This is a genomic window from Pseudomonas sp. SORT22 (assembly GCF_018417635.1).
Taxonomy (GTDB): Bacteria; Pseudomonadota; Gammaproteobacteria; order Pseudomonadales; family Pseudomonadaceae; genus Aquipseudomonas.
The window spans coordinates 4,627,469-4,740,653 of record NZ_CP071007.1 but is presented as its reverse complement, the minus strand read 5'-3'; the positions used below and the strand labels follow the sequence as shown (position 1 = coordinate 4,740,653).

The following is a 113,185-nucleotide window of genomic DNA, read 5'->3' as shown; positions in this document are numbered from 1 at the left end:
AGCTTTTTGCGCGACGCTGGCATGCAGCGTCGGCTCAAGGCGCAAGCTCAATTTCCCCGAGTAAGCTTTCTGTGGTTCACGTCCCAGGCGCGCGCAGGTATCAAGGTAATCATCCACGGCTTCTTCGAAGGCGCTGCGCAACTGCGGGACCGATTGCGCGTGAAAGCCGATCACATCGCGTATACCGGCGACATGGCCGATCAGCAATTGGTCTTCATCGCTGTATTCAATACGGGCGGCGTAGCCCTTGTAGTTCATGACATTCATGGGGTCACTCCTGCCTGTTCCAGAAAGTACCGCGCATCGCGGATCTGATAAGGCTTGGCATCTTTATCCGGATGAGGGCGATGGAACGTCGCGATCACACCATTGAGTTCAAAGCGCACGCGTGAACCTCTGCCTTCGATTACCCGGGCTCCCGCACCGACCAACAAAGATTCGATGCGAGCCCATTCCAGATTGCCGGGTATCGGTTTGCTGAAGATTGACTTCAGCGTACTGCGCTGATGATTATTCATGGTATCAGATTATGATACCGTCTGCGATGCAGCAATGGGATGTCCATAGGGCGAAGCCTTTATGGATGAAGGAGGTTTCCTGGATTTAGCCCAGTTCCCCCACCGCACGCCACGCCTCATCAATCGCCGCATGGGCATAGGCGCTCCAGGCCGCGTCCGAGTTGGCGATGCTGACCTTGCCCACGGGCTGGCGCGCCAGCTCCATCCACTGCTCGATCTGCGCCGGGTCGTCGTAGAGGGTATTGGTGGAGCAGGCATAACCATGGGGCCAGCGGTTGACCGTGATCGCCAGGATGTCCTTGTTGTGGTCAAAGCCACCAGGACCCAGCATGCGTTGCAACTGCTCGCGCAGCTGGCTTTCCAGTACCTCGAATGAGGTGCCGTACAGGCGCCCGCGTCCGGCACGGGCCTGGTCGCGGCTGCTCATGCCGCTGTCGGGGCTGGTCGGGACAAACACCATGTGCAGGCCGATGGGCTGCGCCGGGTCGCGTGGATGTTCGTAGCCGCCGAGGCTCACCGGGTAGTCGAGCTTGATCCGGCTGTAGGGCTGGGTGGCGGCGTAGATCTCGTGCACGCCAAGCTTCTGGAACGCTTGCCAGTTGCGCACGATGACCTTGGTGTACACCAGCGGGAACTTGACGTTCTGGCTCAGGGCGTGGGCCTGTTCGGCCGACAGGTCGCGCAGCAGGTAGGGGATCATCATGTTGTAGCAGGCCAGGACGCAGTGCTTGGCGCGCACCTTGGCCAGTTGCCCGGCGCGGCTGTAGCCGACATCGACTCCACCCGCGACGTTGCGCACGCTCACCGCCGTGCTGTTCAGGCGCAGGCGCAGCGGTTGCCCGGCGCGGTCGAGCTGGCTGTAGTCGAAATTGGCGAGGACGATGTCTTCCATGCTCTGGCCCGGCGCCACCGATGGCACCAGGCTGCGCACCAGCAGGCGTGCCAGCGAGGCGTTGCCGTCGGGGAAGTGGTAGATGTAGGGCTCTTCCATCTCCGCCTTGGCTTCCTCGCTGAGCGGCGCCAGGTTCATCGCGGCAAAGCCCGGGAAGCCGACAGAGTAGGCGTCGGCAGCGGCGACGGCATCGATGCCCACGGCCATGAAGTCGTTGGTGCGGCCCTGGAAGTACTTGACCGCCCTGGCCGACAGGCCGACGTCCTTGAGCAGGAAGTCGCGGTAGCTGGTGCGCTCCAGATAGGCCGTCTTGTCCTCCAGCGACTTGCCGGCCAGGTAGTCGCGCGGCGCCTGGTGCAGGTCGATCAGCGCCTTGCGGTCGCTTGCGGGCAGGGGGAAGTCATTGATGAAATCGGCAATCGGGCGGGCGTTGAGCTGGCTCGGGGCGATGTCGTCGGCGACCATCGGCGTCGGGTCGCCAGTGACCAGCTTGTCTTCGCCGAAGGTTTCCTGGTCGAAGAACACCGCGCGCGACAGGCCCAGGTCGGGGTAGAAGCTGCGGTCAAAGGCGGTCTCGAAACGCTTGATATCGACGCCAAGCTTTTGCAGCAGGCCGTTGACCTCCTTGCTGTACAGATGGTTGGGCGACTGCAAGGCTTCACTGCCGCCATAACCGAGGATCATCCGCCCACCGGCGCTGAACTCGTTGCGCTTGGCGTGGCCGCCGAAATCGTCGTGGTTCTCGAGGATCAGGATCTTCGCGGCGGGATGCTTCTCGCGATAGAAGAACGCCGCCGCCAGGCCGCTGATGCCGCCGCCGACCACCACCAGGTCGTATTCCTCGCTGATCGGCAGGGCGTCGGTGGCGAAGGTCTTTTTCTCCCAGCCCATCTGGTGCGCAACTTCGAAGGCGCCGACATGGCTGCCACGCAAACCGGTCAAGGCCGGTGGGTAATAGCGCCCGCTGGGGGCCGCCTGAAGCAGTTGCAGCGGGGTCAGGCCCGCTGCGACGCCGATGGCGACTCCGTTGATGAAGTCGCGTCGGGTGATTTCCATGGGTGTCCTTACCTTAATGTTTGAACATCACATGCCGGACGCAGGTGTAGTCCTCCAGCCCGTACATGGACATATCCTTGCCATAGCCAGACAGTTTCTGACCGCCATGGGGCATTTCGCTGACCAGCATAAAGTGCGTGTTGACCCAGGTACAGCCGTACTGCAGGCGCGCCGAAACGCGATGGGCACGGCCGACGTCGGCGGTCCACAGCGACGACGCCAGGCCGTAGTCGGAATCGTTGGCCCAGGCCAGGGCCTGCGCTTCATCGTCGAAACGGGTCACCGAGACCACCGGCCCGAACACTTCGCGGCGGACGATCTCGTCATCCTGCTGGGCATCGGCCAGCACCGTAGGTTCGAAAAAGAAACCGTCACCGGCCACCGCCTTGCCACCGGTGACCAGGCGAATATGCGGCTGGGCAATCGCCCGTTCGACCATGGCCGCCACCCGGTCGCGGTGCTGGGCGGTGATCAGCGGGCCGAGCTCGGTGTCCGGGTCGTGCTGCAGGCCATGCTTGATGCTGGCCACGGCCTTGCCGAGCTTTTCGACGAATTGCTCGTAGATGCCGCTTTGGGCATAGATGCGGCAGGCGGCGGTGCAGTCCTGGCCGGCATTGTAGAAGCCGAAGGTGCGGATGCCGTCGACCGCGGCGTCGATATCGGCATCATCAAAAATGATCACCGGGGCCTTGCCGCCCAGTTCCATGTGCATGCGCTTCACGCTGTCGGCGGTGCTGGCGATGATGTTGGCGCCGGTTGGGATCGAGCCGGTCAGCGACACCATGCGCACTTTCGGGTGGGTCACCAGCGGCGTGCCGACGCTCGGCCCGCGACCGAAAAGAATGTTCAGCACGCCGGCCGGCAACAGCTCGCTGGCAAGTTCTGCCAGGCGCAGCGCAGTCAGCGGCGTTTGCTCCGACGGCTTGAGCACCACGGTGTTGCCGGCGGCCAGCGCCGGGGCGATCTTCCAGGCAACCATCATCAGTGGGTAGTTCCACGGCGCGATCGAGGCGACCACGCCCAGCGGGTCGCGACGGGTCATCGAGGTATGCCCCGGCAGGTATTCACCGGCAGCCGAGCCGCCCAGACAGCGGCTGGCACCGGCAAAAAAGCGGAACACATCGGCGATCGCCGGGATCTCGTCATTGAGCGCGGCGGCGTAGGGCTTGCCGCAGTTGTCCGACTCCAGGCGGGCCAGCTCTTCGCCGTGGGCCTCGATGGCGTCGGCAAGTTTGAGCAGCAACAGCGAACGCTCTTTGGGCGTGGTCTGCGACCAGCTGTCGAAGGCACGGTCGGCGGCGCGCACGGCAGCATCGACCTGGGCCTCGCTGGCCTCGTTGACTTCCACCAGCACGCTGCCCAGCGCCGGGTTGAGCACCGCGTAGCCTGCGCCTTCGCCGTCCACCAGTTGGCCGTTGATCAACAGTCGGGTTTGCATGGTCCAGTCCTCCAGGAGTTATTTGCCGCTGCCGGCTACGCTTTCGCCGCCGCGGGTCAGGTAATAGGCGCCGAGGATCGGCAGCATGGTCACCAGCATCACCAGCATGGCCACTACGTTGGTGACCGGCACATCGCGCGGCCGGCTTAACTGGTTGAGCAGCCAGATTGGCAGGGTGCGCTCGTGGCCTGCGGTGAAGGTGGTGACGATGATTTCATCGAACGACAAGGCAAAGGCCAGCATGCCGCCGGCCAGCAGTGCCGAGCCGAGGTTGGGCAAAACGATGTAGCGAAAGGTCTGCCAGCCGTCGGCGCCCAGGTCCATCGACGCCTCGATCAGGCTCTGCGAGGTGCGCCGCAGGCGGGCGATGACGTTGTTGTAGACGATCACCACGCAAAAGGTGGCGTGGCCGACGACGATGGTGAAAATGCCCGGCTCGATCCCCAGGGTCTTGAATGCCGAGAGCAGGGCGATGCCGGTGATGATCCCGGGCAGGGCGATGGGCAAAATCAGCATCAGCGAGATGCTCTCCTTGCCGAAAAAGCTGCGCCGGTACAGCGCCGCCGAGGCCAGGGTGCCGAGCACCAGGGCGATCAGCGTCGCCAGGCAGGCGACCTGCAGCGACAGTTTGATCGACTCCAGCACGTCCGGGCGCGCAAACGCCACGCTGAACCACTTCAGGGTCAAGCCCTGGGGCGGAAAGCTGAAGGCGGCGTCCTCGGTGTTGAAGGCATAGAGGACGATGATCAGGATCGGGAAGTGCAGGAACACCAGCCCGCCCCAGGCCGCCAGGCGCAGGCCGATCGAGGCGCGTTCAGAGTGCATCGAAGGCCCCCAGGCGTTTGACCATAGACAGGTACACGGCAATCAGTACGATCGGCACCAGGGTAAAGGCGGCGGCCATGGGCATGTTGCCGATGGCGCCCTGCTGGGCATAGACCATGCTGCCAATGAAGTAGCCGGGCGGGCCGACCAGTTGCGGGACGATAAAGTCGCCCAGGGTCAGCGAGAAGGTGAAGATCGAGCCTGCGGCTATGCCAGGTACCGACAGCGGCAGGATTACCTGCATGAAGGTCTGTCGCGGTCGCGCGCCAAGGTCTGCCGAGGCTTGCAGCAGAGATGGCGGCAGGCGTTCCAGCGAAGCCTGGATCGGCAGGATCATGAACGGCAGCCAGATGTACACGAACACCAGGAAGCGCCCCAGGTGCGAGGTCGACAGGGTGCTGCCGCCGACCCCGGGAATAGCGAGGATGAACTGCAGCACCGGCCCCAGGTTGAGTTGCTGGACGAACCACTGGGCCACGCCGCCCTTGGCCAGCAGCAGGGTCCAGGCGTAGGCCTTGACGATGTAGCTGGCCCACATCGGCATCATCACCGCGATATAAAAGAACGCTTTGGTCTTGCCGCTGGTGTAGCGGGCCATGTAGTAGGCGATGGGGAAGGCCAGCACGGCGCTGGCCAGCGACACGGCGATGGCCATGCCCAGGGTGCGCAGGATGATGTCGAAGTTCGATGGGTTGAACAGCGCAGCGAAGTTGCCCAGGGTCAGGTCAGGGGTGACCGCCATGGTGAAGTCGTCGAAGGTGTAGAAACCCTGCCACAGCAGGCTCAGCAGCGACCCCAGGTAGATCGCGCCAAACCACAGCAGCGGCGGCACCAGCAGCAGCGCCAGGTACAGGTTGGGGCGCCGATAGAGCAGGGTAGAGAAGCGCCGCATGACGCCCGGCGCGCTGTTTGCCAGAGCCTGGGTCATTTCAGTGGCCCTCGCCGGGCACGGTTTCCTGCAACGCCGTCATCGCCTCGCGGGCCCAGCGTGCCTGCAGGCGCTGGCCGGGCTGCCAGGGCGCGGCGTGTTCCTGCCACTGGTTGTTGGCCTGGCTGATGCTCAGCAACTGGCCGTTGTCCAGCTGCAGCTCGTAGCGGGTGGCGCTGCCCTGGTACTGGATATCGTGGAGCAGGCCGCTGACCTGGATTTCGTTGCTGGCCGCTGGCTGGTCGCCAAGGCGGATGTGTTCCGGGCGGATCGAGAACGGCAGCTGGCTGCCATTGAGCTGCTGCGCCAATGCGCCGCGCAGCACATTCGAGGTGCCGACGAACTCGGCGACGAAAGTGGTCGCCGGCTTCATGTACAGGTTGCGTGGAGTGTCGACCTGCTCGATGCGGCCGCGGTTGAACACCGCGACGCGGTCCGACATCGACAGCGCCTCGGTCTGGTCATGGGTGACAAAGATGAAGGTGATGCCCAATTGGCGCTGCAGCTTTTTCAGCTCGCCCTGCATTTGCTCGCGCAGTTTCAGGTCCAGCGCTCCCAGCGGTTCATCGAGCAGCAGCACCCGCGGGCGATTGACCAGCGCCCGCGCCAGGGCCACGCGCTGGCGCTGGCCGCCAGACAGTTGCACCGGCTTGCGCTGGCCATAGCCGCCCAGGGCAACCATGACCAGGGCCTCTTCGGCGCGGGCATGGCGTTCGGCCTTGGCCACGCCCTTGACCTTGAGGCCATAGGCGACGTTGTCGCGCACGTTCATGTGCGGGAACAGCGCGTAGTCCTGGAACACCGTGTTGACGTCGCGCTGGTAGGGCGGCAACCCCGCCGCCTCTTCACCGTGGATGCGGATCGACCCGGCACTGGGTTGCTCGAAGCCTGCAATCAGGCGCAGGCAGGTGGTCTTGCCCGACCCCGAGGGGCCGAGCATCGAGAAGAACTCACCGTCGTGGATGTCGATCGACACCTGGTCAACCGCCCTGACCTCGCCAAAGGTGCGCGAGACATTGGTGAACTGCACTGCAAGGGTCATGGTGCGAAGCTCCAGCAAGAGGGAGCAAGCCCGCGTGTTCAGGTGGGAACGGGCTTGCCCCGCGACAGGGCCCTAACGGCCGCCCATGATCGCAATATAGTCCTGGGTCCAGCGGCTATAGGGCACGAACTTGCCCCCTTCGGCCTGCGGGGTCTTCCAGAAGGCGATCTTGTCGAACTGGTCGAAACCATTGGTCTTGCAGCCCTCGGCGCCGAGCAGTTCGCTGCCGCTGCAGGCCGCCGGCACCGCGGGCAGCGAGCCGAACCAGGCCGCTACGTCGCCCTGGACCTTGGGCTGCAGCGACCAGTCCATCCACTTGTAGGCGCAGTTGGGGTGCTTGGCCTCGCTGTGCAGCATGGTGGTGTCGGCCCAGCCGGTGGCGCCTTCCTTGGGAATGGTCGAGGCCACCGGCTGTTTGTCGGCTTGCAGGCCGTTGACCATGTAGCCCCAGGAACTGGAGGCGACCACGCCCTCGTTCTTGACGTCACTCATCTGCACCGTGGCATCGTGCCAGTAACGGTGGATCAGCGGATGTTGCTGGCGCAGCAGGTCGAGCACCGCTTGGTACTGGGTTTCGTTCAGTTCATAGGGGTTGTGGATGCCCAGTTCAGGTTTGGCCGACTTCAGGTACAGCGCCGCATCGGCGATGTAGATCGGCCCGTCGTAGGCCTGCACCCGGCCCTTGTTGGGCTTGCCGTCGGGCAGCTCCTGCGGCTCGAAAACCACGCTCCAGCTGGTCGGCGCCTGCTTGAACACCTCGGTGTTGTACAGCAGCACGTTCGGACCCCATTGGTAGGGCGTGCCGTACACCTGTTGGTTGACCACGTACCAGGCGCCGTCCTTGAGCCGCGGGTCGAGGTTCTTCCAGTTGGGGATCAGCGCGGTATTGATCGGCTGCACGCGCTTGCCGGCGATCAGCCGCAGCGAGGCGTCACCGGAGGCGGTGACCAGGTCGTAACCGCCCTTGGTCATCAGGCTGACCATCTCGTCGGAGGTGGCGGCGGTCTTGACGCTGACCTTGCAGCCGGTTTCCTTCTCGAAGCCGGTCACCCAGTCGTAGGCCTTGTCGCTTTCACCGCGCTCGATGTAACCCGGCCAGGCGACGATATCCAGCTGGCCTTCGCCGGCGCCCACGGCTTTCAGCGGTTCGGCGGCCTGCAGGCTGGCGCTGGCCAGCAGGGCGGTGCTCAGGGCGCAGAGCGTGGCGGTCTTGTGCACGAACATGGTGTTCCCTCTTGTTGGAATTATCTCGGGGCGGTGAAAGTGCAGGTATAGCTGGTTTAAGCGTAGGCAACATCTGGAAGCAAATGCATTCAGCTTCGCTTCAGCCTGCGGCAGTACTCTTTGGGCTTCTTTCCTCCCCATGGAGATGCCCCATGAACACCCGCGGCTTGCTTGATCAACTGCTCAAATCCGGCCAGGACCTGCTGCAGAACCAGGGCGGCAAAAGCCCTGCCGGCAAATCCGGCGGCCTTGGCGACCTGCTCGGCGGCAAGGGCGGTGGTGGCCTGGGCAGCCTGCTCTCCGGTGCCGGCGGCGGTGCCCTGGCGGCAGGGGCGATGGGCTTGCTGCTGGGCAACAAAAAGGCTCGCAAGTACGGCGGCAAGGCCCTGACCTACGGCGGCCTGGCGGCCCTCGGGGTGATCGCCTACAAGGCCTACGGCAACTGGCAGGCCAAGCAGGGCACTGCGGTGCAGGGTGAGCCGCAAACCCTCGACCGCCTGCCGCCGGCCCAGGTCGAGCAGCACAGCCAGGCGATCCTCAAGGCGCTGGTGGCAGCGGCCAAGTCCGATGGCCATGTCGATGACCGCGAGCGGGCGCTGATCGAGGGCGAATTCGTCAAGCTGTCCAGCGACCAGGAACTGCAACACTGGCTGCACGCCGAGCTGAACAAACCGCTGGACCCGGCCGACGTCGCCCGCGCCGCCAGCACCCCGGAAATGGCCGCCGAAATGTACATCGCCAGTGTCATGCTGGTGGACGAGGAGCATTTCATGGAGCGTGCCTACCTGGACGAACTGGCGCGCCAGCTCAAGCTTGACCCGGCGCTCAAGAGCGAGCTGGAAAACCAGGTAAAACTTGCTGCCAGTCAATGAAACCGGGCTAATGGCCAGTATCTAGCCCGTTTGGCCCGATCCAGCCGTTAAGTCAGCCGCAAAAGCGCGCAGCCGCTGGGCTATACTCTGCCCATTTTTCCTGCTCGCGTAGAACACTTGAGGGCTGACTGTGAAAAACTGGACCTTGCGCCAACGGATCCTGGCGAGCTTCGCCGTGATTATCGCCATCATGTCGCTGATGGTGGTCGCTGCCTATTCGCGACTGGTGGCCATAGAGTCCGGCGAGGAAGCGGTGCGAACCGACAGCATCCCCGGGGTCTACTACAGCTCCATGATCCGCAGCGCCTGGGTCGACAGCTATGTACTGACCCAGCAGCTGGTGGGCCTGAGCGACCATCGCGAGCTCACCTCGGCCGACATGGAGCTGTACAAGGGTTTTGAAGAGCGCCTCAAACAGCACATGGCCAGCTACCAGGCGACCATTCGCGAGAAGGACGACCAGGCCAGCTTCGACCAGTTCGGCCAGCTCGAAGCGGGCTACCTGAAAGCGGTGGATAGCGTCCTGGAGGCCTACCGCAAGAAGGATTACCCCGAAGCCCAGCGCCTGCTCGCCGAGGTGCTGACCCCGGCCTGGGTCGATGGCCGCAAGCACCTGAACGGGGTGATCGAGCGCAACCGTCATTCGGCCGAATCCGCCACCGACTCCATCGTCAGCGCCGTGGCCACGGCCAAGTTCAGCATGATCGTCTCGCTGTTGCTGGCGATTGTCGCCGCAACCATCTGCGGCCTGGTGCTGATGCGCGCCATCACCGCACCGATGCAGCGTATCGTCCATGCCCTGGACAAGCTCAGCGGCGGCGACCTCAGCGTGCGCCTGAACCTGGATCGCAAGGATGAGTTCGGCGCGGTGGAAACCGGCTTCAACGAAATGATGGGCGAACTGACCAACCTGGTGTCCCAGGCCCAGCGCTCCTCGGTGCAGGTCACCACTTCGGTGACCGAGATTGCCGCCACCTCCAAGCAGCAACAGGCCACCGCCACCGAGACCGCCGCCACCACCACCGAAATCGGCGCCACTTCGCGGGAAATCGCCGCGACTTCCCGCGACCTGGTGCGGACCATGACCGAAGTGACCTCGGCCGCCGACCAGGCCTCGATCCTGGCCGGCTCCGGCCAGCAGGGCCTGGCGCGCATGGAAGAGACCATGCACCAGGTGATGGGCGCGGCCGATCTGGTCAACAACAAGCTGGCGATCCTCAACGAGAAGGCCGGCAACATCAACCAGGTGGTGGTGACCATCGTCAAGGTCGCCGACCAGACCAACCTGCTGTCGCTCAACGCCGCCATCGAGGCGGAAAAAGCCGGTGAGTACGGCCGTGGTTTCGCCGTGGTCGCCACTGAAGTGCGGCGCCTGGCCGACCAGACTGCCGTGGCTACCTACGACATCGAGCAGATGGTTCGCGAGATCCAGTCGGCGGTGTCGGCCGGGGTCATGGGCATGGACAAGTTCTCCGAAGAAGTACGCCGCGGCATGTTCGAGGTGCAGCAGGTCGGCGAGCAACTGACCCAGATCATCCACCAGGTCCAGGCCCTGGCGCCGCGGGTGTTGATGGTCAACGAAGGCATGCAGGCCCAGGCCACCGGCGCCGAACAGATCAACCACGCCCTGGCGCAGTTGGGCGATGCCAGCAGCCAGACGGTCGAATCGTTGCGCCAGGCCAGCTTTGCCATTGACGAACTGAGCCAGGTGGCCACCGGCCTGCGTGGCGGCGTGTCGCGGTTCAAAGTCTGACCTGCCGATGAACGACCTTCAGCCTCGCCGCAACCAGGATGCGGCCTCCCACGGCACCCTGTACCTGGTGTTTCGCATCGGCGACCAGCGCTTTGCCCTGGACGCCCATGAGGTCGCCGAAGTGCTGCCGCGCTTGCCGCTCAAGCCCATTGCCCAGACCCCGGCCTGGGTGGCCGGGGTGCTGGCGCATCGTGGCGCGCTGGTACCGGTGATCGACGTCGGCGCCTTGAGCTTCGGTTTGCCGGCGCCGGTGCGCACCAGCACGCGCCTGGTCCTGGTGCACTACCGTGCCGACCCGTTGCGCCCGCACTTGCGGCTGGGGCTGATCCTCGAACAGGCCACCGATACCCTGCGTTGCGACCCCGCCGAGTTCCAGCCCTATGGCCTGGACAACCAGCAGGCGCCTTACCTGGGGCCGGTGCGCGAGGATGCCCACGGTTTGCTGCAGTGCATCGGTGTACAGGACCTGCTCAGCGCCGAGGTGCGCCAGCTGTTGTTCCCGCCTGAGCTGGCGGCGAGCGACGAGGGCCTGGCATGAGTGGCGAACAGCGCTTCTTTCGCTTTTTGCAGGATCGGATCGGTCTGGATGTCGCCTCGGTCGGCGCAGCGATGGTCGAGCGCGCCTTGCGTCAGCGCTGCGCCACCCTCGAAGCCCGCGACCTGGATGACTATTGGCTGCGCCTGCAGCAGTCGAGCCAGGAGCAGCAGGCGCTGATCGAGGCGGTGATCGTCCCGGAAACCTGGTTCTTCCGTTATCCGGAGTCGTTCAACGCCCTGGTGACCCTGGCGCGCAAACGCCTGGCCGAGCTCGGTGGCATGCGCCCGCTGCGCATCCTCAGCCTGCCGTGCTCGACCGGCGAAGAGCCGTATTCGATTGCCATGGCCCTGCTCGACGGCGGCTTTGCCGGGCACAGCTTTCGCGTCGACGCTATGGACATCAGCCCCAATTCGATTGATCGCGCCGAACAGGCGCTGTACGGGCGCAACTCGTTCCGTGGCTCGCACCTGGACTTTCGCGAGCGGCACTTCAGCGACAGCGACGAAGGCCAGCGCCTCGACGAGCGGGTTCGCCAGCAGGTCAAGCTGCAGGTCGGCAATGTACTGGATCCGGCGCTCAAGGCCCGGGAGGGCAGTTACGATTTCGTGTTCTGCCGCAACCTGCTGATCTATTTCGACGTCCCCACCCAGCAGCGGGTGTTCGAGGTGCTCAAAAGCCTGATCCATGAGCAAGGTGTGCTGTTCATCGGCCCGGCCGAAGGCAGCCTGCTGGCACGCATGGGCATGCGCCCGGTGGGCATTGCCCAATCCTTTGCCTACGTACGCCAGGCTGAAATGCAGCCGGCGCCGCCGAGCAAGCCGTTGGCGATCCCTTTGCCGTTGACAGTGCCGGTGACGGCGGCCAGCGTGCCGCGCCCGGCGTCGGCGCCGCTGACAGTCCGCAAGCTCAAGCCGATTGCGCCGCCGCCGGCGAAGCCCGCCGCGCAGGATGCGGCCAGCCAATTGCTGGCGCAGATCGCTCAACTGGCCAATGCCGGTAGCAGCACCGAGGCCCAGGCCGCGTGTACCCGTTACCTGCAGCAGTATCCGCCCACTGCCCAGGTGTTCTACTGGCTGGGCTTGCTCAGTGATACCGCCGGCGACAGCGGTGAAGCCCTGAGCCATTACCGCAAGGCGCTGTACCTTGACCCCCAGCATCCGGAGGCACTGGTGCACCTGGCCGCGCTGCTGGCTTCGCAAGGTGATGTCGCAGGCGCCCGGCGCCTGCAGGAACGGGCCGCACGGCGCGCTGACCGGGAGTCTGAGCAATGATGGGTGACAACGACGTGCAACTGGTCGCCAGTGACGCCGCCAGCATCGACGATTGCTGGAACCGTATCGGCGTACACGGCGACAAGAGCTGCCCGCTGCTTGATGAACATATTCACTGCCGCAACTGCGACGTCTATGCCGCTGCAGCGACGCGCCTGCTGGACCGCTATTCGTTGTCTCAGGAAGCCCACGAGCAGAGCGAGGCGCCTGAGCAAGCCAGCAGTGGCCGCTCATTGCTGCTGTTTCGCCTGGGCGAGGAGTGGCTGGCGCTGGCCACCCGCTGCCTGGTCGAGGTTGCGCCGCTGCAGCAGGTGCATTCCCTGCCACACCAGCGCTCGCGGGTGCTGCATGGCGTGGCCAATGTACGTGGCGCGCTGGTGCCCTGCCTGTCGCTGGGCGACCTGCTCGGCCTTGAAACCCAGGGTTCGGCGCCAACCTCGGCGCGGATCATGCCGCGCATGCTGATCATCGCCGCTGCCGGCGGCTCGGTGGTGGTCCAGGTCGATGAAGTGGACGGCATCCATGCTCTGGACCCCGTCCGTCTGGGGGCCGAGCAGGGCGAAACGCGTTTTACCGCAGCGGTGCTGCAATGGCGCGGACGCAGTGTTCGCGTGCTGGATGAAGACCAAGTGCTGTCTGCCGTGAACCGGAGCCTGTCATGACCCCAGAGCAAATGCGCGACGCCTCGTTGCTCGAGCTGTTCAGCCTGGAGGCCGAAGCCCAGACCCAGGTGCTCAGTGCCGGGCTGCTGGCGCTGGAGCGCAACCCGACCCAGGCCGACCAGCTTGAAGCGTGCATGCGCGCAGCCCATTCGCTCAAGGGCGCGGCGCGGATTGTCGGCGTCGATGCCGGGGTCAGCGTCGCCCATGTCATGGAAGACTGCCTGGTCGGCGCCCAGGAAGGCCGCTTGCTGCTGCGCCCGGAGCACATCGATGCGCTGTTGCAGGGCACCGACCTGCTGATGCGCATCGCCACGCCGGGCGATGCCAGTATCGACGCCGCGGTGCAGACCTTTCTGGTGCAGATGGCCGCGTTGCTCGACCCTGGTGCACCAGCAGCGCCTGCGATCGCAGCGCCGCCATTGCCGGAACCCGAGCCCGAACCCGAACCACTGGCGGCCGAGCTGCCAAGCGTTGACCCCGAGCCCGAGGTCGAAGCCGCGCCGGTGCGCAGCGGCAAACGCACGACCGAGGGCGGTGAGCGGGTCTTGCGGGTCACGGCTGAGCGCCTGAACAGCCTGCTCGACCTGTCGAGCAAATCGCTGGTCGAAACCCAGCGGCTCAAGCCTTACCTGGCCACCCTGCAGCGCCTCAAGCGCATGCACGGGCAAAGCATCCGCGCCCTCGACGGCCTCAAGCAGCAACTGGAAAGCAGCGGCCAGAGCGCCGAAGTCCAGGACGCTTTGGCCCAGGCCCAGCGTCTGCTCGGTGAGACCCAGCAAATTCTGTTGCAGCAAGCCTCCGATCTCGATGAGTTCGGCTGGCAGGCCAGCCAGCGCGCGCAGCTGCTTTACGACACCGCACTGGCCTGTCGCATGCGTCCGTTTGCCGATGTGCTGACCGGGCAAAGCCGCATGGTCCGTGACCTTGGTCGTTCGCTGGGCAAGCAGGTGCGCCTGGACATCGACGGCGAGAAAACTCAGGTCGACCGCGACGTACTGGAAAAGCTCGAAGCGCCCTTGACCCACCTGCTGCGCAATGCCGTCGATCACGGTATCGAATCGCCCGAGCGGCGCCTGGTGGCCGGCAAGCCCCTGGAAGGGCAGATCCGCCTGCGTGCCTCGCACCAGGCCGGCCTGCTGGTGCTTGAGATCAGCGACGATGGCGGCGGCGTCGACTTGGCACACTTGCGCCAGAGCATCGTCGAGCGCCAGTTGTCACCGGCCGAAACCGTGGCGCAGATGAGCGAGGCCGAGCTGCTGACCTTCCTGTTTTTGCCCGGTTTCAGCCTGCGTGACCGGGTTACCGAGGTGTCCGGGCGCGGTGTCGGCCTGGACGCCGTGCAGCACATGGTTCGCCAGTTGCGCGGCTCGATCGAGCTGACCCAGACCAGCGGCCAGGGCAGTTGCTTTCACCTCGAAGTGCCGCTGACCCTGTCGGTGGTGCGCAGCCTGGTGGTCGAGGTTGGCGCCGAAGCCTATGCCTTCCCGCTGGCACATATCGAACGCACCCTGGAGCTGCCGGCCGAGGCCATCGTGCAGATCGAGGGCCGCCAGCATTTCTGGCATGAGGGCCGGCATATCGGCCTGGTCGCGGCCAGCCAGTTGCTCAACCGTCCGCCAAGCCAGGGCGAAGGGCAGAGCATCAAGGTGGTGGTGATTCGCGAGCGCGACATGCTCTACGGCGTGGCAGTCGAGCGCCTGATCGGCGAACGGGTGCTGGTGGTGATGCCGCTGGACGCGCGCCTGGGCAAGGTCCAGGATATTTCCGCCGGGGCTTTGCTCGACGACGGCGCGGTGGTGCTGATCATCGATGTCGAAGACCTGCTGCGTTCGGTGGAAAAACTCCTCAGCACCGGCCGCCTGGAGCGTATCGAGCGCGGCCAGCGCAGCGTGCGCGAGGCGGCGCGCAAGCGCGTGCTGGTGGTCGACGACTCGCTGACCGTGCGCGAACTGCAGCGCAAGCTGCTGAGCAACAAGGGCTATGAAGTGGCCGTTGCGGTCGACGGCATGGACGGCTGGAACGCCTTGCGCAGCGAAGACTTCGACCTGCTGATCACCGACATCGACATGCCGCGCATGGACGGTATCGAACTGGTCACGCTGCTGCGGCGCGACAGCCGCCTGCAATCGCTGCCGGTGATGGTGGTGTCGTACAAAGACCGCGAAGAAGATCGTCGCCGTGGACTGGACGCCGGGGCCGACTACTATTTGGCAAAGGCCAGTTTTCACGATGATGCCTTGCTCGACGCCGTCGTCGAGCTGATCGGGGGAGCGCAGGGATGAAAATCGCCATCGTCAACGATATGCCCATGGCCGTGGAGGCCTTGCGCCGGGCGTTGGCATTCGAACCGGCCCATCAGGTGATCTGGGTCGCCAGCAATGGCGCCGATGCGGTCAAGCTGTGTGCCGAGCAGTTACCGGACCTGATCCTCATGGATTTGATCATGCCGGTCATGGATGGCGTCGAGGCCACCCGGCGGATCATGGCCGAAACGCCGTGCGCCATCGTGATCGTCACCGTCGACCGCCAGCAGAACGTCCACCGGGTGTTCGAGGCCATGGGCCATGGCGCCCTCGACGTGGTCGATACTCCGGCCCTTGGCGCCGGCGATCCGCGTGAAGCGGCAGCGCCGCTGCTGCGCAAGATCCTCAATATCGGCTGGCTGATCGGCCAGCAGCGCAGCACCCCGACCCGGGCCATGGCCGCGCCGGTGCGCGAAGCCGCGCAGCGCCAGGGCCTGGTTGCCATTGGCTCTTCGGCGGGCGGCCCGGCGGCCCTGGAAGTGCTGCTCAAGGGCTTGCCGCGCAGTTTTCCGGCGGCCATCGTGCTGGTCCAGCACGTTGACCAGGTGTTCGCCGCCGGCATGGCCGAATGGCTCAGCAGCGCCTCGGGCCTGGCGGTGCGCCTGGCCAGCGAAGGCGAGCCGCCGCAACCGGGGCAGGTGCTGCTGGCCGGCACCAACCACCACATTCGCCTGCTCAAGAACGGCAACCTGGCCTATACCGCTGAGCCGGTAAACGAAATCTACCGGCCCTCGATCGACGTATTTTTTGAAAGCGTGGCCCGCTACTGGCGCGGCGACGCGGTCGGCGTACTGCTCACCGGCATGGGGCGCGATGGCGCCCAGGGCCTGAAGCTGATGCGCCAACAGGGCTTTCTGACCATCGCCCAGGATCAGCAGAGCAGCGCGGTGTACGGCATGCCCAAGGCAGCCGCCGCGATAGACGCCGCCGTCGAAATTCGCCCTCTGGAGCGAATCGCCGCGCGATTGATGGAAATTTTTCCAAAATGACGATATGTATTGAGCCACGCCGGCTGGCCGGCAGTGACCAGGTGACAGCGCATGAATGATTTACCGCTCGACGGTTTTCCGACCATGAATGAAAATTCGGCAATGGTCCTCTTGGTCGACGATCAGGCAATGATCGGCGAAGCGGTGCGGCGTGGCCTGGCTCACGAAGAGAACATCGATTTCCACTTCTGCGCCGACCCGCACCAGGCGGTGGCCCAGGCTGTGCGCATCAAGCCCACGGTGATTCTCCAGGACCTGATCATGCCCGGCCTTGACGGCCTGACCCTGGTGCGCGAATACCGCAACAACCCGGCCACCCAGGACATCCCGATCATCGTCCTGTCGACCAAGGAAGACCCGCTGGTCAAGAGCGCCGCCTTTGCCGCCGGGGCCAACGACTACCTGGTGAAGCTGCCGGACAACATCGAGCTGGTGGCGCGTATCCGCTACCACTCGCGCTCCTACCTGACCCTGCTGCAGCGCGACGAGGCCTACCGCGCCCTGCGCGTCAGCCAGCAGCAGTTGCTCGACACCAACCTGGTGCTGCAGCGGCTGATGAACTCCGACGGCCTCACGGGGCTTTCCAACCGTCGCCACTTCGACGAATACCTGGAGCTGGAATGGCGCCGGGCCATGCGCGAACAGGCGCAGTTGTCGTTGCTGATGATCGATGTCGACTATTTCAAGTCGTTCAACGACACCTTCGGCCACCTGGCCGGTGACGAAGCGCTGCGCAAGGTCGCCGAAGCCATTCGCGCCTCCTGCGCCCGCCCCAGCGACCTGCCGGCCCGTTACGGTGGCGAGGAATTCGCCCTGGTGCTGCCCAACACCTCGCCGGGTGGCGCCCGCCTGGTGGCGGAAAAACTGCGCCAGACCGTGGCGGCGATGAACATCGCCCACACCATGCCCAACGCCGACTCGGTGCTCACCGTGAGTATCGGCCTGGCGACCCTCACCCCGGGTATCGGCAGCCATTGCCGGCAACTGATTTCGGCAGCGGACAAAGGCCTGTACCTGGCCAAGAACAACGGCCGTAACCAGGTCGGGGTGGATTGACGGCAGCTACAAGCGGCAAGCTTCAAGCGGCAAGAAAAAACCTGGCGCCGGGTTTTTCTCCGGCCTCTTGTCGCTTGTAGCTTGCCGCTTGAAGCTGTAACTCCGCTATACTCTCCGGCTTTTCTACAGAATACGCACGAGAGCTGCCCGCCCATGGAAATTCAACCGATCCTGAACACCATCAAGGACCTCACCGAGCGCTCCGAGTCCATTCGGGGGTATCTTTGACTACGATCAAAAGCATGACCGCCTGATCGAAGTCAACCGCGAGCTCGAAGACCCGAACGTCTGGAACAAGCCCGAGTACGCTCAGGCCTTGGGCCGCGAACGTGCCATGCTGGCGCAGGTCGTCGAGACCCTGGACAAGATGTCCGGTGGCCTGGCCGACTGCCAGGACCTGCTCGACATGGCCGTCGAGGAAAATGACGAAGGCGCCGCGAGCGACGTCGTGACCGAGCTGCAAGGTCTGGAAGAAAGCCTGGCACAGCTTGAGTTCCGTCGCATGTTCAGCGGCGAGATGGACATGAACAACGCCTACCTGGACATCCAGGCCGGCTCCGGTGGTACCGAAGCGCAGGACTGGGCCAACATCCTCCTGCGCATGTACCTGCGCTGGGCCGACAAGCGCGGTTTCGACGCCACCATCATCGAGCTTTCCGAGGGTGAAGTCGCCGGCATCAAGGGTGCCACCGTGCACATCAAGGGCGAGTACGCCTTCGGCTGGCTGCGTACCGAGATCGGCGTGCACCGCCTGGTGCGCAAGAGCCCGTTCGACTCCGGCGCCCGTCGCCACACCTCGTTCTCGGCGGTGTTCGTGTCGCCCGAGATCGACGACAAGGTCGAAATCGACATCAACCCGTCCGACCTGCGCGTCGACACCTACCGCTCCTCGGGCGCCGGTGGCCAGCACGTAAACACCACCGACTCGGCAGTACGTATCACCCACGTGCCGACCAACACCGTGGTGGCCTGCCAGAACGAACGCTCCCAGCACGCCAACAAGGACACCGCCATGAAAATGCTGCGGGCCAAGTTGTACGAGCTGGAAATGCAGAAGCGCAACGCCGCCTCGCAGGCATTGGAAGACAGCAAGTCGGACATCGGCTGGGGCCACCAGATCCGTTCGTACGTGCTGGATGACTCGCGTATCAAGGACCTGCGTACCGGCGTCGAGCGCAGCGACTGCCAGAAGGTGCTGGACGGCGACCTCGACCAGTACCTGGAAGCGAGCCTCAAGCAGGGGCTGTAAGCCGCACACCACCGCCGCGATGCCCGGCCGCCCGCCGGCATCGCGTGCCCTGCCCGAAAAGGGCAACGAATACCTGATGGAAAGAATGACGACATGAGCGACCTGAAGACCGAATCGCAAGACCTGCAACAGGAAGAAAACAACCTGATCGCGCTGCGCAAGGAAAAACTTGCTGCCGAGCGCGCCAAGGGTAACGCCTTCCCCAACGACTTCCGCCGTGACAGCTACTGCAACGACCTGCAGAAACAGTATGTCGACAAGACCAAGGAAGAGCTGGAAGCTGCAGCGATTCCGGTCAAGGTTGCCGGGCGCATCATGCTCAACCGTGGCTCGTTCATGGTGATCCAGGACATGACCGGGCGCATCCAGGTCTACGTCAACCGCAAGACCCTGCCGGAAGAAACCCTGGCCGCGGTCAAGACCTGGGACCTGGGCGACATCATCGCCGCCGAAGGTACCCTGGCGCGCTCCGGCAAGGGCGACCTGTACGTCGAAATGACCAGCGTGCGCCTGCTGACCAAGTCGCTGCGCCCGCTGCCGGACAAGCACCACGGCCTGACCGACACCGAGCAGCGCTACCGCCAGCGCTACGTCGACCTGATGGTCAACGATGAAACCCGCCACACCTTCCGCGTTCGCTCGCAGGTCATCGCCCACATCCGCAACTTCCTGATGGCCCGCGACTTCCTCGAAGTCGAGACGCCAATGCTGCAGACCATTCCTGGTGGCGCCGCAGCCAAGCCGTTCGAAACCCACCACAATGCCCTGGACATGCAGATGTTCCTGCGCATCGCCCCGGAGCTGTACCTCAAGCGCCTGGTGGTCGGTGGTTTCGAGAAGGTCTTCGAGATCAACCGCAACTTCCGTAACGAAGGCGTTTCGACCCGGCACAACCCCGAGTTCACCATGCTCGAGTTCTACCAGGCCCACGCCGACTACGAAGACAACATGGACCTCACCGAGGAGCTGTTCCGCGAACTGGCCCAGCTGGTTCTGGGCAGCACCGACGTGCCGTATGGCGACAAGGTGTTCCACTTCGGCGAGCCGTTCGTGCGCCTGTCGGTGTTCGACTCGATCCTCAAGTACAACCCCGAGATCAGCGCCGCCGACCTGCAGGACATCGACAAGGCCCGTGAGATCGCCAAGAATGCCGGCGCCAAGGTGCTCGGCTTCGAAGGCCTGGGCAAGCTGCAGGTGATGATTTTCGAGGAGCTGGTCGAGCACAAGCTCGAGCAGCCGCACTTCATCACCCAGTACCCGTTCGAAGTCTCGCCGCTGGCCCGTCGCAACGACGACAACCCGAACGTCACCGACCGCTTCGAGCTGTTCATCGGTGGCCGTGAAATCGCCAACGCCTACTCCGAGCTCAACGATGCCGAAGACCAGGCCGAGCGTTTCATGGCCCAGGTGGCCGAGAAAGACGCCGGTGACGACGAAGCCATGCACTACGATGCCGACTTCGTCCGTGCCTTGGAATACGGCATGCCGCCAACCGCCGGTGAAGGCATCGGCATCGACCGTCTGGTGATGCTGCTGACCAACTCGCCATCGATTCGCGACGTCATCCTGTTCCCGCACATGCGCCCACAGGCCTGAGCGAACTGAACAAGCCGCCTTCCGGGGCGGCTTTTTCATGCCTGGAAGAAATTCATCGATCGGATCCAACGTTTGGGGTAGACCAGCAGTGACTCCTGCAATGACTCAACAAGGCGCCGCCTGCGTGGCTACAGCGGTGGCCGAAAGCGTGCAGTACCAAGGCCGCAAGGCCAGCCGCGAAGGCAGCGAGCAGCGCCGCCAGCAGATCCTCGACGCGGCCATGCGCATCGTCGTGCGTGACGGCGTGCGCGGCGTGCGCCACCGCGCGGTGGCAGCCGAGGCCGGCGTGCCGCTGTCGGCGACCACCTATTACTTCAAGGACATCGAAGACCTGCTCACCGACACCTTCGCCCAGTATGTCGAACGCAGCGCGGCCTACATGGCCAAGCTCTGGGAGAACACCGAGGTGGTGCTGCGCCAGTTGCTCTCCCAGGGCGATGGCAGCCCGCAGTGGCGGGCGCGCCTGGCCGATGAAGTAGCGAAGATGACCACCGACTATGTGCAGCGCCAATTGCATAACCGCCGCGACTTTCTGATGGCCGAGCAGGCCTTTCGCCAGGAGGCGCTGCTGTGCCCGCGCCTGGCCGAGCTGGTCAAGCTGCACGAGCAGATTCTGCTGCGCGGCGCCGTGCAGATGCTGCAGGTGGTAGGCTCACGTCAGCCACAACAGGATGCCCTGGTGTTGACGGCGATTATCGAGCAGATGGAATATCAGGGCCTGCTCGACGCTGAACAAGCCCAGGCTGAAGCGCCGATGCTCGCTATTCTTACCCGGTACCTGCATCTGGTCTTGGCGTCGGTGTAAGGCGCGAACCTATTTCAAGGAGAGGTTGATGAAAGCCAGAACCCTGCTGTTGGCATTGTCGTTCTTGCTGCTTGGCGGTTGTCTGGTCACCTTCAACGAGCCGATTCCGGGCAACAAACCTGCACCCAAGGCCCTGCTCGGCACCTGGACCAGCAAGGACGCCTGGGGCGAGCCGCTGACCCTGCAGATCAGCCGCAGCGGTGGCAACGCCTACAAGGCAGTGGCCATCGGCAAGAACAAGAAGCGCGACGAGTACGCCTTCACCGTGTCCCAGCACGGCAACCGCTGGTACCTCTCGGCCGGCGTGCCCAAGCGTCTGGGCGGCAACTTCCTGATTGGCGGTTTTGAAGTGCTCGATAACAAGGAACTGGTGGTCTACAACCTTGATGTCGAGCAGGTCAACCAGGCTGTGCAGAAGAAAGAACTCAGCGGCCGCAGCATCGAGGTGCCCGAAGAAAACGGCGAAGGGGTTCTAATCGACAGCCCGGCCGAGCGCGTCCTGGCTTACCTGGACGACCCGGCCAACTCCGACCTGTTCATCGAAGTGGCGCGCTTCAAGCGGGCCGGCAAGTAATCAGCGCAATTCAAGGAGTGTAGGGTGGACGAGTACCAGCAGACGATACGTGCCCTGTCTGATCGCATTGTCCTGGCGCAAACGCCCATTCGCGTGCTTGATGCGGTGAAGTGGGACGACAATATCCGCCAGGGTTTCCTCAAGGCCAAGGGCAAGGAGCTGCCAGCGGTAGACCGCGCCTACTACCAGGGCCGGCCGCTGTCGTTCGACTCGGCGGCAGTCAAGCTCGAGTTCCAGAACATCGAGCGCGACATCACCCGCCAGCTTGGCCAGTTCAACCCGGTCGGGCAGATCATGCGGCGCATGTGCAAGGAATACCGCATGGTGGTGCGCATGCTCGAAGCGCGCGGCACCGAGGATTTCGGCCTGATCTCCCAGGAACTGTACGGCGCCGCCTCCGATGCCTTCCATGCCGGTGACCCGACCCTGGCCGACCTCGGCCTGATGCTCTCGGACTACCTGAACAACATCGACGGCCGTGGCGACCTCAAGGACGAGCCGAAGAACCTCACCGCCAAGCAGGCTGTGGAGATGCTCCAGGGCCGCCTGAACAAGGTGTTCAACGAGGCCGAAGACACCATCCGCGTGTTCGAGTCCGACGGTATCGTCGCCGACGCCGCCGCTGGCGCCGACTACATCAAGATCCGCGCCGACGCCATGTTCAACAGCCGCGATGTGCGCGCGCTGGAGGTTCACGAAGGCCTGGTGCACGTCGGCACCACCCTCAACGGTCTCAACCAGCCGATCTGCACCTTCCTGGCCAAGGGCCCACCCTCGTCGACCGTGACCCAGGAAGGCCTGGCGATCCTCATGGAAGTGATCGCCTTCGCTTCCTACCCCAGCCGCCTGCGCAAGCTGACCAACCGCACCCGCGCCATCCATATGGTCGAGGAGGGCGCCGACTTCATGCAGGTGTATGAGTTTTTCCGCGCCCAGGGTTTCGAGATGGCCGAAAGCTACGGCAACGCCAGCCGGGTGTTCCGCGGCTCGGTGCCCAATGGTTTGCCGTTTACCAAGGACTTGTCCTATCTCAAGGGCTTTATCATGGTTTACAACTATATTCAGTTGGCCGTGCGCAAGGGCAAGCTCGAACAGATCCCCTTGTTGTTCTGCGGCAAGACCACCCTTGAAGACATGCGCACCTTGCGCCAACTGGTCGATGAAGGCCTGGTGGAACCGCCCAAGTACCTGCCTGAGCAGTTTCGCGACCTCAACGCGCTGTCGGCCTGGATGTGTTTCTCCAACTTCCTCAACCACCTGAGCCTGGACCGGATTGAAGCCGATTACTCGAACATTCTCTGAAGCATGGCGCAGGCATCTGGGCCTGCTGCTGGTGCTGCTGAGTCTGGGCGGTTGCAGTTCGCTGTTGTTCTATCCCGAGCCCGGTCAGCCGTTCACCCCCGAGAAAGCCAAACTCGCGTACCGCGACGTGACCCTGACCGCCGCCGACGGCACCCGCCTGCATGGCTGGTGGCTGCCGGCCAAGGCCGGTGTCGAGGTCAAGGGCACGGTGCTGCACCTGCATGGCAATGGCGGCAACCTGGCCTGGCATCTGGGCGGCAGCTGGTGGTTGCCGGAGCAGGGTTATCAGGTGCTGTTGCTCGACTACCGCGGCTACGGCCTGTCGCAGGGCAAGCCCGGGCTGCCGGAGGTCTACCAGGACATCGCTGCGGCGCTGGCCTGGCTGGACCAGGCCCCCGAGGTGCAGGGCAAGCCGCAGATCCTGCTGGGCCAGAGCCTGGGCGGCTCAATGGCTATCCATTACCTGGCCGAGCATCCGCGCCAGGCCGAGCGCTTCAAGGCCATGGTCTTCGATGGCGTACCGGCCAGCTACCGTCAGGTCGGGCGCTTTGCCCTGAGCAATTCGTGGTTGACCTGGCCGCTGCAGGTGCCTTTGTCGTGGCTGGTGCCCGATGGCGACAGTGCGATCCATTCGATCGCGCAGATCAAGGCCCCGCCCAAGCTGTTCTTCCACAGCATCGACGACCCCATCGTGCCGCTGGTCAACGGCCTGCAGTTGTATCAGGCTGCGCCCCCCCCGAGGGTGTTGCAGCTGACCCGTGGCGGGCATGTGCAGACCTTTGCCGACAAGACCTGGCGCCAGGTCATGTTGCGCTTTCTGGACGACCCGATGCATTTCAACGGGCTGCGGCGCCTGGCCGAAGTCCCCAACTACCCTGACGAGAAGTCGCAATGAGTGAAGAACGCAACGCCATCCCGCTGATCATTACCGGAGTCTGCAGCATCATCGGTACCGTCGCGGCCCTGTGGTACTACGGTTACCTGCATTTCGCCAAGCCCGAGGATGCCTTGCTGCTGTCCGACTTCACCATGCTCAAGACCATCCCTGGCGAGGACTACAAGATCTCCCTGCAGCCGGCCAGCCAGGTGGCGCAGTGCGTCGATGGCGTGCTGGTGTTGTTCGATACCGCGCAAAAAGGCCTGACGGGTGTGCTGGTCAACAACAAGAAGCAGGCGGTGCGTTGCCTGGGTCAGGAAACCCCACAAGAAGTGAAAGAGTAATTGCGGGAGCGGCGGTGCGGCGATCCGACTTGACCCGCGATGAAGGCCCGCAAGCCAAACAAAAATCCCGCCAGACGCGGCGGGATTTTTTTTACTGCACAGCTAGCTTCAGTTCAGCTGGCTGACCGAACGCGGCGCCACCGGCTGGTTGTCGTTGGAAATGGTCACTTCCACCCGACGGTTCTGCGCGCGACCCGAGTTGCTGGTGTTGTCGGCCACCGGATACTCCTTGCCGTAGCCCTGGGCGACGATGCGCGCCGGATCTACACCGGCACGTACCAGCGCCATGCGCACGGCCGCGGCGCGGCGCTCGGACAGCGACTGGTTGTAGTTGGCGCTGCCCTTGCTGTCGGTGTAGCCCTCGACGATCACCTTGCGGTCAGGGTTCTCCTGGAGGAACTGCGCCAGCTTGGTGATGTTCGGGTAGGCGCTGCTCTTGAGCGTGGCCTTGTCGAAGTCGAACAGCACGTCGCCGAAGGTCACCAGGGTGCCGCGGTCGGTCTGCTTGGCGTTGAGGCTGTCCTGCAGCTTCTTGATCTGCGCATCGCGGGCATCCAGGCGCGCCTGGGCACGCTGGGCGGCAGCGTTTTTCAGGTTGCCTTCGGCAGTGCGCAGGGCAATGGTCTGCTTGGCCACTTCAACCCGCTGGTTGGTCAGGTAGGCAAGCTGGTCGACTTTTTTCGAGTCTTCCTTGTCCATGTAGGCTTTGTCGGCCTTGTTCAGCCAGTCCTGGGCGTCCTTGGTTTCAAGGGCCGCGACCTTGGCGGCCTGCGGGTTGCTCTGCAGGGCCGAGAAGTTGGTCCGGGCCGATTCCAGGTTGGCGTTCGGCTGCGTCGAGCAGGCGGCCAGGCCAACGCTCAGGGCCAGAAGGGCGGGGATCATCACGTGTTTACGCATAATGGTTCATCCTTTGATCGATTACGAATGCACGGGTCGGTGAGCGGGCGTCATTCGACGCTGCGCATGCCTTCCTCACGCAGGTCCTGAACGCCCTGGCGGGCATCCTGTACGGCTTTCTCGGCCTTGGCGGCCTGGGCCTTGCGCTCGGCGACGCGGGCGTCCCACTCGGCCTGCTCGGCCAGGCGCTTGGCGTCGTCGTACTTCTTGTCGTGCATGGCGATTTCCGCCTGTTTGAGCTTGTCCTGCGCAGCCTTCATTTCGACGGCGGCAAACTCGGTACCGCCGGCGCTGACAGCGGAATTGACCGCCGATTGCGTGACAGCGTACTGCTCGGTAGGTGGGTTGCCGGCACAGCCGGCCAGGACCAGGCTGCTGCCCAGTGCCAGCGCGGCCAGCTTGAGCCCGCGCAGGTGAGTGGACGGGGTGTTTGCGGTGCGGGTCTTCATGGTGGTCAACTCCATTGGATCACTCCTGATGAACAACGAATTCCGTAACAGTCCATCGGCGCGACCCGTCAGCTACGGGACTGCTCTGACCCGGTTCTGAAAGGGTTTTGCCGTGATGGCTATTGGCTGTGACCGAAGCGTTTTTTGAATAGTTCAGAAAAAAGTGCCGCTTGTTCGCGGTTTTTTCTGACTGATCGGTCAGTGGGTTTTCCGTTGAACTTTCAGGCGTGCCGGCGGTACGCGAGCGCCTGCGCGGGCGCTCGCAGCGCGGATCAGGAGGCGGGGTGGATCAAGGCTTGCCGGCCTCTTTGGGGTTGCTCATCTCGTGCAGGTAGCGGCGTGAAAGGGCAAGAAACCGCGGGGTCGGACCGATGTCCTGGTACAGCGGGTCACCCTCTTCGTCGGTGGCAATCACCTGCGCGCCCTGAACATACGGAAAGCTCGCTTCCAGCTCTTCAAGCGCAGCCCCGAGCAGTTCGCCGAGCAGTTCTTCGGGTTGGCGCTTGGGGTACATCTCGGCCAGGGCCGCCAGGCGCGCCGCCGCTTCCATGTCCAGGTGCAGGACATGGCCGGTGGGGCTCAGCGAGCCTTTGGCGTGCTGTTCCCAATGCTGGGCAAGATCACGGATTTTCATGATGGTCTCCTGTATGCCTGTGTTGAGCGTAGTTCACCCAGTAGCTCAACCCTGTAGCTCAGCCATGTAGCCCAGCCATGTAGCCCAGCCGTGGCCCTGCCTTGAAGCCCGGGCGCTACTGGGGCACTCTGGACCCAGAGCGGTTTTCCCGAATGCCGGAGACATGGCTGATGACTGATATCGATGTGCGCTTGCGTGAAGATGTTCATTTGTTGGGCGAGTTGTTGGGCGATACCGTGCGCGAGCAGCACGGCGAAGCGTTTTTGCAGACCATCGAGGACATACGCCGCAGTGCCAAGGCCGACCGCAGCGGTAGCGCCGAGCAACTGAGCTCGACCCTCAATGACCTCGCCGAAGACCAGCTGTTGCCGGTGGCGCGGGCCTTCAACCAGTTTCTCAACCTGGCCAACATCGCCGAGCAGTATCAGCTGATCCGCCGCCGCGACGCCGGCCAGGCCGAACCTTTCGAAGCACGGGTGCTGCCCGAACTGCTGGCGCGGCTCAAGGCCGCCGGCCACAGCGACGATGCCCTGGCCCGGCAACTGGGCAAGCTCAGCATCGAGCTGGTGCTTACCGCCCACCCGACCGAGGTGGCGCGGCGCACCTTGATCCAGAAGTACGACGCGATTGCCGCGCAACTGGCTGCCCAGGATCACCGCGACCTGACCCCCGCCGAACGCGAGCAGATCCGCGAACGCCTGCAACGGCTGATCGCCGAAGCCTGGCACACCGAAGAAATCCGCCGCACCCGGCCAACCCCGGTAGACGAAGCCAAATGGGGCTTTGCGGTGATCGAGCATTCGCTATGGCAAGCGGTGCCACACCACTTGCGCAAGGTCGACAAGGCCCTGCACCAGGCCACCGGCCTGCGCCTGCCGCTGGAGGCGGCGCCGATCCGCTTTGCCTCGTGGATGGGCGGCGACCGTGACGGCAACCCCAATGTCACTGCGCCGGTGACCCGTGAAGTGCTGTTGCTGGCGCGCTGGATGGCCGCTGACCTGTTTTTACGCGATATCGATGCCCTGGCCGCAGAGCTGTCGATGCAGCAGGCCAGCGAAGCGCTGAGGGCCAAGGTGGGCGAGTCGGCCGAGCCTTATCGCGCCGTGCTCAAGCAATTGCGCGAGCGCCTGCGCATCACCCGCGCCTGGGCCCATGCCGCGCTGACCACGGCGCAAGCGCCGGCCGCTGAAGTGCTGCAGGACAACCGTGAACTGTTCGAGCCGCTGCAGCTGTGCTTCGAATCACTGCATGCTTGCGGCATGGGCGTGATTGCCGATGGCCCACTGCTCGACTGCCTGCGTCGGGCGGTGACCTTCGGCCTGTTTCTGGTGCGTCTGGACGTGCGCCAGGACGCCGCCCGGCACACCTCGGCGCTGAGTGAAATCACCGAATACCTGGGCCTTGGCCGCTACGCCGAGTGGGATGAAGACGCGCGTGTGGCCTTCCTGCAGCAGGAACTCAACAGCCGGCGGCCGCTGCTGCCCAGCTACTTCAAGCCCCAGGCCGACACCGCCGAAGTGCTCGCCACCTGCCGCGAGATTGCCGCTGCACCGGCAGCTTCGCTGGGCTCCTATGTGATCTCCATGGCCGGCGCCGCTTCCGATGTGCTGGCGGTGCAGTTGCTGCTTAAAGAGGCCGGCGTGCTGCGGCCGATGCGCGTGGTGCCGTTGTTTGAAACCCTCGCTGACCTGGACAACGCCGGGCCGGTGATGGAGCGCCTGCTGGGCTTGCCGGGGTATCGCGCCGGCCTGCACGGCCCGCAGGAGGTGATGATCGGCTATTCCGATTCGGCCAAGGATGCCGGCACCACGGCCGCGGCCTGGGCCCAGTACCGCGCCCAGGAAACCCTGGTGCGCATCTGCCGCGAGCAGCAGGTCGAACTGCTGTTGTTCCACGGCCGTGGCGGTACCGTCGGGCGTGGCGGCGGCCCGGCCCACGCGGCGATCCTGTCGCAGCCGCCGGGTTCGGTGGCCGGGCGCTTCCGTACTACCGAGCAGGGCGAGATGATCCGCTTCAAATTCGGCTTGCCGGACATCGCCGAGCAGAACCTGAACCTCTACCTGGCGGCGGTGCTCGAAGCGACCCTGCTGCCACCGCCGCCGCCACAACCGGCCTGGCGCGCGCTGATGGACCAGTTGGCTGCTGATGGTGTCAAGGCCTATCGCGGCGTGGTGCGCGACAACCCCGAGTTCGTCGAGTACTTCCGCCAGTCCACCCCCGAACAGGAACTCGGCCGCCTGCCGCTGGGCAGCCGCCCGGCCAAGCGCCGCGCCGGTGGCATCGAAAGCCTGCGGGCGATCCCGTGGATTTTCGGCTGGACTCAGACCCGCCTGATGCTGCCGGCCTGGCTCGGCTGGGAAGCGGCATTGAACAACGCCCTGGCTCGCGGCCAGGGGCCGTTGCTGGCTGAGATGCGCGAGCAGTGGCCGTTTTTCCGCACACGTATCGACATGCTGGAGATGGTTCTGGCCAAGGCCGATGCCGATATCGCCCGCTCCTACGACGAACGTCTGGTGCAACCAGAACTGCGACCTTTGGGTGCACATTTGCGCGACCTATTGTCGCAGGCGTGTCAGGTAGTACTGGGGCTGACCGGGCAGCCGGTGCTACTGGCGCACAGCCCCGAAACCCTGGAATTCATCCGCTTGCGCAACACCTATCTGGACCCGCTGCATCTATTGCAGGCTGAGCTGCTGGCGCGCTCGCGTGGGCGTGAAGCCGCTCTGGACAGCCCGTTGGAGCAGGCCTTGCTGGTCACCGTGGCCGGCATCGCGGCAGGTTTGCGCAATACCGGCTGAGTTGGCAAAACGCTTTGCCGAGGGTTTGCCCAGGAAGGGCAGAATGCTTGTAAAGCAACAGGTTGCGCTCGGCGCAACCTGTGCTGCAAGTGGCCACAGTGCGTGGGTTTTTCCGACTTTCGAGCGCTTGTGTGGCTTGCGGGCGCTGTGTATCTTGAGCAGCCTTTTGATCGAAATTACGATCATCACCCAAATTCCGGGATTGGCCCTGCGTGGCAAACCCACTGATTTGCTTACAAAAAAATGAGGAGCACAAGATGCGCGTAATTCTGCTGGGAGCTCCCGGGGCCGGTAAAGGTACTCAGGCAAAGTTCATCACCGAAAAGTTCGGTATTCCACAGATTTCCACTGGCGACATGCTGCGCGCCGCGGTCAAGGCCGGCACCCCGCTGGGCCTGGAAGCCAAGGCGATCATGGACGCTGGCAAGCTGGTCTCCGACGAGCTGATCATCAACCTGGTCAAGGACCGTATTGCCCAGCCTGACTGCGCCAACGGCTTCCTGTTCGATGGCTTCCCGCGCACCATTCCTCAGGCTGAAGCCCTGGTGACTGCTGGCGTCGAGCTGGATGCCGTGGTCGAAATCGCTGTCGAAGACGAAGAAATCGTTCAGCGTATCGCTGGCCGCCGTGTGCACGAAGGTTCGGGCCGCGTTTACCACGTTGTCTACAACCCGCCAAAGGTTGAAGGCAAGGACGACGAAACCGGCGAAGCGCTGGTGCAGCGCAAAGACGACACCGAAGAAACCGTGCGTCATCGCCTGTCGGTCTACCACGACCAGACCAAGCCGCTGGTAGACTTCTACCAGAAGCTCTCGGCTGCCAACGCTGGCAAGCCGAAGTACGCGCATATCGAAGGCGTGGGCTCGGTTGACGCGATCACCGCCAAGGTCCTGGCCGCACTGAGCTGATCGACGCTCGGTAGTGCAGACAACGGCCCGCTTGCGGGCCGTTGTTGTTTATAATGCTGCTCTTTTTTCTTGCCCCTGGAACCCCCGATGACCACCTTGCTGGCCCTCGACACCGCCACCGAAGCCTGCTCCGTTGCCTTGCTGCATGATGGCAAGGTTTCCAGCCACTATGAGGTGATCCCGCGCCTGCACGCGCAGAAGCTGCTGCCGATGATCCAGCAACTGCTGGCCGATGCCGGCGTCACCCTGCAACAGCTCGATGCCATCGCCTTCGGTCGTGGCCCGGGCGCCTTCACTGGCGTGCGCATTGCCATTGGCGTGGTCCAGGGCCTGGCCTTCGCCCTGGAGCGGCCGGTACTGCCGGTGTCCAACCTGGCCGTGCTGGCCCAGCGCGCGATGCGTGAGCAGGGCGTGCAGCAAGTGGCGGCGGCAATCGATGCGCGCATGGACGAGGTCTACTGGGGCTGCTATCGCAACGTTGACGGCGAAATGCGCCTGCAGGGCAAGGAGGCGGTGCTGCCACCGGAGCAGGTGGCCTTGCCCGAGGGTGCCAGCGGCGACTGGTTTGGCGCGGGCACTGGCTGGGGCTATGCCGAGCGCCTGGCGGTCAAGGCCTGCGGCCAGGACGCCAGCCTGCTGCCCCATGCCCAGGACCTGCTGAGCCTGGCGACCTTCGCCTGGCAGCGCGGCGAGGCGATTGCCGCCGACCTCGCGCAACCTGTGTACCTGCGCGACAAGGTGGCCACGCCGAAAGCGCGCTGAGTGCAGTTCGTCGGTTATTCCCAGGCAAAATAAAACCTTTTGCCCGATCTGTGGTCCAGTTATCAATCGGGCATTAGCGAAGGATCAGCGATGCTGCTAAATTGCCATCACTGCTCCTGAGTAATCGCCATGCGCATAGACGGTTTTTCTTCTCAGTCCTACCCCATCAAGCGAGCCCCGCGCAAAGCGCCGGTACGCACCGATGACGTGGACGACGAAGATCTGCCGGGCGAGTTCGAAGTACAGGCGCAAGCCAGCGCCAGCCACGGCCAGGCGCGCACTGGCGGCCTGCCGGCGCGGCCTCAGGACATGATCTTCCCGCGGGCGCGCAACAAGCGCACCGCCCATGCCCTGGCCAGCTACCTGACCACTGCCGGTTTCGTTGACTGGGAGATGGAAGTACTCGGGCTGGACCTGTACATTTGATGGATGAGTCTGTCCACGCTGCCCTATTTTGTCGGTTGTCCGTCCTGGAGTGAAAACGCCTGGCGCGAGTACCTGTACCCGGCCGAGGCTAAAACCAGCGACTTCCTCGGCCTGTATAGCCAGGTCTTCAATGCCGTAGAAGGCAACACCACCTTTTATGCCCGCCCGGCACCGGCGACCATCGAACGCTGGGCGCAGCTGATGCCGGCGCACTTTCGCTTCACCGCCAAGTTCCCCGGCGACATCAGCCACAGCGGTGACCTGCACGCTCAACTGGCCGCCGCCCAGTCCTTCATCGAATTGCTCAAGCCCCTTGGCGCACGGGTTGCGCCGTACTGGCTGCAATTGCCGGCAACCTTCGGCCCGGCGCGCCTGAGCGAGCTAGTGAGCTTTATCGACGAGGCTGGCGTGCCCATCGCCGTGGAGGTGCGCAACGCGGCGTTCTTCAGCAAGGGCGAGGAAGAGCGCCTGCTCAACCGCCTGCTGCTTGAGCGTGGTGTGGAGCGCATCTGTCTCGACCCTCGCGCGTTGTTCAGTTGTACTTCACAGACGCCCGAGGTGCTCCACGCCCAGTCGAAAAAACCGCGCGTGCCGCCTCGCCCGACCGCCTTTACCCAGCACCCGCAGATCCGCTTCATCGGCCACCCGGAACTGGCCGCCAACGAGCCGTTCCTGCTGCCGTGGCTGGACAAGGTCGCGGCCTGGATCGAGGAGGGGCGCAGCCCCTATGTTTTCCTGCATACTGCCGACAATCGCCTGGCCGCCGCCTTGGCCCGGCGTTTTCATCAAGGCCTGATGGAGCGCCTGCCGGGGCTTGCGGCCTTGCCTGAACTGGACCGCACGCCAGAAGCCGAACAACTCGGCCTGCTCTGAGCGCGTCCTGCCGCCTGCCTGGGAGCCGAGATCATGGATGTGCAAACCCTGCGTGCCGAAGCCTTCAAAGCCCTGCATGAGCGCGATGGCGCCTTTGTCATTCCCAACCCTTGGGATGCCGGCTCGGCCAAGCTGCTGGCCAGCCTCGGCTTCGAGGCGTTGGCCACCACCAGCGCCGGCCTGGCGTTCTCCCTGGGGCGGCCAGATGCCGAAGGGGCGATGAGCCTGGATGAAACCCTGGTCAATGCCCGCGCCATTGTCGATGCCACGGCATTGCCGGTGGCTGCCGACCTTGAGAACGGTTTCAGCGACGACCCCAAGGGCTGTGCCGAGGCGATCCTGCAGGGCGCCGCCATTGGCCTGGTGGGCGGCTCGATCGAGGATGCCAGCGGCAATGCCGACGAGCCAATCTACAGCTTCTATCACGCCGTGGAGCGGGTCGAGGCGGCCGTCACCGCCGCGCGCAGCCTGGACTTTCCGTTCATGCTCTGTGCCCGCGCGGAAAACCTGCTGCACGGGCGCATGGACCTGGACGACACCATCGCCCGCCTGCAGGCCTTCGCCGAAGCCGGTGCCGATGTGCTGTATGCGCCGGGCTTGCGTACGGCCGAGGAGATCCGTCGGGTGGTCCAGGCGGTGGCGCCGAAGCCGGTCAATGTGCTGATGGGCCTGAGCGGTGTGCGCTTGAGTTTTGCCGACGTTCAAGCGCTGGGGGTCAAGCGTATCAGCGTCGGCTCATCGCTGGCGCGGGCCGCCTATGGGGCGTTTTTCAACGCTGCGCAGCAGATTCATGATCAAGGCTGTTTTGACTACGCCGACCAGGCGCTGTCGTTCGACCAGCTCAACCAGTTGTTCAGGCGCTGATCGACCATGCGCAAAGGATTGCTCGCGGTACTGTGTCTGATTCTGCTCGTTGCACTGGGTGCTGCCTGGCGCCTGGGCTGGCATCTGCCGGATGCCTGGAACCCCTGGGCGGTGCTGGATGTGCGCCAGCCGCCGAACCTGCTTACGCCGTATAAATTGGGCCGCCTTGAGGATGATCCGCAGCTGTGCGAGCAGGCCCTGGCCACCTCCAGCCTGCGCTACCGCAAGCAGGCCGACAGCCCCGCCAATGCGCCGTGCCCCCTGGAAAACGTGGTGCGCGTCGAAGGCTCGTCGGTGCGCCTGAGCAGCAGCTTTCTCGCCAGTTGCCCCTTGGCGGTGGCTTATGCGCTGTTCGAGCGCCACGCTCTGCAACCGGCGGCACAGCGCGCCTTTGCCCAGCCGGTGGTGCAGGTCGATCACCTGGGCAGCTTTGCCTGTCGCAACATGTACAACCGCAAGAATGGCCGCCTGAGCCAGCACGCCACGGCCAATGCCCTGGATATCGCCGGCTTTCGCCTGGCGGACGGGCAGCGTATCCAGTTGCTCAAGGACTGGCCGGGGGAGGGCGTCAAAGCGAAGTTTTTAAGGGATGTGCACGCCAGTGCCTGCGACAGTTTCAACACGGTGCTGGGGCCTGAGTACAACGCCGCACACCGCAATCACTTTCACCTGGACATGGGCTTCTGGCAGATCTGCCGCTAAGGCTCAGGCGGCGATGCGCACGTTGTTCAGCACCACCGGGCGAGCCCAGCGGTTGTCGAAGTCCAGCTGCGATTGCTGCACGGCCATGGTGGCGTCGTCGAAGGGCTCCGGCGCCTTGTCCAGCAGGTCCATCTCGAACTCGGCGATCGGCAGGTACAACGGTTTGGCCTGTGGTGCCGGGCCGGGTGCGGGCAGCGGGTGGCCCTGGCTCATGACTACCGGGCGTACCCAGGTGTTGCTGATATCCAGCTGGCGCTGTTGCTCGATCAGTTCGGCGGCGCTGAACGGCGGCGCGAGTTTTTCCAGCAGCTCCGGCTCAAGCTCGGCGATCGGCAGGAACAGCGGCTCTGGCGGGGCCAGTTCGGTGTCGTGCACATCGCACAGGCGCTGGTTGTGGATCTGCGCCAGCACCTGGCTGCCGCCCAGCGGCTCGCCGGTGACCTTGTCGAACTGCTCGGTGGCCACGGCCTTGGCCGCGTCCTCCGGACCTTGCTGCTCAGCCAGGGCGCGGGCAAAAAAATCCTGCCACAGGTGGCTGATGCCGCCCAGTGCCTGGGTATTGTGCCGGCCATAGTCGCCGACGGGCGAGATATAACCTGAGTTGAGCTGAAGAATGTCGGTCATGGCAGTCGCAGAGGGTGCTGGTCTGGCAAAATAGCGAATACTTCGTATATCGGCCGCGGCCGACGATCATTTAATTTTTTTGAGTACAGGATTTGATGGTGGAGCAACTGGCTGACGGCGGCATCCGGGTCGAGGCATTGACGGCCGATTATCAGGCCCAGGCTGGCGAGTGGGCGCGGCGTCTGGGATTGCCGCTGAGCGATGACAATGCAGGCTTTGCCGTGCAGATCGGCGCCGATGGCCTGCAGATCCAGCAGCTCGGTGCGCAGGCGCCGGGGCCGGTGCGGGTGGATTTTGTCGAAGGCGCGGCGGCGCACCGGCGGGTGTTCGGCGGCGGCAGCGGGCAGATGATCGCCAAGGCCGTGGGCGTCGCCCAGGGCGTGCGCCCGCAGGTGCTCGATGCCACGGCGGGGCTGGGCAAGGACGCTTTCGTGCTGGCGAGCCTCGGTTGCCAGATGACCCTGATCGAGCGCCAGCCGCTGGTCGCGGCCTTGCTCGAAGACGGCCTGGCCCGCGCCCGCAGCGATGCCGAGGTGGGCCCGATCGTTGCGCGCATGCAACTGCTCACCGGCAATGCCATCGAGCGTATGCGCACCTGGCAGGGTGAGCCGCCGCAGGTGATCTACCTCGACCCGATGTTCCCTCATCGCGACAAGAGCGCCCTGGTAAAAAAGGAAATGCGCGTGTTCCGCCCGCTGGTTGGTGACGACCTCGACGCCCCGGCGCTGCTCGAAGCCGCCCTGGCCCTGGCCAGCCACCGGGTGGTGGTCAAGCGCCCGCGCAAGGCGCCGATCATCGACGGGCCCAAGCCCAGCCACTGCCTGGAAGGCAAATCCAGCCGCTACGACATCTATCCGAAAAAAGCCCTCAAGGCTTAAGGTCGGTAAGCGCGCATGAACAGCGCCACCACTTCTTGCACATGGGCCTCGGAGGCCTCGGCATCCAGCGCCGGGGCATAGCCGAGCAACAGGCGGAAGTTGGCCGCGCCCTTGAGCAGGCAGAAGAAGTGCTCGGCGGCGTTGGCCGGCAATTCAATGCGCAGCAGCCCGCGGGCATCCACCTGGCGCAGCAGCGCCTCCATCTCGTGCAGCACCCGCAACGGGCCGGCCTCGAAGAAGATCTGGCTGAGTTTCGGGTCCTGATTGCCCAGGGCCATGATCAGCCGGTGCAGCTTGACCGACAGGTCGCTGCTGATCAGCGCCTGAAAGCCGCGGCCGATCTTCAGCAGCACCTGTTCCAGCGGAACCCCTTCAGGCAGCTCGAAAATCAGCTCGGGCAACTGCGCCGTGCAGGTGGCGACCACTGCCGAAGAGAACAGCGTCTCCTTGTCGGTAAAGTGGCTGTAGACCGTGAGTTTTGACACACCTGCCGCTGTCGCGACCGCATCCATGCTGGTGTTGGCATAGCCAAGGGTTAGAAACAGCGCCTTGGCTGCCTCGAGAATGGCCTGGCGTTTTGCCAGGTCCTTGGGCCGGCCGGGGCCGGTAGCAGCGGTGACTTTGGGCATGAGTGAAAAGTTACATATTCCAGTAAGTGCACATGGTACATCGCGACCGGCATTTCGGCGGGCAAAAATCGACGCGCTGCTCCCGGCGTAAATATGGGATTTCTCGCGCAGGCCTGCTTCCCCGCTCCGGTTCCCTGATTTAATATACCCGCCAGTATAAATATTCAAAGCGCCATTCGCGAAAGGTCATCCATCATGTTGCGCCATGCCTTGCCCCTCGCTTTGCCCGTTGGTCTCGTGCTGTTGCTTGCTGCCTGCGGGCAGGAAAGCGCACCGCAGACTTCCCTTCGTCCGGCCATGGTGGTGCAGCCGCAGCCGGCCAGCGCCGCCGCCGACAGCTACCCCGGCGAGGTGCGTGCGCGCTTCGAGCCGGAGCTGGCGTTCCGCATCGGTGGCAAGGTCAGCAAGCGCCTGGTCGAGGAGGGGCAGCGGGTCAAGGCCGAACAGCCACTGGCCGAACTCGACCCCCAGGATGTGCGCCTGCAACTGGAAGCCAGCCGTGCCCAATTGGCCGCTGCCGAAGCCAACCTGAACCTGGTCAAGGCCGAGCGCGACCGCTACAAGACCCTGCTCGACCGGCAGATGGTCAGCCATTCGCAATACGACAACGCCGAAAACCTCTACCGTGCTGGCCTGGCCCGGCTCAAGCAAGTGCGCGCCGAGTTCGACGTCGCCGGCAACCAGGCAGAATATGCCGTACTGCGCGCGTCCCAGGACGGCGTGATCGCCAAGCGCCAGGTTGAGGTGGGCCAGGTGGTGGCTGCGGGGCAGACGGTGTTCACCCTGGCCGCCGATGGCGAGCGCGAAGTGCTGATCGGCCTGCCTGAGCAGAATTTTGGCCGCTTCAAGGTCGGCCAGACGGTGGCGGTGGAGCTCTGGTCGCAACCGGATCAACGCTTCAATGGCCGGATTCGCGAACTGTCGCCTTCGGCCGACCCGCGCTCGCGAACCTTCGCTGCGCGCATCGCCTTTACCGCCGGCAAGGTGCCGGCCGAGCTTGGGCAAAGCGCCCGGGTGTACATCCAGCACGCCGAGAACATTCCCCTGGCGGTGCCGCTCTCGGCGCTGACCGCAGAAAACGGCCAGACCTACGTCTGGCGTGTCGATGCCAACAACACCCTCAAGCGCGTACCGGTGCGGGTGGGTGCCTACGGTGAAAACAGCGTGCCAGTGCTCGAAGGCCTGAATGCCTCGGACTGGGTGGTGGCGGCCGGCGTGCATGTGCTCCAGGAAGGGCAGCAGGTTCGTCCGGTGGACCGGTCCAATCGTGTGGTGAATCTGGCGGCCAAGGAGTAAGTCCCGATGGGTTTCAACCTTTCCGCCTGGGCCCTGCGCAATCGGCAGATCGTGCTGTTCCTGATGATTTTGCTGGCTGTGGTCGGCGCGCTGTCCTACACCAAGCTGGGGCAGAGCGAAGACCCTCCGTTTACCTTCAAGGCCATGGTCATTCGCACCAACTGGCCAGGGGCCAGCGCCGAGGAAGTCTCACGCCAGGTCACCGAGCGTATCGAAAAGAAGCTGATGGAAACCGGCGAGTACGAGAAGATCGTCTCGTTCTCGCGGCCCGGTGAATCGCAGGTCACCTTTATGGCCCGCGACTCGATGCATTCGGCCGATATCCCCGAGCTCTGGTACCAGATCCGCAAGAAGGTTGCCGATATCCGCCACACCTTGCCGCAGGGTATCCAGGGGCCGTTCTTCAACGATGAGTTCGGCACCACCTTCGGCAATATCTACGCGCTGACCGGTGACGGCTTCGATTACGCCGTGCTCAAGGACTACGCCGACCGCGTGCAGATCCAGTTGCAGCGGGTCAAGGATGTCGGCAAGGTCGAGCTGCTTGGCCTGCAGGACGAGAAGATCTGGATCGAGCTGTCCAACCTCAAGCTGGCCACCCTCGGCCTGCCCCTGGCAGCGGTGCAACAGGCGCTGGAAGAACAGAACGCGGTGAGCACCGCAGGCTTCTTCGAGACGCCGAGCGAGCGCCTGCAACTGCGGGTCAGCGGGCGCTTTACCACGGTCGAGCAGATCCAGCAGTTCCCGATCCGGGTCGGTGACCGCACTTTCCGTATCGGCGATGTTGCCGAGGTGCGCCGGGGCTTCAACGATCCGCCCGCGCCGCGCATGCGCTTCATGGGCGAGGACGCCATCGGCCTGGCGGTGTCGATGAAGGCTGGCGGTGACATTCTGGTGCTGGGCAAGGCGCTGGAAACCGAGTTCGCCCGCATTGCCCACAACCTGCCGGCCGGCATGGAGCTGCGCAAGGTCTCCGACCAGCCAGCGGCGGTGAAGACCGGCGTCGGCGAGTTCGTTCAGGTGCTGGTTGAAGCGCTGGCCATTGTCTTGCTGGTGAGCTTCTTCTCGCTGGGCATGCGCACCGGCCTGGTGGTGGCCCTGGCCATTCCGCTGGTGCTGGCGATGACCTTTGCCGCCATGTACTACTTCGGCATCGGTTTGCACAAGATCTCCCTCGGCGCGTTGGTGCTGGCCCTGGGCTTGCTGGTGGATGATGCGATCATTGCCGTGGAGATGATGGCGATCAAGATGGAGCAGGGTTTCGACCGGTTCAAGGCCGCCAGCTACGCCTGGACCAGCACCGCCTTCCCGATGCTCACCGGCACCCTGATCACCGCCGCAGGCTTCTTGCCGATTGCCACCGCGCAATCCGGCACGGGTGAATACACCCGTTCGATCTTCCAGGTGGTGACCATCGCCTTGCTCGCCTCCTGGGTTGCCGCGGTGGTGTTCGTGCCGTACCTGGGTGAGCGGTTGTTGCCTGACCTGGCCAAGCTGCATGCGGCCAAGCACGGCACCGCCGAAGGCGGCCCTGACCCTTACGGCACGCCGTTCTACCAGCGCGTGCGGCGCCTGGTGGGCTGGTGCGTGGAGCGGCGCAAGACGGTGATCGTGGCGACCATCGCGCTGTTTGTCGGCAGCATCTTGCTGTTCCGTTTCGTGCCCCAGCAGTTCTTCCCGGCTTCCGGGCGCCTGGAACTGATGGTCGATCTGAAGCTGGCCGAAGGCGCCTCGCTGAGCAACACCGCCGATCAGGTCAAGCGCCTGGAAGCGCTGCTCAAGGAACGCGCCGGCATCGACAACTATGTGGCCTATGTCGGCACCGGCTCGCCGCGGTTCTACTTGCCACTCGACCAGCAACTGCCGGCGCCGAGTTTCGCCCAGTTCGTGGTGCTGGCGAAAACCATCGAGGAGCGCGAACAGCTGCGTAGCTGGCTGATCGCAACCCTCGACGAGCAGTTCCCCGACCTGCGTTCGCGGGTCACGCGCCTGGAAAACGGCCCGCCGGTGGGTTACCCGGTACAGTTCCGGGTCACTGGTGAGCACATCGAGCAGGTGCGTGCCCTGGCCCGCAAAGTGGCCGCCAAGGTGCGCGAGAACCCCCACGTGGTCAACGTTCACCTGGACTGGGAAGAGCCGAGCAAGGTGGTCTACCTGAACATCGACCAGGACCGCGCCCGCGCCCTGGGGGTGAGCACGGCGAACCTGGCGAAGTTCCTGCAAAGCTCGCTGACCGGCTCGGCTGTCAGCCAGTTCCGCGAGGACAACGAGCTGATCGAGATCCTCCTGCGCGGTACCCAGCAGGAGCGCAGCGAACTTGCCAACCTGCCGAGCCTGGCGGTGCCTACCGACAATGGCCGCAGTGTGGCGCTGTCGCAGGTGGCAACCCTGGAATACGGCTTTGAAGAAGGTGTGATCTGGCACCGCAACCGCCTGCCCAACGTCACCGTGCGCGCCGACATCTATGGCAAGGAACAGCCGGTCACCCTGGTCAAGCAGATCCTGCCGACCCTGGACCCGATACGTGCCGAGCTGCCCGATGGCTACCTGCTGGACGTGGGTGGCACAGTGGAGGACTCCACTCGTGGGCAGAAATCGGTGAACGCCGGGGTGCCGTTGTTCATCGTCGTGGTCCTGACCCTGCTGATGCTGCAACTGCGCAGTTTCTCGCGCACGGTGATGGTGTTCCTCACCGCGCCCCTGGGGTTGATCGGCGTGACCCTGTTCCTGCTGGTGTTCCGCCAGCCGTTCGGTTTTGTCGCGATGCTCGGGACCATCGCCCTGTCGGGGATGATCATGCGCAACTCGGTGATCCTGGTCGATCAGATCGAGCAGGACATCGCTGCCGGGCTGGACCGCTGGCAGGCGATTATCGAGGCGACAGTAAGGCGCTTCCGGCCAATCGTGCTGACCGCCCTGGCGGCGGTGCTGGCGATGATCCCGCTGTCACGCAGCGTGTTCTTCGGGCCGATGGCGGTGGCGATCATGGGTGGCTTGATCGTGGCGACGGCGTTGACGCTGTTGTTCCTGCCGGCGCTGTATGCGGCGTGGTTCAGGGTCAGAAAGAGCAGTTGAGAGCTACAAGCGGCAAGCTGCAAGAGGTGCTGTTCACACTGCTTGTGGCTTGCCGCTTGAAGCTTGTAGCTGGCGCTTACAGCGCGCCAAACACCTTCTTGGCAATGCTGGTAGCTGCCGCCGCCGGGTTCTGGCGGATGGTTTCTTCCTGCTTGGCAATCATCTCGAACAGGCCGTTGAGCGCTTGTTCGGTCACGTAGCCTTCGACGTTGGCGTTCTTGGCATCGAGCACGCCCAGGGTCGCTGCTTGCCCGGCAAAGTTGTTGTACTGCTGGGCCAGGCCGACCTGGTCGGTGGCTTTCTTGACGATCGGCAGGAACTTGGCGCGGATCTGCTCGCGGCTGGTTTTGCTCAGGTATTGGGTAGCCGAGTCGTTGCCGCCGCTGAGGATGCCCTTGGCATCGTCCACGGTCATCTTCTTCACGGCATCCACCAGCAGCGCCTGGGCTTGCGGCACGGCGGCCTCGGCGGCCTTGTTCATGCTGGTTTCCAGCTGATCGACCTGGGCGCCCATGCCGAAGGCTTTCATCTTCTTGGCGACTTTGCCCAGGTTGCCGGGCAGTTCGATGCGCACATCCGGGTTATTGCTGAAGCCACCCGGGGTACCCAGTTGTTTCACCGCTACCTGGGCACCCTGGGTCAGGGCGTCTTTGAGGCCGGTGGAGGCATCTTTTTGCGAGAGGTCGCCGAGCGACAGCGCCAGGGCGCTGGCCGACAGCAACAGGCCGGCGCACAGGCCGGTGAAGGTTAGAGCGGGGCGGAACATGGCAGCATCCTTATACGAAGGAAAAACAATCAATCAACGAACGGCATCGACCTTGATGCGTACCGGCTGCGGGTCGTTGCCATCAAGTTGCACGCCATGGTGCTCGGTGTTGATGAACAGCAGCTTGCCGTCCAGTTCGATCCGCGCGCTCACTGCATAGCGGTGGCCGGGCTTGACCTGGGCCGGGTCGTAGCTCAGGTGGAAGGGCAGCGGCACATTGCCTTTGACCGGGCCGCTCTGGCTGGCCAGGGTAACGGCGGGGGCGTCCATCAGCGACACGTCCTGCAGGGCCACGCTCAGGGTGGCGGCGGGCGGCAGGGCGATGCGTTGCAGGTAGAAGACCTCGCCGTCGAGGCTGGCCTTGGGGGCTTCAGGGGTGCTGCTGCACGCGGCCAGCAGGCTGCCAAGAAGGATCAGGGACAGTTTTTTCATCAGTAGCTCCTTAGCGCCGGCGCCGCGGTTGCGGTCGCCAGGCGGTTCGATTCGTGTTGCTCCAAAGGCACTGGCCAGTATGGCCTATACCGCAGTTTCGGTGGCTTCTTCGCTGCGCTGCAGGGCGACCTGGCGAATCGACAGGCGCACCTCTGCCGACAGCACGCGCTTGGCCGCGCCCTCGGCCAGTTCGCTGAGTTTTTCGTGGTAGCCAAGTTTGCCGTTGCTGTCCGGGCGCAATACGCCTTGCTCGATCTGGGTCTGGATGAAGTGGCGGAACAGGGTTTTGTCGAAGAACTCCGGGGCGTTCAGGCCATGCAGAATCGACAGGCGCTGGGCCATGATCACGCACAGGTCTTCCAGCTCTTCGGCGCTCAGGGTGTGCTGGCCGCTGTTGAGCAGCAACGCGGTAGCCATGTAGAAGCGCTGCAGGGTCTGGGTGATGGCCCGGGCCAGCAAGGTCAGCAGCACGAACTGCCGCGAACTCGGTGCCGGGCGCAGGTACACGCCGTTCTCGAAGCGCAGCAGGCCCTGTTCGACGAAGGCCTCCAGCCACTGGTCGACCACCGCGTCCAGCTCATCGAGCTCCCAGCGAATGAACAGCTCCGATTGCAGGTACGGGTACAAGGCCCGGGTGTACTGCAGGATCAGTTCGCGGCTCATCCGCGAGCTGCTCTGGAAGAAGCTCGCCAGCAAGGCTGGCAGGGCGAAGATGTGCAGCACGTTGTTGCGGTAGTAAGTCATCAGGACGGCGTTCTGCTCGTCCAGGTAGAGGATTTTGCCCAGCGCATCGCTTTGCTCGGCCAGCAGGTCCATGCCCTTGACGTGGCTGATCAGCGCCAGGCCATCGCCTTCGGGCAGGGTGGTGTGCGGCGAGTAGGGCACCTTGCGCAGCAGCGCCAGGTACAGGTCCAGCACCCGCGCCAGGGCGCGCTCGTCCAGGGCCAGGCGGCTGGTGGAGAGCAGCGCCAGGGCCACCAGGTTGACCGGGTTGATCGCCGCCGCCTCGTTCAGGTGCTGGGCGACTTTCTCGCCCAGGCGCGAGGTGGTTTCGTTGAGCCAGGCCGGGCGGAACTGCGGGCCGTGCTCCTGTTCGCGCCAGCCGGGTTGCTGCTGGTCGAGGAAGGCGCCGAGGCGGATCGGCTCGCCGAAGTTGACTGCCACCTGGCCGAAGCGCTGCTTGAGCGCGCCGATGACCTTGAAGATGTCGAAGATAGATTCTTTTTTCTTGCTCGCCCCGCGCAGCTCGCCCAGGTAGGTGCGGCCTTCGAGCACCCGTTCATAACCGATGTACACCGGCACGAAGACGATTGGCGTGCGCGAGGAGCGCAGGTAGCTGCGCAGGGTAATGGCGAGCATGCCGGTTTTCGGCTGGAGCATGCGCCCGGTGCGCGAGCGGCCGCCTTCGACGAAGTACTCGACCGGGAAGCCCTTGGTGAACAGGGTGTGCAGGTATTCGTTGAACACCGCGGTGTACAGCGGGTTGCCCTTGAACGTGCGGCGCATGAAGAACGCCCCGCCACGGCGCAGCAGGCCGCCGATCACCGGCATGTTGAGGTTGATGCCGGCGGCGATGTGCGGCGGGGTCAGGCCGTTGCGAAACAGCAGGTAGGACAGCAGCAGGTAGTCGATATGGCTGCGGTGGCACGGCACATAGATGACTTCGTGGCCCGGGGCGATGCCCTGCACCTGCTCGATGTGGTTGACCTTGATGCCGTCGTAGATCTTGTTCCAGAACCAGCTCAGCACCACTTCAAGGAAGCGGATGGCGGTGTAGGTGTAGTCCGAGGCGATCTCGTTGCCGTAGCGCAGGGCCTGGGCTTCGGCTTTGGCCAGCGGGATCTTCTCGCGTTCGGCTTCATCGGCGATAGCCTGGCGCACCAGCGGGTCGTGGACCAGGCCCTTGACCAGGTTGCGGCGGTGGGAGATGTCCGGGCCGATGACGGCGGTCTTGAGGTTGCGAAAGTGCACCCGCAGCAGGCGCTGGGCCATGCGCACGGTGCGCTCGTGGCCCTTGTTGTGCTGCACCAGCTCGCGCAGGTGGATCGGCGCCGAGAACTGCACGCGGGTCTTGCGCCCCAGGATCAGCACGGTGAGCAAGCGCCGCAGGCGCCCGGTAACCGCCCAGCTGTCGGCAAACAGCAGCTTCCACGGGCTGGATTCGCTGGCCGGCGACTGGCCCCAGAACACGCTGACCGGGATGATCTGCGCGTCTTCTTCGGCATGCTGGCTGATGGCGTTGACCAGCCGTGCCAGGGTCGGCGGGGCGCCGCGCTTGTCCTGGCGGCCGAGCCAGTCGGGCTCCGGGGTCAGGTAGAAGAACGCTGCCGGCTCGTGCAGGGTGCCGACGGCGACCGGCAGCACCGGGCGTGGCAGCCCGGCTTTGGTGCATTCGCGGTCGAGCACCGCAAGGTCGGTGAGCGACGGCGACTGCAGGGCGTAGAACACCGGCCGGCTGCGATCCAGGTTCAGGGTAAAGGATGACTGGTTGATGGTCTCGGAGCGAACCCACAGGTACAACAGGCGACGCAGGGCGCCGAAGATCAGGCGGCGCAAGGGGGAACGGGTCATACGGTGTGTGCTCTGGATGAGATTTTTGAGTATTTGCTCAGTCGACTAGTGTGCCGTATCTGCGCAAGTTCAGCAAAAAGCGCCCCGGTCATGAAAATTAATTTAAGTGTGTCATATACTCGGTCCGCCGCTTGCAAGAGATTTGTGCAAGCTGCGTCGGCAGGGGGCCGTGACCCCTCTGCATGCAAGGCGATTCCAAAATAAAAATCCGGAGTAGTGCAGATGTCGTCTCGTGAGACTGGAAGTGTAAAGTGGTTCAATGACGCAAAAGGTTACGGTTTCATTCAGCGTGAAGGTGGCGCGGACGTGTTCGTTCACTACCGTGCCATCCGCGGGGAGGGGCATCGCACCCTGCTCGAGGGGCAGCAGGTCGAATACAATCTGACTCAGGGCCAGAAAGGCTTGCAGGCAGAAGACGTAGTCGGTCTGTAAGCGCCGGGCCACAAGCCTCGAGCCTGGGCCCACCAGCGAAAAGGCCCGCCGCCGGACGACCGGGGCGGGCCTTTTCGAAGACAGTTTTCAGCTGGTCCGCCAGGTGATTTCCTCTTCACCGTCGGCACTGATGCGGATCCAGCGATCGGCATCTTCTTCACCTTCTTCCTCGACCCAACTGCCCGGTGCACAGCGCACTTCGACGTTCAGCGCGGCAAAGGCTGCGCGTGCGCAGGCAATGTCATCATCCCACGGGGTCTGGTCGCTCTCCAGGTAAAGACTGTTCCATTTGCCCACAGCCTTCGGTAACCAGGTAACTGGAATGTTACCGGCCCTGCACTTGTAGGTCTGGCCTTTCTGCTGCCAGTCGCTGCACGGGCCAAGCGCTTCGCCGAGCCAGGCAGCGATCTGCTTGTGGTCGACCTCGGCGTCTTTCAGGTAAATCTCGATATCGGGTTGGCGCATAGGGGCTCCGGGTGTGCTCAGTCTTGGCGCACAAAATAATCGTAACGCATCGATACCGTGACCTCGAAAGGCTCGGCCTGGTCGATGACGCGCGCGCGTTTCTCGGCGCTGGCACGCCAGCCATGAGGGGTCATGGCCAGCAGGTCGGCGCGGGCCTTGCCGTCGGCAAGGCTCAGGCGCAATTTCAGGGTTTCGCTATGGGCGTGGTGCATGCCCTCGGGGACCAGCGCCAGGTGCTTGTCGTCGCTGTAGTCGCGCACTTCATCGTAGAGCTTGTGGCGCAGTTCGATCAGGTGCTCGTTGGTCGGGCCGACGCGCATCAGGCCGCCGCCGGGGCTCAGCAGGCGCAGGGCCTCTTGCCAGTCCAGCGGGCTGAAGACACTGGCGAGGAACTGGCAACTGCCATCGGCCAGCGGTACCCGGGCCATGCTTGCCACCAGCCAGGTCAGCGCCGGGTTGCGCTTGCAGGCGCGCTTGACCGCCTCGCGGGAGATGTCCAGGGCATAACCGTCCGCCTCGGGCAACGCCTGGGCGATTTGCGCGGTGTAGTAACCCTCGCCACAGCCGATGTCCAGCCAGCGCGCGGGTGCGCGTTCGGCGGCAAGCTCAGCCAGGCGGCGGGCCACCGGGGCGTAATGGCCGGCGTTGAGAAAGTCGCGGCGGGCCTCGACCATGGCCTGGTTGTCGCCCGGGTCACGGCTGTTCTTGTGCTGCACCGGCAACAGGTTCAGGTAACCCTGGCGGGCACGGTCGAAACGGTGGCCGGCCGGGCAGGCCACGCCATTGTCGAGGGTGCTCAGCGCGGCGCTGCAGATCGGGCAGGTGAGCATCAGGCAAGCAACCGGGTCAGGGTCTGGTAGTAGATCTCGGTCAGCACATCGAGGTCGCTGGCCAGGATCCGCTCGTTGACCTGGTGAATGGTGGCGTTGACCGGGCCCAGCTCGACCACCTGGGTGCCGAGGGTGGCGATGAAGCGCCCGTCGGAGGTGCCGCCGCTGGTCGATGCCTTGGTCTCACGGCCGGTGACCGCCTTGATGCTGGCCGACACTGCGTCGAGCAAATCGCCCGGCTCGGTCAGGAACGGCAGGCCCGACAGCGCCCAGTCCACGTGCCAGTCGAGCTGGTGCTTGTCGAGGATGGCGGCAACCCGCTGCTGCAGGCCTTCGACCGTCGACTCGGTAGAGAAGCGGAAGTTGAACAGCGCGGTCAGCTCGCCCGGTACCACGTTGGTGGCGCCGGTGCCGGAATTGAGGTTGGAGATCTGGAAGCTGGTCGGCGGGAAGAACGCATTGCCTTCGTCCCAGTGTTCGGCAGCCAGCTCTGCAAGTGCCGGAGCGGCCAGGTGGATCGGGTTCTTGGCCAGGTGCGGATAGGCCACGTGGCCCTGTACGCCGCGCACCGTGAGCTTGGCGCCGAGCGAGCCGCGACGGCCGTTCTTGACCACGTCACCGACCAGGCTGGTGCTCGACGGCTCGCCGACGATGCACCAGTCCAGGCGCTCGTTGCGCGCGGCCAGGCGCTCGACCACGGCCTTGGTGCCGTGGTGGGCCGGGCCTTCTTCATCACTGGTGATCAGGAAGGCGACCTTGCCGCGATGGTTGGGGTAGTCGGCGACGAAGCGCTCGGTGGCCACTACCATGGCGGCCAGGCTGCCTTTCATGTCAGCCGCGCCACGCCCGCAGAGCATGCCGTCGGCATCGATCAGGGCATCGAACGGATCGTTCTGCCAGGCCTGCACCGGGCCGGTCGGGACCACGTCGGTATGGCCGGCGAAGCACAGCACTGGGCCTTCCTGGGTGCCATGGGTGGCCCAGAAATTGTCGACGTCTTCGATGCGCATCGGCTCAAGCATGAAACCAGCATCGCCCAGGCGTTGCATCATCTGTTTCTGGCAGTCGAAGTCCAGCGGGGTAACCGACGGACGGCGAATCAGGTCGCAGGCCAGTTCAAGGGTAGGCGAGAGGTCGGCTGGGGCCGTCATGGGGAGCTCCGGGGCAAGGCAGGGCACGAATTCGAGGGGGGTTATCTTATAGCAATTCAGAGTCCTGTAGGAGCGGCGCACCGCCGCTCCTACAGGTTATCTCAAGGCTCAGGAAGCCTGGGCCGGCTGCGCGGCATCCACAGGCTTTGGCAGTGACGACAGCATGGCCATGATCAGCGCCGCCAGGTACGGCAGCGACTGCACCAGCAGCATGGTCACCCAGAAGCGCATGTCGTTGCTCGGCAGGCCCTGGACCAGGTAGATCCCGGCCGCTGCGCCCCACAGCAGCAACATGATGAACAGCTCTTCACGGGCCTCTGACAGCGCCACCAGCAAGCCATGGCTGTCGGCGTTCTTCGGCGTGCGGAAGAACGGGATGCTGCTGGTGAAGAAGCCGTACAGCACCGCCTTGGCGATGGTGTGCGACAGCGCCAGGCCGGCCAGGGCCGCGGCGAAGGCGTCCTTGAGGTTCACGCCCACCGCGCGGCGGTAGAGGAACACGATCTTGCCGACCTTGAACACGAACAACGCCAGCGGCGGAATCGCGAAGATCAGCAGCGGCGGGTCGACCCGCTGCGGCACGATGATCATCGCCGCCGACCACAGCAGGGCGCCGACGGTGAAGAAGATGTTCATGCCATCGGCGATCCACGGCAGCCAGCCGGCGAGGAAGTGGTAGCGCTGGCCACGGGTCAGTTCCGAGTCCTTGCCGCGCAACAGGCTTGCGGCATGGCGCTTGATGATCTGGATGGCGCCATAGGCCCAGCGAAAGCGCTGCTTCTTGAAGTCGATGAAGGTGTCGGGCATCAGGCCTTTGCCATAGCTCTCGTGGGAATACGCCGCTGAGTAGCCTTTCTCGAACACCCGCAGGCCCAGTTCGGCGTCTTCGCAAATGCACCAGTCGGCCCAGCCCAGCTCTTCGAGTACCGAACGGCGGGTCATGGTCATGGTGCCGTGCTGGATGATTGCGTCACGGTCGTTGCGGGTGACCATGCCGATATGGAAGAAGCCTTTGTATTCGCTGTAGCAGAGCTTCTTGAAGGTGCTTTCGTTCTGGTCGCGGTAATCCTGGGGCGATTGCACCACGGCGATCTTCGGATCGGCGAAGTGCGGCACCATGTGCTTGAGCCAGTTGCGATCGACGCAGTAGTCCGAGTCGATCACCGCAATCACTTCGGCGTCCTTGGCGGTGTGCGGAATCAGGTAGTTCAGCGCGCCGCCCTTGAAGCCGGCCAGGGGCGCGACGTGGAAGAACTTGAAGCGCTCGCCAAGCATTTCGCAGTGCGCCTTGATCGGCTCCCAGACCGCCGGGTCCTTGGTGTTGTTGTCGATGATCAGGACTTCGTAGTCCGGGTAGTCCAGCGCGGCCAGGGCGTTGAGGGTCTGTTTGACCATCTCTGGCGGCTCGTTGTAGCACGGTACATGCACCGAGACTTTCGGTCGGTACGCGGCGTCGGCCTGCACCGGCAGGAACTCCCGGCGGCGCTTGTGAATCCACACCGCTTCGGCCAGTTCATGGGCCTCGGTGAGCAGCACGATAAACACGCCAAGGGCGCCGAGGGCGAGCAAAAAGCCCACGGTGAGGCTGAACCAGGTGCTGTATTGCTGGCTGTAGTCGTAGCCGATCCACACCAGCACCGAACCGCAGAGGAAGGCAATGAAGGTCAGGAAGGTGCGCCCGCGCTGGCGCAGGGCCGAGCCGTCGATCAGCAGCAGGGTCAGCGAGAGCATCGCCAGCACCACCGAGCCGACCGCCAGCACACGCCATTGCGGAATGGCCACCACCGGGCCTTCGAAGTTGAATTTCTGCTGGCGGGCAGCGTTGAACACGCCCCAGTAGGCACCCACCGAGCCTTCGTCGCTGGCCTTCCACGGCTGGTCGTAGGCTTCGATGACAAAGTAGTTGTAGCCCTGGCGGTTGAGTTTGTTGACCAGGGTGCGCAGGTAGATGGCCTGGTCAGCCGGGGTGGCGTCGGCACCGCCGCGCATGCGGCCGTTGCTCGGCCAACCGACCTCGGACAACAGCAGTGGTTTGCGTGGGAATTGCTGCTTCAGATCGCGGGCACGATCCAGTACGAACTGGCCGGCATCCTTCATCGGGATGAACTCCCAGTACGGCAGGATGTGCGCCGCCACCAGGTCGGCATGCTTGGCCAGCTCCGGGTGTTCTTTCCAGATGTGCCACTGTTCACTGGTGGTCACCGGGACTTTTACTGCCGCGCGCACGCGGTCCATGTACTGGATCAGTGCTTCGGGGGTGATTTCCTTGCGAAACAGCGCTTCGTTGCCGACCATCACCCGCACCACGCTGCGCGAGCTGTTGGCCAGTTCGATGGCTTTGTCGATTTCCCGTTCGTTGCGCTCAAGGTCCGGGCTGATCCACACCCCCAGGGTCACGCGCAGGCCGAACTCTTCGGCCAGGCGCGGAATCTCGGCCTGGGTACCTTCCACCGTATAGATGCGGATGCTGTCGGTCAGCTTGCTGAGCTGCTCGAGGTCCTGGCGCAGTTCGTCCTCGCTGGGGTACTGGCCCTTTTGCGGGCTTTCGCCCTGGCGGAACGGCGAATAGGAGAAACCGGAAATCTGCTCCGGCCAGTTGGGGGCGGAAACCGGGCGGTTGATCAGCGCCCAGAACCCGGTGAATAGCGCGGCGATAGCCATGACTATTACCAGGTTGATACCAAATTTACGCGATGACATAGATAGTTCGGGTTCCGAAAGGTGGAACGGGCGGGCGCCATGAGGCGCGAATCCTGCGTGCTTCCTGCTCAGATTGTGTAAGAACAGGTCGGTGGCAGAAGATTGGATTGGCTTCAGGAGCTGAAGTTCTTAGCCCGTACTTTTGTCGTCCAAGTCTTTGGATTGCATAGGACATTAAAGCAGGATTACAACTGCCTTGACCAATGCATGACTCGGGTGGCGGCCACGGCAGGGTGTCATCGCACCCCAAGAGGCCTATAATACGCGCCGGTTTTTTCGGGGTTGGGCCATGAGTACAGAAGATCCACGCTTTGCCGGTGTCGCCCGGTTATACGGTGACAACGGCCTGCAGCGCCTGCGCGAGGCCCATGTGGCTATCGTCGGTATCGGCGGGGTCGGCTCCTGGGCGGCCGAAGCCATGGCCCGCAGCGGCGTGGGCGAAATATCGCTGTTCGACCTCGATGATGTCTGCGTCAGTAACACCAACCGCCAGCTGCATGCCCAGGAAGGCAATATCGGCCGGGCCAAGGCCGAGGTCATGGCCGAGCGCCTGCGGGCCATCAACCCGGCGTGCAAGGTGCATGCGGTGGTGGATTTCGTCACCAAGGAAACCCTGCCCGAGTACATCGGCGAACACATCGACTGTGTGATTGACTGCATCGACAGCGTCATGGCCAAGGCCGCGCTGATCGGCTGGTGCAAGCGCCACAAAGTCACCATCATCAGCACCGGGGGCGCCGGCGGGCAGATCGATCCAACCCAGATCCGCGTCGCCGACCTGAACAAGACCTTCAACGATCCGCTGGCCTCGCGGGTGCGTTCGACCTTGCGCCGCGACTATGGCTTTTCCCGCACGGTAACCCGCAACTACAGCGTGCCCTGTGTGTTTTCCACCGAACAGCTGCGCTACCCCAAGGGTGACGGCAGCGTCTGTCTGCAGAAGAGTTTTGTTGGCGAAGGGGTTAAGCTGGACTGCTCAGGCGGCTTCGGCGCGGTGATGATGGTCACCGCGACCTTCGGCATGGTCGCCGCCAGCAAAGCGGTGGAAAAGCTTGTGGCCGGCGCTCGGCGCCCGTCCGAGCGCCAGGCTCAGACACCTGCGGCAAGCTGAGCCATGCGTTGCAGCACGGCGTTCAGGCCGTTGCTGCGCGAGGGTGAGAGCTGGCGGCCCAGGCCTAGCTGGTTGAACCAGGCGGGCAGGTCCAGTTGCGCAAGCTCAGCGCTGGACAGGCCCTCGACCCGCACCAGCAGCAGCGCCAGCAAACCGCGGATGATCCGTGCATCGCTGGCGCCTTTGAAGCGCCACTGACCATCTTGCTGTGCCGCCACCAGCCAGACCTGGCTTTCGCAGCCATGGACTCGGTTCGCTTCGGACTTTTCTTCTTCGCTCAAGGGCACCAGGTGCTCGCCCCATTGCATCAGCAGGCGCGCGCGTTGTTCCCAGCCGGCTGCTTGTGAGAACGAGTCGAGGGCTTGCTGCGCAGCGACAGGCAGGCTCATCGCAGCAGCTCCAGGGCCTGATCCAGGGCGTCGAAGAAGCGTTGCAGGTCGTCGGAGTCGTTGTACAAGCCTAGCGATACGCGGATGGCACCGTCCAGGCCGAGGCTTTTCAGCAACGGCATGGCGCAGTGATGGCCGGCGCGTACGGCGATGCCCTGTTCGGTGAGCATGTGGGCCAGGTCAGCGTTGTGCACGCCCTCGACCACGAAACTGGCCAGGGCCACTTGCGGCTGACCGAGCAGGCGGATGCCTTCGCGGTCGTTGAGGCCACGCAGCAGGTGGCGGTGCAGGCCGGCTTCATGCTCTGCAACAGCATTGGCATCCAGACCGGCCAGGTAATCGAGGCTGGCCCCGAGGCCGATGACGCTGGCAATCGGCGGCGTACCGGCTTCAAAACCCAGGGGCGCCGGGCGAAAGCTGGCGCTGTGGTAGTCGGCGACCTGGACCATCTCGCCGCCGAACTGCCAGTGTCGCAGGCGCGCCAGGGCTTCACTGCGGCCGTAGAGCACACCGACACCGTCCGGGCCATAGAGCTTGTGGCTGGAGAACACGTAGAAATCGCAGCCCAGTTGGCGAACGTCGTGACGGCCGTGGACCACGCCCTGGGCACCGTCGACCACGGTTAGTGCACCTTGGGCCTGGGCATGGGCCAGCAGGGGCTCCAGCGGCTGCCAGGCGCCGAGGACATTGGACAGCTGGCTGACCGCCAGCACCCGGGTACGCGGGCCAATCAGTTGCAGGGCAATGTTCAGATCGATCAGGCCGCGGTTGTCCAGTGGCAACACCACCAGCTTGAGCCCACGACGCTGGGCCAGCTGTTGCCAGGGCAGCAGGTTGGCATGGTGTTCGAGGGCGCTGATGGCAATTTCGTCACCGGCCTCGAACAGCGGCTCAAGCCCGTAGGCGAGCAGGTTCAGGGCCGAGGTGGCGCCGTGGGTGAAGACAATCTGCTGGCTGTCGGCGGCGTTCAGCCAGCCGGCGACCTTGGCGCGGCTGCGTTCGAAGGCCTGGGTAGCCAGGGCGCCGGGCAGGTGTTGGGCACGGTGCACATTGGCAGCACCATGGCCGTAATAGTGGCTCAGGGCATCGAGCAGGAGTTGCGGTTTTTGCGTGGTAGCGGCGCTGTCCAGGTAGGTCTGGTGCTGGCGTTGCAGGGCGTCGATGGCTGGGAAGTCAGCGCGCCAGGGGGAGGGCTGGAACATGATGATCGGACCTGAAAATCGGGCCTGGCGTTAGGCCAGACCCGATGGTACCACTTAGTTGTGGGCGTGCAGCGCTTCGTTCAGCTCGATGGCCGACTTGTGGGTCTTGCACTCCACTGCGCCGTTGAGCGAGTTGCGGCGGAACAGCAGGTCGGTCTGCCCAGCCAGGTCGCGAGCTTTGACCACCTTGACCAGCTGGTTGTTCTCGTCCAGCAGGTTCACCTTGGTGCCAGCGGTGATGTACAGGCCGGCTTCGACGGTGTTGCGATCGCCCAGTGGAATGCCGATACCGGCGTTGGCGCCGATCAGGCAGCCTTCGCCAACCTTGATGACGATGTTGCCGCCACCGGACAGGGTGCCCATGGTCGAGCAGCCGCCGCCCAGGTCCGAACCCTTGCCGACGAAGACGCCCGCGGAAACACGGCCTTCGATCATGCCCGGGCCTTCGGTGCCGGCGTTAAAGTTGACGAAGCCTTCGTGCATGATGGTGGTGCCTTCGCCGATGTAGGCACCCAGGCGCACACGGGCGCTGTCGGCGATACGCACGCCGGCAGGGACGACGTAGTCGGTCATTTTCGGGAACTTGTCTACCGAGAATACTTCCAGCAGCTCGCCCTTCAGGCGCGCTTCCAGTTGCTGCTCGGCAAGCTCGGCCAGGTCGACGGCGCCCTGGCTGGTCCAGGCAACGTTTGGCAGCAGCGGGAAGATCCCGGCCAGGTTCAGGCCATGTGGCTTGACCAGGCGGTGCGAGAGCAGGTGCAGCTTCAGGTAGGCTTCCGGGGTGGACGTCAGTGCGGCGTCTTCGGCCAGCAGGGTGACCACCAGCGGCTTGTTGCTTTCGGCCAGGCGGGTCAGCAGTGCGGCCTGGGCAGCATCGACACCCTTGAGGGCTTCGGCCAGCTGCGCGGCCTGGCTGGTGCTGAAGGCGATCGCCTGGTTGCCGCCTTCATAGCCCAGGACCGGGGCGATGGCCGCGACCAGCTCGGCAGCCGGGTTGATCAGCGGTTGGGCGTAGAAGACTTCCAGCCAGGCGCCTTGACGGTTCTGGGTGCCGACACCGAAGGCCAGGCTGAACAGGGTAGTGGACATGCAGTTACCTCTTGCGAAATTGAATGAAAGCTCGGCGCCGGGTTACTGAAGGGCGGCCGCGTACAAATCAGGCTTGAAGCCGACCAGGGTCCGCTTGCCGAGGTCGAGCACAGGGCGCTTGATCATCGACGGCTGGGCCAGCATCAGTTCGATGGCCTTGGCCTGGTCGAGATCGGCCTTCTGGGCGTCGTCGAGCTTGCGGAAGGTGGTGCCGGCGCGGTTGAGTACCGTTTGCCAGCCATGTTCATCGCACCAGCGCTCAAGGCTTGCACGGTCGATGCCCTGGGCCTTGTAATCGTGGAAATCGTAGCCCAGGCCCTGCTCTTCGAGCCAGGTGCGGGCTTTCTTCATGGTGTCACAGGCCTTGATTCCATAAAGGTGCAATGGCGTGTCGCGTTTGGTCATGTCTTGCCCCCCTGGGAAAAAATGGTGAAGGATTATGCCATGGTCGGCGGCGTTGGGTTGGCGTTGCCATGGCTCTTTGTAGCATTGTGTTACAGGTTCTGGGCAGTTCTGCGACTTTTGTGCAGCGGTGCGCCGGCAGCCTAAGCGGCTAATATGTCGTTTCAATGGCAAAACCGTGCCCAGGCCCGCATAAGTTATTGAATGCGTTTGAATTGAACAGGACTCGCCGAATGCAATCAGCCTACACCGTTCTCATCCTGCTGATGCTGGTGAGTGTTTCCAAACTGGTCGGGCGGGTTATCCCGCTGCCGTTGCCACTGGTGCAGATCGGCGCTGGCGCCTTGCTGGCGTGGCCTACCCTGGGCCTGCACGTGGCCCTGGACCCAGAATTGTTTCTGTTCTTGTTTTTGCCGCCGCTGCTGTTTTCCGATGGCTGGCGGATGCCCAAGCGCGATCTGTGGAAGTTGCGCGGGCCGATCCTGACCCTGGCCGTTGGCCTGGTGCTGTTTACCGTGGTGGGTGCCGGTTATTTCATTCACTGGATTTTGCCGAGCATTCCCTTGCCGGTGGCCTTCGCCCTGGCTGCGGTTCTGTCGCCCACCGACGCCGTGGCGGTGTCGGCCATTTCCCAGGACCGGCTGCCGACGCCGTTGATGCACATGCTCCAGGGCGAGGCGCTGATGAACGACGCCTCGGGCCTGGTGACCTTCAAATTCGCCCTGGCCGCGGCAATCACCGGCGTGTTCTCGCTGGCCGAGGCCAGCCTGACCTTCGTGCTGGTGGCTGTCGGCGGCCTGGCCATCGGTGTCGCCCTGAGCTGGCTGGTCGGGCGCCTGCGTGCCTGGATGATCGCCCGTGGCTGGGATGACCCGGCCACCCACGTGGTGTTTATGTTGCTGCTGCCGTTTGCCGCCTACGTGCTGGCCGAGCGCCTGGGCGCCTCCGGCATTCTCTCGGCGGTAGCGGCTGGGATGATGCAAAGCTGGCTTGACCTGCTGCCCCGGCAGACCAGCACGCGCCTGCTCAACCGCAGCGTCTGGTCGCTGCTGGAGTTCGCCTTCAATGGTTTGATCTTCCTGTTGTTGGGCCTGCAGTTGCCCGACATCATCAAGGCGGTGACCAGCCACGAAGCCTCGCTGTGGCCGACCTTGCTGTGGCGCTGCCTGGATGTGGTGGCGATCTTCGCGGTACTGCTGGCCTTGCGCTTTATCTGGGTGCAGAGCATCTGGCGCCTGATCGGGGTGATCCGCCGCTGGCGTGGTAAAGAGGACCTGGTGCTGATGCCCAACGCGCGTTCCTGCTGGCTGTTGACGGTCGGCGGTGTGCGCGGGGCGGTGACCCTGGCCGGTGTCATGTCGGTGCCGCTGCTGATCAGCGCCGGCAAGGACTTCCCGGAGCGCGACTTGCTGATTTTCATCGCCGCCGGGGTGATTCTGCTGTCGCTGGTGTCGGCCTGTATTGCCCTGCCGCTGTTGTTGCGCGGGGTGACCAAGAGCCCGGATGACGCCCTGCGTCAGGAAGCCCAGGAGGCCTGGCGACGTACCGCCGAAGCGGCGATTCATGCCCTTGAGGCAGAGGACCTGAATGAGGCCGGCACCCCGCTGGACGCTTCGCAGGCGGCGCTGGCGGCCGAGCTCAAGGCGCGCTTGATGGCTGAATACCGGCATCAGCTTGATACCTTCAACGACAGCGCCGAAGCCCAGGCCCTGGCCGAACAGATGGACCAGCTGGAGCGGCGCTTGCGATTGCGGGCGCTGCGGGCCCAGCGCCTGGAGCTGTACAACCTGCACCGCCAGCACCAGATAGGTGATGATGTGGTGCGTCAGGTGCTGGGGGAGCTGGATATGAGTGAGGCGAATCTGGGGCAGGTCAGGTAGGTGTGTTGGCTAGGGGGTAGGCTCGGCGCATGAATGCCAGATCATATTCGCTCAACGTCTTGTTTGCCCCCACTTCCCAGTCACCCAGGGTCATCCACTGCGCAATTGGATAATGCATGATCGACTCGCGGTCGTAGGTTGTGAACAAGGTATTTGCTTCAGTTGGCTTCTCCAGAAACTGGCTGCGTACATCGGCCTCGCTCCATCCCCGCTGCTGGGTCATGACCTTCATGAGCTCGTCTTCATTCCAGGGAATGTCAGCTAACGGGTTTTGATGTTCGTGGGTGGCGCCAAAGACATGGCCGAACTCATGCAGGACGGTCGGCTCGAAGTATTCGCTGTCCGGCAGGACGTTCAGGGTCATGGTTTCGTTTGTTTTGATCAGCAGTGCATCAGTTCCCAGGGCAGACTCATTGTGCAGGGCCTTGGGGTCGAGCTTGATCCTGATATCGGCCTGCAGGTAGTTGTCGTGGTACAGGGCTATGCCGAGGTTGGCGCCTGACTGCGACACCCATTGGCTCCCTGTATTGAGAATTTTCAACTTCAGTTCGGTGCTGGGTGAGCCCAGAAACGAAAATTTCAGGGTGCGCCCTGGCTGCCAGAGACGGGTGGAACCATAAATCGCGCGTTTTTTGCGCGACCCTGAATGGCTGGGAGCATTGGCAGGGTTTTCCGCGATGGCTGCTTCGTAGGAAAGCTGCGGGTCGACGTTGTGGCGGTAACGGCAAAAGATCAAATCGCTCATGAGGGAGTCCTTCTCGTTCGTGAGCGTGAAGTGTCTCCAGTCAGGCGCCGGATCTAGTGGTAGATAAAGCTTTAGTTGTGGCTTTTTCAGGGCAGGCGGCACCGGCTGTTCCGATGCCGCCGATCCATCAGTGGGTGAGGAAGTCTCGAATCCGCCCGGCCGCCTCGACGCACTCGGCCAATGGCGCTACCAGCGCCATGCGCACGCGCCCGGCACCTGGGTTGACGCCGTCCACTTCGCGCGACAGGTACGAACCCGGTACCACGGTCACGTGCTGGGCTTCGAACAGGTCGCGGGTGAACGCTGCGTCGTCGCCTGGCACCTTGGCCCACAGGTAGAAACCGCCGTCCGGGCGCTGCACGTCCAGCACCGGGGCGAGGATTTCGAGCACTGCGTCGAACTTCTCGCGGTACAGGTCGCGGTTGGCCAGTACGTGTTGTTCATCGTTCCAGGCGGCGATGCTCGCCAGTTGGGTTTGCACCGGCATGGCGCAGCCGTGGTAGGTGCGATAGAGCAGGAACGGCTTGATGATCTCGGCATCACCTGCGACGAAGCCCGAACGCAGGCCCGGCAGGTTGGAGCGCTTGGACAGGCTGTGGAACACCACGCAACGCTTGAAGTCGCTGCGGCCAAGCTCGACGCAGGCGCTGAGCAGGCCTGGCGGCGGGCTTTGTTCGTCGAAGTACAGCTCGCTGTAGCACTCGTCGGCGGCAATCACGAAATCGTACTGGTCGGCCAGGGCGATCAGTTTTTTCAGGGTGTCCATCGGCACCAGGGCGCCGGTGGGGTTGCCCGGGGAGCAGAGGAAGAGGATCTGGCAGCGCTGCCAGGTCTCGGCCGACACCGCATCGAAGTCCGGGTTGAAGCCGTTGCTGTCCAGGCATGGCAGGTAGTGCGGGGTGGCGCCGGCCAGCAAGGCTGCGCCTTCGTAGATCTGGTAGAACGGGTTGGGGCTGATCACCAGGCCGTCATCGGCGCGATTGACCACCGCCTGGGTGAAGGCGAACAGCGCTTCCCGGGTGCCATTGACCGGCAATACGTGTTTGTCGGCATCCAGCCAGCCGGCCGGTACGCCAAAGCGCTGTTCGCACCAGCGCACGATGGCCTGGCGCAGGGCGGGCAGGCCGGCGGTGGTGGGGTACACCGCCATTTGCTTGAGGCTGTCGGCCAGGGCCTGGGCGACGAACGCCGGCGACTCATGCTTCGGTTCACCGATCGACAGGGCAATAGCGCGTTTGTCCGCCGCAGGCGTCACGCTGCCGAGCAGCGCACGGAGTTTCTCGAACGGGTAGGGCTGAAGCTGGTTCAAAGCGTTGTTCATCGGCGCAAGGTCTCGTCAAACGGTCAAATGGTCAGGCGGGTCAAAGGCACCCCGGTCGCCTGGTCGACGCGCAGTTGCTCGACGATCGCATCCTGCAGGCGGCTGCACAGTTGCGGGTCGGACAGGGGCTGGTTGTCGGCGTCGGTAATGAAGAACACGTCTTCGACCCGTTCGCCGAGGGTGGCAATCTTGGCATTTTGCAGCGACAGGTCGAACTCCAGGAAGATCTTGCCGATCCGCGCCAGCAGGCCGGGGCGGTCGGGGGCGCTGAGTTCGAGGATGGTCACCGGGCGCTGGGCATCGTTGTGGATGGTCACCTGCGGGGCAAAGGTGAAGTGCTTGAGCTGGCGCGGTACCCGGCGCTGGATGATGGTCGGGTAGTCGTCGGGGTTACGCAGGGCGTCGGTCAGACCGTCGCGAATCTGTTTGACCCGTACGGGATTGTCGCCGATCGAGCCGCCATCGTTGTCGAGCACGATATAGGTGTCGAGGGTGAACTGGCTGCTCGAGGTAATGATGCGGGCGTCATGGATGTTCAGGTTGAGTTGGTCCATGGCCGCCACGGTCACGGCGAAAAAGTCGTGCTGGTCGGGGGCATAGATGAAGATCTGGGTACCGCCCTCGAACTCGCGCTGGGTGGTTTCCTTGATCAGCACCAGCGGCCCGCCGTCTGCCGGCTGCTGGAGGATGGCATCGCTGTGCCAGGCGACGTCAGCGGCGGTATGGCGCAGGAAGTAGTCATCGCCCAGTTGCGACCACAGCTGCTCGACGTCGTCCGGGTCGGTGCCTTCGCGAATGAGGATGTCCAGCGCCGCGCTCTGGGTCTGGCGGATCTGCTCTTCGCGGTCCAGCGGGTTCTCCAGGCCGCGGCGCAGGGCGCGCTTGGTCTCGGTGTAGAGCTGGCGCAGCAGGCTGGCGCGCCAGGAGTTCCACAGGCTGGGGTTGGTGGCGTTGATGTCGGCCACGGTCAGCACGTAGAGGTAGTCCAGGCGGGTTTCATCGCCCACCAGCAGGGCAAAATCGTAGATCACCTGCGGGTCGGAGAGGTCCTTGCGCTGGGCGGTGGTGGACATCACCAGGTGATGCTGTACCAGCCAGACGATCAGGCGGCTGTCCCAGCTTGGCAGCTGATGACGCGCGCAGAAGGCCTGGGCGTCTACCGCGCCGAGCTCGGAATGATCGCCCTGGCGGCCCTTGCCGATGTCGTGATAGAGCCCGGCGAGGTAAATCAGCTCCGGCTTGGGCAGGCGGCCCATGAGCTTGCTGGCCAGCGGGAATTTCTCCGAAACCGGGGTGTACTGCAGTTTGCGCAGGTGCTTGATCAGGTTCAGGGTGTGCGCATCGACCGTGTAGATGTGGAACAGGTCGTGCTGCATCTGCCCGACGATCAGACCGAACTCCGGCAAGTAACGCCCGAGAATGCCGTAGCGGTTCATCCGCCGCAGGTTGCGGTGGATGCCGATCTCGCACTTGAACAGCTCGATGAACAGGCTGGTATTGCGGATATCGTTACGAAACTCGTCGTCGATCAGGTGTCGGTGTTCGCGCAGCAGGCGGATGGTGTCGGCGCGCACGCCCTTGATTTCCGGGTGCTGGGCCATCAGCACGAAGATTTCCAGCATGGCGAACGGCGTGCGCTTGAACACGTTGGTGCGCACGGCCTCGATATAGCCGTCATGCAGCTGGAAGCGGGCATTGAGTGGCTGGGCGCTGCCACTGTCGTCGTCGAGGATGACCTCTTCGAAGTGCTGGATGATCAGGTCGCTGAGCTCGGCGATGCTCATCACCACCCGGTAATACTGCTGCATGAACTGCTCGATGGCACGCTTGGGGTTCTCGTCGCCAAACCCCAGCAGCGCGGCGATGCTGCGCTGGTGGTCGAACAGCAGGCGGTCTTCAGCGCGCCCGGCCAGCATGTGCAGGGCGTAACGCACTTTCCAGAGAAACTCCTGGGACGAGGCCAGCAGGTTGTTCTCGCTTTCCAGCAGGAAACCTTCGCCGGCCAGGGCGTGCAGGTTGAGGGTGCCGTACTGGCGGCGGGCGATCCACAGCACCGTCTGGATGTCGCGCAGCCCGCCCGGCGAGCCCTTGACGTTGGGCTCGAGGTTGTACTCGGTGTCGTTGTACTTGTGGTGCCGGGCCTTTTGCTCGGCCCGCTTGGCCAGGAAGAATTCCTTGCTTGGCCACATGTGCGCGGTGCTGGTCACTTCGAGCATGCGCTGGCGCAGGTGCTCGGGCCCAGCAATGGTGCGGCTTTCCATGAGGTTGGTGACAACCGTCAGGTCGGCACGGGCCTGTTCTGCGCATTCATCGACCGAGCGCACGCTCTGGCCCACTTCCAGGCCGATGTCCCACAGCAGGGTCAGAAAGCGTTCGATCGAATCGCGAAAGACTTCATGATCGGCGCTGTCGAGCAGAATCAACAGGTCGATGTCGGAATAGGGGTGCAGCTCGCCGCGCCCATAACCGCCGGTGGCGATCAGGGCGATATCGGCATCTTCGCTCCAGGTAAACTGGTTCCACGCCTGTTGCAGGATATTGTCGACGAACCAGGCGCGGTCTTCGATCAGCCGGCGGATCTCGCGACCGCTGCGAAAACGGTTGTCGAGCACCTCGCCGGCCTGGCGGATGGCTTTCTTGAAGGCAGCGATGGGGCTTGCCTTGAGGGCCAGTTCCGCCTGGAACTGGCCGCGATCGAACAGCTCGGGATCCACCTGGGGCATCGAGAGGCTTTCCTGTAAGAATCAGGCCGATGTGCGAGGAATGGTGTCGTCTTTGCGCAGGGTGAAGATCTCGTAACCGGTCGCGGTCACCACCAGGGTGTGTTCCCATTGGGCCGAGAGCTTGCGGTCCTTGGTGATGGCGGTCCAGCCGTCGCCCAGCACCTTGGTGTCGGCCTTGCCCTGATTGATCATCGGCTCGATGGTGAAAGTCATGCCTTCTTTCAGTTCCATGCCGGTGCCGGCGCGGCCGTAGTGAAGGATCTGCGGCTCTTCGTGGAACACCTTGCCGATGCCGTGGCCGCAGAATTCGCGGACCACCGAGAAACCGTTCTTTTCAGCGTGCTTCTGGATTGCTTCGCCGATGTCGCCCAGGCGGCAGCCCGGCTTGACCAGCTCGATGGCCTTGTACATGCATTCCTGGGTGATCTGCGACAGGCGTTCGGCCCAGACGGGCACGTTGCCGACGTGGAACATGCGGCTGGTGTCGCCGTGATAGCCGTCCTTGATCACCGTGACGTCGATGTTCAGGGTGTCGCCATCCTTGAGCGGCTTGTCACCGGGGATGCCGTGGCAGACCACGTGGTTGACCGAGGTGCAGATCGACTTGGGGAAGCCTTTGTAGTTGAGCGGCGCCGGGATAGCCTGCTGGACGTTGACGATGTAGTCGTGGCACAGGCGGTCGAGCTCCTCGGTGGTGACACCGGGCTTGACGTGCTCTTCGATCATCTCCAGGACTTCGGCGGCCAGGCGGCCGGCGATGCGCATCTTTTCGATGTCTTCGGCGGTTTTGATGGTAACGGTCATTACAGGCTCTCTACGGCGCAGCAAGGCGCGAATAATCTGGGGAAAGGCCGGATTCTAACAGAGCGAAGCCCGATTCAGGCGGCTATGGCGCTGATACAGCCTTTATATAGGGGCCATTCTGGCGCTAATGGGCGGTGTGTGCAAAAGCCGGTGACGTTCTATGGTAATTCGGGTTTCGCTCGGCGAGCTTGTGTGGTATAAAATGCGCCGCTTTCCGGGGATAGCTCCGGAAGCACTAAACCCACACACGTGTCGACACGATGACCTGGGTGCCTTTGATCTGCGGATCACGGGTTGGTCATTGGGATACGTGGAGGCCCAACCCGACTTATCAAGGAACTATCATGTCCCAAGTCAACATGCGCGATATGCTGAAGGCCGGTGTGCACTTCGGTCACCAAACCCGTTACTGGAACCCGAAAATGGGCAAGTACATTTTCGGCGCGCGCAACAAGATCCACATCATCAACCTTGAAAAAACCCTGCCAATGTTCAACGACGCACTGACTTTCGTCGAGCGTCTGGCCCAGGGCAAAAACAAGATTCTGTTCGTCGGCACCAAGCGTTCCGCTGGCAAGATCGTTGCTGAAGAAGCAGCACGTTGCGGTTCGCCGTACGTCGATCACCGCTGGTTGGGCGGCATGCTGACCAACTACAAGACCATCCGCGCTTCGATCAAGCGTCTGCGCGACCTGGAAACCCAGGCCGAAGACGGCACTTTCGCCAAGCTGACCAAGAAAGAAGCCCTGATGCGCTCCCGTGATCTGGAAAAACTGGATCGCAGCCTGGGCGGTATCAAGGACATGGGCGGCCTGCCTGATGCCCTGTTCGTGATCGACGTTGACCACGAGCGCATCGCTATCACCGAAGCCAACAAGCTGGGCATCCCGGTCATCGGCGTTGTCGATACCAACTCCAGCCCAGAAGGCGTTGACTACATCATCCCAGGTAACGATGACGCCATCCGCGCTATCCAGCTGTACATGGGTTCGATGGCTGACGCCGTGATCCGTGGCCGCAACAACGTTGCTGGCGGTACCGAAGTGTACGCCGAAGAAGCAGCAGCACCGGCTGCCGAAGCCTGAGTAACTGACGCTTAGCGTCTACTCGGCACGCGAAAAGGGGGCTTTGCCCCCTTTTTGCCACCTTGAAATCCTCCTGTCAGCATCGCCGTTGCAACCTTGTTACTGCATGAGTGCTGGCAAGTGGATTTACAGAATTGAACGCCCGTCAGTATCGGGTGGAATGGTTGAAAACCTATCCAAGAGGATTTTGAAATGGCAGAGATTACTGCAGCGCTGGTCAAAGAACTGCGCGAGCGCACCGGCGAAGGCATGATGGACTGCAAGAAGGCCCTGACCAAGGCCGGCGGCGACATCGAAAAAGCCATCGACGACATGCGTGCTTCGGGCGCCATCAAGGCCGCCAAAAAGGCTGGCAACGTTGCTGCTGAAGGCGCTATCGCCATCAAGGCCGACGACAAGTCCGCCGTCCTGCTGGAAGTGAACTCGCAGACCGACTTCCTGGCCCTGCAAGACGACTTCAAAAACTTCGTCGCTGAAAGCGTTGAACAGGCTTTCGCTGAAAAACTGACCGACGCCGCTCCGCTGATCGCTTCGCGTGAAGCCGCTCGTGAAGCGCTGGTTGCCAAGGTTGGTGAGAACGTCAACATCCGTCGCCTGGTGCGCGTTGAAGGTGACGTTGTCGGTACCTACCTGCACGGTAACAAGATCGGTGTTGCTGTTGTCCTGAAGGGCGGCGACGTCCAGCTGGCCAAAGAAATCGCCATGCACGTGGCTGCCAGCAACCCAGAGTTCCTCAACCCTTCGGAAGTCTCCGCTGAAGCAATCGAGCGCGAGAAGGCTGTATTCATGCAGCTGAACGAAGAGAAGATGAAGGGCAAGCCTGAGAACATCGTCGCCAACATGATCGACGGTCGCATCAAGAAGTTCCTGGCCGAAGCTTCGCTGGTCGAGCAAGCCTTCGTCATGAACCCGGAAGTCAAGGTCGGCGAGCTGGCCAAGAAAGCCGGTGCTGAAATCGTTTCGTTCACCTACTTCAAAGTAGGCGAAGGCATCGAGAAGCCGGTCGACAACTTCGCTGAAGAAGTTGCTGCCCAGCTGGCTGCTGCCAAGCAATAAGACAGATTCACCTCTGTCGCCCCGAAGAGGCTGCCCGCTCACGCGCGCAGCCTCTTTGTCAAAGCGGGAGCGGTTTACGAGACCGCCTTTCGCTGGCGCAGTAGCTGCGCCACGCTAGAGTTACGCGCAGGCTGAAAACAGCCCGCCAGATTTTTTTACAAACGCCGCAGGAGAGATTCGCAATGGCTCAGCAGGGCAGTGGTTATCAAGCTCGCTATAAACGCATTCTACTCAAGCTTAGCGGCGAGGCCCTGATGGGCTCGGAAGAGTTCGGGATCGACCCCAAGGTCCTGGATCGCATGGCGCTGGAAGTCGGCCAGCTGGTCGGCATCGGTGTTCAGGTAGGTTTGGTGATCGGTGGTGGCAACCTGTTCCGTGGTGCGGCGCTCAGTGCAGCCGGCATGGACCGCGTCACTGGCGACCACATGGGCATGCTGGCGACCGTGATGAATGGCCTGGCCATGCGCGATGCGCTTGAGCGCGCCAACATTACCGCGATTGTCATGTCGGCCATCTCCATGGTTGGCGTTACCGATCACTATGATCGTCGCAAAGCCATGCGCCACTTGAACTCCAAAGAAGTGGTCATCTTCGCTGCCGGTACCGGCAACCCGTTCTTCACCACCGACTCCGCCGCTTGCCTGCGCGCCATCGAAATCGATGCCGACGTGGTATTGAAGGCAACCAAGGTCGATGGTGTATACACTGCAGATCCATTCAAAGACCCGCATGCCGAGAAGTTCGATCATCTGACCTACGATGAAGTGCTGGATCGCAAGCTGGGCGTGATGGACCTGACGGCAATCTGCCTTTGCCGCGATCACAAGATGCCGCTGCGCGTCTTCAACATGAACAAGCCCGGCGCCCTGCTGAACATCGTGCATGGCGGCGCTGAAGGAACTCTGATCGAGGAAGTTCAAAAATGATCAACGAAATCAAGAAAGACGCTCAAGCGCGTATGCAGAAATCCCTGGAGTCTCTGGCTTATGCGTTCGGCCAGATTCGCACCGGCAAGGCACACCCAAGCATCCTGGCAAGCGTGATGGTGCCTTACTACGGTACCGACACCCCGATCAGCGGCGTCGCCAACGTCACCGTTAAAGATTCGCGCACCCTGCAGGTCGTGGCTTTCGAGCGCAACATGCTCGCTGCCGTTGACAAGGCCATCCAGAGCGCCGGTTTGAACCTCAACCCGACCAACCTGGGTGAGTTGCTGCTGATCACCATGCCAGCCCTGACTGAAGAAACCCGCAAGGGCTTCACCAAGCAGGCGCGCAGTGCGGCCGAAGACGCTCGCGTGGCTGTGCGCAACATTCGCCGCGATGCTCTGGGTGAACTGAAGAAGCTGGTCAAAGACAAGGAAATCAGCGAAGACGAAGAACGTCGCGCCATCGCTGATATCGACAAGCTGACGAAAGATACCGAGGCCCAGATCACCAAGGCCACCGAAGAGAAAGAAAAGGACCTGATGGCCGTTTAAGGGTCGGGACTTTTTTTAATGGAAAAGACCAAGCAAGGTGTGTCCCCATCGGTGCCGCGCCATGTCGCGATCATCATGGATGGGAATAATCGCTGGGCGAAGAAGCGCCTGTTGCCCGGTGTCGCCGGGCACAAGGCCGGTGTCGATGCGGTGCGCGCGGTCATCGAGGTGTGCGCCGAGGCCAAGGTCGAGGTGCTGACCCTGTTCGCCTTTTCCAGCGAGAACTGGCAGCGCCCGGCCGAAGAGGTCGGAGCGTTGATGGAGTTGTTCTTCTCGGCCTTGCGCCGGGAAGCCAAGCGCCTCAACGACAACAATATCAGCCTGCGCATCATCGGTGACCGCTCGCGCTTTCACCCTGAGCTGCAGGCTGCCATGCGTGAGGCCGAAGCGGCGACCGCCGGCGCCAATCGATTCATCCTGCAGATCGCCGCCAACTACGGTGGTCAGTGGGATATCGCCCAGGCCGCCCAGCGCCTGGCGCGGGAAGTCCAGGCCGGTCACCTGCGCCCGGACGACATCACCCCCGAGCTGCTGCAGACCTGCCTGGCGACAGGCGACCTGCCGCTGCCCGACCTGTGCATCCGTACCGGTGGTGAGCACCGCATCAGCAATTTCTTGCTGTGGCAGCTGGCCTACGCCGAGTTGTACTTTTCCGACCTGTTCTGGCCGGACTTCAAACACGAGGCCATGCGTACTGCGCTGGCCGATTTCGCTTCGCGCCAGCGCCGCTTCGGGAAAACCAGCGAGCAGGTCGAAGCTGGAGCCCGTGCTTAATGCTTAAACAACGCATCATTACTGCGCTGATCCTGTTGCCGATCGCCCTGTGTGGCTTCTTCCTGCTGAACGGCGGCGACTTTGCCCTGTTCATCGGCGTGGTGGTGACCCTTGGCGCCTGGGAATGGGCGCGCCTGGCCGGCCTGGTCGGCCAGGCCCTGCGGGTGGCGTACGCGGCTGTAGTTGCAGGGCTGCTGATGCTGCTCTACCTGATGCCGGAACTGGCGCCCTGGGTATTGGGCGCGTCGGTGTTGTGGTGGGGCCTGGCGACCTGGCTGGTATTGACCTACCCGCGCAGCAGCGAGCTGTGGGCCAGCGTGGCCTGCCGCCTGCTGATCGGTTTGCTTATCCTGCTGCCGGCCTGGCAAGGCCTGGTGTTGCTCAAGCAATGGCCGCTGGGCAACTGGCTGATCATGGCGGTCATGGTGCTGGTCTGGGGGGCGGATATCGGTGCGTATTTCTCCGGCCGTGCCTTTGGCAAGCGCAAGCTGGCTCCGCAGGTCAGCCCGGGCAAGAGCTGGGAAGGCGTCTATGGCGGCCTGGCCCTGAGCCTGGTGATTACCGCGGCGGTGGGTATCTACCGTGACTGGAGCATCGGCGAGCTGTTGCTGGGCTTGTTGGGCGCAGGCGTGGTGGTGCTGGTATCGGTGGTGGGTGACCTGACCGAAAGCATGTTCAAGCGCCGCTCCGGGATCAAGGACAGCAGCAACCTGCTGCCCGGTCACGGCGGCGTGCTGGACCGTATCGACAGCCTCACTGCGGCGATCCCGGTGTTTGCGGTGCTGCTCTGGGCAGCCAATTGGGGCGTGATGTGAGCGGCGTGCAGCGTATTACCGTACTGGGTGCGACCGGTTCCATTGGTCTTAGCACCCTCGATGTAATTGCCCGTCACCCGGATCGTTACCAGGTGTTTGCCCTGAGCGGCTATTCGCGCTTGCAGGAGTTGCTGGCACTGTGCCTGCGTCACACCCCGGTATTTGCCGTGGTGCCTTCGGCCGAGGCTGCACAGCAACTGCGTGAAGGTCTGGCAACTGCAGGTTCGAGCACCGAGGTGCTGGTCGGCGAGCAGGGCTTGTGCCAGGTGGCTGCGGCTGCCGAGGTCGATGCCGTGATGGCGGCGATTGTCGGCGCCGCCGGCCTGCGTCCGACCCTGGCGGCGGTCGAGGCGGGCAAGAAGGTGCTGCTGGCCAACAAGGAAGCGCTGGTGATGTCCGGCGCCTTGTTCATGCAGGCAGTGCGGCGCAGTGGCGCTGTACTGCTGCCGATCGACAGTGAGCACAACGCGATCTTCCAGTGCCTGCCGGGTGATTACTCCCGCGGCCTGGCCCAGGTAGGCGTACGCCGCATCCTGTTGACCGCCTCCGGCGGGCCGTTTCGTGAAACGCCGATGGCCGAGCTCATGGATGTCAGCCCCGAGCAGGCCTGTGCCCACCCGAACTGGTCGATGGGCCGCAAGATTTCCGTCGACTCGGCAAGCATGATGAACAAGGGCCTGGAGTTGATCGAGGCCTGCTGGCTGTTCGATGCCCGGCCCGGTCAGGTCGAGGTGGTGGTGCACCCGCAAAGTGTGATCCACTCGCTGGTCGATTATGTCGATGGGTCGGTGCTGGCCCAGCTGGGCAATCCGGACATGCGCACGCCGATCGCCAATGCCCTGGCCTGGCCGGAGCGGATCGATTCGGGGGTGGCACCACTGGACCTGTTCGCGGTTGCCCGCCTGGACTTCAAGGCCCCGGACGAGCAGCGTTTCCCGTGCTTGCGCCTGGCCCGCGAGGCGGCGGAGGCAGGCAACAGTGCGCCGGCGATGCTCAACGCGGCCAATGAAGTGGCGGTGGAGGCATTTCTCCAGCGGCGCATCCGCTTCCCCGAGATCGCGAGTATGATCGAACAAGTGCTCGATCAGGAGCCGGTGGTTGCGGTCGAGTCGCTCGATGCGGTGTTTGCCGCCGATCAGCGCGCGCGGCAACTGGCCGGACAATGGTTGGCTCATCACGGCCGCTGAGGTCTGGCGCAGTAATGCGTCAGGCCCGGTGCCGCTGAACGTCATTCGGAGAGAGACATGAGTGCGCTCTACATGATTATCGGCACCCTGGTGGCATTGGGTGTGCTGGTCACCTTTCACGAATTTGGTCACTTCTGGGTGGCCCGGCGTTGCGGCGTCAAGGTTTTGCGTTTCTCCGTGGGTTTTGGCATGCCGCTGTTGCGCTGGCACGACCGCCATGGCACCGAGTTCGTGGTCGCGGCGATCCCGCTGGGCGGCTACGTGAAAATGCTCGATGAGCGCGAAGGCGAAGTGCCACGCGACCAGGTCGAGCAGTCGTTCAACCGCAAGTCGGTGCGTCAGCGAATCGCAATTGTGGCGGCGGGCCCGGTGGCCAACTTTCTGTTGGCGATTTTCTTCTTCTGGATTCTGGCCATGGTCGGCACCCAGCAGGAGCGCCCGGTCATTGGTGCGGTCGAGGCCGGGAGTATTGCCGAGGTGGCCGGGCTCAAGGCAGGCCAGGAAATTGTTTCCATTGATGGCAAACCGACCAGTGGCTGGGCTGCGGTCAACCTGCAACTGATCCGTCGCCTGGGCGAGAGCGGCCAGTTGCACATCAGCGTGCGGGAAGAGGGTGCGAGCGTCGACAGCCCCCACGTGCTGACCCTGAACAACTGGCTCAAGGGCGCCGACGAGCCCGACCCGATCCGCTCCCTGGGCCTGCGCCTGTGGCGCCCGGCGTTGCCGCCGGTGCTGGCTGAACTCGACCCCAAGGGCCCGGCGCAGGCCGCCGGGCTTAAGACCGGCGACCGTCTGTTGGCCCTCGACGGCCAGGCGCTGAACGACTGGCAACAAGTGGTTGATACCGTGCGTGGCCGCGCTGGCAGCAAGATTGTCCTGCGTATCGAGCGTGACGGCGCGCCGCTTGAGCTGCCGGTAACCCTGGCCAGCCGTGGCGAAGGCCAATCGGCCACGGGGTACCTCGGGGCCGGGGTCAAGGCGGTGAAATGGCCGGATGCCATGCTTCGCGAGGTCAGCTATGGGCCGCTCGAGGCTGTGGGGGAGGGGCTTTCACGCACCTGGAACATGAGCGTACTGACCCTCGAATCGCTGAAGAAAATGCTGTTCGGCGAGCTCTCGGTAAAAAACTTGAGCGGACCGATAACCATTGCTAAAGTGGCGGGCGCTTCGGCCCAGTCCGGCGTTGGAGATTTCCTGAATTTCCTCGCCTACCTGAGCATTAGCCTGGGGGTTCTTAATTTGCTGCCCATTCCTGTACTGGATGGGGGGCATTTGCTGTTCTACCTGATCGAGTGGGCGCGTGGTCGTCCGCTCTCGGATCGGGTGCAAGGTTGGGGGATCCAGATCGGTATCAGTTTGGTAGTCGGGGTGATGTTGCTTGCCCTGATCAACGATTTGGGTCGACTGTAAAGCTTCGCTCAATTGCGAACCTGCCGCGTCCCGCGGCGGGTCGTTTATTGCCAGTTGGAATAAGAAAGGACTTCATGAAACGTCTGCTGCTAACTGCGGTTCTCGCCGTACTGATGATCGCTGAAGTTCACGCCGAGTCCTTCACCATCTCCGATATTCGTGTCAATGGTCTGCAGCGGGTTTCCGCGGGCAGCGTTTTTGGTGCCTTGCCATTGAACGTCGGCGATGAGGCCGATGACCGGCGCCTGGTGGAATCCACCCGGTCCCTGTTCAAGACCGGATTCTTCCAGGATATCCAACTGAGCCGGGACGGCAACGTCCTGATCATTACCGTGGTCGAGCGTCCTTCGGTGTCGAGCATCGAGATCGAAGGCAACAAGGCGATCAGCACTGAAGACCTGATGAAGGGTCTGAAGCAGTCCGGTCTGTCCGAAGGCGAGATCTTCCAGCGTGCCACCCTTGAAGGCGTGCGCAACGAACTGCAGCGCCAATACGTTGCCCAGGGCCGCTACTCGGCCGAGGTCGACACCGAAGTGGTGCCGCAGCCGCGTAACCGCGTGGGCCTGAAGATCAAGATCAACGAAGGCACCGTTGCTGCCATCCAGCACATCAACGTGGTCGGCAACACCGTCTTCGCTGATGAAGACCTGATCGGCCTGTTCGAGCTCAAGACCACCAACTGGCTGTCGTTCTTCAAGAACGATGACAAGTACGCCCGCGAAAAACTCTCCGGTGACCTGGAACGCCTGCGTTCCTACTACCTGGACCGCGGCTACATCAACATGGACATCGCTTCCACCCAGGTGTCGATCACCCCGGACAAGAAGCACGTCTACATCACCGTCAACGTCAACGAAGGCGAGAAGTACACCGTTCGTGACGTCAAGCTTTCCGGCGACCTCAAGGTGCCTGAAGACCAGGTCAAGTCGCTGCTGCTGGTACAGCCTGGCCAGGTATTCTCGCGCAAGGTGATGACCACCACCTCCGAGCTGATCACCCGTCGCCTGGGTAACGAGGGCTACACCTTCGCCAACGTCAACGGCGTGCCGCAGCCGCACGACGAAGACCACACCGTCGACATCATGTTTGTGGTCGACCCGGGCAAGCGTGCCTACGTCAACCGCATCAACTTCCGTGGCAACACCAAGTCCGAGGACGAAGTGCTGCGCCGTGAGATGCGCCAGATGGAAGGCGGCTGGGCGTCGACCTACCTGATCGACCAGTCCAAGACCCGTCTGGAGCGCCTGGGCTTCTTCAAGGAAGTCAACGTCGAGACCCCGGCCGTTCCGGGCACCGACGACCAGGTCGACGTCAACTACAGCGTAGAAGAGCAAGCCTCCGGTTCGATCACCGCCAGCGTCGGTTTCGCCCAGAGCGCAGGTCTGATCCTCGGTGGTTCGATCAGCCAGAACAACTTCCTCGGTACCGGTAACAAGGTTTCCCTGGGCCTGACCCGCAGTGAATACCAGAGCCGTTACAACTTCGGCTATGTCGACCCCTACTGGACTGCCGACGGCGTCAGCCTGGGCTACAACGCCTTCTATCGCACCACCGACTACGATGACCTCGACGTCGACGTGGCCAGCTATGCGGTCGACAGCCTGGGTGCCGGTGTCAGCGTCGGTTACCCGATCAGCGAAACCTCGCGCCTGACCTTCGGCCTGACCGTACAGCAGGACGAGATCAAGACCGGTAAGTACACTGTTGACGAGATCTTCAAGTTCGTTAACGAAGAAGGCGACAAGTACCTGAACTTCAAGGCCTCGGCCGGTTGGTCCGAGTCGACCCTGAACAAGGGCGTACTGGCCACCCGCGGTCACTCGCAAAGCCTGGTGCTGGAAGCCACCACCCCGGGTAGCGACCTGTCGTTCTTCAAGCTGGATTACCGTGGCCAGCTGTTCAAGCCGATCAATAATGACTACACCCTGCGCCTGCACACCGAACTGGGCTATGGTGACGGTTTTGGCGGCACTTCCGGCCTGCCGTTCTACGAGAACTACTACGCCGGTGGTTTCAACTCGGTTCGTGGCTTCAAGGACAGCAGTCTCGGTCCACGCAGTACCCCGAGCCGTGGCGCGGATGTCACCGGTAACCAGGGCACCATCGCCGACCCGGATCAGGACCCGCTGCCATTTGGTGGTAACGTTCTCGTCCAGGGTGGTGTAGAGCTGCTGTTCCCGCTGCCGTTCGTCAAGGACCAACGCTCGCTGCGCACCTCGGTCTTCTGGGATGTGGGTAACGTTTTCGACACCAACTGCGGTTCCAAGCCGGACTGCGAGAAGGTCGGCCTGTCGGGCCTGGCCAGCTCCGTCGGCCTGGGCGTGACCTGGATTACCGCGCTCGGTCCGTTGAGCTTCAGCCTGGCAATGCCGGTGAAGAAGCCGGACGAAGCCGATACCCAGGTGTTCCAATTCTCTCTGGGCCAGACCTTCTAAGGTCTGCCCCTTGCTAACGACAACGGATTCTGTAGGAGTGCATCGTGCGTAAGTTGACTCAACTGGCAGTACTGGCTGCGACCCTGATCGCAACCCCGGCTTTCGCCGAAATGAAGGTTGCTGTGCTGAACTATCAAATGGCCCTGCTCGAATCGGACGCGGCGAAGAAGTACGCTGTCGATGCCGAGAAGAAATTCGGCCCGCAGCTGACCAAGCTGAAGAACCTGGAAAGCAGCGCCAAGGGCATTGCCGACCGCATCCGTGCCGGTGGCGACAAGATGGCCCAGCCAGAGCGCGAGCGCCTGGAGCTTGAATACAAGCAAAAGGCCCGTGACTTCCAGTTCCAGTCCAAGGAGCTGAACGAGTCCAAGGCCGTGGCCGACCGCGAAATGCTCAAGCAACTGAAGCCCAAGCTGGATGGTGCAGTTGAAGAAGTGATCAAGAAAGGCGGTTTCGACCTGGTTCTCGAGCGTGGCGCGGTCATTGATGTCAAACCTCAGTACGACATCACCCGCCAGGTCATCGAGCGCATGAACCAGTCCCGTTGATCATGACCGTGACCATGAAACTCGGTCAGCTGGCCGAGTTCCTCGGAGCCACCCTGAGTGGCCCCGAGGAGCTGGAAATCACTGGCCTGGCAACCCTTCAGGAAGCCGGGCCTGGGCAGTTGAGCTTCCTCGCCAACCCACAGTACCGCAAGTACCTGGGTGAAACCCAGGCGGCGGCGATCCTGCTCAAGCCGGCCGACGCCGAAGGTTTTGCCGGCAACGCCCTGATTGTTCCCGACCCGTACCTCGCCTACGCGCGCATCTCCCACCTGTTCGATCCAAAGCCCAGGGCTGTAGCGGGAATTCATCCCAGCGCCGTGGTTGCCGCCGATGCCCAGGTCGATGCCAGCGCCAGCATTGGTGCCTGCGCGGTGATCGAGAGCGGTGCGCAGATCGGCCCGGGTGTGACTATCGGTGCCCAGTGCTTCATCGGCGCGCGCTGCGTGATCGGTGAGGGCGGCTGGCTGGCCCCGCGGGTGACCCTGTACCACGACGTGCGTATCGGCAAGCGTGTGGTCATTCAGTCGGGCGCAGTGATCGGCGGCGAAGGCTTCGGCTTTGCCAACGAGAAAGGCGTGTGGCAGAAGATCGCCCAGATCGGCGGCGTGAGCATCGGCGATGATGTCGAGATCGGCGTCAACACTGCGGTCGACCGCGGCGCACTGGCCGACACCCGCATCGGTGACGGGGTCAAGCTCGACAACCAGATCCAGATCGCCCATAACGTGCAGATCGGCGATCATACGGCGATGGCGGCGTGTGTCGGGATTTCCGGCAGCACCAAGATCGGCAAGCATTGCACCATTGCCGGCGGTGTCGGCATGGTTGGTCACATCGATGTCTGCGACAACGTTTTCGTATCCGGGATGACCATGGTGACGCGCTCGATTACCGAGCCAGGCGCTTATTCTTCCGGTACGGCGATGCAGCCGCTGGCCGAGTGGCGCAAAAGCGCCGCGCGAATTCGCCAGCTGGATGAGATGTCAAAACGCCTTCAACAACTGGAAAAGCGTCTCGCCGCCGTGACCTCTGGCGATAAAGCTTCATCAGAAGGCTGATACCATTTCCTGATCAAGAGCGAACAGCCCTAGACTGACTCTTTGATTTGCTAAAGGAGCGCCGTGTGAAAACCGGCGCTCCCTATCTTTACTACAGGCTTCCCCCCGAAATGATGGACATCAACGAGATTCGCGAATACCTGCCTCACCGTTACCCGTTCCTGCTGGTGGACCGGGTGGTGGAACTGGACGTCGAGGCCCAGCGCATTCGTGCCTACAAGAATGTCAGCATCAACGAACCTTTCTTCAATGGTCACTTCCCGGCGCACCCGATCATGCCGGGCGTGCTGATCATCGAAGCCATGGCCCAGGCGGCCGGTATCCTCGGCTTCAAGATGCTCGACGTCAAACCTGCGGACGGTACCCTGTACTACTTCGTCGGTTCCGACAAGCTGCGCTTCCGTCAGCCGGTGCTGCCGGGTGATCAGCTGATCCTCGAGGCCAAGTTCATCAGCTGCAAGCGCCAGATCTGGAAGTTCGAGTGCCAGGCGTCGGTTGACGGCAAGCCGGTATGCTCGGCCGAGATCATCTGCGCGGAACGCAAACTATGAGTTTGATTGACCCTCGGGCAATCATCGATCCATCGGCGAAGCTCGCCGACGGTGTCGAGGTAGGCCCTTGGTCGATCATCGGTGCCGGGGTCGAGATCGGCGAGGGGACCGTGATCGGTCCGCACGTGATTCTCAAAGGGCCGACCCGCATCGGTCGGCACAACCGCATCTACCAGTTTTCTTCGGTAGGCGAAGATACCCCTGACCTCAAGTACAAGGGTGAAGCCACGCGCCTGGTGATCGGTGATCACAATGTGATCCGCGAAGGCGTGACCATCCACCGTGGCACCGTGCAAGACCGCTCGGAAACCACCCTGGGTGATCACAACCTGATCATGGCCTATGCCCACATCGGTCACGACAGCGTTATCGGCAACCACTGCATCCTGGTCAACAACACCGCGCTGGCTGGCCATGTGCACGTCGACGACTGGGCGATCCTTTCCGGGTTCACCCTGGTCCATCAGTTCTGCCACATCGGCGCCCATAGCTTTTCCGGCATGGGCACGGCGATTGGCAAGGACGTGCCGGCCTACGTCACGGTGTTCGGCAACCCGGCCGAAGCGCGCAGCATGAACTTCGAGGGCATGCGCCGTCGTGGTTTCAGCGAAGACGCCATTCACGCCCTGCGCCGCGCCTACAAGGTGGTCTACCGCCAGGGCCTGACCGTCGAGCAGGCGATTGCCGAGCTGGCCGAGCCGGCTACCCAGTTCCCTGAAGTCGACGTGTTCCTCAAGTCGATCCAGAACTCCACCCGCGGCATCACCCGCTGACATGGCCGAGCTTTGTGTAGCGCTGGTGGCAGGTGAGGCCAGCGGCGATATTCTCGGCGCCGGGTTGATGCGCGCGCTCAAGGCGCGTCATCCGCAGGTACGCTTCATTGGCGTGGGTGGGCCGTTGATGCAGGCTGAAGGCCTGACTTCGTACTTCCCCATGGAACGCCTGGCGGTGATGGGCCTGGTCGAGGTGCTAGGGCGCCTGCGCGAGCTGCTCAAGCGCCGCAAGGAGCTGATCCAGACCCTGATCGCCGAGCGCCCGGATGTGTTCATCGGCATCGATGCCCCGGATTTTACCCTCAACATCGAACTGAACCTGCGCAAGGCCGGGATCAAGACCGTGCATTACGTCAGCCCGTCGGTCTGGGCCTGGCGGCAGAAGCGCGTGCTGAAGATTCGCGAAGGTTGCGACCTGATGCTCACGCTGTTTCCGTTCGAAGCCAAATTCTATGAAGAGAAGGGCGTGCCGGTGCGCTTCGTCGGCCACCCGTTGGCCGACAGCATTCCGCTGGACGCCGATCGGGCTGGTGCCCGTGAACAGCTGGGCCTGGCCGACGGGCCGCTGGTTGCCCTGATGCCCGGCAGCCGTGGCGGTGAAGTAGGGCGCCTGGGGGCGCTGTTCCTTGATACCGCCCAGCGTTTGCGCGAGCTGGTGCCGGGGGTACGTTTTATATCCCCGTGTGCCAATGCCGAGCGCCGTGCCCAGCTTGAGCAGATGCTCCAGGGCCGCGACTTGCCGGTGACCCTGCTCGACGGTCGCTCGCACCAGGCCCTGGCCGCCTGCGACGCGGTGCTGATCGCCTCTGGCACCGCCACCCTCGAAGCGCTGCTGTTCAAGCGGCCGATGGTGGTTGCCTACCGCTTGGCGCCGCTGACCTACTGGATTTTGAAACGCCTGGTAAAAAGCCCCTACGTGTCGCTGCCCAACCTGCTGGCCCAGCGCATGCTGGTGCCCGAGTTGCTGCAGGAAGCTGCCACTGCTGAGGCCCTGGCCCAGACCCTGGCGCCACTGGTGCACGGCGGTGTGCAGCAGACCGAAGGCTTTGACCAGATTCACCGTACCCTGCGCCGCGATGCCTCGAACCAGGCAGCTGACGCGGTGCTGGCCCTGCTGGAAAACCGATAGATGCAAATGGGATTGGACTTCAACCTGGTCGAGGACCTGGTCGCCGGTGTCGACGAAGTGGGCCGTGGCCCGCTGTGCGGCGCAGTGGTGACGGCGGCGGTGATTCTCGACCCGCAGCGGCCGATTCTGGGGCTCAACGACTCGAAGAAGCTCACCGAAGCCAAGCGTGAAAAGCTTTTTGACGAAATTTGTGAGAAGGCCCTGAGCTTCTGCATCGCCCGCGCCGAGGTCGAGGAAATCGACCAACTCAACATCCTTCACGCCACCATGCTGGCCATGCAACGTGCCGTCGAAGGCCTGAGCGTCACCCCGAAACTGGCGCTGATCGACGGTAACCGCTGCCCGCAGCTGTCGGTACCGGCGGCGCCGGTGGTCAAGGGCGATAGCCAGGTGCCGGCGATTGCCGCGGCATCGATCCTGGCCAAGGTCACCCGTGACCGCGAGATGGCGGCGTTCGAGCTGATCTACCCCGGCTACGGCATTGGCGGGCACAAGGGCTACCCGACGCCGGTGCACCTCGAAGCCCTGGCGCGCCTGGGGCCGACGCCGATTCACCGGCGCTCGTTCGCACCGGTACGCGCCGCCTACGAAGCCCGCGACGCCATCAGCAGCGGATTTGCCGAGGTCTGACCGGGCGCGGCAGGCGTCAGTAGTCAGGATTGCCCCGCACTGGCTGTTGTTTTGATCAAGGCCCGGTACAATCCGGGCCTTGTTGTTTTGTGCTGCTATAGGATCATCATGTCGGCTTCTTTCGTTCATCTTCGCCTGCACACCGAATACTCGCTGGTCGATGGCCTGGTGCGGATCAAGCCGCTGGCCAAGGCATTGGCGGCGATGAACATGCCGGCGGTCGCGGTTACCGACCAGAGCAACATGTGCTCGCTGGTCAAGTTTTACAAGAACGCCATGGGCGCCGGGATCAAGCCGATCTGCGGCGCCGACCTGTGGCTGGCCAACAGCGACCCGGATGCGCCGCTGTCGCGCATCTGCCTGCTGGCCATGGATGCCAAGGGCTACCGCAACCTCACCGAGTTGATTTCCCGTGGCTGGGTCGATGGCCAGCGCAACGGCCTGGTGATCATTGAGCGCCAGTGGATCGCCGAAGCCAGCGAGGGCGTGATCGCCCTGTCCGCGGCCAAGGAAGGCGACATCGGCATGGCCTTGCTCAATGGCAACCCGGACGAAGCCGAAGCCTTGCTGCGCGACTGGATGCAGATGTTCCCGGAGCGCTTCTACGTCGAAGTGCAGCGCACCAACCGCGCCGGTGACGAAGAATACCTGCACGCCGCCGTGGCCCTGGCCGACAAGCTGGACGCGCCGCTGGTAGCCACCAACGATGTGCGCTTTATCAAGCAGTCCGACTACGACGCTCACGAAACCCGCGTGTGCATCGGTGAAGGCCGGGCGCTGGATGACCCGCGCCGTTCGCGCAATTACAGCGACCAGCAGTACCTGAAAAGCCCGGAAGAAATGGCCGAGCTGTTCAGCGACCTGCCCGAAGCGATTGCCAACACCGTCGAGATCGCCAAGCGCTGCAACATCCAGGTGCAGTTGGGTAAGCACTTTCTGCCGGACTTTCCGACGCCCAACGGCATGGGTATCGACGACTACCTGCGCCACGTTTCCCACGAGGGCCTGGAAGAGCGTCTGGCGGTGTTGTGGCCGAAAGAGACCACGCCGAATTACCAGGAAAAGCGCCAGGTCTATCTGGACCGGCTGAAGTTCGAGCTGGATATCATCATCCAGATGGGCTTCCCCGGTTACTTCCTGATCGTTATGGACTTCATCAAGTGGGCCAAGAACAACGGCGTGCCGGTTGGCCCGGGCCGGGGTTCGGGTGCCGGTTCGCTGGTTGCCTACGTACTGAAGATTACCGACCTCGACCCGCTGGCCTATGACCTGCTGTTCGAACGTTTCCTCAACCCGGAACGGGTATCGATGCCCGACTTCGACGTCGACTTCTGCATGGATGGCCGCGACCGGGTAATCGAATACGTGGCTGACGCCTACGGGCGCAATGCCGTGAGCCAGATCATCACCTTCGGCACCATGGCGGCCAAGGCGGTGGTGCGCGACGTGGCGCGGGTCCAGGGCAAGTCCTACGGCCTGGCTGACCGCCTGTCGAAGATGATCCCCTTCGAAGTCGGCATGACCCTGGAAAAAGCCTACGAGCAGGAAGAGATCCTGCGCGATTTCCTCAAGAGCGATGAAGACGCCAAGGAAATCTGGGACATGGCCCTCAAGCTCGAGGGCGTCTGCCGGGGTACCGGTAAACACGCCGGTGGCGTGGTTATCGCGCCGACCAAGCTTACCGATTTCTCGCCGATTGCCTGTGATGAAGAGGGCGGAGGCCTGGTCACCCAGTTCGACAAGGATGACGTCGAGGCCGCAGGCCTGGTGAAGTTCGACTTCCTCGGCCTGCGTACCCTGACGATCATCAAGTGGGCGATGGAAACCATCAACCGCGAACAGGCCAAGAAAGGCCTGGATGACCTGAACATCGACTTCATCCCGCTGGATGACAAGAAGACCTACGACCTGCTGCAAAAGGCCGAAACCACGGCGGTGTTCCAGCTTGAATCGCGGGGCATGAAGGAGCTGATCAAGAAGCTCAAGCCCGACTGCCTGGAAGACCTCATCGCACTGGTGGCGCTGTTCCGTCCCGGCCCGCTGCAATCGGGCATGGTTGACGACTTCATCAACCGCAAGCACGGTCGCGCGGAACTTGCCTACCCGCACTCCGATTACCAGTACGAAGGCCTGAAACCCGTTCTGGCACCGACCTACGGCATCATCCTGTACCAGGAACAGGTGATGCAGATTGCCCAGGTCATGGCCGGTTACACCCTTGGTGGTGCGGACATGCTGCGCCGGGCCATGGGTAAGAAAAAGCCCGAGGAAATGGCCAAGCAGCGCGGCGGTTTCATTGAAGGTTGCGCCAGCAACAACATTGATCCGGACCTCGCCGGCAACATCTTCGACCTGGTAGAGAAATTCGCCGGCTACGGCTTCAACAAATCCCACTCCGCCGCCTACGGCCTGGTCTCGTACCAGACTGCCTGGCTCAAGACCCACTACCCGGCGCCGTTCATGGCCGCGGTGCTGTCGGCGGATATGCACAACACCGACAAGGTCGTGACCTTGATCGAGGAAGTGCGCAGCATGAAGCTGCGCCTCGATGCGCCGGACGTGAACACCTCCGACTTCAAGTTCACGGTCAACGACGATGGCCGCATCGTCTATGGCCTGGGGGCGATCAAGGGCGTGGGCGAGGGGCCGGTCGAGGCCATCGTCGAAGCCCGCGCCGGCGGCCCGTTCAAGGACCTGTTCGACTTCTGCGAGCGGGTCGACCTCAAGCGCATCAACAAGCGCACCCTCGATGCCTTGATCCGCAGTGGCGCGCTGGACCGCCTGGGCCCGTACTTCCATGACGAACTCAAGGCCTACCAGGCCAACATCGACCGCAACCGTGCAGTGCTGCTGGCGGCGATGGAAGAGGCGATCAAGGCGGCCGAGCAAACCGCGCGCACCGCCGACAGTGGCCACGCCGACCTGTTCGGCGGGCTGTTTGTCGAAGAGGATGCCGACGTTTATGCCAACCACCGCAAGGCCCGCGAGCTGACCCTCAAGGAGCGCCTGCGTGGTGAAAAAGACACCCTGGGCCTGTACCTGACCGGTCACCCGATCGACGAGTACGAAGGCGAGATCCGCCGTTTTGCCCGCCAGCGCATCATTGACCTCAAGCCTGCGCGCGACACCCAGACCGTCGCCGGGATGATCATTGCCCTGCGCGTGATGAAGAACAAGAAGGGTGACAAGATGGGCTTTGTCACCCTCGACGACCGCTCCGGGCGCATCGAGGCCTCGCTGTTTGCCGATGCCTTCATGGCCAACCAGGCGCTGCTGCAGACCGATGCTATGGTGGTGGTTGAAGGCGAGGTCAGCAACGATGACTTCTCCGGCGGCCTGCGCCTGCGGGTCAAGCGCGTGATGAGCATGGAAGATGCCCGCACCAACCTGGCCGAAAGCCTGCGCCTTAAAGTGCACGCCGATGCCCTCAAGGGCGACCGGCTGAACTGGCTGGGCGAGCTGTTCAAGCGCCATCGCGGCGCCTGCCCGATCACCATGGAATACACCGGCAGCGATGCCAAGGCCATGCTGCAGTTCGGCGAAAGCTGGCGCATCGACCCGGCCGATGGCTTGATTCAGGCCCTGCGTGACCAGTTCGGACGTGAGAACGTCTTTTTGCAATATCGATGAATTTTTAATCTCGACCTGAATGCGCCTGATCCCTTAAGGTAGGGCGCCAAACGGATCAACCGGCCGGCCGCCTGGCCGTAGACCCAAGACGGATGCCTATGAACCCGAATTTTCTGGATTTCGAACAGCCGATTGCTGACCTGCAAGCCAAGATCGAAGAGCTGCGCCTGGTTGGCAATGACAACTCGCTGAACATCGGCGATGAGATCGCCCGTCTGCAAGACAAGAGCAGCACCCTGACCGAAAGCATTTTCGGCAACCTGACCAGCTGGCAGATCGCCCGCCTGGCCCGTCACCCGCGCCGTCCGTACACCCTGGACTACATCGAGCACATCTTCACCGAGTTCGACGAGCTGCACGGTGACCGTCACTTCTCCGACGACGCCGCGATTGTCGGTGGTATCGCCCGCCTGGACGACAAGCCGGTGATGGTCATCGGTCATCAGAAAGGCCGCGAAGTGCGCGAAAAGGTTCGCCGCAACTTCGGCATGCCGCGTCCTGAAGGCTACCGCAAGGCTTGCCGCCTGATGGAAATGGCCGAGCGTTTCAAGATGCCGATCCTGACCTTCATCGACACCCCGGGCGCTTACCCTGGCATCGACGCCGAAGAGCGCAACCAGAGCGAAGCCATTGCCTGGAACCTGCGGGTCATGGCCCGCCTGAAAACCCCGATCATCGCCACCGTAATCGGTGAAGGTGGTTCCGGCGGTGCACTGGCCATCGGTGTCTGCGACCAGCTGAACATGCTGCAGTATTCGACCTACTCGGTGATCTCGCCGGAAGGTTGCGCCTCGATCCTGTGGAAGACCGCCGAAAAGGCCTCCGACGCAGCCGAAGCCATGGGCATCACCGCCGAGCGCCTGAAAGGCCTGGGCATCGTCGACAAGGTTATCGCCGAGCCCCTGGGCGGCGCGCACCGTGATCCGGCAAAAATGTCCGCCACCGTTCGCGGCGAGCTGATCGAGCAACTGGACATGCTCAAGAAGTTCGACAACGACGCGCTGCTCAAGCGCCGCTATGACCGTCTGATGAGCTACGGGCTCTGATCTGATAATCGCGGGTCAAGCCCGCTCCCACAGGGCTCTAGGCAAACTGTGGGAGCGGGCTTGACCCGCGATCGAGCGCAAAGCGCTCGCAACCGGGTCGACGCTGATGATTGATCTTCACACCAAGCTGTCCCCCTGGCTCACCGCCCCCTCCTGGTGCATCGCCCTCTCCGGCGGCCTGGATTCCAGTGTCCTCCTGCACCTGCTGGCAAGCCTGTCCCGCCAGCAGCCAATACCGCCCATCCGCGCGATTCACATCCACCACGGCCTGCAGGCTGCGGCAGACGCCTGGCCGGCGCATTGTCAGCGCCTGTGCGACGCCCTGGGCGTTGAACTGCAGATCATTCGGGTCAAGGTCGCCCCTGGCGCCAGCATTGAGCAGGGCGCCCGTGACGCGCGTTACGCCGCCTTTACCGCTGCCTTGCATCCCGGCGAAATCCTGTTGACCGGCCAGCACCGCGAAGACCAGGCCGAAACCTTGCTGTTTCGCCTGTTGCGCGGCGCCGGCCTGCGCGGCCTGGGCGCCATGCCCGGGCAGCGGCCGCTAGGGCAGGGCATGTTGCTGCGGCCGTTGCTGGGTGTTTCGCGTAACGACCTGCAGGCGTACGCCAAGGCTCAGCAGTTGAGCTGGATCGAAGACCCGTCCAACACCGATACGCAATTCTCGCGCAACTACCTGCGCCACCAGGTGTTCCCGGCACTGCTGCAGCGCTGGCCGCAGGCCGCGCAAAACCTCGCGCGCAGCGCCGAGCACTTGAGCGAAGCCCAGGGCCTGCTCGATGAACTGGCGCAGGACGACCTGGCCCGGGCCGCGACCCCGGCAGCGTTCGACTGGCTTGGCCTGGACTCGCTCGACCTCGAGGTGCTGCGCGAGCTATCCCCGGCACGCCAGCGCAACGCCCTGCAATATTGGCTGGCGCCGCGCACGCGCTTGCCCGACAGCCGCCACTGGGCAGGCTGGGAGGCCCTGCGCGATGCGGCATCCGACGGACGGCCACTGTGGCAACTGACCGACGGCCAATTGCACCGCGCCGCTGGCCGTATCTGGTGGCTGGCCGGTGACTGGTTGATGCCTGCAGGTGGCCGGCAGGTCTGGGCTGACCCGCACAAAGCACTGACCTTGAGCCACAACGGCAGTGTCAGCCTCAGCGGCACGTTGCCGCAGGGCCCCTTGCACATTGCCTACCGCCAGGGCGGCGAAACCCTGGCAATTGCCGGCCGCGGCCAGCGCGACTTGAAGCGCCTGCTCAACGAGGCGCAACTGCCGTCATTCGCCCGTTCGCGCCTGCCGTTGCTGTATTGCGCCGGGCAATTGCTGGCGGTCGCCAACCTGCCGGGGCTGAGCCAGGGCGACTGGCAATTGCATTGGCATGCGCCGACGAGCGAGCAAGGTTTGAGATGAAAGGCACATTCGGGTAGACTACGCTCCCTTCTTGATACAGCTTCTGTGGCTTCCCCGAAATCACAGCAGTTGCCGATTACCAAGCAGTTTTTTGCTGGGCGATTCTAAAAATGTTTAGCGAGCTCCTAACCGGGTATCCAACCCCCGGTGTGACCAGACGCGGCAGTTTTTTAAGATGCACTGTGATTGACGCAGGTGATCGGGGGCTTCGGCCTTCCTTCGCTTTCCCCGGCGGCACTGACCGCTTTAACGCAGACTTCTAGGGTTTTTCATGACGCGCTACATATTCGTCACGGGCGGTGTTGTTTCTTCATTGGGGAAAGGCATTGCCTCGGCTTCATTGGCGGCCATCCTGGAGGCGCGGGGGCTCAAGGTCACCATGCTCAAGCTGGACCCGTACATCAACGTCGACCCGGGCACCATGAGCCCGTTCCAGCACGGTGAAGTGTTCGTCACCCATGACGGCGCCGAGACCGACCTGGACCTGGGCCACTACGAGCGGTTCATCCGCACGACCATGACCCAGAACAACAACTTCACCACCGGCCGTATCTACGAGCACGTGCTGCGCAAAGAGCGCCGTGGTGATTACCTGGGCGCGACCATCCAGGTCATTCCGCACATCACCGACGAGATCAAGCGCCGCATCATCAAGGGTGCCGGCGACGCCGACGTGGCCCTGGTGGAAATCGGCGGTACCGTGGGTGACATCGAGTCGCAACCGTTCCTCGAGGCTATCCGTCAGCTGCGCGTCGAAGTGGGCTCCAAGCGCGCCATGCTGATGCACCTGACCCTGGTGCCGTACATCGCCACCGCTGGCGAGACCAAGACCAAGCCAACCCAGCACTCGGTCAAGGAGCTGCGCTCCATCGGCCTGCAGCCAGACGTGCTGATCTGCCGCTCCGACCATCCGGTGGATGTCTCCTCGCGCCGCAAGATCGCCCTGTTCACCAACGTCGAAGAGCGTGCGGTGATTTCCCTGGAAGACGTCGACACCATCTACAAGATCCCGGCCGTACTGCACGCCCAGGGCCTGGATGACTTCGTCGTCGAGCGTTTCGGCCTGCAATGCAACGGTGCCGACCTGTCCGAGTGGGAAAAGGTCGTCGACGCCAAGCTCAACCCTGAGCACGAAGTCACCATCGCCATGGTCGGCAAGTACATGGAACTGCTGGACGCCTACAAGTCGCTGATCGAAGCGATGAGCCATGCCGGCATCCAGAACCGCACCAAGGTCAACCTGCGCTACATCGACTCCGAAGACATCGAGAACCAGGGCACCAGCCTGCTCGAAGGCGCCGATGCGATCCTGGTTCCAGGCGGTTTCGGCCTGCGTGGCGTCGAAGGCAAGATCACTGCCGTGCAATATGCTCGCGAGAACAAGGTCCCGTACCTGGGTATCTGCCTGGGCATGCAGGTGGCGGTCATCGAATTCGCCCGTAACGTCATGGGCTGGAAAGACGCCAACTCCACCGAGTTCGATCGCAACAGCGGTCACCCGGTCGTCGGCCTGATCACCGAGTGGGAAGATGCCACCGGCGCAGTCGAAACCCGTACCGAAGCCTCGGACCTGGGCGGCACCATGCGTCTGGGCGCCCAGGAATGCCAGCTGGCAAGCGGCTCCAAGGTTCACGACTGCTATGCCAAGGACGTGATCGTCGAGCGTCATCGTCATCGCTACGAAGTGAACAACAACCTGCTGCCACAACTGGTCGAAGCCGGCCTGAAAGTCTCCGGTCGTTCCGGTGACGGCGCGCTGGTCGAAGTGGTCGAGTCCCAGGATCATCCATGGTTCGTCGCTTGCCAGTTCCACCCGGAGTTCACCTCGACCCCGCGTGACGGCCATCCGCTGTTCAGCGGCTTCGTCAAGGCGGCACTGGCTCAAAAGAACAAGGCCTGATTCATGACCCAGAAGATCATTCGCGTCGGTAACATCGAGATCGCCAACGACAAGCCGTTCGTCCTGTTCGGCGGCATGAACGTGCTGGAATCCCGTGACCTGGCCATGAAGGTCTGTGAAGAGTACGTGCGGGTTACCGAGAAACTCGGTATCCCTTACGTGTTCAAGGCCAGCTTCGACAAGGCTAACCGTTCGTCGATCAACTCCTACCGTGGCCCTGGCCTGGAAGAGGGGATGAAGATCTTCGAAGAGATCAAGAAGACCTTCAACGTGCCGGTCATCACCGACGTGCACGAGCCAGAACAGGCTGCTGCGGTGGCCAAGGTCTGCGACATCATCCAGTTGCCGGCCTTCCTCTCGCGCCAGACCGACCTGGTGGTGGCCATGGCCAAGACCGGCGCGGTGATCAACATCAAGAAAGCCCAGTTCCTCGCACCCCAGGAAATGAAACACATCCTGACCAAGTGCGAAGAGGCCGGTAACGATCAGTTGATCCTCTGCGAGCGTGGTTCGAGCTTCGGTTACAACAACCTGGTGGTGGACATGCTCGGCTTCGGCATCATGAAGCAGTTCGAGTACCCGGTGTTCTTCGACGTCACCCACTCCCTGCAGATGCCGGGTGGTCGCGCCGATTCCGCCGGTGGTCGCCGCGCCCAGGTCACCGACCTGGCCAAGGCAGGCCTGAGCCAGGGCCTGGCTGGCCTGTTCCTCGAGGCGCATCCGGATCCGGACAACGCCAAGTGTGACGGTCCTTGCGCCCTGCGCCTGGACAAACTGGAGCCTTTCCTGGCCCAGCTCAAGCAACTTGATGACCTGGTGAAGAGTTTTCCGACGGTAGAAACCGCGTAATCCTCGATTCTCCGGTAAAGTACCCCCCGTTCAACCTCTGACCCTCGGGTCAGGGGTCTGCTTTCGCCGGGCCTGCCTGTTTCAAATTGCCCGGCGAGCGGCAAGATTTTTCTCAGCTGCGTTGTTTTCGTCAATTCTGGAGTGCTTACAACAATGGCAAAAATCGTCGACATCAAAGGTCGTGAAGTTCTCGATTCGCGTGGTAACCCTACCGTAGAAGCGGACGTGCTGCTCGACAACGGCATCATCGGCAGCGCCTGCGCGCCGTCCGGTGCTTCCACTGGCTCGCGCGAAGCGCTGGAGCTGCGTGATGGCGACAAGAGCCGTTACATGGGCAAGGGCGTACTCAAGGCAGTTGCCAACATCAACGGCCCGATCCGCGACCTGCTGCTGGGCAAGGACCCGGTTGACCAGAAAGCCCTCGACCGCGCCATGATCGAACTGGACGGTACCGAGAACAAGGCCAAGCTGGGCGCCAACGCCATCCTCGCCGTGTCCCTGGCTGCCGCCAAGGCCGCTGCCCAGGACCAGGACCTGCCGCTGTACGCGCACATCGCCAACCTCAACGGCACCCCAGGCCAGTACTCGATGCCGGTTCCGATGATGAACATCATCAACGGCGGCGAGCACGCCGACAACAACGTCGACATCCAGGAGTTCATGGTTCAGCCGGTTGGCGCCAAGACCTTCTCCGACGCGCTGCGCATGGGCACCGAGATTTTCCATCACCTCAAGGCTGTGCTGAAGGCCCGTGGCCTGAACACTGCTGTCGGTGACGAAGGTGGTTTCGCGCCTAACCTGGCATCCAACGAAGACGCGCTGTCGGCCATCGCCGAAGCCATCGCCAACGCCGGTTACAAGCTGGGCACCGACGTCACCCTGGCCCTGGACTGCGCGGCCAGCGAGTTCTACGAAGATGGCAAGTACAACCTGTCCGGCGAAGGCAAGTCGTTCGACGCCGAAGGTTTTGCCGACTACCTCAAAGGCTTGACCGAGCGCTTCCCGATCATCTCGATCGAAGACGGCCTGGACGAGTCCGACTGGGCTGGCTGGAAGATCCTCACCGACAAGATCGGCGCCAAGGTGCAACTGGTCGGTGACGACCTGTTCGTGACCAACACCAAGATCTTGAAAGAAGGCATCGACAAGAGCATCGCCAACTCGATCCTGATCAAGTTCAACCAGATCGGCTCGCTGACCGAAACCCTGGAAGCCATCCAGATGGCCAAGGCTGCCGGTTACACCGCAGTGATCTCGCACCGTTCGGGCGAAACCGAAGACTCGACCATTGCCGACCTGGCCGTGGGTACCGCTGCCGGCCAGATCAAGACCGGTTCGCTGTGCCGTTCCGACCGCGTCTCCAAGTACAACCAACTGCTGCGTATCGAAGAGCAACTGGGCAGCAAGGCTGTGTACCGTGGCCGTGCCGAGTTTCGCGGCTAAGCAAGAGATGGTAAAAAGACCGCAGCAAAGCGGCGCCGAACGGTCATACTGATCGTTCAGAAGCCCTTGCTGCAGGTGTCTGAACACAAAGCCTGGCTTCGGCCAGGCTTCGTGCCATCAGCGACCTGCAGATGTGGCGGTCTTTTCCACTGGATACCCTGATGCGCAGTCCTTATTGGTTGTTCCTCGTCTTGCTCCTGCTGCTCGGTGGCCTGCAGTATCGTCTGTGGGTGGGCAATGGCAGCCTGGCCCAGGTCACCGAACTCAAGCAACAGATCGCTGACCAGCACGCTGAAAACGAGCGTTTGCTGGAGCGTAACCGTGTGCTTGATGCCGAGGTACTGGAGTTGAAGAAAGGTATGGAAACCGTCGAAGAACGGGCTCGCCACGAACTGGGTATGGTCAAGGAGGGCGAAACCCTCTACCAGCTTGCCCAATGAACCCGACCTTGCCGGCCTTCTGGGCCGTGATTCCCGCCGCGGGTGTTGGTGCCCGCATGGCTGCCGACCGTCCCAAACAGTACCTGCAGTTGGGCGGGCAGACCATTCTCGAGCATAGCCTCGACTGTTTTCTTGACCATCCCTGCGTCAAAGGGGTGGTGGTCAGCGTTGCCGCTGACGATCCCTACTGGCCCGGTTTGCGTTGCGCCAGCGATCCACGCATCCAGCGTGCCGAAGGCGGCCAGGAACGTGCCGATTCGGTGCTCAATGCCTTGTTGCTGCTGCACGCCCAGGGCGCGGCGGACAGCGACTGGGTGCTGGTGCACGACGCCGCGCGGCCGAACCTGGCCCGCAGCGACCTCGACCGCTTGCTCGCAGAGCTTGCCGATGACCCGGTGGGTGGACTGCTGGCGGTGCCGGCGCGCGATACCCTCAAGCGCGCCGATGCCCACGGCCGGGTCAGCAGCACAATCGACCGCAGTACCGTGTGGCAGGCCTACACGCCACAGATGTTCCGCCTCGGTGCCTTGCACCGGGCCCTGGCCGACAGCCTGGTGGCCGACGTGGCGATTACCGACGAGTCATCGGCCATCGAATGGGCCGGGCAGGCGCCGCGCCTGATCGAAGGGCGCAGCGACAACATCAAGGTCACCCGCCCCGAAGACCTCGAGTGGCTGCGCCAGCGCTGGGCCAAGCGCGGTTGAGCACTCTTCGCGGGGCAAGCCCGCTCCTACAGTAGGAGCGGCCTTGCCCCGCGATGCTTTTCAGGCACCTCGATACTCAGGCAACCCCGCCAACCCCTCACGCAAATAGTCCACCAGCTTGCGCACTTTCGGCGACAGATGCCGCTGCTGCGGATACAGCGCCCACACCGCGGTATTGGGCGGTTGATGCGCTTCCAGCAGTGACACCAGCGCGCCGGTTTTGAGGTGTTCAAGCACGTAGTAGTCCGGCAACTGGCACAAGCCCATCCCTTGCAGCGCCGCGTCCAGCACTGCCTGGCCGCTGTTGCAGCGCCAGTTGCCCTGAACCCGCTGGCCGATCTCCCGCCCGTCCAGTTGCAGCGCCCAGTTGTCGGAGCTGCCGATCAGGCAGTTGTGCCGCGCCAGCTCCGACAGGCTGTGCGGGCGGCCGTAGCGTTCCAGATACGCAGGTGACGCGCACAGGTACATGCGCCGCGGCGCCAGGCGCGTGGCCACCAGCCGCGAGTCCTGCAAACGGCCCAGGCGAATGGCCAGGTCCATGCCCTCATGCACCAGGTCCAGCGGGCGGTTGCTCAGTTCGATGTCCACCCGTAGTTGCGGATAGGCGGCCATGAAGCGCGTCACCAGCGGCACGATGAAGCGCTCACCGTAGGCCACGGCGCAAGTCATGCGCAGCAGCCCTTTGGGCTCGCTGGTCAGGTCGCCCATGGCGCGCAGGGCTTCTTCGCGGCCGTCCTGCAGGCGTTGGCAATGCTGCAGGAAGGTCTGCCCGGCTTCGCTCAGGGTCACCCGCCGGGTGCTGCGGTACAGCAAGCGGGTTTGCAGGCGTTCTTCCAGGCGGGCGATCTGCCGGCTGACGTGGGACGACGACACCCCGAGGCGTTCGGCGGCGGCGGTGAACTGCCCGGCTTCGGCGACGGCCACGAATTCGTCGATACCCTCCCACAGATTGCTCATTTATTATCCCTGTACAGCAATAATGTTTTGTCTTTGCCTGGATTATTCATTAAATATCGATGAATTACACTGCAAGCCTGAACTGACCCCTTGCTGGAGAAGATTGATGATCAAGTCCCGTGCCGCCGTTGCCTTCGAGGCCAAGAAACCGCTGGAGATCGTCGAAGTCGACGTGGCCATGCCCAAGGCCGGCGAGGTGCTGCTGCGCGTGGTCGCCAGCGGCGTCTGCCATACCGATGCCTACACCCTGTCGGGCGCCGACCCGGAAGGCATCTTCCCGTCGATCCTCGGCCACGAGGGCGGCGCCATCGTCGAAGCCATCGGTGAGGGCGTGACCTCGGTTGCCGTTGGCGATCATGTGATCCCGCTGTACACCCCCGAGTGCGGCCAGTGCAAATTCTGCCGCTCCGGCAAGACCAACCTGTGCCAGGCCATCCGCGCCACCCAGGGCAAGGGCCTGATGCCCGACGGCAGCACGCGCTTCTCCTACAAGGGCCAGCAGTTGTTCCACTACATGGGCACCTCGACTTTTTCCGAGTACACCGTGCTGCCGGAAATCTCCGTGGCCAAGATCCAGAAAGAAGCCCCGCTGGAGAAGGTCTGCCTGCTCGGTTGCGGCGTAACCACCGGTATCGGCGCGGTGCTCAACACCGCCAAGGTCAAGCCGGGCGATACCGTGGCCATCTTCGGCCTGGGCGGCATTGGCCTGTCGGCGATCATCGGTGCGGTGAAGGCCAAGGCTTCGCGGATCATTGCCGTGGACATCAACCCGAGTAAGTTCGAGATCGCCAAACAGCTGGGTGCCACCGACTGCGTCAACCCGAAAGACTACGACCGTCCGATCCAGGAAGTGATCGTCGATCTCACCGATGGTGGCGTCGACTTCTCGTTCGAGTGCGTGGGTAACGTGCAACTGATGCGTGCGGCGCTGGAATGCTGTCACAAGGGCTGGGGCGAGTCGGTGATCATCGGCGTTGCCGGTGCCGGCCAGGAAATTTCCACCCGTCCGTTCCAGCTGGTGACTGGCCGGGTCTGGCGCGGTTCGGCCTTCGGTGGCGTGCGTGGCCGCAGCGAGCTGCCAAGCTACGTGGAAATGTCGGAAAAAGGCGAAATCCCGTTGGATACCTTCATCACCCACACCATGGGCCTGGAAGACATCAACAAGGCATTCGACCTGATGCACGAAGGCAAGAGCATTCGCAGCGTCATCCACTTCTGAGGTCTGCCATGAGCCTGGAAAACATCTCTTGCCAGAAGAGCTTCGGCGGCTGGCATAAACGCTACCGCCATCGCTCCCAGGTGCTCGGCTGCGACATGGTGTTTGCCGTGTACCTGCCGCCGCAGGCCGAGCAGGGCGGCAAGCTGCCGGTCCTGTACTGGTTGAGCGGCCTGACCTGCACCGACGAGAATTTCATGCAAAAGGCCGGTGCGCACAAGCTGGCTGCCGAGCTTGGCTTGATCATCGTCGCCCCCGACACCAGCCCGCGCGGGCCGCAGGTGCCGGCTGATCCTGATGGCGCCTGGGATTTTGGCCTGGGGGCCGGGTTCTACCTCAACGCCACCGAGCAGCCGTGGGCCCAGCACTACCGCATGCACGACTATGTGGTGGAGGAATTGCCGGCATTGGTCGAGGCGCATTTCCCGGCCTCAAGTCAGCGCGGTATCAGCGGTCATTCCATGGGCGGCCATGGCGCGCTGGTGTGCGCTTTGCGCAACCCGGGGCGTTACCGTTCGGTGTCGGCGTTCGCGCCGATCAGCAACCCGATGGATTGCCCGTGGGGGCAGAAGGCCTTCAGTCGCTACCTGGGTGAGGACCGGGCGCGCTGGCGCGAGTGGGATGCCAGCGTGTTGCTCGCCGAGGCTGGCGAGCGCTTGCCGCTGCTGGTCGACCAGGGCGATCGCGATGATTTTCTCGACAACCAGCTCAAGCCGCAGGTGCTCGAGCAGGCGGCCAGGGCGGCGGGTCATCCGCTGACCTTGCGCCTGCAACCGGGCTATGACCACAGCTACTACTTCATTGCCAGCTTCATCGATGACCACTTGCGGCATCATGCCGCAGCGCTGATAGGCCCGGGTAACTGATCCTACAAATCAAGCCCAAGCGCCGGCAAAGCAGGTAGAATCACGCCCTGACTCAATCAGGGCGTTTTTTTATGCGTATTGGCCACGGCTACGATGTGCACCGCTTCGCGGAAGGCGATTTCATCACCTTGGGTGGGGTGCGCATTGCGCACAAGTTCGGGCTGCTGGCCCATTCCGATGGCGACGTCGTCTTGCATGCCCTGAGCGATGCCCTGCTTGGCGCTGCGGCGCTGGGCGATATCGGCAAGCATTTCCCCGACACCGATCCGCAGTTCAAGGGCGCCGACAGTCGCGTGCTGCTGCGCCATGTGGTGCAGATCGTTCAGGCCAAGGGCTGGAAGGTCGGTAACATCGACGCCACCATCGTTGCCCAGGCACCGAAGATGGCCCCGCATATCGACACCATGCGCCAGTTGATCGCCCAGGACCTGCAGGTCGAGCTGGATCAGGTCAACGTCAAGGCCACCACCACCGAAAAGCTTGGTTTTACCGGGCGTGAGGAAGGCATCGCGGTTCACGCCGTTGCCCTGTTGCTGCCGGCATGATGAGCGAACTCGAACTGCTCGGCCCGCGTGCTGCGGGCCAAGCGCTGGGCAGCGCAATTCTCAAGGCCAGCGCCGAAGACTTCCAGGTCGATGAAGTACTCGACATTCCCCTCAGCGGCAGCGGTGAACACCTGTGGCTGTGGGTCGAAAAACGTGACCTCAACACCGAAGAGGCTGCCCGTCGCCTGGCCCGCGCCGCCGGCGTGCCGCTGCGCAGCATCAGCTACGCCGGCCTCAAGGACCGCCAGGCGCTGACCCGCCAGTGGTTCAGCCTGCACCTGCCGGGCAAGGCCGACCCGGACCTGAGCGCCGCCGAAAACCACACCTTGAGCATCCTCAAGCAGACCCGCCACTCACGCAAGCTGCAGCGCGGCGCGCATTCAGCCAACGGCTTCACCTTGCGCCTCACTGGCCTCAAGGCTGAACGTGCGGCGCTGGATGCACGGCTTGAGCAAATCCGTAGCCAGGGCGTGCCTAACTACTTTGGCACCCAGCGCTTTGGTCACGACGGCGGCAATGTCCACGACGCCCGTGAGTGGGCCAACCGCCAGGCCTTGCCTGAGCAGCGCAACGTTCGTTCGCGGCTGCTCTCCAGCGCCCGCAGCTACCTGTTCAACCAGGTACTGGCCGCACGTGTCGCCGACGGCAGTTGGCAGCAGGCACAGGTCGGTGACCTGCTGGCGTTTACCGACAGCCGCAGCTTTTTTCCGGCGGGTGAGGCTGAATGTTCCGACCCGCGCCTGGCAATTCTCGACCTGCACCCCACCGGCCCGCTATGGGGCGAGGGGCAGTCCGGCGCCAGCGGCGCGGCTGGTGAACTCGAGCAACGTATCGGTGAACAGCATGGCGCCTTGTGCCAATGGCTGGCGCGGGCGGGCATGAGTCACGAACGACGCATTCTGCGACTGCCCATTAGCGGGCTGACGTGGCATTATCCCGAGCCTGATATCCTGCAACTGGAATTCGTCCTTCCGGCCGGATGCTTCGCCACCGTGGTGGTGCGCGAGCTTGTTGATCTGGTGCCGGCAGGGCAGACGGACAGCCCATGCGTATTCTGATTTCGAACGACGACGGGGTTACCGCACCCGGTCTCGCCGCGCTGCATGCTGCGCTGGCGGATTATGCCGAATGTGTGGTGATCGCCCCGGACCAGGACAAAAGCGGCGCCAGCAGTTCGCTGACGCTCGACCGGCCGCTGTGCCCGCAAACCCTGGCCAATGGTTTTATCAGCCTCAACGGCACGCCGACCGATTGCGTCCACCTGGGCCTCAACGGCCTGCTGCCGACCGCTCCGGACATGGTGGTGTCGGGGATCAACCTGGGCGCCAACCTTGGCGATGATGTGCTGTATTCCGGCACCGTGGCTGCTGCGCTTGAGGGCCGTTTTCTCGGCGGTACCTCGTTTGCCTTCTCGTTGCTCTCGCGCCTGCCCGACAACCTGCCGACGGCTGCCTACTTCGCCCGCAAGCTGGTCGAGGCTCATGCCAGCCTCGAGCTGCCGCCTCGTACGGTGCTCAACGTCAATATCCCCAACCTGCCGCTGGAACACATCCGCGGCATCCAGTTGACCCGCCTGGGCCATCGCGCCCGCGCTGCGGCACCGACCAAGGTGGTCAATCCGCGGGGCAAGGAAGGCTACTGGATCGCCGTGGCCGGCGATGCCGAGGATGGCGGCCCGGGGACCGATTTCCACGCGGTGATGCAGGGCTATGTCTCGATCACTCCGCTGCAGCTCGACCGGACCTTCAATGATGCCTTCGAGCGCCTCGACGGCTGGCTGGAGGGCTTACTCTGATGCGCGAACAGGATGATCTGATGCGCCACGGTATCGGTTTTACCTCTGAGCGAACCCGCGAACGGCTGATCAAGCGCCTGATCGAGGAAGGGGTCTCGAACCCCAAGGTGATCGAGGTACTGCGCCGCACGCCTCGACACCTGTTCGTCGATGAAGCCCTGGCCCACCGTGCCTACGAAGACACGGCGTTGCCAATCGGCAACAACCAGACCATCTCCCAGCCGTTCATGGTCGCGCACATGAGCGAGCTGTTGCTCGAAGCCGGCCCCCTGGACAAGGTGCTGGAGATCGGCACCGGTTCCGGCTACCAGACCGCAATTCTTGCGCAACTGGTCGAACGGGTGTTTTCCGTCGAGCGTATCAAGGTCCTGCAGGATCGCGCCAAGGAACGCCTGATCGAGCTGAACCTGCGCAACGTGGTGTTCCGTTGGGGCGATGGTTGCGAAGGCTGGCCGGCACTTGCGCCTTACAACGGCATCATCGTCACCGCGGTCGCGCCCGAGGTGCCTCAGGCCCTGCTCGACCAGCTCGCCCCGGGCGGGCGCATGGTCATACCGGTGGGGCCGGCCGGTGAAACCCAGCAGTTGATGCTGATCGTGCGCGAAGAACACGGCTTCTCGCGACGGGTGCTGGGCGCCGTGCGTTTTGTGCCGTTGCTCACCGGGCCACTGGCCTGACCGGGCTTTTTTTTCGCCCGGGCGAATTTCGGCGGCATTGCCCTGTCTATCTGGCGGGCTACCATAGTCTGTTACAGATCACGTTTAGCAATGGCCAGACGTCCGCATGGCGGCGCGCTCGGGTATAATTGCAACAATATTGCATTTTTTACATCGGTCACCATTAGAGGGAGCGGCGGGTGGGTCACACAAACATTCGGCAGCGCAAGGATCCATCGAGCTTCAAGCTTCTGCTGATTGCACTGGCCGTGGGTACGCTGGTGACGGGGTGCTCGAGCACGTCTTCCAACAGCGTCCGGGTGGTCGATCGCAACAACGCCGCGCCCAAACGCCCTGTGGTCACCACCGGTCAATACCTGGTGCGCCCCGGCGACACGCTGTTCTCCATCGCCTTTCGCTATGGCTGGGACTACAAGGCCCTGGCCGCGCGCAACGGTATCGCTGCGCCGTATACCATTCGTCCGGGCCAGGCGATCCGTTTCGATGGTCGCTCCAGTGGCCCGGCGCCAGTTGTCGGCACCACCGTGGTCACCAGCTCGCCATCTTCTTCAAGCAAGACCACCATCATCAAGCGTCCCCTGGACAGCTCCGGCAAACCAATAACGCCGCCGCCCACCACCACGCCTGCAAGCACGCCAAACACCGTGCCGGTTGCCCCGGTGGCGACTACCACAGCACCCGTGCAAGTGCCCCCCGCAGGGCGCTCCACGGCCGGCTGGGCCTGGCCGGCCAACGGCGTGCTGATTGGAAAATTTGCTTCAAACGGTAGTTTGAATAAAGGCATTGATATCGCCGGTGATTTGGGACAGCCTGTTTTTGCTGCATCTGATGGTTCAGTTGTCTACGCCGGGAGTGGCTTGCGGGGCTACGGCGAGTTGGTAATCATCAAGCACAACGATACCTACGTCAGTGCCTACGGCCACAACCGCAGGCTTTTGGTTCGGGAGGGACAGCAGGTCAAGGTAGGGCAGACAATTGCCGAAATGGGGTCCACGGGCACAGACCGGGTGAAGCTTCATTTTGAAATTCGCCGCCAGGGCAAACCTGTCGATCCGCTGCAATTCCTGCCACGTCGTTGATTGCTAGGCCCGGCCTGTTCCTCGCGTAGAGGGGACAGGCTCCAGCGCTGCCAGGGATAAAGGCGCCGCTCGAGTCTGAGTTCGAACTCAGCAAAGGACTATAACAATGGCTCTCAGTAAAGAAGTGCCGGAGTTTGACATCGACGATGAGGTTCTCCTGATGGAGACCGGCATTGTTTTGGAAACGGATGTGATGTCAGACGAACCTGCTGTACCTACGGTTCGGACCAAGGCTAAACAGAGCGCTACGCTCAAACAGCACAAGTACATCGACTACACTCGGGCACTTGATGCAACCCAGCTTTACCTCAATGAAATCGGCTTCTCGCCATTGCTCTCTCCGGAAGAAGAAGTGCACTTTGCGCGCCTGTCGCAACGTGGTGATCCGGCCGGGCGCAAGCGCATGATCGAAAGCAACCTGCGCCTGGTGGTTAAAATCGCCCGGCGTTATGTCAACCGGGGGCTTTCGCTGCTCGACCTGATCGAAGAAGGCAACCTCGGCCTGATTCGGGCGGTCGAGAAGTTCGACCCGGAACGCGGCTTCCGTTTTTCTACCTACGCCACCTGGTGGATTCGGCAGACCATCGAACGGGCGATCATGAACCAGACCCGTACCATCCGCTTGCCCATTCACGTGGTCAAGGAACTCAACGTCTACCTGCGCGCCGCCCGCGAACTGACCCAGAAGCTCGATCACGAACCGTCCCCGGAAGAGATCGCCACCCTGCTGGAAAAACCGGTCGGCGAGGTCAAGCGCATGCTTGGGCTCAACGAGCGGGTATCGTCGGTGGACGTGTCCCTGGGGCCGGATTCGGATAAAACCCTGCTCGATACCCTGACCGACGACCGTCCTACTGATCCGTGCGAGCTGCTTCAGGATGACGATCTGTCCCAGAGCATCGACCAGTGGCTCAGCGAGCTGACCGACAAGCAGCGCGAGGTAGTGATTCGCCGCTTCGGCCTGCGCGGTCATGAAAGCAGTACGCTGGAAGATGTCGGCCTGGAAATCGGCCTGACCCGGGAACGGGTGCGGCAGATCCAGGTAGAGGGCCTCAAGCGCCTGCGTGAGATCCTCGAAAAGAATGGCCTGTCCAGCGAGTCGCTGTTTCAGTAACGCCAGCGAAATCGTTGTGAAGAACGCCCCGACATGTCGGGGCGTTTTTGCATCTGCAGAACAGCGGTTTACCCGTGAACGGCTTCCCGATGGCGTTCTGGAAACATTCGGGTTTGGGCGCGATCCGACGGCGATGTTGGTACTGTTCTAGTTCATGTAAGCCATCGCTTACTCGTTGTGTAAGCCTTGACTGTACGCTGTAGTAAATCGTTGTCGTTTTCAGTGTGCGCTTTTGTTTAAGCTATTGATATATATAGATATTTTTGTTTGTGACAGTACGGTTACCGCAGCTTTTTGAGAGCTTTGTGCTGTTGTGGTAAATCTTGGAACCGCTAATATTTGTCCTGTGTCTACGGACTGACACAGGCTCTCAAGGATGAAAGCCAAGGACATCGCAGGATGCGATTCATCAGGATGATGAAAGGGAACAAAGGGACTACGGAAAAAATGTGGGCGGGTCAAACCGCCCCTTTTTTTTGCCCGCAACAAACATGAAAAAAGGCCCTCGAAGGGCCTTTTTTGTTGATCCGCGCTTAGCGCTCGAGATCGGCGATCTTGCCTGGCTTGCCATCCCACTCGGCGGCATCTGGCAACGAATCTTTCTTTTCGGTGATGTTCGGCCAGATTTCCGCCAGCTCGGCATTGAGCTCGATGAAGTTCTCCATGCCGGCAGGCACTTCGTCTTCCGAGAAAATGGCGACGGCGGGGCATTCAGGCTCGCACAGTGCACAGTCGATGCACTCGTCCGGGTGAATGACCAGGAAGTTCGGGCCTTCGTAGAAGCAGTCCACCGGACAGACTTCTACGCAGTCGGTGTACTTGCACTTGATGCAGTTGTCGGTGACGACGAAGGTCATTTCTAATTCTCTCCTCAGGCGACGGCAGCGGTGCCCCTCCAGACAGGGCCGCTCGGTTTGGTTGTTCGGCTGCAGGCCAGGCTAGTAACCTGCAGCGCCGCCAAACCGCGCGGGATTCTATCAGCTTGTGCGGGCGCGCGTTATAACAGAGTCTTCAGTGTATAGAGCATTTCGATAGCTTGACGCGGCGTCATATTGTCCAGGTCCAGCTTTCCGAGCTTCTCGATGGCCGGATGCGGCAGGCTGGCAAACAGGTCGCTCTGGTGCGGTACCGCCGGTGCACCTTGCTGCAAGACAGGTGTTTCGTGGGGCAGGCTGGCGGTTTCCAGTCGGCCCAGGTGTTCGCGAGCACGCTGAATCACCGGCGACGGCACGCCGGCCAGCTGCGCCACTGCCAGGCCGTAGCTCTGGCTGGCGGGGCCGGGCAGCACGTGGTGCAGGAACACGATGCGTTCGTTGTGCTCGGTAGCGTTCAGGTGCACGTTGGCCACCAGCGGTTCGCTCTCCGGCAGCACCGTCAGCTCGAAGTAGTGGGTGGCGAACAGCGTGTAGGCGCGCAGCTGCGCCAGGCGCTCGGCGGCGGCCCAGGCCAGCGACAGGCCGTCGAAGGTACTGGTGCCGCGGCCGACTTCGTCCATCAGCACCAGGCTGCGCTCGGTGGCGTTGTGCAGGATGTTGGCGGTTTCGCTCATCTCGACCATGAAGGTCGAACGGCCACCGGCCAGGTCGTCGCTGGAGCCGATACGGGTGAAGATGCGATCCACCAGTGAAAGCTCGCAGGCCGCAGCCGGGACGAAGCTACCAATGTGCGCCATCAGCACGATCAATGCGGTCTGGCGCATGTAGGTGGATTTACCGCCCATGTTCGGACCGGTGATCACCAGCATCCGGGTGTTGTCATCCAGGGCCAGGTCGTTGGCCACGAACGGCGTGGTCAGCACTTGCTCGACCACCGGGTGGCGACCCTGGGTGATGCGCATGCACGGCTCGTCGACGAACTGCGGGCAGTTCAAGTCCAGGTTCAGCGCGCGCTCGGCCAGGTTGCTCAGCACATCCAGCTCGGCCAGGGCCGCAGCGGTGTCCTGCAGCGGCGCCAGGTGGCCGATCAGGTTCTCCAGAAGGGCATCGTAGAGCATCTTCTCGCGCGCCAGGGCGCGGCTCTTGGCCGACAGCGCCTTGTCTTCGAAGGTTTTCAGCTCCGGGGTGATGAAGCGCTCGGCGCCCTTGAGGGTCTGGCGGCGGATGTAGTCAGCCGGTGCCTGCTCTGCCTGCTTGCTTGGCAGCTCGATGAAGTAGCCATGCACACGGTTGTAGCCGACCTTGAGGTTGGCCAGGCCCGTGCGGGCTTTCTCGCGGGCTTCCAGATCAATAAGGAACTGCCCGGCGTTCTCGCTCATCGCCAGCAGCTCGTCCAGCTCGCTGTCGTAGCCGGTCTTGAGCACGCCACCGTCGCGGATCACCGCTGGCGGGTTGTCGATGATGGCTTTTGCCAGCAGGTCGGCAAGCTCCGGGTAGGTCCCGGCAATGGCAGCCAGGCGCGCCAGGTGCGGCGCCTCAAGCTCGGCCATGGCGTTCTGCAGTTCCGGCAGGGCACCGAGGGCATCGCGCAGGCGTGCGAGGTCGCGTGGACGGGCGTTGCGCAGGCCGATACGGGCGAGGATACGCTCGATGTCGCCGATTTCCTTCAACTGCGGTTGCAGCTTCTCGAAGCGGTAACCGTCGAGCAGGCAGCGAATCGAGCCCTGACGTGCCTGCAGTACTTTCAGGTCGCGCAGCGGGCGGTTCAGCCAGCGGGTCAGCAGGCGGCTGCCCATCGCGGTTTGGCAGCGGTCGATCACCGATTGCAGGGTGTTGTCGCGGCCACCGGCCAGGTTCACATCCAGCTCAAGGTTGCGCCGGCTGGCGCCGTCGAGCACCACGGTGTCGTCCAGGCGTTCATGCTTGAGGCTGCGCAGGTGCGGCAGGGCGGTGCGCTGGGTTTCCTTGGCGTAGCCGAGCAGGCAGCCGGCGGCGCCGATGGCCAGGGTCAGCTTCTCGCAGCCAAAGCCCTTGAGGTCCTGGGTCGCGAACTGCTGGCAAAGGCTTTTGCGTGCCGAATCGCGGTCAAAATCCCACGGCGCACGGCGACGTGAGCCACGGCGTTTTTCCGCCGGCAGGCCCTGGGGCCAGTCGTCGGGGATCAGCAGCTCGACCGGGTTGATGCGCTCAAGCTCGGCCAGCAGGTTTTCCCAGCCCTTGATCTCGAGCACGCTGAAGTTGCCGCTGGTGATGTCCAGCACAGCCAGGCCGAACAGGCGCTCGTCGCCCAGCACAGCGGCGATCAGGTTGTCGCGGCGCTCGTCGAGCAGCGCTTCGTCACTGACCGTGCCCGGGGTAATGATGCGCACCACCTGGCGCTCGACCGGGCCCTTGCTGGTGGCCGGATCGCCGATCTGTTCGCAGATCACCACCGACTCGCCCAGCTTCACCAGCTTGGCCAGGTAGCCCTCGGCCGCATGGAAGGGGATACCGCACATGGGGATCGACTGGCCCGCCGACTGCCCGCGGGCGGTCAGGGTGATGTCCAGGAGTTTGGCAGCCTTCTTCGCGTCTTCGTAGAAGATCTCGTAGAAGTCGCCCATGCGGTAGAACATCAGCTGGTCCGGGTGCTGGTTTTTCAGCTTCCAGTACTGCTGCATCATCGGGGTGTGTGCGGAAAGATCGCTCATTGCAAAAACTTGGCTCGCAGTGTCGTTGTAGACCAAAGGCAAGCGGGCAATGGTACAGGGATTTTGCCCGGGCTGCCGAGGGCAAACGGCCGGGCGCGACCATTTGTCCGTGCATATCCGTGCATATCAGGGTTTGCATTCTAATGAAGGTCCCGGCATTATGCATTTTATGCAAAAACGCAACGTAGCATCCGTCCTCAGAGCACTGCTCGATCGTCACGGTCTCTCCCCCACGGAGCTGCACCGGCGTACCGGCGTGCCGCAATCCACCCTGTCGCGCATCCTCAGCGAGAAGATCGTCGATCCGTCCGACAAGCACGTGTCGAAGATCGCCGAGTACTTCGGCGTGAGCACCGACCAGTTGCGCGGTCGCGTCGAGCTCGGTGACAGCCGCGAAGCCGCGCCCGCGCGCAGCCACGCGGAGTTGAACGACATCAGCCTGTGGGATGACGACACCCCCGTCGAGGACGACGAGGTGTCCATTCCGTTTCTTCGCGAGGTCGAATTGGCAGCAGGATCAGGAAGATTCGTCATCGAAGAAAGCGAGAAGGCCAGCCTGCGCTTTGGCAAGCGCAGCCTGCGTCACAACGGTGTGCAGTTTGACCAGGCCAAGTGCGTGACGGTACGCGGCAACAGCATGTTGCCGGTACTGCGCGACGGCGCCACGGTGGGCGTCAACGCCGGCAAGAGCGGCATCGGCGACATCGTCGACGGCGACCTGTATGCCATCAATCACAACGGTCAATTGCGGGTCAAGCAGCTCTACCGCCTGCCTACCGGTATTCGCCTGCGCAGCTTCAACCGCGACGAACACCCTGATGAAGACTACAGCTTCCAGCAGATGCAGGAAGAGCAGATCAGCATCCTTGGGCATGTGTTCTGGTGGGGTATGTACGCTCGCTGAGTAGTCCGCATCCTCAGAAAACCCGCTTCGGCGGGTTTTTTTTCGCCTGCAGAAAAGTGGTCCAGCCCAGGTAGGGCAAGGCCTACATGCACAGGTGCATTTTCTCATGCATAAATATTTCCACAAATGCATTGACTGCATATGCATAAATGCATAATCTTTGTCTCAAGCCGGTCGACACCGGTAGTGACAAAGGCAGCGATGAACAGGCCTGAACTGTTCAGAGGGTTGGCAACTGGCCCGGGTGTGCAGCGTAAAGCACCACAAGCAGTTATCCGGCGGGCAGGTGGCCGCGGCCGGAGGAACAATTTGAAGCGGAGTCGCCCAGGGCACCAGTCGTGGCGGGCGGTTCGACAACGCATTACTGAAAAGCCTGGGGAGGCCGGGCTTTTTGGAATGCCGAGCGATCGGTTCTACAACAAACGCCGCCGGCAAGCTGCCGAGCGGAACTACCAAGGAGACAGGACAGTGACAAGCGAGCAACAGACGTTACTGGAAATGCCGATCTGGCTGGTGATCGTCCTGGCCTTGCTGGGCGGCCTTTCCGGAGAGATGTGGCGCGCGGACAAGGCCGGCGCCCGGGGCTGGGCACTTTTTCGGCGCCTTTTATTGCGCTCGGGGGCCTGCATGGTCTGCGGTGTGTCCACCGTCATGCTGCTGTACGCCAGCGGCATGTCGATCTGGAGCGCCAGCGCTTTTGGTTGCCTTACCGCCATGGCCGGCGCCGATGTCGCCATCGGGCTTTATGAACGCTGGGCGGCGAAGCGCTTGGGGGTTGAACCTGCAAGTGGTGCAAAGGGGGAGAGTGAACACTGAGTTCAACACCCGGACAAGGTGCCGCTCGAAGGCGTTACAGAAGGAAGAAGAGGTGAGGAGTATGGATACTTGTTTTGGTGAGAAGGATGTTCAGGTCGTTGATGACTTTGTCACAGTTGATGAGCAGTGCAAGGTCGTCCAGCAATTGAAGGGGGCAATCTGGCGCTACGGCTGGCCAGTCAATACGGCCACTCATTCCAGGCCGTGTTGGCATACCTTCATTGCAGGGGCTGGTCGACAAAAGTTTCTATGCGCGGAGGACGAGTTGAAGTCCTCTGATGCCTGGTCATTTCTCTTTCCGTTTTGGGCCCGGGTCAAGCAGCAATACATGCAGGATGCAACGCTGATCGGGGTGTATGCCAACGGTCAGACCTTTGCTCAGGAGTCACCGATCCACCGGGATAATCAGCCCGGAGAAGAAGGGCAGACGGTTCTGATGTTTTGCAACGAGTTTTGGCCAACTTCATGGGGCGGTGAACTGGTCTTTTACGACCACCCGAAGAACGACATCATCAAGGCTGTCTTACCCAAACCCGGAAGAATCGTTGTGTTCAACGGCAGCGTACCGCACAACGCCCGGTCGCCTGCACTCAGCTGCGACCAGTTGCGGATGACGCTTGCCTTCAAAACCATTATCAAAGGATGAGATAATCGTGTCAGGTAAAATGGATATTTTCATTGGCGTGGTTGATAAACCAGCAGCCACAGGGGGCGCTGCAACTTCACTGGTCGACCAGTTCAATTCGAACAAAAACGGTTTCCAGCTGATTAATCAAAATGCTCAAACGGCCGCAACGGTGACCGGTGTCATCTCGGTGACTGCGATGACAAACGGCTTTGTACCGTTTCTGAACGTCACCACCAATACCTTTGCGGCGACGACGACTTTTCTGAAGGTCACTGCTGACTTTAAAGAAGGTAAGCCTATCCAGCCTGGTGACGTTTTAAGCTTGGTAGGTAATGTCGTGGGGATTGCCGCGAGTATCACCATTATGGCGACAGCCGTCGGCACCGCCGGTCTGTTGTTAACCGGCATCGCTGTGACGGTGAATGTACTTGGCATGATTAACTCGGATGCGGTGAAAAACCTCTATAAGGCTACCGTTCAACCGCTTTGGAACCGCTACTTCAAAGATAACCCAGCGGCCAGTTATCCGGATTATTGGGTTGCGCCGGACTTGAAGTTGGCAACCCTGGCCGAGATCCAGAGTGTCTATGCAAATAAAATTGCCGCCAATCACTGGGATCCGCGAACGAACCAGGTCGGGCTTGGCAGTACCCTTGTCGAGCCGCAGGGGCCAGGCGCATCAGGGCCGGGGAATATCGGTGGCTGGGGCGGCAGTGGCGGCGGCCCACCGCTGATCAACCCCTCTGCGGTTTACCCCTTCGGGCGGGTCGTTATTCCCAACATCTTTGTCGTCGACCCCAACCAGGATGGCTACGGCTGCTGCCAAGGCAATCAGGACGCCTACTACTGATACTGTTCTATGTTAGGGTGACGGATGCCCATGGATGTTGGGCATCCTTTTTTGCAGCAAAAGCGAATGGTGTATGTCTGACTCTTGGCTGTCGTTGTTTCGTGGAAAAACAGTCTACGAGCAAATCAGGGTTCTGCTAGGGATGGCAGGCGTTTTTTTGTTGATGGGGCTTACCTTCCTGCTTTTTGTTCAATCATTTGAGGAGCTCGGGGATGAAGCACCGACTCTGTTCAAAGGGCAGATTGTCAGTGCCCCCACCGAGATGCGCCAAGACAGTTCGATCGTGTACTTTCAGGTTCGGCTGACTGAAGCGAACCCGCGCCCCTCGTCCAAACAGATAGTCTATGTCTCGAAAGAACTCTACCAAGCCGCGGGTCTGGCGCCTGGGGTGATGGTTGATGTTCTTGCGAGTGGTGGGGAGGACGAACTGAAGATTCGCGAAGTTCTGAATAGTGACGGGCGCGTTGTCTTCGATGGGCGCTTTGATCGTCGGATCACTTCAATCAAGAACCACGAGCTGATTCGTTATTTTTCCTACTTTATGATGATGACGCTTATCTGCTGCAGCTTCGCCGGTGGGCTCTGGTTTCGCCAGACACGTTTGTTACGGGCTAGCCGATAACTAACGGCTGCTCATGGGTGCCTTTACAACAGCTTCGATGAACCCGCCTTATGGCGGGTTTATTTTTGCCTGTTTTTAGCCGCGAATAGCCTTTGCGAGCTCCACGACACAGGACTGATCATGAGCGAACTGAACCGCTTGCATGAGGCGATCAGCGCGACTATCAAGGCCGCCTTGCCTCAGTTTGAAACCGTCGACGCCTATGGGCAGGCGGACCAGCACACAGCGCTGCCAGCGTTGTTTCATTCCATTTCCAGCCTTAAACCGGCAAATGATCCAGGCGACGGTCGTTCGTGCGTTATCGCTACCGTTGAAGCGCGCATCGTGATTGACTCCGCTCGCCAACACGCGGCATTGGAAGCTGTCACTTTGGCTACCCAGCTGATCGTACTGTTGCGCAAACAATTCTGGGAGCTGGAGTTTGTTGAAGCGGCGATGAGTGTGCTGGCCGAGCCTGTTCAACCGGCTCCGGGGGCAACCCCTGTCGTTGGCTGGTTGGTGCAATGGCAGCAGATCCTACACTTGGGAACCGTGCAATGGCCATGGCCTGATCAACCGGGCCCGCTGGCGTTTGCCTTCAGCCCCGACACCGGGCCGGGCTTCGAGGGCGGTTACCAGTCGGCGGAGGACCTGCAATGAGCTACGCCAGTGCCATGCATGACCGCATGCTCGCCGGCCTGGTTATTCCGTGCCGGGTGGTCGCTGTTGACCTTGCCGCTGCCCGGGTTCGGGTGTCCGACGGCGCTGGCTGGACCAGCGCCTGGTTGCGCTGGCACAGCCAGGCCGCCGGCAAGGCCCGCCACTGGCGTGCGCCGAGCCTTAACGAGCAAGGGGTGCTGATCAGCCCGAGCGGTGAGCCGGCGCAAGGTACGTTCGTGCCTGGCCTGTATGGCAACGCCGGGGCACCAGCGGACAACCGCGAGCATGTCGAGGTCTGGCGTTTCGACGATGGTGGCTCACTGGTCTATGACTGGCAGGCCCGCAGCTACAGCATCGAACTGCCCAGCGGTACCGTCAGCATCAAGGTCGGCGGCAGCTCGGCCGTGGTCACCGACCAGGCCATCACCGCCAATGCCGCGAGCATCACCCTGACCGGCGAGGTGCAGATCAACGGACCCCTGCGGGTAACCGGCGACATCCTCGGCGGTGGCAAGATCATCGACACCGGCGGCAACACCGCCAATCACAAACACTAAAAATCAGCCCGCCCACCGCGGGCTTTTTTACGCCTGGAGAACATCAATGATCGGCATGGATCGCCGGAGCGGCCACCCGTTGTCCGGCATTGCACATTTACGCCAGTCCATCGAAGACATCCTTACCACGCCACTGGGCAGCCGGCGCATGCGCCCGGAGTACGGCAGCAAGCTACGCCGCTTCGTCGATTTGCCGGTCAACGAAGGCTGGAAGAGTGCAGTGCAGGCGGAGGTGGCTCGCGCACTAGGCCGTTGGGAGCCACGCCTGAAGCTTGAGCGGGTCAGGGTCACGGCGGTGGTGGGCGGGCAGATCACCTTGCAATTGAGTGGACAGTACCTGGGAGCCAATCAGACCTTGGAGGTGACGGCATGAGTAGTGTGGATCTTTCGGCGCTGCCCGCGCCGCAGGTTCTGGAAGACCTCGATTTTGAGGCGCTGTTCCAGGCTGACCTGGCGACCTTCCGGTCGCACATGGGCGACAACTGGGACGCTACATTCGAAAGCGACCCGGTGAACAAACTGCTGGAAGTCGGCGCCTATCGCAAGCTGCTCAACCGCGCACGGGTCAACGATGCGGCCAAGGCACTGTTACTTGCCTATGCGCAGGGCGCCGACCTGGATCAACTGGCGGCCAATGTACAGCTGCAGCGCCTGGTGGTGCAGGCACCCGACGCCAGCAGCGTGCCGCCGACGCCGCAAGTGCTTGAAGAAGACGACGCCCTGCGTGAGCGGGTGCAGCTGGTCTATGAGGGGCTGACCACCGCGGGCCCGCGCAACAGTTACATCCTGCATGCCCGCAACGCTTCCGGGCTGGTGGCCGATGCCACCGCCCAAAGCCCGTCGCCGGCCCAGGTGGTGGTGACGGTGCTGGCGCTCGAAGGCGATGGCAGTGCCCCGGCTGCGCTGTTGGACACCGTGCGGCTCAAGCTCAATGACGATGACGTGCGCCCGGTGGGTGACCGCCTGACGGTTCAGGGCGCACAAATTCTGCGTTACCGCATCGATGCCGTGGTGCACATGAGCGGCAACGGCCCGGAGATCGAAGCGACGCTTGCCGAGTGCAAACGCCGCCTGCAAGCCTGGATCAACCCGCGCCGGCGCCTGGGTGTCGAAGTGGCCCGCTCGGGCGTGGACGCCCAGTTGCACATCAACGGCGTCAGCCGGGTCGACCTGAACGACTGGACCGACATCCGCCCGACCCAGGCGCAAGCGGCCTGGTGCGAAGGGATCACCGTGACGCGGGGGAGCTGACATGGACAGTCTGCTGCCGCTCAACAGCACCGATCTCGAACAGGCCATCGAGGCTGCCGGGTTTGAAACCACCGACGTCCCCCTGCGCACGCTGTACAACCCCGACACCTGCCCGGCGCACCTGCTGCATCAGCTGGCCTGGGCCTGGTCGGTGGACCGCTGGGATGAAACCTGGCCGGAGGCAATCAAGCGCTCGGTGATCCGCTCGGCGTTCTACGTGCATGCCCATAAAGGCACCATTGGTGCGTTGCGCCGGGTAGTGGAGCCGCTGGGTTACCTGATCGAAGTGCAGGAGTGGTGGCAGACGGTACCGCAAGGTGTGCCGGGCACTTTTGCGCTGCAGGTCGGGGTATTGGAGAACGGAATCTCCGAAGCAATGTACCTGGAACTGACCCGCCTGATCGATGACGCCAAGCCGGTCAGTCGCCATCTGACGGGGCTGGCAATCACGCTCGCCAGCAGTGGCTATCTGCGCCTGGGAATAAGCCTTTCTGAAGGCGATGAAATCGACATTTATCCGCCGACCTCTCACGACATTGAAGTCAGCGGCAGCTATGGCCTTGTGGGCCGTGAACAGCAAATTGAAACCCTGGACGTGTACTCATGACTGACCAGACAAGCCAGTTCTTCGCCATCCTCACGGCGGTGGGCGAGGCCAAGCAGGCCAACGCCAACGCCTTGGGCGTGCCGTGGAGCTTTTCCCAAATGGGCGTTGGCGATGCCAACCTGACCGACCCGATCCCGTCGAGGGATCAGAAAAAACTCATCAACGAACGCCGAAGGGCGCCGCTCAACCAGGTCAAGGTTGACCCGGACAACAACAGCATCATCATCGCCGAGCAAGTGATACCGCCGGATGTGGGGGGCTGGTGGATTCGGGAAATCGGCCTGTATGACGCCGATGGTGACCTGGTTGCGGTGGCCAACTGTGCACCAAGCTTCAAGCCATTGCTCAGTCAAGGAACTGGCAAGACGCAGGTTGTGCGGCTCAACATCGTTATCACTAGTGCGGCAAACGTCGAACTGAAGATCGATCCTTCAGTAGTGTTGGCAACTCGTGAGTATGTTGATGCATCCCTACTCAACGTATTGCCTCGAAATCGTCCGGCAGGTACCTATACCAAGGTACAGATCAATGAACGCGGAGTTGTAGTGGCGGGTTCGAATCCGAGTAATCTGGCAGGATTCGGTATCACCGACGCGATGGCCAAGGATGCCGGTGGCTTGATGGCTTACGCTCCAGTCGTCGACGGCAAGATTCATCTCCTGCCTGGCAGTCAGTTCTTTTCTGCTGTGCCCCAAACGGCTGACCGCCCCTCTGGCATTGATTACGGTACAGGGGTACATATCAAGTTTCCGGACGGATTGACCGGGTTCGATCTGCTTTCCGGTACCAGTACGGAATGGTACGGCGTTCGTCAGTTTTCGGGGGCGGGAGCAGGCGCCTGGCGTGTGCTCTGGCACAGCGCAAACTTTGACCCGAGCAGCAAAGCTGACAAGTCTGCGTTGGTCGTTCCTGTCGTATCGGTGAATGTTTCCAAATCGCTCACTGCAGCAGAGTTGGGCTTGGTGCTGGTGGATGCAACAGCGTCATCGGTGACCCTGACTTTGCCGGCCGCCAATGCAACGCTCGGGGTTCGGGATGTAATGGTTCGCCGCATGGATGGGGCGCAAACCACGCTGATGATCAGGGCTGCGGGCGCTGACAAGATCAAGTTTCACACCCATTTGCGTTCTGAGGGGTATCAGTTCTTCCCGTTATTGGGGGCTGGCGATTTCTGGCATCTACGCAGCGATGGTTCGGGCAATTGGTACCCCGTCAGCCGACTCGACGACTCACCTCTTGGCCGAGTTTTTATCGAGACTGCGATAGTGCAGGCTCCAGGGGGCTATGGTGCCCCGGATGGAACTCTCTACAGTCGAGGAAGCTGGCCTTGGTTATGGGACTTCGCGCAGCAATCCGGAATGTTGGTAGCCGATAGTGCTCGGGCCGGGATGGAAGGATGCTGGACCACTGGCGACGGCAGCACGACCTTCCGTTGCCCTGACGTACGTGGTGAGCATCCCCGCTTCCTCGACTCTGGCCGGGGCATTGATGAGGGGCGGATACCGGGGAGTTGGGTGTCCGACCAGGTCAAGGCGCATAGCCATTCCTACAATGTTGCCTCGGCTAACACCGGCAGTGGGGGCACGCAGAATCCGATTCCTACCGATACTCCTGGGACCACCAAGCAGACAAATATGGTTGGTGGCGAGGAGAACCGCGTACGCACCATTGCGTTCCCTGCACGTATGAAACTGATTTAAGGCAATCCAGCCATCACCTTCCGTATGAAGGATCGTGCTCACCTGGCTGGTCAGCTTAACTCACCCCAAAAGCCCCGCACCGCCGGGGTTTTTTCCTACCCGCAACAAACCCTCTGAAGGCCCCGCACCGCGGGGCCTTCGCATTTCTGGAGACTTACCCATGAGTGGATTCTTCCACGGCGTTACCGTAACCAACGTCGACACCGGCGCACGTTCCATCGCGCTGCCTTCTTCCTCGATCATCGGCCTGGTCGATACCTTCACCGAAGGCCCGACTGCAACCGCCAAGGCCAACGACCTGGTATTGATCACCAGCGAGCGTGAAGCCGTCGCCGCCTTCGGCGCCGACTCGGCAATCACCCGCGCCTGCCAGGCGATCTACAGCCGCGCCAAGGCGGTGATCGTCGCCTGCGGTGTGGCCAAGCTCGAAGAAGAGGCTGCGCAGACTTCGGCGATCATCGGCGGCGTGCTGGCCGACGGCAAACGCACCGGCCTGCAAGCACTGCTGGACGGCAAGAGCCGGTTCAACGCCCAGCCCCGCCTGCTGGTGACGCCAAAGCACAGCTCGACCCTGGCGGTCGGTACCGCGCTGGTGGCCCTGGCCGACAAGCTGCGCGGCCTGGCCATTATCGATGGCCCGAACACCACCGATGAAGCAGCCATCGCCTACGCCGAGAACTTCGGCGCCAAGCGTGCCTACCTGGTCGACCCGGGCGTGCAGTACTGGGACACCGGCAAAAGCGCCACCCTCGATGCGCCGGCGTCGGCCTGGGTTGCTGGCCTGTTTGCCTGGACCGACAGCGAGTATGGCTTCTGGGCCTCGCCATCGAACAAGGAGTTCGTCGGCATCACCGGTACCAGCCGCTCGATCGAGTACCTGGATGGCGACGCCACCTGCCGCGCCAACCTGCTCAACAACGCCAACATCACCACCGTGATCCGCGATGACGGCTTCCGTCTGTGGGGCAACCGTACCCTGAGCAGCGACCCGAAGTGGGCCTTCGTCACCCGCGTGCGGACCATGGACATCGTCATGGACGCGATCCTCTATGGCCACAAGTGGGCGGTCGATCGCTCGATCACCGCGACCTACGTCAAGGACGTGACCGAAGGCCTGCAGGCGTTCATGCGTGATCTGAAAGCCCAGGGCGCAATCATCAATTTCGAAGTGTTCGCCGACCCCGAGCTGAACACTGCCAGCCAGCTGGAGCAGGGCAAGGTCTACTGGAACATCCGTTTCACCGATGTGCCGCCCGCCGAGAACCCGAATTTCCGTGTCGAGGTCACCAACCAGTGGTTGACCGAAGTCCTCGACCAAGCCGTTTAAGGAGCAATAACCATGGCAATGATTCCCGAAACCCTGGCAAACCTGAACCTGTTCGTCGATGGCGTCAGCTTTCAAGGCGACGTGCCCAGCCTGACCCTGCCCAAGCTCACCCTGAAGATGGAGGAGCACCGTGCCGGCGGCATGGACATGGCGATCGAAATCGACCAGGGCATGGAAAAACAGGAGGCCGGCTTCGTCACCACCGGCGTGCGCCGTGAGTCGCTGAAGTTCTTCGGCCTGGCCGACGGCTCGGCCTTCAACGGCACTTTTCGTGGTGCCTTCAAGGGCCTCAAGGGCAAGGTCACTCCGGTCATCGTCACCCTGCGCGGCGCCCTGAAGGAAGTCGACATGGGCGACTGGAAGCCGGGCGACAAGGCCGAGATCAAGCACAACGTGGCCGTGACCTACTACAAGCTCGAAGTCGATGGCCGCCTGGTCTACGAAATCGATCCGCTGGGCATGAAGCGCGTCATCAACGGCGTCGACCAGCTCGCCGCCCAACGTTCGGCCCTGGGCCTGTAAGGAGGCGACATGACTCAAACCGCGAAAATGCCGAGCTGGCTGAATGTCAGTGCCGAACGCGTCGTCGTTCAACTGAGCAAAGCCAGTGAGGCCAATGGCATGCAGGTCGACAGCCTGTCACTGCGTGCACCGACCGTGCGCGACATCCGCACCGCCCAGTCGGCGGCCAGTGGCGATGACGAGCAGCGCGAGCTGAACCTCTTTGCCTCGCTGGCCGAGGTCGGGGTCAAGGACCTTGAGGGCCTGTCGCTCAAGGACTATGGCCGCCTGCAGGCGGGCTATTTTCGTCTGGTGCAAGACGACGAGCTTTGATCCCGGGCTGCAGAAAGCGGCGGCAAAACGGCTCGCCAAAGAGCTGAATTTTAGCGCCGGCGAAATCATGACCATGTCGTTCAACGACATGGTCTGGTGGCTCACGGATTGAGCAGATAGCCCATGCAAAGGGGGATCAGATCGTGCGCAAACAGGGGTTTGAACCGCAGATTGGTACCACCGTCACCCTGATGGTGGGTACCGTTTTCAACACGGTCCTGGAACGTATCAAGACGCTGACGCAGTCTGACCAGAACATCCTGGGTAAAACCCAGGTTCCGCAGGAGGCGGTGCGCGGGTCATACGATCAAGATGCAGCATCGAGTGAAGATGTCGCTAACGCAGAATACGCAGTGGCGGGACCAGTCAAGCCGGCAAGCAGCAACCCGTTGGTGGTTAATGTTGCAGGTATTGATGTGCTGTCGCTGGGGTTGATGAAGTTGGCCCTTGAGTTGAAGCCAGCCAAGGCGCGTTTGGGCATCACCCCGGGTATGCCCGAACAGGCTGGGCCAGGCTTTGAGCCAGGTTTAACGCCAAGTGATCCAGAGCAAGCAGCGGGGCCGGAGGGCGATGGATTGTCACTGGGCCTGATGATGCTGGCGCTTGCGAGGGGGGCACGCAAAGGTGGGTCAGGCACTACCGCTGTCCAACCTGGAAAGGCGGCTTCAGTCGCTGCTCCCGCGTCAGCGGGTAGCAAAAAAATCGAAAGTACAGCGCAACTGGATTCCAGCCAGAATCCGCTTCCGGCTTCTCCTGGTAACAGCCAGGCGCGCCCACCGTCGTTGAAAGACAAAGCAAGCGATGCCGCTGAAAAGCTGGGCAGAAAGCTCGATTATGCCGAGACTGGTTACGAGATTTTTAAAACGTACCGCAGTGATCAAACCCCGGAGGAAAAGGCTGAGAGTTACGGGGAAAGTGCCGGTAGCCTTATAGGCTCGAGGGCCGGGGAGGCCATTGGAGCGCGATTGGGGCCGATTGGTGCTGTACTGGGTGAACGCCTTGGAGGACGGTTGGGGGAGTCGCTTGGAGGACAAGTGGGGAAACTCCTGGGGGCAAGCTTCATGGACGAGCCGATCGCGTCCGCACCTGCGAACAGTTCAAAAGTCCCTCTGGCGCCTGTCTCGTTATTGCGTGCTGAGACGACGAACACTCCCAAGGCCGAACTGATGCCAGTCCTGACGAGACTGTTAGGGTTGTCCTCGCCGACAGCGAGCCCGGGGCCTTTGCCCAGCCCATCCCATGGTGAGCCTGCAAGCCAGAATCTAATGGGCTGGATGACAAAAAACTGGTTTGTACCTGTTGCCTGCAAGCCGTCACCACCCGCTGAAGGCCAGTGCAAGCCATGCCCGGGTGACCAGGGTAAAGGCGGGCACTCAACGACAGCACCCGCACCCGACGGTTCGAGGCCGCCAAGGATGGAAGGTCCCGGGTCAATTGCGCTTGTGGGCACGGCTGTTGTTGGCGCATTGCCGGCGTTCAAGGCCACGTTAACTCAGCCACCCAAGGATCCACTGCCTCGGCCATCTGCTCCAGGGATTGCGAGCAGGATGTGGTCCGGGGTCAAGGCGGTCGCGCGTCTGGCTGTGCTCGGTGCTGGAATCAAAGCGCTCAGCACGGCGCGGTATGCGCAATCGGCCGAACAGAAAGCCGAGGGCTACGCAGGTGCTGCAGGTGGGCTTGCTGGCGCGCTTGCCGGGGCTGCGCTCGGTGCTCCGGTCCCGGTGGTGGGCCCTGTGATCGGCGCCCTGCTGGGCGGTTTGTATGGTGATCAGCTCGGTAGCGCGCTAGCCAAGTCCTGGTTTGCCCCCGAAGCAGAGACTGATCAGGGAAGATCAGCACCTCGGTCTGCAGACAGCGATGACCGCCCAAGTGATCAGCCAGAGCGCAATTTGGGCAGGGCTGTGCGGGCAATGGAGCTGACAGCCAGCGAACCGGTGGCAATTGCCTGTGTCCCCGGTGCAGGGCAAGCAGGCGCAGCCCAGCCACCGCAACTGGTTCAGCAAATCACCTTTGCCCCCACCATTTCGGTTCAGGGCGGGATCAGCGATCCCCTTCAGCTTGCTCAGCAAGTGGGCGCCATTGTCCGGCGGGAGTTCGATGAACTGATCCGTCAAACCACCAGTCGTCAGCTGTACGACGTTCCTCATGTTGCTTAAGGAGGTGCCATGACCTACATGGACCAGTTGCAATCCGGGCTAGGTGCTTTGGTGGCAGCGGGCGAAGCAGGGCGGCGCAGCGCGGACGGAATGCTGGCGCCGGTCAAGGAGGCCGCCGCCGAGTTCGTCGGTGCCGCCGCCGAGCTCGAGGCGCTGCCCTTTGTCGGGCCCGCCATTGGTGCCAAGCTGCAGCGCAGCTTGCGCGCGATCAACAAGGCCCAGGCCACTGTCGACCAGGCGCTGGCAAAATACGACCGGGCCGTGGCGGTGGTGGCGCAGGTGCGTGACGGCGTCGCCACGGTGAAGACCCAGATTGGCCGGGTCAGCGCCGCGATCAACCGGGTGGCGGGCAAGATCAGCCCGTCCCTGGCCAATATCCTGCCGACCAGCAGCTTCGCCCCCGAAGCGACGCCGGCGGCAGAGGCGGTCAAGCCGTTCCCGCATTTGCTGATTGTGCAACCACTCAAGCCTGAATCACCCGCTTACTACTTCAACCTCGACACCGCCGCGTTCGATGAACTGCGCAGGCAGACGAGCTTCCGTTGGGCCGGGCAGGAGCGTCTGACGCGCAGCACCGCCCAGCAGGCAGTGGGCCTGGGTGACGAGAAAATCAGCATCAAAGGGGCGATCTTCCCAGGCTTCAAGGGCGGGCTTGGCCAGTTGCAGGCGCTGCGCAGTATTGGCCGGCAATTGCAGCCGCTAACCCTCACCAGCGGTTACGGCGAGGTCCTGGGCACCTGGTGCCTGACCGGCGTCGATGAAGACCAGAGCAATCTGCTTGCTGGCGGCATTCCGCGAAAACAAGGTTTCTCACTGGAGTTTTTGAGCTATGGCGACGACCTGCAGAACCGCTGAAGGCGATGTGCTCGACACCTTGTGTCAGCACTACTACGGCCACCTGAACGGCACAGTCGAGGCCGTGCTGGGCGCCAACCAGGGCCTGGCCGAGCAGCCCCAGCCATTTCGTGCCGGGGTACAGATCCTGCTGCCGGCGTTACCCGCGGCGAGCGACGCTACGGTGCAGCTGTGGGATTGACGCTCGTCGACAACCGTTCTCACCAGACCCCGCCGCGTGCGGGGTCATTCATTTCTGGAGCCTGAACCATGCAGCCAGTGTTTCGTCTTGTTGCCGATGGCAAGGACATCACCGAACTGATCAACGACCGCTTGCTATCCTTGCGCACCTCGGACAA

General features: G+C 62.8%; 109 protein-coding genes (2 of these 109 cut by a window edge). 78 read left to right on the top strand and 31 right to left on the bottom strand.

What is annotated here, in order from left to right:
• The 8 genes from JYG36_RS21750 to ydcS all read right to left on the bottom strand — a co-directional run.
• Positions 1-267: the 5' portion of a type II toxin-antitoxin system HicB family antitoxin gene (locus JYG36_RS21750; protein ID WP_093386790.1), read on the bottom strand. Its footprint begins 66 nt before the window's first position; 267 of the gene's 333 nt are visible here — the first part of the coding sequence; it begins with the start codon at positions 265-267; the stop codon falls past the left edge of the window.
• Positions 264-518 (bottom strand): type II toxin-antitoxin system HicA family toxin, encoded by a 255-nt coding sequence (locus JYG36_RS21745; RefSeq protein WP_093386785.1) that lies wholly within the window; start codon positions 516-518, stop codon positions 264-266. Before JYG36_RS21745 ends, JYG36_RS21750 begins: the two co-directional genes overlap by 4 nt.
• A gap of 85 nt (positions 519-603) precedes the next feature.
• Positions 604-2,466: an NAD(P)-binding protein gene (locus tag JYG36_RS21740; RefSeq protein ID WP_213602243.1), complete on the bottom strand. Its 1,863-nt coding sequence runs from the start codon at positions 2,464-2,466 to the stop codon at positions 604-606.
• Between the two features lie 13 nt (positions 2,467-2,479).
• Complete coding sequence (locus JYG36_RS21735) at positions 2,480-3,904, bottom strand: gamma-aminobutyraldehyde dehydrogenase (protein WP_213602242.1); 1,425 nt, start codon at positions 3,902-3,904, stop codon at positions 2,480-2,482.
• 18 nt (positions 3,905-3,922) lie between these two features.
• The gene (locus JYG36_RS21730; RefSeq protein WP_093386775.1) at positions 3,923-4,729 is read right to left on the bottom strand and encodes an ABC transporter permease; all 807 of its coding nucleotides are present in this window, start codon (positions 4,727-4,729) and stop codon (positions 3,923-3,925) included.
• Positions 4,719-5,657: an ABC transporter permease gene (locus tag JYG36_RS21725; RefSeq protein ID WP_213602241.1), complete on the bottom strand. Its 939-nt coding sequence runs from the start codon at positions 5,655-5,657 to the stop codon at positions 4,719-4,721. The genes JYG36_RS21730 and JYG36_RS21725 overlap by 11 nt, the downstream gene beginning before the upstream one ends.
• A 1-nt stretch (position 5,658) precedes the next feature.
• On the bottom strand, positions 5,659-6,699 hold the full coding sequence (locus tag JYG36_RS21720) for an ABC transporter ATP-binding protein (protein ID WP_093386765.1): 1,041 nt from the start codon (positions 6,697-6,699) through the stop codon (positions 5,659-5,661).
• A 72-nt stretch (positions 6,700-6,771) separates the two neighbouring features.
• A complete protein-coding gene (ydcS, locus tag JYG36_RS21715; protein ID WP_213602239.1) occupies positions 6,772-7,923 on the bottom strand; it encodes a putative ABC transporter substrate-binding protein YdcS in 1,152 nt (383 codons plus the stop codon).
• A gap of 152 nt (positions 7,924-8,075) precedes the next feature.
• Here ydcS and JYG36_RS21710 point away from each other — a divergent pair, with 152 nt between their 5' ends.
• The 15 genes from JYG36_RS21710 (at position 8,076) to JYG36_RS21640 (ending at position 24,114) form a co-directional block, all read left to right on the top strand.
• Positions 8,076-8,795 (top strand): tellurite resistance TerB family protein, encoded by a 720-nt coding sequence (locus JYG36_RS21710; protein WP_123565735.1) that lies wholly within the window; start codon positions 8,076-8,078, stop codon positions 8,793-8,795.
• Positions 8,796-8,925: 130 nt separating this feature from the next.
• Positions 8,926-10,548, top strand: coding sequence for a methyl-accepting chemotaxis protein (locus tag JYG36_RS21705; protein WP_045193679.1), 1,623 nt, complete (start codon positions 8,926-8,928; stop codon positions 10,546-10,548).
• Positions 10,549-10,555: 7 nt separating this feature from the next.
• Positions 10,556-11,086: a chemotaxis protein CheW gene (locus tag JYG36_RS21700; RefSeq protein WP_045193678.1), complete on the top strand. Its 531-nt coding sequence runs from the start codon at positions 10,556-10,558 to the stop codon at positions 11,084-11,086.
• Positions 11,083-12,357 carry a CheR family methyltransferase gene (locus tag JYG36_RS21695; protein WP_093386751.1) on the top strand — a complete coding sequence of 425 codons (1,275 nt, stop codon included), beginning with the start codon at positions 11,083-11,085 and terminating at the stop codon, positions 12,355-12,357. Before JYG36_RS21700 ends, JYG36_RS21695 begins: the two co-directional genes overlap by 4 nt.
• Positions 12,354-13,019 (top strand): chemotaxis protein CheW, encoded by a 666-nt coding sequence (locus JYG36_RS21690; protein WP_045193675.1) that lies wholly within the window; start codon positions 12,354-12,356, stop codon positions 13,017-13,019. The genes JYG36_RS21695 and JYG36_RS21690 overlap by 4 nt, the downstream gene beginning before the upstream one ends.
• On the top strand, positions 13,016-15,301 hold the full coding sequence (locus JYG36_RS21685; RefSeq protein WP_213602237.1) for a hybrid sensor histidine kinase/response regulator: 2,286 nt from the start codon (positions 13,016-13,018) through the stop codon (positions 15,299-15,301). The genes JYG36_RS21690 and JYG36_RS21685 overlap by 4 nt, the downstream gene beginning before the upstream one ends.
• Positions 15,298-16,311, top strand: coding sequence for a chemotaxis response regulator protein-glutamate methylesterase (locus tag JYG36_RS21680; protein WP_045193672.1), 1,014 nt, complete (start codon positions 15,298-15,300; stop codon positions 16,309-16,311). Before JYG36_RS21685 ends, JYG36_RS21680 begins: the two co-directional genes overlap by 4 nt.
• A gap of 51 nt (positions 16,312-16,362) precedes the next feature.
• Entirely contained in the window at positions 16,363-17,367 is a 1,005-nt protein-coding gene (locus JYG36_RS21675; RefSeq protein WP_045193671.1) for a response regulator, read from the top strand.
• Between the two features lie 153 nt (positions 17,368-17,520).
• Positions 17,521-18,616 (top strand): peptide chain release factor 2 gene (prfB, locus tag JYG36_RS21670; protein ID WP_143013309.1). Its coding sequence is split into 2 segments (ribosomal slippage): positions 17,521-17,592 and positions 17,594-18,616, totalling 1,095 coding nucleotides; the frame shifts between segments, so codons are not numbered across the junction.
• 93 nt (positions 18,617-18,709) lie between these two features.
• On the top strand, positions 18,710-20,212 hold the full coding sequence (gene lysS / locus JYG36_RS21665; protein ID WP_213602235.1) for a lysine--tRNA ligase: 1,503 nt from the start codon (positions 18,710-18,712) through the stop codon (positions 20,210-20,212).
• A 100-nt stretch (positions 20,213-20,312) separates the two neighbouring features.
• Entirely contained in the window at positions 20,313-21,017 is a 705-nt protein-coding gene (locus JYG36_RS21660; protein ID WP_093386736.1) for a TetR/AcrR family transcriptional regulator, read from the top strand.
• Between the two features lie 28 nt (positions 21,018-21,045).
• Positions 21,046-21,591, top strand: coding sequence for a hypothetical protein (locus tag JYG36_RS21655; protein ID WP_045193668.1), 546 nt, complete (start codon positions 21,046-21,048; stop codon positions 21,589-21,591).
• 24 nt (positions 21,592-21,615) lie between these two features.
• Positions 21,616-22,893 (top strand): flavohemoglobin expression-modulating QEGLA motif protein, encoded by a 1,278-nt coding sequence (locus JYG36_RS21650; protein ID WP_045193667.1) that lies wholly within the window; start codon positions 21,616-21,618, stop codon positions 22,891-22,893.
• On the top strand, positions 22,865-23,788 hold the full coding sequence (locus JYG36_RS21645; RefSeq protein WP_045193665.1) for an alpha/beta hydrolase: 924 nt from the start codon (positions 22,865-22,867) through the stop codon (positions 23,786-23,788). Before JYG36_RS21650 ends, JYG36_RS21645 begins: the two co-directional genes overlap by 29 nt.
• Complete coding sequence (locus JYG36_RS21640) at positions 23,785-24,114, top strand: PA3694 family proteiin (RefSeq protein ID WP_093386728.1); 330 nt, start codon at positions 23,785-23,787, stop codon at positions 24,112-24,114. Before JYG36_RS21645 ends, JYG36_RS21640 begins: the two co-directional genes overlap by 4 nt.
• Positions 24,115-24,222: 108 nt before the next feature.
• Here JYG36_RS21640 and lptF read toward each other — a convergent pair whose 3' ends face one another.
• The 3 genes from lptF to JYG36_RS21625 all read right to left on the bottom strand — a co-directional run bounded on the left by lptF (position 24,223) and on the right by JYG36_RS21625 (position 26,094).
• Positions 24,223-25,011 (bottom strand): lipotoxin F family OmpA-related lipoprotein LptF, encoded by a 789-nt coding sequence (lptF, locus tag JYG36_RS21635; protein ID WP_045193663.1) that lies wholly within the window; start codon positions 25,009-25,011, stop codon positions 24,223-24,225.
• 50 nt (positions 25,012-25,061) lie between these two features.
• Positions 25,062-25,475, bottom strand: a complete 414-nt coding sequence (locus JYG36_RS21630; protein WP_045193662.1) for a DUF4398 domain-containing protein — start codon at positions 25,473-25,475, stop codon at positions 25,062-25,064.
• Between the two features lie 274 nt (positions 25,476-25,749).
• The gene (locus tag JYG36_RS21625) at positions 25,750-26,094 is read right to left on the bottom strand and encodes a pilin assembly protein (RefSeq protein WP_093386725.1); all 345 of its coding nucleotides are present in this window, start codon (positions 26,092-26,094) and stop codon (positions 25,750-25,752) included.
• 170 nt (positions 26,095-26,264) lie between these two features.
• Between JYG36_RS21625 and ppc the strand changes: the two genes are divergently transcribed.
• The 8 genes from ppc (at position 26,265) to JYG36_RS21585 (ending at position 33,427) form a co-directional block, all read left to right on the top strand.
• A complete protein-coding gene (gene ppc, locus JYG36_RS21620) occupies positions 26,265-28,892 on the top strand; it encodes a phosphoenolpyruvate carboxylase (RefSeq protein WP_123565745.1) in 2,628 nt (875 codons plus the stop codon).
• A 43-nt stretch (positions 28,893-28,935) separates the two neighbouring features.
• Positions 28,936-29,139, top strand: a complete 204-nt coding sequence (locus tag JYG36_RS21615; protein WP_093386719.1) for a hypothetical protein — start codon at positions 28,936-28,938, stop codon at positions 29,137-29,139.
• A 10-nt stretch (positions 29,140-29,149) separates the two neighbouring features.
• Positions 29,150-29,800 (top strand): adenylate kinase, encoded by a 651-nt coding sequence (gene adk, locus JYG36_RS21610; RefSeq protein WP_045193658.1) that lies wholly within the window; start codon positions 29,150-29,152, stop codon positions 29,798-29,800.
• A gap of 87 nt (positions 29,801-29,887) precedes the next feature.
• Positions 29,888-30,562: a tRNA (adenosine(37)-N6)-threonylcarbamoyltransferase complex dimerization subunit type 1 TsaB gene (tsaB, locus tag JYG36_RS21605; protein WP_045193657.1), complete on the top strand. Its 675-nt coding sequence runs from the start codon at positions 29,888-29,890 to the stop codon at positions 30,560-30,562.
• A gap of 129 nt (positions 30,563-30,691) precedes the next feature.
• Entirely contained in the window at positions 30,692-30,988 is a 297-nt protein-coding gene (locus JYG36_RS21600; RefSeq protein ID WP_045193656.1) for a hypothetical protein, read from the top strand.
• A 3-nt stretch (positions 30,989-30,991) separates the two neighbouring features.
• On the top strand, positions 30,992-31,861 hold the full coding sequence (locus JYG36_RS21595) for a DUF72 domain-containing protein (protein ID WP_045193655.1): 870 nt from the start codon (positions 30,992-30,994) through the stop codon (positions 31,859-31,861).
• A gap of 33 nt (positions 31,862-31,894) precedes the next feature.
• On the top strand, positions 31,895-32,725 hold the full coding sequence (locus JYG36_RS21590) for an isocitrate lyase/PEP mutase family protein (RefSeq protein ID WP_213602233.1): 831 nt from the start codon (positions 31,895-31,897) through the stop codon (positions 32,723-32,725).
• Between the two features lie 6 nt (positions 32,726-32,731).
• On the top strand, positions 32,732-33,427 hold the full coding sequence (locus tag JYG36_RS21585; RefSeq protein ID WP_093386713.1) for an extensin-like domain-containing protein: 696 nt from the start codon (positions 32,732-32,734) through the stop codon (positions 33,425-33,427).
• A gap of 3 nt (positions 33,428-33,430) precedes the next feature.
• On the opposite strand, the gene JYG36_RS21580 is transcribed toward JYG36_RS21585, so the two are convergent.
• Positions 33,431-34,051 carry an energy transducer TonB gene (locus JYG36_RS21580; protein ID WP_213602231.1) on the bottom strand — a complete coding sequence of 207 codons (621 nt, stop codon included), beginning with the start codon at positions 34,049-34,051 and terminating at the stop codon, positions 33,431-33,433.
• A gap of 95 nt (positions 34,052-34,146) precedes the next feature.
• On the opposite strand from JYG36_RS21580, the gene JYG36_RS21575 reads away from it, so the two are divergent.
• Complete coding sequence (locus tag JYG36_RS21575; protein WP_045193652.1) at positions 34,147-34,929, top strand: class I SAM-dependent methyltransferase; 783 nt, start codon at positions 34,147-34,149, stop codon at positions 34,927-34,929.
• On the opposite strand, the gene JYG36_RS21570 is transcribed toward JYG36_RS21575, so the two are convergent.
• Positions 34,926-35,558: a TetR/AcrR family transcriptional regulator gene (locus JYG36_RS21570; protein ID WP_045193651.1), complete on the bottom strand. Its 633-nt coding sequence runs from the start codon at positions 35,556-35,558 to the stop codon at positions 34,926-34,928. The genes JYG36_RS21575 and JYG36_RS21570 overlap by 4 nt on opposite strands.
• 195 nt (positions 35,559-35,753) lie before the next feature.
• On the opposite strand from JYG36_RS21570, the gene JYG36_RS21565 reads away from it, so the two are divergent.
• Entirely contained in the window at positions 35,754-36,854 is a 1,101-nt protein-coding gene (locus tag JYG36_RS21565; protein ID WP_045193650.1) for an efflux RND transporter periplasmic adaptor subunit, read from the top strand.
• 6 nt (positions 36,855-36,860) lie between these two features.
• Positions 36,861-39,929, top strand: a complete 3,069-nt coding sequence (locus JYG36_RS21560; RefSeq protein ID WP_045193649.1) for an efflux RND transporter permease subunit — start codon at positions 36,861-36,863, stop codon at positions 39,927-39,929.
• 76 nt (positions 39,930-40,005) lie between these two features.
• Here the strand turns inward: JYG36_RS21560 and JYG36_RS21555 are convergent, their stop codons facing one another.
• From JYG36_RS21555 to plsB, 3 genes are all read right to left on the bottom strand, one after another.
• The gene (locus JYG36_RS21555) at positions 40,006-40,695 is read right to left on the bottom strand and encodes a DUF4197 domain-containing protein (protein WP_195885816.1); all 690 of its coding nucleotides are present in this window, start codon (positions 40,693-40,695) and stop codon (positions 40,006-40,008) included.
• Positions 40,696-40,728: 33 nt separating this feature from the next.
• Positions 40,729-41,127 carry a YbaY family lipoprotein gene (locus JYG36_RS21550; RefSeq protein WP_038996762.1) on the bottom strand — a complete coding sequence of 133 codons (399 nt, stop codon included), beginning with the start codon at positions 41,125-41,127 and terminating at the stop codon, positions 40,729-40,731.
• A gap of 84 nt (positions 41,128-41,211) precedes the next feature.
• On the bottom strand, positions 41,212-43,698 hold the full coding sequence (gene plsB, locus JYG36_RS21545) for a glycerol-3-phosphate 1-O-acyltransferase PlsB (RefSeq protein WP_045193647.1): 2,487 nt from the start codon (positions 43,696-43,698) through the stop codon (positions 41,212-41,214).
• Positions 43,699-43,920: 222 nt separating this feature from the next.
• Here plsB and JYG36_RS21540 point away from each other — a divergent pair, with 222 nt between their 5' ends.
• A complete protein-coding gene (locus tag JYG36_RS21540; RefSeq protein ID WP_038996759.1) occupies positions 43,921-44,130 on the top strand; it encodes a cold-shock protein in 210 nt (69 codons plus the stop codon).
• Between the two features lie 87 nt (positions 44,131-44,217).
• On the opposite strand, the gene JYG36_RS21535 is transcribed toward JYG36_RS21540, so the two are convergent.
• The 4 genes from JYG36_RS21535 to JYG36_RS21520 form a co-directional block, all read right to left on the bottom strand.
• Entirely contained in the window at positions 44,218-44,595 is a 378-nt protein-coding gene (locus JYG36_RS21535; protein ID WP_045193646.1) for a hypothetical protein, read from the bottom strand.
• A 17-nt stretch (positions 44,596-44,612) separates the two neighbouring features.
• Positions 44,613-45,425 (bottom strand): putative RNA methyltransferase, encoded by an 813-nt coding sequence (locus JYG36_RS21530; RefSeq protein WP_093386699.1) that lies wholly within the window; start codon positions 45,423-45,425, stop codon positions 44,613-44,615.
• On the bottom strand, positions 45,425-46,576 hold the full coding sequence (dapE, locus tag JYG36_RS21525) for a succinyl-diaminopimelate desuccinylase (protein ID WP_010224867.1): 1,152 nt from the start codon (positions 46,574-46,576) through the stop codon (positions 45,425-45,427). Before dapE ends, JYG36_RS21530 begins: the two co-directional genes overlap by 1 nt.
• A 108-nt stretch (positions 46,577-46,684) precedes the next feature.
• Positions 46,685-49,276, bottom strand: a complete 2,592-nt coding sequence (locus JYG36_RS21520; protein WP_093386695.1) for a glycosyltransferase — start codon at positions 49,274-49,276, stop codon at positions 46,685-46,687.
• Positions 49,277-49,565: 289 nt separating this feature from the next.
• Here JYG36_RS21520 and tcdA point away from each other — a divergent pair, with 289 nt between their 5' ends.
• A complete protein-coding gene (gene tcdA / locus JYG36_RS21515; protein ID WP_045193641.1) occupies positions 49,566-50,387 on the top strand; it encodes a tRNA cyclic N6-threonylcarbamoyladenosine(37) synthase TcdA in 822 nt (273 codons plus the stop codon).
• Here the strand turns inward: tcdA and JYG36_RS21510 are convergent.
• Genes JYG36_RS21510 through JYG36_RS21495 form a run of 4 tightly spaced genes read right to left on the bottom strand, consistent with a single transcriptional unit; the run spans position 50,366 to position 53,472 of the window.
• On the bottom strand, positions 50,366-50,776 hold the full coding sequence (locus tag JYG36_RS21510; protein WP_093386692.1) for a SufE family protein: 411 nt from the start codon (positions 50,774-50,776) through the stop codon (positions 50,366-50,368). The genes tcdA and JYG36_RS21510 overlap by 22 nt on opposite strands.
• Positions 50,773-51,978: an aminotransferase class V-fold PLP-dependent enzyme gene (locus tag JYG36_RS21505; protein WP_213602229.1), complete on the bottom strand. Its 1,206-nt coding sequence runs from the start codon at positions 51,976-51,978 to the stop codon at positions 50,773-50,775. Before JYG36_RS21505 ends, JYG36_RS21510 begins: the two co-directional genes overlap by 4 nt.
• Before the next feature lie 54 nt (positions 51,979-52,032).
• A complete protein-coding gene (gene dapD / locus JYG36_RS21500; RefSeq protein ID WP_045193637.1) occupies positions 52,033-53,067 on the bottom strand; it encodes a 2,3,4,5-tetrahydropyridine-2,6-dicarboxylate N-succinyltransferase in 1,035 nt (344 codons plus the stop codon).
• Between the two features lie 42 nt (positions 53,068-53,109).
• Positions 53,110-53,472, bottom strand: a complete 363-nt coding sequence (locus JYG36_RS21495; RefSeq protein WP_093386686.1) for an ArsC family reductase — start codon at positions 53,470-53,472, stop codon at positions 53,110-53,112.
• 230 nt (positions 53,473-53,702) lie between these two features.
• On the opposite strand from JYG36_RS21495, the gene JYG36_RS21490 reads away from it, so the two are divergent.
• Complete coding sequence (locus JYG36_RS21490) at positions 53,703-55,349, top strand: Na+/H+ antiporter (RefSeq protein WP_213602227.1); 1,647 nt, start codon at positions 53,703-53,705, stop codon at positions 55,347-55,349.
• Here JYG36_RS21490 and JYG36_RS21485 read toward each other — a convergent pair.
• The 4 genes from JYG36_RS21485 to map all read right to left on the bottom strand — a co-directional run bounded on the left by JYG36_RS21485 (position 55,342) and on the right by map (position 60,942).
• Positions 55,342-56,094, bottom strand: a complete 753-nt coding sequence (locus tag JYG36_RS21485; RefSeq protein WP_213602225.1) for a M12 family metallopeptidase — start codon at positions 56,092-56,094, stop codon at positions 55,342-55,344. The two genes, JYG36_RS21490 and JYG36_RS21485, sit on opposite strands and share 8 nt — an antisense overlap.
• A 127-nt stretch (positions 56,095-56,221) precedes the next feature.
• Complete coding sequence (gene dapC, locus JYG36_RS21480; protein ID WP_213602223.1) at positions 56,222-57,415, bottom strand: succinyldiaminopimelate transaminase; 1,194 nt, start codon at positions 57,413-57,415, stop codon at positions 56,222-56,224.
• Positions 57,416-57,438: 23 nt separating this feature from the next.
• A complete protein-coding gene (locus tag JYG36_RS21475; RefSeq protein ID WP_213602221.1) occupies positions 57,439-60,138 on the bottom strand; it encodes a [protein-PII] uridylyltransferase in 2,700 nt (899 codons plus the stop codon).
• Between the two features lie 21 nt (positions 60,139-60,159).
• A complete protein-coding gene (map, locus tag JYG36_RS21470) occupies positions 60,160-60,942 on the bottom strand; it encodes a type I methionyl aminopeptidase (protein WP_213602219.1) in 783 nt (260 codons plus the stop codon).
• A gap of 344 nt (positions 60,943-61,286) precedes the next feature.
• Between map and rpsB the strand changes: the two genes are divergently transcribed.
• From rpsB to ispD, 23 genes are all read left to right on the top strand, one after another.
• Positions 61,287-62,027, top strand: a complete 741-nt coding sequence (gene rpsB, locus JYG36_RS21465) for a 30S ribosomal protein S2 (RefSeq protein WP_045193628.1) — start codon at positions 61,287-61,289, stop codon at positions 62,025-62,027.
• Positions 62,028-62,219: 192 nt separating this feature from the next.
• Positions 62,220-63,083, top strand: coding sequence for a translation elongation factor Ts (tsf, locus tag JYG36_RS21460; protein WP_045193627.1), 864 nt, complete (start codon positions 62,220-62,222; stop codon positions 63,081-63,083).
• Positions 63,084-63,265: 182 nt separating this feature from the next.
• Positions 63,266-64,009, top strand: coding sequence for a UMP kinase (pyrH, locus tag JYG36_RS21455; protein WP_010224848.1), 744 nt, complete (start codon positions 63,266-63,268; stop codon positions 64,007-64,009).
• Positions 64,006-64,563, top strand: coding sequence for a ribosome recycling factor (gene frr, locus JYG36_RS21450; protein ID WP_045193626.1), 558 nt, complete (start codon positions 64,006-64,008; stop codon positions 64,561-64,563). Before pyrH ends, frr begins: the two co-directional genes overlap by 4 nt.
• An 18-nt stretch (positions 64,564-64,581) precedes the next feature.
• The gene (gene uppS, locus JYG36_RS21445) at positions 64,582-65,337 is read left to right on the top strand and encodes a polyprenyl diphosphate synthase (RefSeq protein ID WP_010224846.1); all 756 of its coding nucleotides are present in this window, start codon (positions 64,582-64,584) and stop codon (positions 65,335-65,337) included.
• Positions 65,337-66,152 carry a phosphatidate cytidylyltransferase gene (locus JYG36_RS21440; RefSeq protein WP_045193625.1) on the top strand — a complete coding sequence of 272 codons (816 nt, stop codon included), beginning with the start codon at positions 65,337-65,339 and terminating at the stop codon, positions 66,150-66,152. The genes uppS and JYG36_RS21440 overlap by 1 nt, the downstream gene beginning before the upstream one ends.
• Positions 66,149-67,339, top strand: a complete 1,191-nt coding sequence (gene ispC, locus JYG36_RS21435) for a 1-deoxy-D-xylulose-5-phosphate reductoisomerase (protein WP_093386673.1) — start codon at positions 66,149-66,151, stop codon at positions 67,337-67,339. The genes JYG36_RS21440 and ispC overlap by 4 nt, the downstream gene beginning before the upstream one ends.
• A 57-nt stretch (positions 67,340-67,396) precedes the next feature.
• Positions 67,397-68,749: an RIP metalloprotease RseP gene (rseP, locus tag JYG36_RS21430; RefSeq protein ID WP_045193622.1), complete on the top strand. Its 1,353-nt coding sequence runs from the start codon at positions 67,397-67,399 to the stop codon at positions 68,747-68,749.
• Positions 68,750-68,823: 74 nt separating this feature from the next.
• Positions 68,824-71,184, top strand: a complete 2,361-nt coding sequence (gene bamA, locus JYG36_RS21425; RefSeq protein ID WP_045193621.1) for an outer membrane protein assembly factor BamA — start codon at positions 68,824-68,826, stop codon at positions 71,182-71,184.
• 44 nt (positions 71,185-71,228) lie between these two features.
• On the top strand, positions 71,229-71,732 hold the full coding sequence (locus JYG36_RS21420) for an OmpH/Skp family outer membrane protein (protein ID WP_038996736.1): 504 nt from the start codon (positions 71,229-71,231) through the stop codon (positions 71,730-71,732).
• A gap of 2 nt (positions 71,733-71,734) precedes the next feature.
• Positions 71,735-72,790 carry a UDP-3-O-(3-hydroxymyristoyl)glucosamine N-acyltransferase gene (gene lpxD, locus JYG36_RS21415; protein WP_045193620.1) on the top strand — a complete coding sequence of 352 codons (1,056 nt, stop codon included), beginning with the start codon at positions 71,735-71,737 and terminating at the stop codon, positions 72,788-72,790.
• A 110-nt stretch (positions 72,791-72,900) separates the two neighbouring features.
• Positions 72,901-73,341, top strand: coding sequence for a 3-hydroxyacyl-ACP dehydratase FabZ (gene fabZ, locus JYG36_RS21410; RefSeq protein ID WP_010224833.1), 441 nt, complete (start codon positions 72,901-72,903; stop codon positions 73,339-73,341).
• Positions 73,338-74,114, top strand: a complete 777-nt coding sequence (lpxA, locus tag JYG36_RS21405; RefSeq protein WP_045193619.1) for an acyl-ACP--UDP-N-acetylglucosamine O-acyltransferase — start codon at positions 73,338-73,340, stop codon at positions 74,112-74,114. Before fabZ ends, lpxA begins: the two co-directional genes overlap by 4 nt.
• Position 74,115: 1 nt before the next feature.
• On the top strand, positions 74,116-75,243 hold the full coding sequence (gene lpxB / locus JYG36_RS21400; RefSeq protein WP_093386671.1) for a lipid-A-disaccharide synthase: 1,128 nt from the start codon (positions 74,116-74,118) through the stop codon (positions 75,241-75,243).
• The gene (rnhB, locus tag JYG36_RS21395; protein WP_093386668.1) at positions 75,244-75,873 is read left to right on the top strand and encodes a ribonuclease HII; all 630 of its coding nucleotides are present in this window, start codon (positions 75,244-75,246) and stop codon (positions 75,871-75,873) included.
• 108 nt (positions 75,874-75,981) lie between these two features.
• On the top strand, positions 75,982-79,503 hold the full coding sequence (gene dnaE / locus JYG36_RS21390) for a DNA polymerase III subunit alpha (RefSeq protein ID WP_045193616.1): 3,522 nt from the start codon (positions 75,982-75,984) through the stop codon (positions 79,501-79,503).
• Between the two features lie 98 nt (positions 79,504-79,601).
• Positions 79,602-80,549, top strand: a complete 948-nt coding sequence (locus JYG36_RS21385; protein ID WP_045193615.1) for an acetyl-CoA carboxylase carboxyltransferase subunit alpha — start codon at positions 79,602-79,604, stop codon at positions 80,547-80,549.
• A gap of 106 nt (positions 80,550-80,655) precedes the next feature.
• Complete coding sequence (gene tilS, locus JYG36_RS21380; RefSeq protein ID WP_213602217.1) at positions 80,656-81,951, top strand: tRNA lysidine(34) synthetase TilS; 1,296 nt, start codon at positions 80,656-80,658, stop codon at positions 81,949-81,951.
• 271 nt (positions 81,952-82,222) lie between these two features.
• Positions 82,223-83,851, top strand: coding sequence for a CTP synthase (gene pyrG, locus JYG36_RS21375; protein WP_038996727.1), 1,629 nt, complete (start codon positions 82,223-82,225; stop codon positions 83,849-83,851).
• A 3-nt stretch (positions 83,852-83,854) separates the two neighbouring features.
• On the top strand, positions 83,855-84,700 hold the full coding sequence (kdsA, locus tag JYG36_RS21370; protein ID WP_045193613.1) for a 3-deoxy-8-phosphooctulonate synthase: 846 nt from the start codon (positions 83,855-83,857) through the stop codon (positions 84,698-84,700).
• Between the two features lie 153 nt (positions 84,701-84,853).
• Complete coding sequence (gene eno, locus JYG36_RS21365) at positions 84,854-86,143, top strand: phosphopyruvate hydratase (protein ID WP_045193612.1); 1,290 nt, start codon at positions 84,854-84,856, stop codon at positions 86,141-86,143.
• 161 nt (positions 86,144-86,304) lie between these two features.
• On the top strand, positions 86,305-86,583 hold the full coding sequence (gene ftsB / locus JYG36_RS21360) for a cell division protein FtsB (protein WP_038996723.1): 279 nt from the start codon (positions 86,305-86,307) through the stop codon (positions 86,581-86,583).
• A complete protein-coding gene (gene ispD, locus JYG36_RS21355) occupies positions 86,580-87,287 on the top strand; it encodes a 2-C-methyl-D-erythritol 4-phosphate cytidylyltransferase (RefSeq protein WP_093386661.1) in 708 nt (235 codons plus the stop codon). Before ftsB ends, ispD begins: the two co-directional genes overlap by 4 nt.
• Before the next feature lie 60 nt (positions 87,288-87,347).
• On the opposite strand, the gene JYG36_RS21350 is transcribed toward ispD, so the two are convergent.
• Positions 87,348-88,244 (bottom strand): LysR substrate-binding domain-containing protein, encoded by an 897-nt coding sequence (locus JYG36_RS21350; protein ID WP_045193609.1) that lies wholly within the window; start codon positions 88,242-88,244, stop codon positions 87,348-87,350.
• Positions 88,245-88,350: 106 nt separating this feature from the next.
• On the opposite strand from JYG36_RS21350, the gene JYG36_RS21345 reads away from it, so the two are divergent.
• The 8 genes from JYG36_RS21345 to rpoS all read left to right on the top strand — a co-directional run bounded on the left by JYG36_RS21345 (position 88,351) and on the right by rpoS (position 95,536).
• Positions 88,351-89,463, top strand: coding sequence for an S-(hydroxymethyl)glutathione dehydrogenase/class III alcohol dehydrogenase (locus tag JYG36_RS21345; protein WP_045193608.1), 1,113 nt, complete (start codon positions 88,351-88,353; stop codon positions 89,461-89,463).
• An 8-nt stretch (positions 89,464-89,471) separates the two neighbouring features.
• A complete protein-coding gene (gene fghA, locus JYG36_RS21340) occupies positions 89,472-90,326 on the top strand; it encodes an S-formylglutathione hydrolase (RefSeq protein WP_093386654.1) in 855 nt (284 codons plus the stop codon).
• A 71-nt stretch (positions 90,327-90,397) separates the two neighbouring features.
• A complete protein-coding gene (gene ispF, locus JYG36_RS21335) occupies positions 90,398-90,871 on the top strand; it encodes a 2-C-methyl-D-erythritol 2,4-cyclodiphosphate synthase (protein ID WP_045193605.1) in 474 nt (157 codons plus the stop codon).
• Positions 90,871-91,929: a tRNA pseudouridine(13) synthase TruD gene (gene truD, locus JYG36_RS21330; protein WP_213604466.1), complete on the top strand. Its 1,059-nt coding sequence runs from the start codon at positions 90,871-90,873 to the stop codon at positions 91,927-91,929. The genes ispF and truD overlap by 1 nt, the downstream gene beginning before the upstream one ends.
• Complete coding sequence (surE, locus tag JYG36_RS21325) at positions 91,917-92,666, top strand: 5'/3'-nucleotidase SurE (RefSeq protein ID WP_045193604.1); 750 nt, start codon at positions 91,917-91,919, stop codon at positions 92,664-92,666. The genes truD and surE overlap by 13 nt, the downstream gene beginning before the upstream one ends.
• The gene (locus tag JYG36_RS21320; RefSeq protein ID WP_045193603.1) at positions 92,666-93,343 is read left to right on the top strand and encodes a protein-L-isoaspartate(D-aspartate) O-methyltransferase; all 678 of its coding nucleotides are present in this window, start codon (positions 92,666-92,668) and stop codon (positions 93,341-93,343) included. Before surE ends, JYG36_RS21320 begins: the two co-directional genes overlap by 1 nt.
• Positions 93,344-93,522: 179 nt before the next feature.
• Entirely contained in the window at positions 93,523-94,422 is a 900-nt protein-coding gene (locus JYG36_RS21315; RefSeq protein ID WP_093386648.1) for a peptidoglycan DD-metalloendopeptidase family protein, read from the top strand.
• A 106-nt stretch (positions 94,423-94,528) separates the two neighbouring features.
• A complete protein-coding gene (gene rpoS, locus JYG36_RS21310; protein WP_045193601.1) occupies positions 94,529-95,536 on the top strand; it encodes an RNA polymerase sigma factor RpoS in 1,008 nt (335 codons plus the stop codon).
• A gap of 533 nt (positions 95,537-96,069) precedes the next feature.
• Here rpoS and fdxA read toward each other — a convergent pair.
• Complete coding sequence (gene fdxA / locus JYG36_RS21305) at positions 96,070-96,393, bottom strand: ferredoxin FdxA (protein ID WP_010224804.1); 324 nt, start codon at positions 96,391-96,393, stop codon at positions 96,070-96,072.
• A gap of 140 nt (positions 96,394-96,533) precedes the next feature.
• The gene (gene mutS, locus JYG36_RS21300; protein ID WP_176794341.1) at positions 96,534-99,101 is read right to left on the bottom strand and encodes a DNA mismatch repair protein MutS; all 2,568 of its coding nucleotides are present in this window, start codon (positions 99,099-99,101) and stop codon (positions 96,534-96,536) included.
• A gap of 160 nt (positions 99,102-99,261) precedes the next feature.
• On the opposite strand from mutS, the gene JYG36_RS21295 reads away from it, so the two are divergent.
• The 18 genes from JYG36_RS21295 to JYG36_RS21210 all read left to right on the top strand — a co-directional run.
• Positions 99,262-100,005, top strand: a complete 744-nt coding sequence (locus JYG36_RS21295; protein WP_123565785.1) for a LexA family transcriptional regulator — start codon at positions 99,262-99,264, stop codon at positions 100,003-100,005.
• Between the two features lie 468 nt (positions 100,006-100,473).
• Positions 100,474-100,821, top strand: coding sequence for a phage holin family protein (locus tag JYG36_RS21290; RefSeq protein WP_045193597.1), 348 nt, complete (start codon positions 100,474-100,476; stop codon positions 100,819-100,821).
• 61 nt (positions 100,822-100,882) lie between these two features.
• Positions 100,883-101,467 (top strand): 2OG-Fe(II) oxygenase, encoded by a 585-nt coding sequence (locus tag JYG36_RS21285; protein WP_177329127.1) that lies wholly within the window; start codon positions 100,883-100,885, stop codon positions 101,465-101,467.
• Positions 101,468-101,474: 7 nt separating this feature from the next.
• Positions 101,475-102,299 carry a hypothetical protein gene (locus JYG36_RS21280; protein ID WP_213602216.1) on the top strand — a complete coding sequence of 275 codons (825 nt, stop codon included), beginning with the start codon at positions 101,475-101,477 and terminating at the stop codon, positions 102,297-102,299.
• Between the two features lie 73 nt (positions 102,300-102,372).
• Positions 102,373-102,921, top strand: a complete 549-nt coding sequence (locus tag JYG36_RS21275) for a hypothetical protein (RefSeq protein ID WP_213602215.1) — start codon at positions 102,373-102,375, stop codon at positions 102,919-102,921.
• A 120-nt stretch (positions 102,922-103,041) separates the two neighbouring features.
• Positions 103,042-103,560 (top strand): hypothetical protein, encoded by a 519-nt coding sequence (locus tag JYG36_RS21270; RefSeq protein WP_213602214.1) that lies wholly within the window; start codon positions 103,042-103,044, stop codon positions 103,558-103,560.
• Entirely contained in the window at positions 103,557-104,117 is a 561-nt protein-coding gene (locus JYG36_RS21265) for a phage baseplate assembly protein V (protein WP_093386615.1), read from the top strand. Before JYG36_RS21270 ends, JYG36_RS21265 begins: the two co-directional genes overlap by 4 nt.
• Before the next feature lie 46 nt (positions 104,118-104,163).
• Positions 104,164-104,490: a GPW/gp25 family protein gene (locus tag JYG36_RS21260; protein ID WP_213602213.1), complete on the top strand. Its 327-nt coding sequence runs from the start codon at positions 104,164-104,166 to the stop codon at positions 104,488-104,490.
• Positions 104,487-105,368: a baseplate J/gp47 family protein gene (locus JYG36_RS21255; RefSeq protein ID WP_213602212.1), complete on the top strand. Its 882-nt coding sequence runs from the start codon at positions 104,487-104,489 to the stop codon at positions 105,366-105,368. Before JYG36_RS21260 ends, JYG36_RS21255 begins: the two co-directional genes overlap by 4 nt.
• Position 105,369: 1 nt before the next feature.
• A complete protein-coding gene (locus tag JYG36_RS21250; protein ID WP_093386592.1) occupies positions 105,370-105,975 on the top strand; it encodes a phage tail protein I in 606 nt (201 codons plus the stop codon).
• The gene (locus JYG36_RS26655) at positions 105,972-107,675 is read left to right on the top strand and encodes a phage tail-collar fiber domain-containing protein (protein WP_249744375.1); all 1,704 of its coding nucleotides are present in this window, start codon (positions 105,972-105,974) and stop codon (positions 107,673-107,675) included. Before JYG36_RS21250 ends, JYG36_RS26655 begins: the two co-directional genes overlap by 4 nt.
• A gap of 160 nt (positions 107,676-107,835) precedes the next feature.
• Positions 107,836-109,002, top strand: coding sequence for a phage tail sheath subtilisin-like domain-containing protein (locus tag JYG36_RS21240; RefSeq protein ID WP_213602211.1), 1,167 nt, complete (start codon positions 107,836-107,838; stop codon positions 109,000-109,002).
• Between the two features lie 12 nt (positions 109,003-109,014).
• A complete protein-coding gene (locus JYG36_RS21235; protein WP_045193582.1) occupies positions 109,015-109,524 on the top strand; it encodes a phage major tail tube protein in 510 nt (169 codons plus the stop codon).
• A 9-nt stretch (positions 109,525-109,533) separates the two neighbouring features.
• Complete coding sequence (locus JYG36_RS21230; RefSeq protein WP_045193580.1) at positions 109,534-109,836, top strand: phage tail assembly protein; 303 nt, start codon at positions 109,534-109,536, stop codon at positions 109,834-109,836.
• A gap of 143 nt (positions 109,837-109,979) precedes the next feature.
• On the top strand, positions 109,980-111,992 hold the full coding sequence (locus tag JYG36_RS21225; RefSeq protein WP_213602210.1) for a hypothetical protein: 2,013 nt from the start codon (positions 109,980-109,982) through the stop codon (positions 111,990-111,992).
• 9 nt (positions 111,993-112,001) lie between these two features.
• The gene (locus JYG36_RS21220) at positions 112,002-112,847 is read left to right on the top strand and encodes a phage tail protein (RefSeq protein WP_213602208.1); all 846 of its coding nucleotides are present in this window, start codon (positions 112,002-112,004) and stop codon (positions 112,845-112,847) included.
• Entirely contained in the window at positions 112,822-113,028 is a 207-nt protein-coding gene (locus JYG36_RS21215) for a tail protein X (RefSeq protein WP_093386571.1), read from the top strand. The genes JYG36_RS21220 and JYG36_RS21215 overlap by 26 nt, the downstream gene beginning before the upstream one ends.
• Positions 113,029-113,096: 68 nt before the next feature.
• On the top strand, positions 113,097-113,185 hold the beginning of the coding sequence (locus tag JYG36_RS21210) for a phage late control D family protein (RefSeq protein WP_045193574.1). 964 nt of this gene lie beyond the right edge of the window; only the first 89 of its 1,053 coding nucleotides appear in the window; the start codon lies at positions 113,097-113,099; its stop codon lies beyond the right edge, outside the window.

Bases quoted from the DNA above. Each gene is read 5' to 3' on its own strand.
- JYG36_RS21555 (WP_195885816.1), bottom strand. From the start codon at position 40,695: ATGTTCCGCCCCGCTCTAACCTTCACCGGCCTGTGCGCCGGCCTGTTG.
- dapC (WP_213602223.1), bottom strand. From the start codon at position 57,415: ATGAACAACGCTTTGAACCAGCTTCAGCCCTACCCGTTCGAGAAACTC.
- dnaE (WP_045193616.1), top strand. From the start codon at position 75,982: ATGTCGGCTTCTTTCGTTCATCTTCGCCTGCACACCGAATACTCGCTG.
- tsaB (WP_045193657.1), top strand. From the start codon at position 29,888: ATGACCACCTTGCTGGCCCTCGACACCGCCACCGAAGCCTGCTCCGTT.
- JYG36_RS21440 (WP_045193625.1), top strand. From the start codon at position 65,337: ATGCTTAAACAACGCATCATTACTGCGCTGATCCTGTTGCCGATCGCC.
- JYG36_RS21585 (WP_093386713.1), top strand. From the start codon at position 32,732: ATGCGCAAAGGATTGCTCGCGGTACTGTGTCTGATTCTGCTCGTTGCA.
- JYG36_RS21485 (WP_213602225.1), bottom strand. From the start codon at position 56,094: ATGAGCGATTTGATCTTTTGCCGTTACCGCCACAACGTCGACCCGCAG.
- fghA (WP_093386654.1), top strand. From the start codon at position 89,472: ATGAGCCTGGAAAACATCTCTTGCCAGAAGAGCTTCGGCGGCTGGCAT.
- JYG36_RS21240 (WP_213602211.1), top strand. From the start codon at position 107,836: ATGAGTGGATTCTTCCACGGCGTTACCGTAACCAACGTCGACACCGGC.
- JYG36_RS21685 (WP_213602237.1), top strand. From the start codon at position 13,016: ATGACCCCAGAGCAAATGCGCGACGCCTCGTTGCTCGAGCTGTTCAGC.
- ispD (WP_093386661.1), top strand. From the start codon at position 86,580: ATGAACCCGACCTTGCCGGCCTTCTGGGCCGTGATTCCCGCCGCGGGT.
- JYG36_RS21700 (WP_045193678.1), top strand. From the start codon at position 10,556: ATGAACGACCTTCAGCCTCGCCGCAACCAGGATGCGGCCTCCCACGGC.
- pyrH (WP_010224848.1), top strand. From the start codon at position 63,266: ATGGCTCAGCAGGGCAGTGGTTATCAAGCTCGCTATAAACGCATTCTA.
- JYG36_RS21530 (WP_093386699.1), bottom strand. From the start codon at position 45,425: ATGCTCACCTGCCCGATCTGCAGCGCCGCGCTGAGCACCCTCGACAAT.
- JYG36_RS21345 (WP_045193608.1), top strand. From the start codon at position 88,351: ATGATCAAGTCCCGTGCCGCCGTTGCCTTCGAGGCCAAGAAACCGCTG.
- JYG36_RS21560 (WP_045193649.1), top strand. From the start codon at position 36,861: ATGGGTTTCAACCTTTCCGCCTGGGCCCTGCGCAATCGGCAGATCGTG.
- JYG36_RS21520 (WP_093386695.1), bottom strand. From the start codon at position 49,276: ATGTCATCGCGTAAATTTGGTATCAACCTGGTAATAGTCATGGCTATC.
- JYG36_RS21540 (WP_038996759.1), top strand. From the start codon at position 43,921: ATGTCGTCTCGTGAGACTGGAAGTGTAAAGTGGTTCAATGACGCAAAA.
- JYG36_RS21475 (WP_213602221.1), bottom strand. From the start codon at position 60,138: ATGCCCCAGGTGGATCCCGAGCTGTTCGATCGCGGCCAGTTCCAGGCG.
- JYG36_RS21695 (WP_093386751.1), top strand. From the start codon at position 11,083: ATGAGTGGCGAACAGCGCTTCTTTCGCTTTTTGCAGGATCGGATCGGT.
- JYG36_RS21265 (WP_093386615.1), top strand. From the start codon at position 103,557: ATGAGCTACGCCAGTGCCATGCATGACCGCATGCTCGCCGGCCTGGTT.
- JYG36_RS21690 (WP_045193675.1), top strand. From the start codon at position 12,354: ATGATGGGTGACAACGACGTGCAACTGGTCGCCAGTGACGCCGCCAGC.
- JYG36_RS21235 (WP_045193582.1), top strand. From the start codon at position 109,015: ATGGCAATGATTCCCGAAACCCTGGCAAACCTGAACCTGTTCGTCGAT.
- JYG36_RS21710 (WP_123565735.1), top strand. From the start codon at position 8,076: ATGAACACCCGCGGCTTGCTTGATCAACTGCTCAAATCCGGCCAGGAC.
- JYG36_RS21385 (WP_045193615.1), top strand. From the start codon at position 79,602: ATGAACCCGAATTTTCTGGATTTCGAACAGCCGATTGCTGACCTGCAA.
- JYG36_RS21725 (WP_213602241.1), bottom strand. From the start codon at position 5,657: ATGACCCAGGCTCTGGCAAACAGCGCGCCGGGCGTCATGCGGCGCTTC.
- dapD (WP_045193637.1), bottom strand. From the start codon at position 53,067: ATGTCCACTACCCTGTTCAGCCTGGCCTTCGGTGTCGGCACCCAGAAC.
- JYG36_RS21215 (WP_093386571.1), top strand. From the start codon at position 112,822: ATGGCGACGACCTGCAGAACCGCTGAAGGCGATGTGCTCGACACCTTG.
- JYG36_RS21655 (WP_045193668.1), top strand. From the start codon at position 21,046: ATGAAAGCCAGAACCCTGCTGTTGGCATTGTCGTTCTTGCTGCTTGGC.
- JYG36_RS21270 (WP_213602214.1), top strand. From the start codon at position 103,042: ATGAGCGAACTGAACCGCTTGCATGAGGCGATCAGCGCGACTATCAAG.
- tcdA (WP_045193641.1), top strand. From the start codon at position 49,566: ATGAGTACAGAAGATCCACGCTTTGCCGGTGTCGCCCGGTTATACGGT.
- lpxD (WP_045193620.1), top strand. From the start codon at position 71,735: ATGACCGTGACCATGAAACTCGGTCAGCTGGCCGAGTTCCTCGGAGCC.
- plsB (WP_045193647.1), bottom strand. From the start codon at position 43,698: ATGACCCGTTCCCCCTTGCGCCGCCTGATCTTCGGCGCCCTGCGTCGC.
- JYG36_RS21275 (WP_213602215.1), top strand. From the start codon at position 102,373: ATGTCTGACTCTTGGCTGTCGTTGTTTCGTGGAAAAACAGTCTACGAG.
- rseP (WP_045193622.1), top strand. From the start codon at position 67,397: ATGAGTGCGCTCTACATGATTATCGGCACCCTGGTGGCATTGGGTGTG.
- lpxA (WP_045193619.1), top strand. From the start codon at position 73,338: ATGAGTTTGATTGACCCTCGGGCAATCATCGATCCATCGGCGAAGCTC.
- rpoS (WP_045193601.1), top strand. From the start codon at position 94,529: ATGGCTCTCAGTAAAGAAGTGCCGGAGTTTGACATCGACGATGAGGTT.
- JYG36_RS21730 (WP_093386775.1), bottom strand. From the start codon at position 4,729: ATGCACTCTGAACGCGCCTCGATCGGCCTGCGCCTGGCGGCCTGGGGC.
- surE (WP_045193604.1), top strand. From the start codon at position 91,917: ATGCGTATTCTGATTTCGAACGACGACGGGGTTACCGCACCCGGTCTC.
- JYG36_RS21740 (WP_213602243.1), bottom strand. From the start codon at position 2,466: ATGGAAATCACCCGACGCGACTTCATCAACGGAGTCGCCATCGGCGTC.
- JYG36_RS21575 (WP_045193652.1), top strand. From the start codon at position 34,147: ATGGTGGAGCAACTGGCTGACGGCGGCATCCGGGTCGAGGCATTGACG.
- JYG36_RS21510 (WP_093386692.1), bottom strand. From the start codon at position 50,776: ATGAGCCTGCCTGTCGCTGCGCAGCAAGCCCTCGACTCGTTCTCACAA.
- eno (WP_045193612.1), top strand. From the start codon at position 84,854: ATGGCAAAAATCGTCGACATCAAAGGTCGTGAAGTTCTCGATTCGCGT.
- JYG36_RS21720 (WP_093386765.1), bottom strand. From the start codon at position 6,699: ATGACCCTTGCAGTGCAGTTCACCAATGTCTCGCGCACCTTTGGCGAG.
- uppS (WP_010224846.1), top strand. From the start codon at position 64,582: ATGGAAAAGACCAAGCAAGGTGTGTCCCCATCGGTGCCGCGCCATGTC.
- JYG36_RS21260 (WP_213602213.1), top strand. From the start codon at position 104,164: ATGATCGGCATGGATCGCCGGAGCGGCCACCCGTTGTCCGGCATTGCA.
- JYG36_RS21570 (WP_045193651.1), bottom strand. From the start codon at position 35,558: ATGCCCAAAGTCACCGCTGCTACCGGCCCCGGCCGGCCCAAGGACCTG.
- rpsB (WP_045193628.1), top strand. From the start codon at position 61,287: ATGTCCCAAGTCAACATGCGCGATATGCTGAAGGCCGGTGTGCACTTC.
- JYG36_RS21505 (WP_213602229.1), bottom strand. From the start codon at position 51,978: ATGTTCCAGCCCTCCCCCTGGCGCGCTGACTTCCCAGCCATCGACGCC.
- JYG36_RS21230 (WP_045193580.1), top strand. From the start codon at position 109,534: ATGACTCAAACCGCGAAAATGCCGAGCTGGCTGAATGTCAGTGCCGAA.
- tilS (WP_213602217.1), top strand. From the start codon at position 80,656: ATGATTGATCTTCACACCAAGCTGTCCCCCTGGCTCACCGCCCCCTCC.
- JYG36_RS21745 (WP_093386785.1), bottom strand. From the start codon at position 518: ATGAATAATCATCAGCGCAGTACGCTGAAGTCAATCTTCAGCAAACCG.
- JYG36_RS21735 (WP_213602242.1), bottom strand. From the start codon at position 3,904: ATGCAAACCCGACTGTTGATCAACGGCCAACTGGTGGACGGCGAAGGC.
- JYG36_RS21680 (WP_045193672.1), top strand. From the start codon at position 15,298: ATGAAAATCGCCATCGTCAACGATATGCCCATGGCCGTGGAGGCCTTG.
- lysS (WP_213602235.1), top strand. From the start codon at position 18,710: ATGAGCGACCTGAAGACCGAATCGCAAGACCTGCAACAGGAAGAAAAC.
- lpxB (WP_093386671.1), top strand. From the start codon at position 74,116: ATGGCCGAGCTTTGTGTAGCGCTGGTGGCAGGTGAGGCCAGCGGCGAT.
- ispF (WP_045193605.1), top strand. From the start codon at position 90,398: ATGCGTATTGGCCACGGCTACGATGTGCACCGCTTCGCGGAAGGCGAT.
- JYG36_RS21590 (WP_213602233.1), top strand. From the start codon at position 31,895: ATGGATGTGCAAACCCTGCGTGCCGAAGCCTTCAAAGCCCTGCATGAG.
- rnhB (WP_093386668.1), top strand. From the start codon at position 75,244: ATGCAAATGGGATTGGACTTCAACCTGGTCGAGGACCTGGTCGCCGGT.
- JYG36_RS21550 (WP_038996762.1), bottom strand. From the start codon at position 41,127: ATGAAAAAACTGTCCCTGATCCTTCTTGGCAGCCTGCTGGCCGCGTGC.
- JYG36_RS21565 (WP_045193650.1), top strand. From the start codon at position 35,754: ATGTTGCGCCATGCCTTGCCCCTCGCTTTGCCCGTTGGTCTCGTGCTG.
- JYG36_RS21250 (WP_093386592.1), top strand. From the start codon at position 105,370: ATGGACAGTCTGCTGCCGCTCAACAGCACCGATCTCGAACAGGCCATC.
- bamA (WP_045193621.1), top strand. From the start codon at position 68,824: ATGAAACGTCTGCTGCTAACTGCGGTTCTCGCCGTACTGATGATCGCT.
- JYG36_RS21630 (WP_045193662.1), bottom strand. From the start codon at position 25,475: ATGGAGTTGACCACCATGAAGACCCGCACCGCAAACACCCCGTCCACT.
- truD (WP_213604466.1), top strand. From the start codon at position 90,871: ATGAGCGAACTCGAACTGCTCGGCCCGCGTGCTGCGGGCCAAGCGCTG.
- ppc (WP_123565745.1), top strand. From the start codon at position 26,265: ATGACTGATATCGATGTGCGCTTGCGTGAAGATGTTCATTTGTTGGGC.
- fabZ (WP_010224833.1), top strand. From the start codon at position 72,901: ATGATGGACATCAACGAGATTCGCGAATACCTGCCTCACCGTTACCCG.
- fdxA (WP_010224804.1), bottom strand. From the start codon at position 96,393: ATGACCTTCGTCGTCACCGACAACTGCATCAAGTGCAAGTACACCGAC.
- dapE (WP_010224867.1), bottom strand. From the start codon at position 46,576: ATGACGGCCCCAGCCGACCTCTCGCCTACCCTTGAACTGGCCTGCGAC.
- kdsA (WP_045193613.1), top strand. From the start codon at position 83,855: ATGACCCAGAAGATCATTCGCGTCGGTAACATCGAGATCGCCAACGAC.
- JYG36_RS21615 (WP_093386719.1), top strand. From the start codon at position 28,936: ATGCTTGTAAAGCAACAGGTTGCGCTCGGCGCAACCTGTGCTGCAAGT.
- JYG36_RS21495 (WP_093386686.1), bottom strand. From the start codon at position 53,472: ATGACCAAACGCGACACGCCATTGCACCTTTATGGAATCAAGGCCTGT.
- JYG36_RS21490 (WP_213602227.1), top strand. From the start codon at position 53,703: ATGCAATCAGCCTACACCGTTCTCATCCTGCTGATGCTGGTGAGTGTT.
- JYG36_RS21320 (WP_045193603.1), top strand. From the start codon at position 92,666: ATGCGCGAACAGGATGATCTGATGCGCCACGGTATCGGTTTTACCTCT.
- JYG36_RS21285 (WP_177329127.1), top strand. From the start codon at position 100,883: ATGGATACTTGTTTTGGTGAGAAGGATGTTCAGGTCGTTGATGACTTT.
- mutS (WP_176794341.1), bottom strand. From the start codon at position 99,101: ATGAGCGATCTTTCCGCACACACCCCGATGATGCAGCAGTACTGGAAG.
- JYG36_RS21255 (WP_213602212.1), top strand. From the start codon at position 104,487: ATGAGTAGTGTGGATCTTTCGGCGCTGCCCGCGCCGCAGGTTCTGGAA.
- JYG36_RS21625 (WP_093386725.1), bottom strand. From the start codon at position 26,094: ATGAAAATCCGTGATCTTGCCCAGCATTGGGAACAGCACGCCAAAGGC.
- JYG36_RS21350 (WP_045193609.1), bottom strand. From the start codon at position 88,244: ATGAGCAATCTGTGGGAGGGTATCGACGAATTCGTGGCCGTCGCCGAA.
- JYG36_RS21595 (WP_045193655.1), top strand. From the start codon at position 30,992: ATGAGTCTGTCCACGCTGCCCTATTTTGTCGGTTGTCCGTCCTGGAGT.
- tsf (WP_045193627.1), top strand. From the start codon at position 62,220: ATGGCAGAGATTACTGCAGCGCTGGTCAAAGAACTGCGCGAGCGCACC.
- map (WP_213602219.1), bottom strand. From the start codon at position 60,942: ATGACCGTTACCATCAAAACCGCCGAAGACATCGAAAAGATGCGCATC.
- pyrG (WP_038996727.1), top strand. From the start codon at position 82,223: ATGACGCGCTACATATTCGTCACGGGCGGTGTTGTTTCTTCATTGGGG.
- JYG36_RS21660 (WP_093386736.1), top strand. From the start codon at position 20,313: ATGACTCAACAAGGCGCCGCCTGCGTGGCTACAGCGGTGGCCGAAAGC.
- JYG36_RS21580 (WP_213602231.1), bottom strand. From the start codon at position 34,051: ATGACCGACATTCTTCAGCTCAACTCAGGTTATATCTCGCCCGTCGGC.
- frr (WP_045193626.1), top strand. From the start codon at position 64,006: ATGATCAACGAAATCAAGAAAGACGCTCAAGCGCGTATGCAGAAATCC.
- JYG36_RS21220 (WP_213602208.1), top strand. From the start codon at position 112,002: ATGACCTACATGGACCAGTTGCAATCCGGGCTAGGTGCTTTGGTGGCA.
- JYG36_RS21675 (WP_045193671.1), top strand. From the start codon at position 16,363: ATGAATGATTTACCGCTCGACGGTTTTCCGACCATGAATGAAAATTCG.
- JYG36_RS21535 (WP_045193646.1), bottom strand. From the start codon at position 44,595: ATGCGCCAACCCGATATCGAGATTTACCTGAAAGACGCCGAGGTCGAC.
- ftsB (WP_038996723.1), top strand. From the start codon at position 86,305: ATGCGCAGTCCTTATTGGTTGTTCCTCGTCTTGCTCCTGCTGCTCGGT.
- JYG36_RS21295 (WP_123565785.1), top strand. From the start codon at position 99,262: ATGCATTTTATGCAAAAACGCAACGTAGCATCCGTCCTCAGAGCACTG.
- lptF (WP_045193663.1), bottom strand. From the start codon at position 25,011: ATGCGTAAACACGTGATGATCCCCGCCCTTCTGGCCCTGAGCGTTGGC.
- JYG36_RS21600 (WP_045193656.1), top strand. From the start codon at position 30,692: ATGCGCATAGACGGTTTTTCTTCTCAGTCCTACCCCATCAAGCGAGCC.
- JYG36_RS21640 (WP_093386728.1), top strand. From the start codon at position 23,785: ATGAGTGAAGAACGCAACGCCATCCCGCTGATCATTACCGGAGTCTGC.
- ydcS (WP_213602239.1), bottom strand. From the start codon at position 7,923: ATGTTCGTGCACAAGACCGCCACGCTCTGCGCCCTGAGCACCGCCCTG.
- JYG36_RS26655 (WP_249744375.1), top strand. From the start codon at position 105,972: ATGACTGACCAGACAAGCCAGTTCTTCGCCATCCTCACGGCGGTGGGC.
- adk (WP_045193658.1), top strand. From the start codon at position 29,150: ATGCGCGTAATTCTGCTGGGAGCTCCCGGGGCCGGTAAAGGTACTCAG.